81 protein-coding genes and 2 pseudogenes (1 of these 83 only partly in view) are annotated in these 85824 nt (G+C 73.4%); 48 read left to right on the top strand and 35 right to left on the bottom strand.

The features are described 5' to 3' along the window. Positions 1-326: the 3' portion of a MarR family winged helix-turn-helix transcriptional regulator gene (locus tag WCD74_RS14925; RefSeq protein ID WP_337695644.1), read on the top strand. 136 nt of this gene lie to the left of the window's left edge; 326 of the gene's 462 nt are visible here — the last part of the coding sequence; its start codon lies off the left edge, out of view; its stop codon occupies positions 324-326. Position 327: 1 nt separating this feature from the next. On the opposite strand, the gene WCD74_RS14930 is transcribed toward WCD74_RS14925, so the two are convergent. Together WCD74_RS14930 and WCD74_RS14935 are read right to left on the bottom strand one after the other, a co-directional pair. Continuing rightward, positions 328-786 carry a L,D-transpeptidase gene (locus WCD74_RS14930; protein ID WP_337695645.1) on the bottom strand — a complete coding sequence of 153 codons (459 nt, stop codon included), beginning with the start codon at positions 784-786 and terminating at the stop codon, positions 328-330. 85 nt (positions 787-871) lie between these two features. Beyond that, a complete protein-coding gene (locus tag WCD74_RS14935) occupies positions 872-1195 on the bottom strand; it encodes a hypothetical protein (RefSeq protein ID WP_337695646.1) in 324 nt (107 codons plus the stop codon). Positions 1196-1600: 405 nt separating this feature from the next. Between WCD74_RS14935 and WCD74_RS14940 the strand changes: the two genes are divergently transcribed. Then, positions 1601-2101 carry a GNAT family N-acetyltransferase gene (locus tag WCD74_RS14940; RefSeq protein ID WP_337695647.1) on the top strand — a complete coding sequence of 167 codons (501 nt, stop codon included), beginning with the start codon at positions 1601-1603 and terminating at the stop codon, positions 2099-2101. Here the strand turns inward: WCD74_RS14940 and WCD74_RS14945 are convergent. Together WCD74_RS14945 and WCD74_RS14950 are read right to left on the bottom strand one after the other, a co-directional pair. Further along, complete coding sequence (locus tag WCD74_RS14945; RefSeq protein ID WP_337695648.1) at positions 2098-3234, bottom strand: acyl-CoA dehydrogenase family protein; 1137 nt, start codon at positions 3232-3234, stop codon at positions 2098-2100. The genes WCD74_RS14940 and WCD74_RS14945 overlap by 4 nt on opposite strands. Positions 3235-3311: 77 nt before the next feature. Then, positions 3312-4874 (bottom strand): aldehyde dehydrogenase family protein, encoded by a 1563-nt coding sequence (locus WCD74_RS14950; protein ID WP_337695649.1) that lies wholly within the window; start codon positions 4872-4874, stop codon positions 3312-3314. Between the two features lie 108 nt (positions 4875-4982). Here WCD74_RS14950 and WCD74_RS14955 point away from each other — a divergent pair, with 108 nt between their 5' ends. From WCD74_RS14955 to WCD74_RS14965, 3 genes are all read left to right on the top strand, one after another. After that, positions 4983-5588: a TetR/AcrR family transcriptional regulator gene (locus WCD74_RS14955; protein ID WP_337695650.1), complete on the top strand. Its 606-nt coding sequence runs from the start codon at positions 4983-4985 to the stop codon at positions 5586-5588. A gap of 147 nt (positions 5589-5735) precedes the next feature. Next, on the top strand, positions 5736-6434 hold the full coding sequence (locus WCD74_RS14960; protein ID WP_337695651.1) for a vitamin K epoxide reductase family protein: 699 nt from the start codon (positions 5736-5738) through the stop codon (positions 6432-6434). 128 nt (positions 6435-6562) lie between these two features. Then, positions 6563-8956 carry a heavy metal translocating P-type ATPase gene (locus WCD74_RS14965; protein WP_337695652.1) on the top strand — a complete coding sequence of 798 codons (2394 nt, stop codon included), beginning with the start codon at positions 6563-6565 and terminating at the stop codon, positions 8954-8956. Positions 8957-9001: 45 nt separating this feature from the next. Here WCD74_RS14965 and WCD74_RS14970 read toward each other — a convergent pair whose 3' ends face one another. Both WCD74_RS14970 and WCD74_RS14975 read right to left on the bottom strand, forming a co-directional pair. After that, on the bottom strand, positions 9002-9748 hold the full coding sequence (locus WCD74_RS14970; protein WP_337695653.1) for a DsbA family protein: 747 nt from the start codon (positions 9746-9748) through the stop codon (positions 9002-9004). 79 nt (positions 9749-9827) lie between these two features. Further along, entirely contained in the window at positions 9828-11738 is a 1911-nt protein-coding gene (locus WCD74_RS14975; protein ID WP_337695654.1) for a cytochrome c oxidase assembly protein, read from the bottom strand. A 144-nt stretch (positions 11739-11882) separates the two neighbouring features. Between WCD74_RS14975 and WCD74_RS14980 the strand changes: the two genes are divergently transcribed. Next, positions 11883-12560 (top strand): DUF5134 domain-containing protein, encoded by a 678-nt coding sequence (locus WCD74_RS14980; RefSeq protein ID WP_337695655.1) that lies wholly within the window; start codon positions 11883-11885, stop codon positions 12558-12560. 69 nt (positions 12561-12629) lie between these two features. Here the strand turns inward: WCD74_RS14980 and WCD74_RS14985 are convergent, their stop codons facing one another. Next, complete coding sequence (locus tag WCD74_RS14985) at positions 12630-13346, bottom strand: DUF2306 domain-containing protein (RefSeq protein WP_337695656.1); 717 nt, start codon at positions 13344-13346, stop codon at positions 12630-12632. A gap of 53 nt (positions 13347-13399) precedes the next feature. Between WCD74_RS14985 and WCD74_RS14990 the strand changes: the two genes are divergently transcribed. Further along, positions 13400-14053 (top strand): TetR/AcrR family transcriptional regulator, encoded by a 654-nt coding sequence (locus tag WCD74_RS14990; protein WP_337695657.1) that lies wholly within the window; start codon positions 13400-13402, stop codon positions 14051-14053. 62 nt (positions 14054-14115) lie between these two features. Here WCD74_RS14990 and WCD74_RS14995 read toward each other — a convergent pair whose 3' ends face one another. From WCD74_RS14995 to WCD74_RS15005, 3 genes are read right to left on the bottom strand one after another with little or no spacing between them, the layout of a single operon-like run. Further along, positions 14116-14325, bottom strand: coding sequence for a hypothetical protein (locus WCD74_RS14995; protein ID WP_337695658.1), 210 nt, complete (start codon positions 14323-14325; stop codon positions 14116-14118). A 39-nt stretch (positions 14326-14364) separates the two neighbouring features. Then, the gene (locus WCD74_RS15000) at positions 14365-14685 is read right to left on the bottom strand and encodes a DUF6247 family protein (RefSeq protein ID WP_337695659.1); all 321 of its coding nucleotides are present in this window, start codon (positions 14683-14685) and stop codon (positions 14365-14367) included. 51 nt (positions 14686-14736) lie between these two features. After that, a complete protein-coding gene (locus WCD74_RS15005; RefSeq protein ID WP_337695660.1) occupies positions 14737-15867 on the bottom strand; it encodes a helix-turn-helix transcriptional regulator in 1131 nt (376 codons plus the stop codon). Between the two features lie 113 nt (positions 15868-15980). Here WCD74_RS15005 and WCD74_RS15010 point away from each other — a divergent pair, with 113 nt between their 5' ends. Both WCD74_RS15010 and WCD74_RS15015 read left to right on the top strand, forming a co-directional pair. Then, positions 15981-16133 (top strand): hypothetical protein, encoded by a 153-nt coding sequence (locus WCD74_RS15010; RefSeq protein ID WP_337695661.1) that lies wholly within the window; start codon positions 15981-15983, stop codon positions 16131-16133. A gap of 64 nt (positions 16134-16197) precedes the next feature. Continuing rightward, a complete protein-coding gene (locus WCD74_RS15015; protein WP_337695662.1) occupies positions 16198-17388 on the top strand; it encodes an FAD-binding oxidoreductase in 1191 nt (396 codons plus the stop codon). Here the strand turns inward: WCD74_RS15015 and WCD74_RS15020 are convergent. From WCD74_RS15020 to WCD74_RS15055, 8 genes and pseudogenes are all read right to left on the bottom strand, one after another. Beyond that, positions 17376-17876, bottom strand: coding sequence for a Rossmann-fold NAD(P)-binding domain-containing protein (locus WCD74_RS15020; RefSeq protein WP_337695663.1), 501 nt, complete (start codon positions 17874-17876; stop codon positions 17376-17378). The genes WCD74_RS15015 and WCD74_RS15020 overlap by 13 nt on opposite strands. Positions 17877-17947: 71 nt before the next feature. Then, positions 17948-18013: pseudogene (locus WCD74_RS15025) on the bottom strand (hypothetical protein); the annotation flags it as partial. 78 nt (positions 18014-18091) lie between these two features. Next, the gene (locus WCD74_RS15030) at positions 18092-19249 is read right to left on the bottom strand and encodes an acyl-CoA dehydrogenase family protein (protein WP_337695664.1); all 1158 of its coding nucleotides are present in this window, start codon (positions 19247-19249) and stop codon (positions 18092-18094) included. A gap of 22 nt (positions 19250-19271) precedes the next feature. After that, the gene (gene glxA / locus WCD74_RS15035; protein WP_337695665.1) at positions 19272-21215 is read right to left on the bottom strand and encodes a radical copper oxidase GlxA; all 1944 of its coding nucleotides are present in this window, start codon (positions 21213-21215) and stop codon (positions 19272-19274) included. A 40-nt stretch (positions 21216-21255) separates the two neighbouring features. Further along, positions 21256-21735, bottom strand: a complete 480-nt coding sequence (locus WCD74_RS15040; protein WP_337695666.1) for a hypothetical protein — start codon at positions 21733-21735, stop codon at positions 21256-21258. Positions 21736-21877: 142 nt separating this feature from the next. Continuing rightward, positions 21878-22132 (bottom strand): DUF2630 family protein, encoded by a 255-nt coding sequence (locus WCD74_RS15045; protein WP_337695667.1) that lies wholly within the window; start codon positions 22130-22132, stop codon positions 21878-21880. Between the two features lie 77 nt (positions 22133-22209). After that, the gene (locus WCD74_RS15050) at positions 22210-24240 is read right to left on the bottom strand and encodes an HNH endonuclease signature motif containing protein (RefSeq protein ID WP_337695668.1); all 2031 of its coding nucleotides are present in this window, start codon (positions 24238-24240) and stop codon (positions 22210-22212) included. Between the two features lie 110 nt (positions 24241-24350). After that, positions 24351-24779 carry a TIGR03618 family F420-dependent PPOX class oxidoreductase gene (locus WCD74_RS15055; RefSeq protein ID WP_337695669.1) on the bottom strand — a complete coding sequence of 143 codons (429 nt, stop codon included), beginning with the start codon at positions 24777-24779 and terminating at the stop codon, positions 24351-24353. Between the two features lie 36 nt (positions 24780-24815). Between WCD74_RS15055 and WCD74_RS15060 the strand changes: the two genes are divergently transcribed. From WCD74_RS15060 to WCD74_RS15070, 3 genes are all read left to right on the top strand, one after another. Further along, the gene (locus tag WCD74_RS15060; RefSeq protein ID WP_337695670.1) at positions 24816-25577 is read left to right on the top strand and encodes an ABC transporter permease; all 762 of its coding nucleotides are present in this window, start codon (positions 24816-24818) and stop codon (positions 25575-25577) included. A 43-nt stretch (positions 25578-25620) separates the two neighbouring features. Next, positions 25621-25938 carry a hypothetical protein gene (locus WCD74_RS15065; RefSeq protein ID WP_337695671.1) on the top strand — a complete coding sequence of 106 codons (318 nt, stop codon included), beginning with the start codon at positions 25621-25623 and terminating at the stop codon, positions 25936-25938. A 348-nt stretch (positions 25939-26286) separates the two neighbouring features. Beyond that, entirely contained in the window at positions 26287-26907 is a 621-nt protein-coding gene (locus WCD74_RS15070) for a histone-like nucleoid-structuring protein Lsr2 (RefSeq protein ID WP_337695672.1), read from the top strand. Here the strand turns inward: WCD74_RS15070 and WCD74_RS15075 are convergent. The 3 genes from WCD74_RS15075 to WCD74_RS15085 form a co-directional block, all read right to left on the bottom strand. Continuing rightward, complete coding sequence (locus WCD74_RS15075) at positions 26898-28667, bottom strand: CocE/NonD family hydrolase (protein ID WP_337695673.1); 1770 nt, start codon at positions 28665-28667, stop codon at positions 26898-26900. The two genes, WCD74_RS15070 and WCD74_RS15075, sit on opposite strands and share 10 nt — an antisense overlap. Further along, positions 28664-29227 (bottom strand): TetR/AcrR family transcriptional regulator, encoded by a 564-nt coding sequence (locus WCD74_RS15080; protein WP_337695674.1) that lies wholly within the window; start codon positions 29225-29227, stop codon positions 28664-28666. Before WCD74_RS15080 ends, WCD74_RS15075 begins: the two co-directional genes overlap by 4 nt. Positions 29228-29379: 152 nt before the next feature. Next, positions 29380-29670 carry a hypothetical protein gene (locus tag WCD74_RS15085; RefSeq protein WP_337695675.1) on the bottom strand — a complete coding sequence of 97 codons (291 nt, stop codon included), beginning with the start codon at positions 29668-29670 and terminating at the stop codon, positions 29380-29382. 98 nt (positions 29671-29768) lie between these two features. Between WCD74_RS15085 and WCD74_RS15090 the strand changes: the two genes are divergently transcribed. The 3 genes from WCD74_RS15090 (at position 29769) to WCD74_RS15100 (ending at position 33110) form a co-directional block, all read left to right on the top strand. Further along, the gene (locus WCD74_RS15090) at positions 29769-30911 is read left to right on the top strand and encodes an acetyl-CoA C-acetyltransferase (protein ID WP_337695725.1); all 1143 of its coding nucleotides are present in this window, start codon (positions 29769-29771) and stop codon (positions 30909-30911) included. Positions 30912-31200: 289 nt separating this feature from the next. Further along, on the top strand, positions 31201-31533 hold the full coding sequence (locus tag WCD74_RS15095; protein WP_337695676.1) for a LysM peptidoglycan-binding domain-containing protein: 333 nt from the start codon (positions 31201-31203) through the stop codon (positions 31531-31533). 41 nt (positions 31534-31574) lie between these two features. Next, positions 31575-33110, top strand: a complete 1536-nt coding sequence (locus WCD74_RS15100; protein WP_337695677.1) for a CoA-acylating methylmalonate-semialdehyde dehydrogenase — start codon at positions 31575-31577, stop codon at positions 33108-33110. Here WCD74_RS15100 and WCD74_RS15105 read toward each other — a convergent pair. Next, the gene (locus WCD74_RS15105; RefSeq protein WP_337695678.1) at positions 33082-33690 is read right to left on the bottom strand and encodes a DJ-1/PfpI family protein; all 609 of its coding nucleotides are present in this window, start codon (positions 33688-33690) and stop codon (positions 33082-33084) included. The two genes, WCD74_RS15100 and WCD74_RS15105, sit on opposite strands and share 29 nt — an antisense overlap. A gap of 115 nt (positions 33691-33805) precedes the next feature. On the opposite strand from WCD74_RS15105, the gene WCD74_RS15110 reads away from it, so the two are divergent. Further along, on the top strand, positions 33806-35383 hold the full coding sequence (locus WCD74_RS15110) for a fatty acyl-CoA synthetase (protein WP_337695679.1): 1578 nt from the start codon (positions 33806-33808) through the stop codon (positions 35381-35383). A 9-nt stretch (positions 35384-35392) separates the two neighbouring features. Here the strand turns inward: WCD74_RS15110 and WCD74_RS15115 are convergent, their stop codons facing one another. Next, entirely contained in the window at positions 35393-35785 is a 393-nt protein-coding gene (locus tag WCD74_RS15115; protein WP_337695680.1) for an ester cyclase, read from the bottom strand. 90 nt (positions 35786-35875) lie between these two features. On the opposite strand from WCD74_RS15115, the gene WCD74_RS15120 reads away from it, so the two are divergent. Then, positions 35876-36232: a VOC family protein gene (locus tag WCD74_RS15120; protein ID WP_337695681.1), complete on the top strand. Its 357-nt coding sequence runs from the start codon at positions 35876-35878 to the stop codon at positions 36230-36232. Positions 36233-36242: 10 nt separating this feature from the next. On the opposite strand, the gene WCD74_RS15125 is transcribed toward WCD74_RS15120, so the two are convergent. The 3 genes from WCD74_RS15125 to WCD74_RS15135 are packed head-to-tail and all read right to left on the bottom strand — an operon-like array spanning position 36243 to position 40413. Further along, positions 36243-38192, bottom strand: a complete 1950-nt coding sequence (locus WCD74_RS15125) for an acetoacetate--CoA ligase (RefSeq protein ID WP_337695682.1) — start codon at positions 38190-38192, stop codon at positions 36243-36245. After that, positions 38189-39385, bottom strand: a complete 1197-nt coding sequence (locus tag WCD74_RS15130) for a cytochrome P450 (RefSeq protein ID WP_337695683.1) — start codon at positions 39383-39385, stop codon at positions 38189-38191. Before WCD74_RS15130 ends, WCD74_RS15125 begins: the two co-directional genes overlap by 4 nt. Further along, positions 39382-40413 (bottom strand): VOC family protein, encoded by a 1032-nt coding sequence (locus WCD74_RS15135; protein ID WP_337695684.1) that lies wholly within the window; start codon positions 40411-40413, stop codon positions 39382-39384. Before WCD74_RS15135 ends, WCD74_RS15130 begins: the two co-directional genes overlap by 4 nt. A 217-nt stretch (positions 40414-40630) precedes the next feature. Here WCD74_RS15135 and WCD74_RS15140 point away from each other — a divergent pair, with 217 nt between their 5' ends. From WCD74_RS15140 to WCD74_RS15170, 7 genes are all read left to right on the top strand, one after another. Further along, the gene (locus WCD74_RS15140; RefSeq protein ID WP_337695685.1) at positions 40631-41551 is read left to right on the top strand and encodes a LysR family transcriptional regulator; all 921 of its coding nucleotides are present in this window, start codon (positions 40631-40633) and stop codon (positions 41549-41551) included. A gap of 114 nt (positions 41552-41665) precedes the next feature. Further along, entirely contained in the window at positions 41666-42778 is a 1113-nt protein-coding gene (locus tag WCD74_RS15145; protein ID WP_337695686.1) for an FAD-dependent monooxygenase, read from the top strand. Between the two features lie 15 nt (positions 42779-42793). After that, positions 42794-43813, top strand: a complete 1020-nt coding sequence (locus WCD74_RS15150; protein ID WP_337695687.1) for an SMP-30/gluconolactonase/LRE family protein — start codon at positions 42794-42796, stop codon at positions 43811-43813. A 21-nt stretch (positions 43814-43834) separates the two neighbouring features. Further along, a complete protein-coding gene (locus tag WCD74_RS15155; protein WP_337695688.1) occupies positions 43835-44974 on the top strand; it encodes an alpha/beta hydrolase family protein in 1140 nt (379 codons plus the stop codon). A gap of 86 nt (positions 44975-45060) precedes the next feature. Beyond that, on the top strand, positions 45061-46230 hold the full coding sequence (locus WCD74_RS15160; protein WP_337695689.1) for a serine hydrolase domain-containing protein: 1170 nt from the start codon (positions 45061-45063) through the stop codon (positions 46228-46230). Continuing rightward, positions 46230-48782 (top strand): helix-turn-helix transcriptional regulator, encoded by a 2553-nt coding sequence (locus WCD74_RS15165; protein WP_337695690.1) that lies wholly within the window; start codon positions 46230-46232, stop codon positions 48780-48782. Before WCD74_RS15160 ends, WCD74_RS15165 begins: the two co-directional genes overlap by 1 nt. An 80-nt stretch (positions 48783-48862) precedes the next feature. Further along, positions 48863-49297 (top strand): nuclear transport factor 2 family protein, encoded by a 435-nt coding sequence (locus WCD74_RS15170; protein WP_337695691.1) that lies wholly within the window; start codon positions 48863-48865, stop codon positions 49295-49297. A gap of 18 nt (positions 49298-49315) precedes the next feature. On the opposite strand, the gene WCD74_RS15175 is transcribed toward WCD74_RS15170, so the two are convergent. Then, positions 49316-50767 (bottom strand): amidohydrolase family protein, encoded by a 1452-nt coding sequence (locus WCD74_RS15175; RefSeq protein WP_337695692.1) that lies wholly within the window; start codon positions 50765-50767, stop codon positions 49316-49318. Positions 50768-50917: 150 nt separating this feature from the next. On the opposite strand from WCD74_RS15175, the gene WCD74_RS15180 reads away from it, so the two are divergent. The 9 genes from WCD74_RS15180 to WCD74_RS15220 all read left to right on the top strand — a co-directional run bounded on the left by WCD74_RS15180 (position 50918) and on the right by WCD74_RS15220 (position 59325). Next, entirely contained in the window at positions 50918-51724 is an 807-nt protein-coding gene (locus tag WCD74_RS15180) for an IclR family transcriptional regulator domain-containing protein (RefSeq protein ID WP_337695693.1), read from the top strand. A gap of 232 nt (positions 51725-51956) precedes the next feature. Beyond that, a complete protein-coding gene (locus WCD74_RS15185; protein WP_337695694.1) occupies positions 51957-53138 on the top strand; it encodes an FAD-dependent monooxygenase in 1182 nt (393 codons plus the stop codon). A gap of 66 nt (positions 53139-53204) precedes the next feature. After that, the gene (locus tag WCD74_RS15190; RefSeq protein ID WP_337695695.1) at positions 53205-54347 is read left to right on the top strand and encodes a CaiB/BaiF CoA transferase family protein; all 1143 of its coding nucleotides are present in this window, start codon (positions 53205-53207) and stop codon (positions 54345-54347) included. After that, positions 54340-55155, top strand: a complete 816-nt coding sequence (locus WCD74_RS15195) for a citryl-CoA lyase (protein WP_337695696.1) — start codon at positions 54340-54342, stop codon at positions 55153-55155. The genes WCD74_RS15190 and WCD74_RS15195 overlap by 8 nt, the downstream gene beginning before the upstream one ends. After that, complete coding sequence (locus WCD74_RS15200; protein ID WP_337695697.1) at positions 55152-56054, top strand: dioxygenase family protein; 903 nt, start codon at positions 55152-55154, stop codon at positions 56052-56054. The genes WCD74_RS15195 and WCD74_RS15200 overlap by 4 nt, the downstream gene beginning before the upstream one ends. Further along, positions 56051-57082: a uroporphyrinogen decarboxylase family protein gene (locus WCD74_RS15205; RefSeq protein ID WP_337695698.1), complete on the top strand. Its 1032-nt coding sequence runs from the start codon at positions 56051-56053 to the stop codon at positions 57080-57082. The genes WCD74_RS15200 and WCD74_RS15205 overlap by 4 nt, the downstream gene beginning before the upstream one ends. Before the next feature lie 35 nt (positions 57083-57117). Continuing rightward, positions 57118-57927: an alpha/beta fold hydrolase gene (locus WCD74_RS15210; protein ID WP_337695699.1), complete on the top strand. Its 810-nt coding sequence runs from the start codon at positions 57118-57120 to the stop codon at positions 57925-57927. Between the two features lie 217 nt (positions 57928-58144). After that, positions 58145-58867, top strand: a complete 723-nt coding sequence (locus WCD74_RS15215; protein ID WP_337695700.1) for a hypothetical protein — start codon at positions 58145-58147, stop codon at positions 58865-58867. Further along, positions 58864-59325, top strand: coding sequence for a hypothetical protein (locus WCD74_RS15220; RefSeq protein WP_337695701.1), 462 nt, complete (start codon positions 58864-58866; stop codon positions 59323-59325). The genes WCD74_RS15215 and WCD74_RS15220 overlap by 4 nt, the downstream gene beginning before the upstream one ends. 52 nt (positions 59326-59377) lie before the next feature. Here the strand turns inward: WCD74_RS15220 and WCD74_RS15225 are convergent, their stop codons facing one another. Then, on the bottom strand, positions 59378-60847 hold the full coding sequence (locus tag WCD74_RS15225; protein ID WP_337695726.1) for a carboxylesterase/lipase family protein: 1470 nt from the start codon (positions 60845-60847) through the stop codon (positions 59378-59380). 144 nt (positions 60848-60991) lie between these two features. Here WCD74_RS15225 and WCD74_RS15230 point away from each other — a divergent pair, with 144 nt between their 5' ends. From WCD74_RS15230 to WCD74_RS15270, 10 genes and pseudogenes are all read left to right on the top strand, one after another. After that, positions 60992-62083, top strand: coding sequence for an alkaline phosphatase family protein (locus tag WCD74_RS15230; protein ID WP_337695702.1), 1092 nt, complete (start codon positions 60992-60994; stop codon positions 62081-62083). 90 nt (positions 62084-62173) lie between these two features. Continuing rightward, positions 62174-64579, top strand: coding sequence for a xanthine dehydrogenase family protein molybdopterin-binding subunit (locus WCD74_RS15235; protein WP_337695703.1), 2406 nt, complete (start codon positions 62174-62176; stop codon positions 64577-64579). A 76-nt stretch (positions 64580-64655) separates the two neighbouring features. Further along, positions 64656-65717 carry a GNAT family N-acetyltransferase gene (locus WCD74_RS15240; protein ID WP_337695704.1) on the top strand — a complete coding sequence of 354 codons (1062 nt, stop codon included), beginning with the start codon at positions 64656-64658 and terminating at the stop codon, positions 65715-65717. Positions 65718-65916: 199 nt separating this feature from the next. Beyond that, on the top strand, positions 65917-67929 hold the full coding sequence (locus WCD74_RS15245) for a glycosyltransferase (RefSeq protein ID WP_337695705.1): 2013 nt from the start codon (positions 65917-65919) through the stop codon (positions 67927-67929). A gap of 107 nt (positions 67930-68036) precedes the next feature. Continuing rightward, entirely contained in the window at positions 68037-69779 is a 1743-nt protein-coding gene (locus WCD74_RS15250; protein WP_337695706.1) for a carbamoyltransferase family protein, read from the top strand. Next, positions 69776-70789, top strand: coding sequence for an LLM class flavin-dependent oxidoreductase (locus WCD74_RS15255; RefSeq protein ID WP_337695707.1), 1014 nt, complete (start codon positions 69776-69778; stop codon positions 70787-70789). Before WCD74_RS15250 ends, WCD74_RS15255 begins: the two co-directional genes overlap by 4 nt. Beyond that, positions 70786-72366: an amino acid adenylation domain-containing protein gene (locus tag WCD74_RS15260; protein WP_337695708.1), complete on the top strand. Its 1581-nt coding sequence runs from the start codon at positions 70786-70788 to the stop codon at positions 72364-72366. Before WCD74_RS15255 ends, WCD74_RS15260 begins: the two co-directional genes overlap by 4 nt. 2 nt (positions 72367-72368) lie before the next feature. Continuing rightward, a complete protein-coding gene (locus tag WCD74_RS15265; RefSeq protein ID WP_337695709.1) occupies positions 72369-72629 on the top strand; it encodes an acyl carrier protein in 261 nt (86 codons plus the stop codon). A 423-nt stretch (positions 72630-73052) separates the two neighbouring features. Next, positions 73053-73238: pseudogene (locus WCD74_RS30045) on the top strand (type IV toxin-antitoxin system AbiEi family antitoxin); the annotation flags it as partial. A 95-nt stretch (positions 73239-73333) separates the two neighbouring features. Further along, on the top strand, positions 73334-73642 hold the full coding sequence (locus WCD74_RS15270) for a DUF559 domain-containing protein (protein ID WP_337695710.1): 309 nt from the start codon (positions 73334-73336) through the stop codon (positions 73640-73642). Between the two features lie 71 nt (positions 73643-73713). Here WCD74_RS15270 and WCD74_RS15275 read toward each other — a convergent pair whose 3' ends face one another. The 3 genes from WCD74_RS15275 to WCD74_RS15285 form a co-directional block, all read right to left on the bottom strand. Continuing rightward, positions 73714-74526 carry a VWA domain-containing protein gene (locus WCD74_RS15275; protein ID WP_337695711.1) on the bottom strand — a complete coding sequence of 271 codons (813 nt, stop codon included), beginning with the start codon at positions 74524-74526 and terminating at the stop codon, positions 73714-73716. Between the two features lie 89 nt (positions 74527-74615). Then, on the bottom strand, positions 74616-75536 hold the full coding sequence (locus WCD74_RS15280; RefSeq protein ID WP_337695712.1) for an AAA family ATPase: 921 nt from the start codon (positions 75534-75536) through the stop codon (positions 74616-74618). Positions 75537-75574: 38 nt separating this feature from the next. Next, positions 75575-76693 (bottom strand): NDMA-dependent alcohol dehydrogenase, encoded by a 1119-nt coding sequence (locus tag WCD74_RS15285; RefSeq protein WP_286056969.1) that lies wholly within the window; start codon positions 76691-76693, stop codon positions 75575-75577. Between the two features lie 214 nt (positions 76694-76907). Here WCD74_RS15285 and WCD74_RS15290 point away from each other — a divergent pair, with 214 nt between their 5' ends. Together WCD74_RS15290 and katG are read left to right on the top strand one after the other, a co-directional pair. Beyond that, complete coding sequence (locus WCD74_RS15290; protein WP_337695713.1) at positions 76908-77375, top strand: Fur family transcriptional regulator; 468 nt, start codon at positions 76908-76910, stop codon at positions 77373-77375. 22 nt (positions 77376-77397) lie between these two features. Then, a complete protein-coding gene (gene katG / locus WCD74_RS15295) occupies positions 77398-79575 on the top strand; it encodes a catalase/peroxidase HPI (protein WP_337695727.1) in 2178 nt (725 codons plus the stop codon). A 47-nt stretch (positions 79576-79622) separates the two neighbouring features. Here the strand turns inward: katG and WCD74_RS15300 are convergent, their stop codons facing one another. From WCD74_RS15300 to WCD74_RS15310, 3 genes are read right to left on the bottom strand one after another with little or no spacing between them, the layout of a single operon-like run. Beyond that, complete coding sequence (locus WCD74_RS15300; RefSeq protein WP_337695714.1) at positions 79623-80417, bottom strand: MOSC domain-containing protein; 795 nt, start codon at positions 80415-80417, stop codon at positions 79623-79625. Position 80418: 1 nt separating this feature from the next. Further along, positions 80419-80832, bottom strand: a complete 414-nt coding sequence (tsaA, locus tag WCD74_RS15305) for a tRNA (N6-threonylcarbamoyladenosine(37)-N6)-methyltransferase TrmO (protein WP_337695715.1) — start codon at positions 80830-80832, stop codon at positions 80419-80421. Beyond that, a complete protein-coding gene (locus tag WCD74_RS15310; RefSeq protein ID WP_337695716.1) occupies positions 80829-81911 on the bottom strand; it encodes a flavin-containing monooxygenase in 1083 nt (360 codons plus the stop codon). Before WCD74_RS15310 ends, tsaA begins: the two co-directional genes overlap by 4 nt. Before the next feature lie 30 nt (positions 81912-81941). Here WCD74_RS15310 and WCD74_RS15315 point away from each other — a divergent pair, with 30 nt between their 5' ends. Beyond that, on the top strand, positions 81942-82703 hold the full coding sequence (locus WCD74_RS15315; RefSeq protein WP_337695717.1) for an aldo/keto reductase: 762 nt from the start codon (positions 81942-81944) through the stop codon (positions 82701-82703). Between the two features lie 95 nt (positions 82704-82798). On the opposite strand, the gene WCD74_RS15320 is transcribed toward WCD74_RS15315, so the two are convergent. Then, complete coding sequence (locus tag WCD74_RS15320; protein ID WP_337695718.1) at positions 82799-83977, bottom strand: cytochrome P450; 1179 nt, start codon at positions 83975-83977, stop codon at positions 82799-82801. A 112-nt stretch (positions 83978-84089) separates the two neighbouring features. On the opposite strand from WCD74_RS15320, the gene WCD74_RS15325 reads away from it, so the two are divergent. Beyond that, positions 84090-85427, top strand: a complete 1338-nt coding sequence (locus WCD74_RS15325; protein ID WP_337695719.1) for an Nramp family divalent metal transporter — start codon at positions 84090-84092, stop codon at positions 85425-85427. A 95-nt stretch (positions 85428-85522) separates the two neighbouring features. Then, positions 85523-85824: hypothetical protein (locus WCD74_RS15330; protein WP_337695720.1), on the top strand; the 302-nt coding region annotated here is incomplete at its 3' end.

An 85824-nucleotide genomic window follows, 5' to 3' on the forward strand; every position in this document is an offset into this window, starting at 1 on the left:
ACGTGATGCAGGCCGAGGCCCAGGGTGCACCCCTGACGGCGGGTGGTCTGGGGGAGGCGCTCGCGCTGACCTCCGGGTCGGTCACCGGGGTGGTCGACCGGCTGGTCGCCGCGGGCCACGTGACCCGCCGTCGTGACGACGCCGACCGGCGCCGCGTCCTGCTCGTGCACGCGCCGGAGGCGCGGTCGGTCGCCGAGGACTTCTTCTCGCCCATCGCGCGGCTCTCCGACGCGGTCATGGACACCTTCGACGACGCCGAGCTCTCGACGGTGCGCCGCTACCTCGAGGCGATGACGGAGGCGGTCACCGCGGCTCGCCGCACGTGACTCACGGGACGATCTGCACCCGGTCGCCGGGCTGCAGCGTGTCGAAGAAGCGCTGCGAGGCGCCCCGGTTGAGGTGGATGCAGCCGTTGGACGCGACGGCCGGGCTGCCGGCGTGGAAGGCGTACCCCGGCTTGAAGAAGACCGAGTTGGGCATCGGCGCGTCGAAGGCCTGGCTCCAGTAGTTCTTGACCTTCTTCTGCACGGTGAAGGTGCCCGTCGGCGTGGCGGCGCCGGACTTCCCGCCGCGTGCGGCGAAGGGCCCCGCCACGACGCGCCCGGCGCCGTCGGTGAGCCACGCCTGCCGGGCCGAGAGGTCCATGCAGGCCTTCGCGGTCGGTGCGCACGGGGTGCCCGACGGCGCCGCCTGCGCCGCGCCGGTGCCCAGGCCCGCCGTCGCGACGAGGGCCGCGGCGACGACCCCGAGGCGGGTCAGGAGGCGACGACGGTTCTTCTCGGCCACGACGATCAGCTCCCCGGTGTGGACGCGCGCGTGCCGGGAGGACTTCCCGCACGGTCCGCTCGGGGAGCGGGCAGTGATCGAATCGTTAGGCGATCGCGTGGCGGCCGCGAGGTCCGGGCGCGGGCAGGTGGTGGCGGACGACGGTGACCCCGACGTCGTCGAGATCGCCCTGGTCGAGGTCCTGGCGGCGGCGCTCGGCGTCGATCAGGGCGGTGGGGCCGTCGAAGGGCCCGTACGAGTCGAGCGCGCCGGTCGCCGGGTCGGCGACGAGGACCACGTACGCGTCGCAGGAGTCCAGACGGTCCTCGAGCGCCTCCTGGTCGGCGAGCACGTCCTCGACGAGGTCCTGCACGTCGCGGGTCACGGTGTGCCGGGTGTCGGCGGCACGGTCGGGCGCGCGGTCGTCCACGGTGGAGCCTCTCCCTCGGTCTCGTGGACGCCGACCGACCCCGACATCGTCCGGCATCCTGATGAACGCCGCGGAGGCTAGTAGGAACCGGCAGTACCGCCGAGGGCCGGAGAGGGGATCACGGATCGGACACGGCGGTGTGTCGACACGTTTCGTGTCCGGTGCCGCTGGATCGGGTGACCCCCATCCCTGCTTCCGGGGCACGATGGTCCGGACCAGTGCCGGGTGCGCCGGGCGTCGGCACCGTCCGTGCAGCCTGAACCGGTGAGGTTCAGGTCACACGCCGGTGATCGCGCCGTTGTGTACTACCTGCAACTTATGGTGACCCGACGTAGTGAAACGTGTCCTGGACGCCGGGGGAAAAGCACTGGTGGTCCGCTGCGGACCGGGCGCACGCTCCTCGGCATGACCGACGTCGCCCACCCTCCCGTCACGCTGCGGGCCCTCGACCCCGCCGACGGGTCCGACGTCGCCGCCGTGGTGGCGGCGGCCGTCGAGGGCGCCCTGCCTGCCGAGGTCATGCCGCTGGACGCGGACTCCCCGGACCCGGAGGAGTGGACGCTGCTGCGGGAACGGGCCTACGCCCGCTTCCTGCGGTCCCGGCCGGCGGCGGAGACGTCGTACCTGGTCGTCGAGGGATGCGCCGTGGTGGGCCTGGCCCGGCTGCACCACGACGCCGCGGGCGCGGAGACCGGGGTGTGGCTCGCCCGGACGGCGCGCGGACGGGGTGTCGGCAGCGCGGTGCTGGGTCTGCTCGTGGAACGCGCGGCCGCCCACGGCGCCGACCGGCTCGTGGCCGACACGACGGCGGACAACGCCGCGGCCCTCGCCGCCCTGCGGCGCCACGGGGCGGCACTGCAGGGGGACCGCGCCGTCTCCGCCGTCGTGGAGCTCCCGCGGCCTTAGAGACCCAGCGTCTTCCCGATGATGTCGCGCTGGATCTCGCTGGTCCCGCCGTAGACGGTCGAGACCACCGAGAGGCGCAGCAGGCGCTCCATGCCGTACTCGGTGGCGTAGCCGTAGCCGCCGAGCATCTGCATGCCCTCCAGCGAGAGGTGCTTCGCCAGCTCGGTCGCCTTGAGCTTGGCCATCGACGCCTCCTTCGGGAAGAGCGCCGTCGGGTTCGCGTCGATCGTGGCCGCGGTGTCGTGGACCAGCAGCTTCGTGGCCGCCAGCTCGGTGGCGTTGTCGGCGATGCGGTGGCGCAGGGCCTGGAAGCTCCCGACCGGCCGCCCGAACTGCTCGCGCTCCTTCACGTAGGCGAGCGTGTCGTCGAACGCGCGGCGTGCCAGCCCGAGCATCAGCCCGGCCAGGATCATCCGCTCCAGGTTCAGCCCGGCCATCAGCTGGCGCCAACCCTGGCCCTCGGTGCCCACGACGGCGTCGGCGGGCAGGTGGCAGTTCGTGAAGTAGAGGTCGTTGACCTCCTTGCCGCCCATCGTCTCGATCCCGCGGATCTCGAGGCCGTCGACGTCGGTAGGGACCACGAACATCGTCAGGCCGTCGTGCTTGCCGCCCTCGGTCGAGGTGCGCGCGACGAGCAGGATGTGCGAGGCGATGTGGGCGTTGGAGCACCACGTCTTCTGGCCCTCGACCAGCCAGCCGTCCTCGGTCTTCGTGGCCTTGCACGTCAGGCCGCCGACGTCGGAGCCCGCGCCCGGCTCGGACATCGAGATCGCCAGCACGTCGCCCCGGGCGGTGCCGCCGAGCAGCGTGCGCTTCTGCTCCTCGGAGCCGAACTTCTGGATCGCGGCCGCGGTGATGATCGTCGTGCCGAAGCCGCCGATCGGCAGCCGGTGGTAGCTCGTCTCCTCGAGGAAGACGAGCAGATCCTTCATCGACCCGTCCGCGCCGCCGTACTCCTCGGGCAGCGAGATGCCGAGCCAGCCCAGGTCCGCGATCTTCCGGTAGACCTCCTCGGAGTGCGGGCCCTCGACGGTGAGGCGGTCCAGCGCGGCCTTGTCCGGCACCTCGCGCCGGGCGAACTCGCCGATCGCCTCGGCGAAGGCGGTCTGCTCCTCGGTGAGCGTGACGGGCATGAGGGGTCCTTCCCGACGGCGGGTGCTTCACGGTCGATCCTGACTGTTTCTGCGCCCGCCGTCGAGACCCTCTTCCCTCAGACCTCCGGGTAGCGCTGGTAGCCGGGGAAGTTGCCGAACAGCGACTCGCCCTCCGGCCCGACCGTCACCGCGTGCACCAGCAGCTCGCCCCCGACGAACGCGCCCTTCCACGACGCACCCCGGCCCCCGAACGGCTCGTCCTTGTCCCCGCGGCTGCGGAGCTTGTTGATGCCGACCTTGAACGCCTGCACCTGCTCGGCCATGCGGGCCGCCGCGTCGGTGTCGTCGCACGCGATGGAGGCGACGAGGGCGCCGTTGGAGGCGTTCATCTGGGCGAGCAGCTCGGCCTCGGTGTCCACCACCGTGATCGAGTCGATCGGCCCGAACGGCTCCTCGTGCATCAGCCGGGACGCGCCCGGCGGGGCCAGCAGGGTCACCGGCCCGTGGTAGGCCGAGGTGTCCTGGTCGGGGAGGAACTCGCCGCCCTCGAGGCCACCCCGGTAGAGCGGGATCGCGCCGTGGCGCAGGGCCTCGTTGACCGAGTCGTCGAGCTCCTTGGCCTTCGCGGCGGAGATGAGCGGCCCGAAGTCGAGGCCCGGGAGCTCGCCGTCGGTGCTCGCGAGCGGGTGCCCGTACCGGATGCCCTGGACCACGGGGAGGTACGTGGCGAGGAACGCGTCGACGAGCTCGCGCTGCACCACGAAGCGCGGGTAGGCGGTGCAGCGCTGCTTGGCGTACTCGAAGCCCTTCTTCAGCAGGCCGGCGAGCGTGTCCCAGTCCGAGAACTCCCAGACGCCGAAGGTGTTCAGCCCTTCCTGCTCGAGCATGTGGCGCTTGCCGGTGTCGGCGAGCTGCGCGGCGACCTTGCCGCCGTTGGAGCGGCCGCCGACGAAGGCCAGCGCCCCGATCTCCGGGGAGCGGATCAACGCGTCCGACAACGACGAGCCGTCCCCGGAGAGCAGCGTGACCGGCAGGCCCTCGCGGACCATCAGCGCGTGCGCCAGCGTCAGGCACACCGCGCCGCCCTGGGTGGGCGTCTTCGCGACGACGGCGTTGCCCGCGAGCAGCTGCACGAGCTCGGCGTGCACCAGCACGCTCATCGGGTAGTTCCAGCTGGCGATGTTGCTGACCGGCCCCTCGAGCGGGACGCGGTTCGCGGGGCGCCCGTCGGTGTCGCGGCCGAGCATCCCCTCGATCTGCTCGACGTACCAGCGCCCGCCCTCCAGGCACCGGTCGACGTCGGCGCACGCGGCCTTCCACGGCTTGCCGATCTCCCAGGCGAGCAGCAGGGCGAGGTCGTCGCGGACCCCCTCCATCGCGTCGATCGCCGCGGTCACCCGGCGGCGGCGCTCGTCGAGGTCGACCGAGCCCCACTCGCGGTGGGCGCGGGCGGACCGGCGGACGGCGTCCTGGGCGGTCCCCGGGTCGACCTTGAGCATCGTGCCGAGGGTGGTGCCGTCGACCGGGGTGGTCTGGGTGGCGGCGGTGCCGACCGCCCGCCACTCGCCGTCGATCAGGTTCGCCGGGCCGTCCTCGGCGAACGCCTCCGGCGCCGCCGCCCGGGCCCGCTCGCGCACCGCCGCCCAGCGCACGTGCTCGGGGACCGTCAGTTCCGTCATCTCGGATCCTCTCGTCGACCGCGCACCATGGTGACCATGGTCACCGGCTGATCGGAACCGTCCGGGCGGCCCGTTCGGACGGACCGATCGGTCCGATACCATGGGTTCATGCCTCGCACGCCCGCGCCGGGCACCCGGGACCGCATCCTCGGGGTCGCCTCGCGGCTGTTCTACGCCCACGGCGTCCGGGCGGTCGGGATGAGCCGCATCATCAGCGAGGCCGGCACCGGCAAGAACCTGCTCTACCAGCACTTCCCGACGAAGGCCGACCTCGTCGCGGCCTACCTGGACCAGGCGGCCGGGCGGCGGGCCGACGCGGCGCAGCGGGCCCTCGACGCCGCGGGGGAGGACCCGGCGGACCGGATCGTCGCGCTCGTGGCCGAGGTCGGCCGGGTCGTCGACCGGCCGGGCTTCCGCGGCTGCGCCTTCCGCAACTACCTCGCCGAGTTCCCGGACGGCGCCGAGGGCGAGGACGCGGCGCCGACCGCCGTCGCCCGGGAGTACCTCGCCCGGAGCCGGCGCCGGATCGAGGACCTGGTGGGCGAGCTGGACCGGGCGGACCCGGAGCGCCTCACCGAGCGGCTGTGGCTGCTCGTCGACGGGCTGTACGTGCAGGCCACCTACCGCGAGGCGGCGGACCGGCACCTCGGGGTGGCGGCGGCGGTCGGGCTGGCGCGGGAGCTGGTGGCGGGGTCAGCGATGGTCCGTTCCTGACGTCAGATGTCAGGACGGCGCCACTCGCACACGGCGGGGTGGCATCGGCACCACCGGTCGGCGGACACGTCAGGATGGTGGTGGGAACCGCCACGACCCGCCGGACGACCGGACCGTCGGCGACGCGCGACGGTGGAGGAGACGAGCATGGCCCAGCACGGCAGACACAGCGGGAGCACCGCGACGGTGGACCCGACCGCGGGCCCGACGGCACCGCTGGCGAGTGCGGATCCGGTGGGCCCCGACGTCGACCTCGCCCCCGAGGAGGCCGTCGGACCGGTGCGCGGGGTCGGCTGGGTGCTGCTGGTCGGCGGGCTGGTGGGCGCGGTCGTGTCGATCGTGCTGCTGGTCGAGAAGCTCGACCTGCTGGCGAACCCCGACTACATCCCGAGCTGCTCGATCGACCCGGTGCTGTCCTGCGGGACGATCATGAAGACCTGGCAGGCGGCGCTGCTCGGCTTCCCGAACCCGGTGATCGGGCTGGTGACGTTCCCGCTCGTCGCGGCGTCAGGCGCGCTCGTGCTGTCCCGGGTGGAGCTGCCGCGCTGGTACTGGTGGTCGTTGCAGATCGGCTCGCTCGCGGGCGTCGCGTTCGTGCACTGGCTGATCGCGCAGTCGCTGCTCGTGATCCACGCGCTGTGCCCGTACTGCATGGTGGCGTGGGTCGCCGTCGTCGCGATCTTCTGGTTCACGACGATGCACAACCTGCGCGCGGGCAACCTCGGCGGCGAGCCGAGCGCGGTCCGGCGCCACGGGTGGGGGCTCGCCGCCTGGTACGCGGTGATCGTGGTCGCGATCGTCGCGAGCTTCCCGGCCTACTTCGGCGCCATGGTGGGCCTCGGCTGAGAGTCGCTGGGCCGACCGGACCAGTCGGACGACCGCTCGTCGTCGGGCCGCCTCCGGTGGTCGGCCCGGACCGAAGCGGGGACTCAGGGACCGGCGTCCGCGGACGACGGGCTGTCTAACTTCCCCGCGTGACCGTCACCGAGGCGCCCGTCGTCACCGAGCTCGCCGTCACCGGGATGACCTGCGGGGCCTGCGTGTCCCGCATCGAGCGCCGGCTCGGCAAGCTCTCCGGGGTCGAGGCCCAGGTGAACCTGGCGACCGGCCGGGCCCGCGTGACGCACTCCGGCGAGCCGGACCTGTTGGTGCGCACCGTCGAGAAGCTGGGCTTCGGGGCGTCGGTGGTGGGCGCCGCGGTCCCGAGCGAGGGGCCCCTCCGCTCAATAGACCCGCCGAAGGGCGCCCCTCGCCATGCGGCACCGGCAGCCGCCGACCCGACCGAAGGAGCCCTCCGCTCGATAGACCCGACCGACGGGACCCTTCGCTCGGACCAGGACGACGCGACCACTCCCGCCGAGCCGGCCGCCGACCCCGAGCTCACCGACCTCAAGCAACGCGCCCTCGTCTGCCTGGCCCTGTCGATCCCGGTGATCGCCGTGGCGATGAACTACTCCTGGCAGTTCCGGTACTGGCAGTGGTTCTCGCTCGTGCTGGCCGCGCCGGTCGTGGTCTGGGGCGGGTGGCGCTTCCACCGGGCGGCCGCGAAGCACCTGAGGCACGGGTCGCTGACGATGGACACGCTCGTCTCGGTGGGCGTGCTCGCCGCGTTCGGGTGGTCGGTGTGGACGCTGTTCCTGGGCGACGCCGGGCTCGGGGGTGTCCGGCACCGCATCTCGATCATCCCCGGCCCGGACCCGTTCGGCGGCACGCGGACGATCTACCTGGAGACGGCGGTCGCGATCGTCACCGCGGTGCTCATCGGGCGCTGGATCGAGCTGCGTGGGCGGCGGAAGGCCATGGCCGACGGCGGCGCGGGGGCCGGTGAGCACGCGACCGACGAGGCGACGCTGCTGGTGGGGGAGCGGGCACTCCGGGTGCCGGTGGGCACGGTCGAGGTGGGCGACCACGTCGCGGTCCTCGCCGGGCAGACCGTGCCGGTCGACGGGGTCGTGGAGCACGGCGCCGCGACCCTCGACGTGGCAGCGATGACCGGCGAGTCCGTGCCGGTCGACGCCGGCCCGGGCACGCGGGTCCTGGCCGGCACCGTGATCGCGTCCGGGCGGGTCGCGGTCCGCGCGACGGTGGTCGGCGACGAGACCCAGTGGGCGAAGCTCACGCGCCGGGTGCAGGACGCCCAGCTCGGCAAGGCCTCCGTGCAGCGGCTGGCGGACCGCATCGCCGGGCGCTTCGTGCCGGTCGTCCTGGTGCTCGCGCTCTACACGTTCGGCTTCTGGTGGTTCGCCGACGCCGACGCCGGGTTCGCGATCGCCGCGACCATGGCCGTCCTCGTCGTCGCCTGCCCGTGCGCGCTCGGCCTCGCGACCCCGACGGCCCTCGCGGTCGCCGCCGGTCGCGGCCGCCGGCTCGGCATCCTGCTGCGCGGCCCGCAGGTCCTCGAGACCAGCCGCCGGATCGACACCGTCGTGCTCGACAAGACCGGCACCGTCACCACCGGCCGCATGGCCATGCGCGAGCTCGTCACGACGGCGGGGGTCGACGCCTCCCAGGTCTGGCGCCGCGTCGCGGCGCTGGAGGCCGACGTCGACCACCCCGTCGCCCGGGCCCTCGTCGAAGCGGCCGCCGGGACCACCGCCGCGCCGCACACCGACCTCGAGGTGCTCGACGGTCTCGGGGTCCGCGGCACGGTCGACGGCACGCCCGCCGTGATCGGGCGCCGTCGGCTGGTCGCCGAGCACCTCCCCGCCGACCTCGACGCGGCCTTCACCCGGGCCGAGTCCGAGGGTGCGACCGCCGTCGTGCTCGCCTGGGCCGACACCGCGGACGGCCCGCTCCTCCCGCGCGCCGTGCTCGTCGTCGGCGACACCGTCCGCGGGACCTCCGCCGAGGCGGTCGTCCGCATGCGGGCCATGAAGCTCCGGCCGGTGCTGCTCACCGGCGACAACCCGGAGGCCGCCCGGGCGGTGGCCCGCGAGGTCGGGATCGACGAGAGCGACGTCGTCGCCGAGGTCCTGCCCACCGAGAAGGCCGACGTGATCGACCGGCTGCGGGCCGAGGGCCGGGTCGTCGCGATGGTCGGCGACGGGGTCAACGACGCCGCCGCCCTCGCCCGCGCCGACCTCGGCCTCGCGATGGGCACCGGCTCCGCGCTGGCCGTCGACGCGGGTGACCTGACGCTGGTCGGCGACGACCTCCGCGCCGTGACCGACGCCCTGCGCCTGGCCCGCCGGACGCTCTCGACGATCCGCGGGAACCTGTTCTGGGCCTTCGTCTACAACGTCGCCGCGATCCCGCTCGCCGTGTTCGGCCTGCTCAACCCGATGATCGCCGGCGCGGCGATGGGACTGTCGAGCATCTTCGTCGTCGGGAACAGCCTGCGCCTGCGGAGGTGGGCTCCGCCCAGGTGAGCACTTGTCCGTGCCAGGACACGGGGAAGTGCGCACCTGACGACGTCACACCGCGGGCGCGATCCGGTCCAGGCGGGTATCGCCGGGCTGCAGCATCGTCCCGTCCACCACCAGCGCCGGGGTGCCGAAGCTGCCGGTCTGCTGGTGGCGCAGCTTCGGGTCCTTCGCGGCGCGGGCGAGGTTGTCCGCGAGCGCGCCGTCGTGCCTGCCGCTGCGCACGCACTCGGAGAACGCCGGGCCGGCCCCGAGGCGCTGCCCCAGGTCGACGATCTGGTCGGCGGTGTAGCCGGAACCGCCCTCCTCGGGCTGCGCGGTGTAGAGGCTGACGTGCAGGTCCGGGAAGATCCCGTTCTCGGCCCCGCACAGCAGCGCGTTCCCGGCCAGCGTCGAGTACCCGACCGGCTGCGAGCGCTGGTCGAGCATGTTCACGAGGTGGTAGCGCACCCGCAGCTTGCCGTCCGCGACGACCTTCGCGATCCGCGCGCCGCCCTTGGCCTCGAACTGCTGGCAGGCCGGGCAGAGGGCGTCCTCGTAGACGTCGAGCGTGTTCTTCGCGGAACGCCCCGCGACGACGACGGACCCGTCGACCTCCGTCGGGAACTGCGACCCCGCCCGCGTGATCGGGATCGAGCCCGCCGGGGTCGCCGGGTCCGCCGAGCCGCTCGAACCGGTCCGCTGGGTGAGCACCACCCCGCCGATCACCACGGCCAGCACCGCCACCACGACGATCCCGACGATCATCGGCACCCGCGACCCCTGACGCGTCGCCCCGGACTCCACACGCCTGCCCATGCCCGACCCGACGGCCCGTCGGATCGCTCTCTGGACCCTTTCCCGACGGCGGGTCCGACGCGCGGTCGGGCGGGTGCGGTCAGCGGCGACCGCGGGCCAGGTCGGCCAGCATCGCGTTGTAGGCCGTGAGCTCGGCGTCGCCGTCCCGGTCGGCGCGGCGGTCGTGCCGCTCGCCCTCGACGCGGTCGTGCCGCGACCACTGCACCAGCAACGCGATGATCACGACGACGAGCGGGACCTCCCCGGCCGCCCACGCGATCCCGCCGCCGAGCGACTGGTCGCGCAGCAGGTCCGGCACCCACGGCAGGGCGAGGTCGGCGAAGAAGCGCTCGCCGATCACCGTGTCCGCGCCGAGCAGGGCCACCCCGAAGAACGCGTGGAACGGCATCGACGCCAGCAGCAGCGCCAGCCGCGCCACGTGCGGGAGCGGCCGCGGCGAGCGGTCGACGCCGATGATCGGCCAGAAGAACAGGTAGCCGGTGGCGATGAAGTGCAGGTTCATCAGCTGGTGCGCCCAGTGGTACGGCAACGCGGCGCCGAAGATCGGCGAGAAGTACAGCGCGTAGAACGAGCCGACGAAGATCACCAGCGAGACGACGGGGTGCGTCAGGAACCGGGACACCGGCGACGCGATCAGCGAGAGCAGCCAGTCCCGCGGCCCCGGCGGGTCCTCGCCGGCCGGCAGCGCGCGCAGGGCGAGGGTCACCGGGCCCCCGAGCACCAGCAGGATCGGGACCAGCATCGAGAGCAGCATGTGGCTGCCCATGTGCACGCTGAACATCGCCATCGAGTACTCGCCGAACCCGCTCGTGGTGGTCCACAGCAGCAGAGCACACCCGCCGACCCAGGCGGCGGTCCGCCCGGGCGGCCACGCATCGCCGCGGCGCCGCAGCCGCAGCACGCCCGCCACGTACACGCCGGCGAGGGTGAGGGCGAGGACGTCGAACAGCACGCTGACCCGCCCGGGCGCGAGGATCCCGAGCAGGGTCGGCGGCCCCGGCAGCTCGAACCCGAGCAGCGTCTCCTGGGTGCTGGCCGGCCGGAGCAGGCCGGGCGGGAGTCCGGCCGCGAGCAGGGCGGACACGACGGTGCCGGCCGCGAGCAGACCCGCCGTCACGGTCGGGCGGCGCGGGGCGAGGGTCGCGACGAGGCCCGCGGCGAGCACCAGCACGAGCTGGAGGACGGCGAGCAGGCCGTAGAGCGTGGTCCAGCCGTCGCGCACGAGGTACGCCGCCACGACGGCGAGCCCCGCGAACGCCACCGGCCCGCACAGGAGCCCGACCCGGCGGGCCCGGCGGGCGACGACCTCCGCGGACGGCCGCCCCGCCCGCCGGTGCGCGCCAGCCGTGGCGGTGACGCCGAGCCAGGCCGCGAGCGCGAGGGCGGCGAGCACGGCGGCGTCGGTCGCGATGTCGTGCCCGGCGCCGGTGCTCGCGACCGGGCCGGTGGCCACCGGCGCCACGACCGCGAGCGCGGCCGGCGCCAGCGCGCCGACCGCGGTGCGCCACGAGAACGTCGCCCGGCACATCACGGCGACGACGGCGGCCGCCACGGCGGCGACGAGCAGGCCCGCGGGCTCCTCCAGGGCACCGAGCGAGGCCAGGAAGGCGTCCGGCATCGTCAGGACGCGGATGTCGCCCCCGGTCCCGACGACCACCGTGAGCGCGACGAGCACGGACGCCGCCACCGCCCACACCGCCGCCGCGAGCCCCGCCCGGCGCACCGCGACGTAGCCGTCGGCCGAGAGCTTCGCCCCCTCGCGCCGTCCCGGGACCACCCCGACCGCCGCGACGAGCCCGCCGAGCGTGAACCCCGCCGCGAGGCCGGCGACCACCCGCAGCAGCGGGGTCGCGAGCCGCAGCCCCTCACCCGGCGTCGAGACCCCGAAGGCGCGGAAGGGGGCGTCGCCGACGCCGCGCACGGTGAGCACCACGGCGAGCACGGCGAGGACGGCGGCCGTACCCGCCGTCAGGAAGCGACGCGCCACCACCGGTGACCTCCTCGTACGACAGCGTGTCGTACCAGTGTCCCCCAGCCCGCGGGGGGTTCACAGCGCGGCACCGGTTCCGCGAAGCTGAGAGCACCTGAGCGCCCCGTACGGTCTCCCCGGGAGACGAGCCGCAGGGAGGACACCGTGGTGGAGGGCTGGCCGGGCGTCGCGATCGCGACGGTCTTCGTCCTGACGACGGGACTGTGCGCGCTCTCGCTGGCCGCGCACGGCACGCGGCGCAGCACGCGGCTGGCCCTCGCCGAGGCGAACCACGTGGTGATGGGCGTGGCGATGGTCCTGATGGTCGCCCCGGCGACCGCGGACCTGGTCGTCCCCGGCGTCGGCGTGCTCGTCTTCGGGATCGCGGCCGTGGGGTGGCTCGGGGTGCTGCTGACCTCGCGGCTGCTCGGCGACACCCTCGGGTCGATCGTCGGGTGCGACCGGTGCACCGGGCACCCGGTGCACCTGGCGGCGCTCGACGCCGCGATGGTCGTGATGTACCTGGCGATGGTGCCGACGTCGTCCGGCCAGATGGGTCAGATGGACCACGGGATGCCGGGCATGCACCACGCTGCGCCGGCGCCGGGGATCAGCGGGGTGCAGTGGGTCGCCGCGGCGCTCGCGCTGTACCTGGTCGGGCACGCGATCGTGACGGCGGTCGTGCTCGCGCGTCGTCCGCGGGTCGAGGAGGCCCCGGCAGCCGAGGGGTCCGTCGCCACCCTCGTCCGTCCGGTCCGGGTGCTCGCGCACGGGCGGGTGCAGCTGATCGGCCAGGCCGGCATGGGGCTGGCGATGGCCGCGATGCTGCTCCTCGGGGTCTGACGACCCCGACAGGTACGCGAGAACCGATTCCGGTGGAATCGGTTCTCGGGCGAGGAGGCGAGGGTCGCGCTACCCGGCGTGAGCGCTGGTCTGCGGAGCGTGACGGCGCCGGAGCGGGAACCACTCGGCCACGAGCAGGTTGACGATCCAGCTGGACCAGACCGAGGCGCCCGCTGCCGCCATGATCGTGGGTTGGTCGAGGGTGAGGCCGGCCGCGGCGAAGAGGCCCAGGTAGAGGCCGATCCAGGCGCGGTTGACGACGATCGAGAACGTCAGCGCGACGCTGCGGATCATCCAGGCCCGGTGGTCGGCGAAGCGTCGCTCCCGGACGGCTCTCCAGCCGGCCACGGCGGTGCCGAACCACAGCAGGGCGAGCATCGTGTTCCCGACCGCCGAGATCGGGCCCGTCGTGCTGACCGGGGCGACGCCGAGCACGACGATGCTGCCCGGCGGGACGCCCAGGACCAGGTAGATCCGGCCCGACCAGCGGTGGACCCGCGGATGCGTCCGCCGCAGCCAGGGCCAGATCTGCAGGCACGCCGTCAGCAGGGCGACCGTGCCGAACACGATGTGCGCCCACAGCAGCGGGTAGTGCAGTGGGTAGTCGGCGCGCGGGACCACACGGGACTGCGCCGGGTCGACCGACAGGTACGGCGGCAGGGAGAACGCCAGGAACGCGACACAGACGACGGCGAACACGACGAGCCCGATGGTGACCCGGCGCGGATCACGGCGGGCTTCCCGGCGATGGCTCGGGGCGGGCGGGGGAGACAGTGTGGTGGTCACGTGCGTAAGCCTTACGCATGTCGCGTAGGGCTGTCTACGGGTAACCTGCGGCCATGGAGGTCGACACGCTCTGGGCCCCGCCCGCTGCTGCACGGCGGGGGCGTCCCGCACTGACCCGGGACGGGATCGTCGAGGCCGCCGTCGACGTGGCCGACGCCGACGGGATCGACGCGGTCTCGATGCCTCGGCTGGCCCGGACCCTCGGCGCGGCACCGATGTCGCTCTACCGGCACGTGCCGCACAAGGACGCCCTGCTCGCGCTGATGGTCGACACCGCGATCGGCCCGCCGCCCGACCTGGCCGGTGCGGATCGCCGGGAGGGCTTCGCCCGATGGGCCCGCGCCAACCGGACGGTGTTCCGGGCGCACCCGTGGACCCTGCCGCTGGTCACCGGGTCGCTCCGGATGGGGCCGGCCGAGTGCGGCTGGGGCGAGGCGTTCCTCGCGCACGCGGCGGCGCACGGTCTCGGGCCGCGCGACTCCATGGTCGTCCTGACGGCGGTCAACGCCTACGTCCGCGGGGCCTCGACCCCGATCGGCGACCGCGCACCGTCTGCCACCGATATCGAGGCGTCCGGCCGGGCTGACGACTACCCGCACCTGCTGGACCAACTACGGGGCGGCAACGGCGCCGGACCCGGGGACGACGTCATGTTCGAGGCGGGCCTGGAGGTCGTCCTTCGAGGGTGCGAGTCGACCGGCGAGTGATCTCTCGGCGCGACGGCGTCGCGCGCCGAGGCCAGGCCCGCGCGTCTCCTTCCGCCCCGGACTCAGAGCCAGATGAGCTGGAGCAGCGAGACCAGGCGGTCCCGATCGATCACGCCGTAGACGACCTGGGCGCGGCCTCGGTCGCCGAACGCGACGCGCCGCAGGCCTGCCGGGTTCGTGGGTACCAGGGGCGCACCGACCGACCACGGAGCGACCTCGAGAGCGACGCGGAGCTCGGCGAGGCTCGCGAGCAGCTCACGGGGGAGTTTCACGACGACGTCCCCGACCGCGCTGTCGTCGACGAGATACACCTACATGCCGGCCTTGGCGAGGGTCGTCTCCCATGCCTCGTCCTCGGGCGACGGCTCTCCGGTGGCGATCTCGGCGGCCCGGCGCATGGTGCGCCGGAAGCCGACGGGGTCGGTCTGCAGGACTGCGATCTGTCGCCAACGCTCGACCTCCTCGTGGAGGCCCTCGAGGTCGAGGTCGACGCGAGCGCGATCGAGTGCCGCTTCGTAGTCGCGGACGAAGCGGCGACGCAGTTCAGGGGAGAGCCATTCACCGATGGTGCGGGGCGACGCGCCCTGGAGAAGGGGGTGCGACTCCGCGGTGTGGCTCGGCGCAGCGCTCATGACGAGACGGTAGCGCGCGGCTCCGACGCCGTGGCCCGGTTCCGCCCGTTGCTAGGAGGCCGCGAACCAGCCCGACGGCGCCAGGTCCGCGCCGCCGGCCATCTGCGGCAGGTAGTGGTCGGTGAACACCTGCGCGATGAGTTCCCGGCGGCTCCGCACGCCGACCTTGGCGAACACCCGCTTGAGGTGGTCCTGCACGGTGTAGGCCGACAGGTGCAGCGAGCGGGCGATGTCGGCGGTGTCGACGCCCTGCAGTACCTGGGACACCACGTCGCGCTCCCGCTCGGTGAGCCCGTACGAGGCGACCACGAGCGGGATGATCTCCGGGGGGCGCGCGTCGTCGATCGTCACGACGACGTCCGGCGCCCCGCCGTCCCGGCCCAGCAGCGGCGACGCGTGTGCGACCACCCAGCCACCGCTCGCGGTCCGCATCCGCGCGCGGGGCGTCGCCGAGCCCGGCGTCACGCTCGCACGGCGGGCCGCGGCGACCAGGGCGTTGACGATCTGGGGGAGCGGGGCCGCGCCGAGGTCGGCGCAGCCCAGGTCGGCGAGCCGCTCCGCCGCGCCGAGATTGGCCTGGGCGACCTCGCCGGCCGCGTCCACGACCAGCACCGCCGGCCCGGAGGCCCGCACCCGGCCGTCGTCGCCGACCGCCGCCGCGATGAGCCCGCTGCGCACCCCGCGCGCCAGGCTCTCGGCGACCGACCCGACGAACGCCTGCTCGGCGGCGGAGAACGTCCGGCCGCCGCCGTGGAACAGGGCGAGTGCACCCCAGGCGACCCCGTCGACGCGCAGGGTGACACGCAGCTCGTCGGAGAAGTCCCAGACCGGGGAGAACAGCTCCTCGTAGCGCCGGGACCGCACGAGGTCGCCACCGGTGGCGTCGTGCAGCGTCACCACCCCGGCGCCGGCGCTCCACAGGGTGCGGAAGTCGTAGACGTCCTCGACCTCGTACTCGTGGAACGACCACTCGCCGTCGTGGTCGTCGTCCAGGCCGCCGCTCTTGAGGCTCGCGGTGACGATGTGGGTGCTCGGGTCGACGGACCCGAAGCAGCTCGCCGCGAACGGCATGGCGCGGTGCAGCGTCTCCATCGCGGTGTGGCCGAACGTCTGCCAGTCCAGGCCCGCGACCGCGAGGGCGTCGAGCTGCCCGCGGACCCGCTCGGGGCTCACCGCCGTCATGTGACACACCGTAGCTTCTGATGAGGCATTCGAGGTATCCCAGATTTCTGGGATGCGGATCTCCCAGGGCGCTGGGATGGGCGCCGCAGGAAGCGTGGAGCAGGCTTTTCCTCGTGCCGATCACCGATCCCGGCCGTACCGCGCTGGTCACCCGCCGTGATCAGGCCCGGCCGACCTCGACGACCACGACGCCCTCGAAGGAGACCCACCATGTCCGCCGCATCTCCCGCCACGACCGCATCCCCCGCGACCCTTTCGCCTTCTGACCCGGCCTACGACGCCGCGGTCGCCCCGTTCAACACCGCGCACCGACCACGTCCCGCTCTGGTCGTGGAGGCCCGCGGTCCCGACGACGTCGTGGCCGCGCTCCGCCGTGCCCGCGCGGAGGGGCTCCCGGTCACCGTCCAGGCCACCGGACACGGCCTCGCCACCGACCTCGCCGGCTCGCTGCTGATCTCCACCCGCCACCTCGACGACGTGCACGTCGACCCGGAACGCCGGGTCGCGACCGTCGGCGGCGGCGCCACGTGGGCCCAGGTCATCGCCGCCGCCACCCCGCACGGCCTCGCCCCGATCTGCGGCTCGTCGTCGGGAGTGGGGGTCGCGGGCTTCCTGCTCGGCGGCGGCCACGGTCCGCTCTCCCGCGAGTACGGCGTCGGCTCGGACCACCTGCTGCGCGCCCGCCTCGTCAGCGGGGCCGGCGAGCTGGTCGACACCGACGACGACCCGGACCTGCTCGCCGCGCTGCGTGGCGGCAAGGCCGGCTTCGGGACCGTCGTCGAGATGGAGGTGGCGCTGCACCCGATCACGCGGTTCTACGGCGGCGGGCTCTTCCTGCCCGGCGAGGCCGCGCCCACCGTCCTGCCCGCCTGGCGGGACTGGGTGGCGACCCTGCCCGAGCACGCGTCCAGCTCGGTCGCGTTGCTGCGCCTGCCCCCGGACCCGGCGCTCCCGCCCTTCCTCCAGGGGCGCTTCGTGGTACACGTGCGTTTCACGACGACGGCGGGTGGCGACGACGGGGCGGCGCTGTTCGCTCCGATGCGCGAGCTGGGCGTGGAGCCGATCGCGGACCTCGTCACCGAGATGCCGTTCGCCGCGATCGACGCGGTGCACGCCGACCCGACCGACCCGATGCCGACGTGGGACGGCTCCGCCCTGCTCGGCGAACTGCCCGACGCGGCGATCGAGGCTCTGCTCGCAGTGGCCGGGCCCGGGGTGGAGACGCCGCTGATCATGGCGGAGCTCCGCGCCTTCGGCGGGGCGATCACGCGGGCCCCGACGCTGGACTCGGTCGCGGGTCGGCAGGCGCCGTTCGGGCTCTACGCCCTCGCGCCGATGGTGCCGCCGCTGGCCGGGGTCTCACCCGTCGTCGTGAAGGGCGTGACCGACGCGGTCGCCCCGTGGGCGGTCGGCGCCCTGCCGAACTTCCTCGGGGCCGCGCACGGCGGCGTCCTGCCCGCCCTGTGGGACGACGCGACGGCGACCCGGCTGGAGGAGGTGCGCAGGACCTACGGGGCCTGACCGAGGAGGGTGCGCACCGCCGGGTCGACGGCCTCGGCCTCGCCCCGGCGGTAGTGCGCGTAGTCCTCGACCAGCCCGTCGAGCTGCCACGGCGGGAGGACCCCGCCGAGGGCGTCACGGAAGGCGTCCTCTCCCAGGTCGACGAACCGGGCGCCGGCCGCGGCCGCCATCTCGGCGTGGGTGACCGCGGCCGGCCCGGTCAACGTGTAGGTCGCGCCGGCGTGCCCCTCCTCGGTGAGCACGACGGCGGCCACCGCTGCGATGTCGCGGACGTCGACGACGCTCACCCGGGCGTCGCCGATCGGGGCGCCGAGCACGCCGTCGTGCAGCGCGCCGAGCACGGCCTGGGTGAACAGGTTCGGGCGCAGCACGGTGACCTCCAGCGGCAGCGTGGCCACGTGCGCCTCGACCTCGGCGTGCCAGCGCAGGAACCGCACCGGGGAGTCCGTGCGGGCGCCGAGCTGGGAGAGCAGGACCAGCCGGCGCACGCCCGCGGCGACGGCGAGATCGGCGCACCGGTGGGGCGGCGGGTCATCGCCCGCACGTCCACCCCGCGGGCGCGCAGCTCCGGCACGAGCTCCGCCCCGATCATCCCCGTCGCCGCCGTCACGAGCACCGTCGTCATCCCGACCACCTTCGCATCAGAGAGCGCTGCTCTCGCAACGGTGGCACACCGGTCATCGAGAAAGCAAGAGCAGTGCTCTCACTCGCTGGCCTCCGGCGGCTGGAGCCGGAAGCGCCCGACGGTGCGGTCGGTCTCGGCGGAGTAGAAGACGTGCCCGGCGACCGCGTGGAGGTCGCGGAAGCAGCGCTGCAGGGGATCGTCGAGGCGCATCGAGGAGGCGCCGGCGTGCTGGTAACAGACGTCGACCGCCGCGACGGCCGTCCGCAGCGTGTGTGCGGTCGCCATCGCGAGCCGGCCCTGGGCGCGCGGGTCCGGCTCGCCGGCCCGGACCGAGGCCCACAGCTCGGCGGCGGCGGTGTCGGCGAACACCCGTGCCGCGGCCAGCGCGGATTCCGCGCGCCCGACGGCGGCCTGCACCTCGGAGTCCTCGCCGACCGACCAGCGCGACCGGAAGCCGCGGGTCTTGCCGCGCGCACGCTCCACGAACTCGTCGACGGCCCGGCGCGCGACGCCGAGCGGGAAGGCGACGACCCCGACGTTGACCAGGTCGCCGATGCCGAAGCGGGCGTAGGGGCCGTCGTGGGCGCAGGCGGCGGTGAGACCGGCGAAGGTCCGCTCGGCGGGGACCCACACCTCGTGCACCGCGACGTCGTGGCTCCCGGTGCCGCGCAGGCCCATCGTGTCCCAGTGGTCGACCACCTCCGCCTCGTCGTCGGCGAGGAACACGACCCGCGTCTCGGGGCCCTCCGTGCCGGGGACGACGGCCCCGACCTGGTGCCACGGGGTGTGCTTCACGCCGGAGTTCCACTCCCACCGGCCCGTGACGCGGAAGCCGTCGCCGTCGGGCACCGCCGTCCCGGTCGGGGCGAACACGCAGCTCGCGCCGGCACCGGGCCGCTCGCCCAGCATCGCCCCGGCGACGGCGGGGTCGAGGCGGCCGAAGAACGACGACGCCGTCATGCCGATCAGCGCCGCCCATGCCGTGGAGGCGTCCGCGTGCGCGAGGCGCTCGATGACGTCGAGGATCACCGCAGGGTCCGCTTCCAGCCCACCGAGGGCCCGGACGCGCTGGAGCCGGAACACCCCGGCGTCCTCGAGGGTCGCCGCGAGGTCGGCCGGCAGCGTGCACGCCCGCTCGGTCTCGGCCGCGCGGGCGCGCACCTCCGGGAGCAGGGACTCCACCCGCGCACGGACGTCGTCGACGGTGGGGACGGGGCGATCGCTGACCCGGGTCACGGGCTCCATCGTGCCGACCTCCCTACGGCACCCGCACCATCTCGCCCACCGACGGGACCCCGCGGTCGTCGACCAGCACGAGCATGTAGTTGCCGACCTGCATCGTCTCGATCTCCGCCGGGAGGGTCAGCTCCAGCGCCCCCGGGCCGGCGGGGCGCGCGTCGACGGCCACCGAGAACTGGTCCACCGCGGTCACGTGCGTCGAGGACATGAGCCGCATCAGGCGCACCTTGTCGATCCGCTCCGCGTCGGGGGTCTCCACCCGCACGGTGGTGCCGCGCCGGACGGTGTCCGGCGCCGCGGTGATCTCCGGCCGCTCGCCGCCCTGGAACAGGTAGGGCGGGCTGTAGATCTCGACCCGCTGCTCGAACGTGCCCGGGATCGTGTTGCGCTCGTCGTCGAACAGCGGGTCCGAACCCGCCGTCAGGACCCGGCCGTCGGGCAGCAGGACCGCCTGCCCGTGGTAGTTGCGCCCCACGTGCGGGTCGGCCGCGTCGGCGAGCGTGCCGCCCGGCTCGGCGCCCGGCCGCAGCAGGTGGGCGTCGAGGACGTCGGAGTCGCCCTTGCCGCGGTAGTCCCGCGAGCCGTGGCTGATCAGCATCGAGTCGTCGGGCAGCGTCGTGAGGTTGGGATAGCGCACCGGGTCGGGCAGCACCGGGCCGGGGCGGAAGGCCGGGTCCGGGGCGTCCAGGTCGATCTCGTCGATGCGTCCCGTCGTCAGCGGGCTCTCCCCGATGCCGCCGCCGCCGACCACGACCATCCGCTGGTCCTGCACCGGCCCCAGCCACGCCGAGCCGCCCGTCTCGAGCAGGTTCGGGTCGCGCAGGCCCGGCACGGGGGTCAGGACGTTGGTGTCCAGGTTCCAGAAGCCGGGCAGCCGTCCGGCCTCCGCGGGGCCGTACCCGGAGTTGGTGCCGGTGTAGAAGAGCCGGTCGGGCACCTCGGTGGTGAACACCGCGGGGTAGGTCGGGAAGTACTGCGTGAGCTGCTTGTCCTCGACGAAGCGGTTCGTGCGCGGGTCGAAGTGCTCGGTCTCGCCGTTGAGCACGTTGCCGATGTTGTCCAGCCCGGAGAGCGTCAGGACGTCGCCGTTGGGCAGCGGGGTCAGCGTCGGGTACCAGCGGGCGAAGTCCATGTCGTCGACCCGGGTCCACGTCTCGGCGACCGGGTCGAAGGTGAACGCGCTCTCGGTGCCCTGGTAGTTCTGCTTGTCCAGGGTCAGGGCCTCGCCCAGGCCGTAGACGTCCTTGGCGGCGGGCCCCTGGAGACCGGTGATCGAGTACTGCAGGCCCGGCTGCAGCGTGATGCCCTGCGGTCCGGGGGCGACCGCCTCGACGAAGACGCGCTCCTCGGCGGCGGTGACGGTGGCGCCGGTGCGGGTCGCGACCTTCGCCGCCGGCGGCACCACGTTCGGCCGGATCGTGCGGTAGGCCTTGCCCTCGGGGGAGACGAACTCGGTGCCGGCCGGGATGTCGCGGGCGACGTCCGGGTTCTCGTTCTTCACCCGCATCGCCCCGCCGGCGAAGGTCACGGCGCCGTCGAGCTTCTCGTAGCGGGCGGTCCCGCCCGCGACCAGGAGCCTGCCGTCGGGAAGGAGCGTCTGACCCGCGCAGAACATGTCATCGGGGACCGGGATGACCCGTGACTGCCCGGTCGCGGGGTCGTACAGAAGGCTCTTGAGGGCCTTCGTCGCGAACATGTCCTCCTTGTTGCCGGACCCGGCGATCAGCATGACCTTGCCGCTGGGCAGGAGGGCGGAGTGGATCGCGTTGACGCGCTGGTCGACGGGGAGGTCCAGGACGTCCCACTTGCCGAACTGGCGCTGGTAGTCGAGGGAGTTGATCAGCCGCTGGTACTGCCAGTCCTGCACGTAGGCGACGGCGGGTGGCAGGTTGACGCCGAGCAGGACGGCGAGGGCGATCGCGGTGAGGACGAGAGGTCGCAGGCGGCGCGAGGAGCGCAGCACGGCACCTCCTCTCGGGGGAGGTCGGACGGGGCCCGTGCGGTCAGACGGGCACCGGCGGACCCCTCGCCCCGGCGGCGGCGACCGTGCGGCCGGCCCGGCGCTCGTCGTGACGGCCGGTCGGGGCGGCGGCGCGGGTGCGTCGCGCGAGGCCGGGGCGGTGCCACCAGCGCCGGAGCAGGACGCGGTCGGCGGTGGCGCGCAGGTCGTCGGCGAGGCGGGCGCCGCCGAGCAGGAGCAGGGCGGCGGCGAGCGCGGCCGCCCCGTGCACGCCCAGGGCGGCCACGGCGGTGACGACGTGGTGGTCCGCGGCCGCGAGCACGGCCTCGCACGCGACCTGACCCAGGATCAGGACGGCGAGCGCGGTCCACGGGCCGCGGGAGACGCGGCCGGTGCGGAGGGCGACCAGCGAGACGACCGCGCTGAGCCCGACGACGACGGTGAGGACGATGCCGGTCGGCCGGGCACCGCCGCCGAGCAGGTGGGCGGCGAGCGCCAGCGCGGTGGCCAGCGCAGCGGCCACGGGGACGCGCCGGACACTGCTGTCCGATTCGTGTCCGCTCGTCCGCACGTGGACACTCTAGGTGCTCGTTCTCGGCACCCGTGTCGCCGGTTGGCGGTGACGTGCCGGTTCGGTGTGACTGTGCGTCACACGGATCTCACATCTACTGACGGTAGCCCTCCACGGTCCCCGCGTCGCGCTCGTGCGCGTCGCCCGGGTCCGACCCGGCGTCCCGCTGGGCCTGGCGCTGCCGCTTGAGGTCGAAGAGCCGGTCGCGCTCGACCTGGAGCTCGTGCACCCGGTCGGCGTCGGCGTCGCTCAGCCCGCCGTGGGCGGCGTTGCGGATCGCGTGCTCCGCCTCGGCGTTCTCGTCGATCGCGCGGGCGAGCTCGGCATCGGTGCGGGGTTCGTCGGCCATGCCGTGAAGCATCGCGTACGTGTCCACGCCCGGCAGTCCCGACGGAGGTCGCGATCGTCGACGGGGGTCGGCCTCGGTCAGAACGGCGGCGGATCGAGGTCGATCTCCTCGTCGCGTCGTCGTCGGGCGCGTCGCCACAGGTGGCTCTGCGTATCGCGGGAGGCGTCGGTGATCAGGCCGTGGCGGTTGGGGCGTGGGGTGCCGGGTGGTGTCGGGCGGGATCGTCGGTCGTCGTCGGGGTGGCGGATCCAGGTACGGGTGACCGGAGCGGGTAGCGGGCTGTAGGGCTCGGGTTCACGGACGTGGACCCGGCCGGTGGGGGAGGTCCACTCGAAGTGCCCGGGGGCGGTCTGGAGCACGGTCCAGCCGGCGTCGTCGTCGTGTTTGAACAGGTGGTCGGCTTGGCAGAGGGCGCCGAGGTCGTCTGCGACGGTCTGTCCGCCGTCGGTGACCGCGAGGGTGTGGTCGGTGTCGCAGGCGGTGGCGTCGAGGGTGCAGCCGGGGGCGCGGCAGGTGCGGTCGCGGGCGCTGACCCAGTCGCGCAGCCGCAGCGAGGGGAACCGGTTCCCGGCTTCCGCGCGGGTGACCGCGGGGTGTTCGTGGTCGGGGCGGGCGCGTTCGCGCGCGAGGGCGCGGGCGGTGCGGCGCAGGAACCCGAGAGCGTCGCCGGGCACGGTGGGCAGGTGCTCGGGGATCGGGCCGAGCGGGCTGAGGTCGGCGAAGGGCAGCTGGTCGGTGCCGAACGCGGTGGCGAGGGTGTCCAGGTCGCGGGTGTGGGCGGTGATCTCGATGACCTGGGAGCGGCGGCGCCCACCGACCGGGGGTGGCCCGGTGGCAGGGGGCCGCACCGACAGCACGTGTTCGAGGGCGCCGGAGTCGTCGTAGAGGGCGACCCGCCAGCGGCAGTGTCGGCGGGCCCAGGCCATCGCCACGGCTTCGGGGTTGGCGATCGGGCCCTGGCCTGGCAGTTCGCCGGGGCGGCGGTCCAGGCCGAGGACGGTGCGTAGTTCCAGACGCAGCACCGTCCGCGCCCGGAACGCGACCACCGGCGCCTGGCTCTCGGCGCCGCCGGCGGTGACCGGAGTCGCTGCTCGCCCGCCGGACTGCGCGTCACTCTCGCCCGGACCCCCGCCGTCGCCGGAAGCGTCGCCGTCGGAGAGGTCCTCGGCGCCTGCAACAGGCTCCTCGGTCTCGGTCTCGGTCTCGGTCTCGCGGTCGCCGGGACCGTCACCGTCGGACCCGCGGTCGTCGGGCCTGTCGTCCGGGTCGTCGGGACCACCGTCGGGGTCGTCGGGGTCGCTGCAGGTGGGGCCGCCGTAGAGGGCGGTGACGTGCTCGACGACGTCGAGGTCGTACATCCCGGCCCCGGCCGGTCCGGTCAGGGTCAGCATCACCTCGCACTCCAGCTCCCCGACCGGCACCCGGATCCCCGCTCCCGCCAGGCGACGGTGGGCGGCGTGCGCAAGGGCGACGATCCGGTCGTGGGCGTCCTGGGCGGGGTCCTCGGGCAGGTCCAGCCCGCACAGCTCCGCAGCCCCCGACGGCGCCGAACGCAAGGTCACCCGCCGCCGCGCGACCGCCGCGGCGCGGCGCCGCTCCCACCAGTCCGGGTCGACGGCCGCCGCCACGCGGGCGACCCGCTGACGCAAGGCCGTGTACGGCAGCGTCGGGGCGGCGTCGAGGACCTGCTCGACGACCTCGCGGGCCTGCGCATCGTCCAGATCGGCGACCAGGTCGGTGATCATCGCCGCCTTGCGTTCCTCCAGGCGTCCGGTGGCCATCTCGGCCCCGAGCCGCGGCAGGCGTTCCAACACCTGGCGGGCGAACTCGATGCGGGAGGCGGCGTAGCCCTGCGACCAGCCCAGCGACTCCGCCACGACCTTCCCGGCCCGTCGACGGGTCATCACTCGCTCGGTGGTGCCGGCCTGGGCCCGGGAGCACTCCAACACGTAGCGGGCGAACTGCCAGGCCGCCACATTCAGGGCGGCGAACTGGGCGCTCATCCCCGCATCGACCGCCTCACCGGGCAGCTCGGACAGCTCCGTGGGGTCGATAGCGCGCGGCGCCTCGGACCCCACCGGGGCCTCGGAGTCCACCACCATGCTCATGATTCGAACACTAGAGCGAACCCCCGACAGTCACGGCCGGAAAGCCCAGGTCGGCAGCCACCCGGAAGATCACGAAACGGTCACGATCTCCGGGTCAGCGGCCGGACCATTCAGTTCGAGTAGACCCGGGTCGGCGTCACGAGGACGGCCGCCCGCCGCTCCCGGGCCATGGTGGCGTCGAACTCGTCCCAGTCGTCGTGCGTTCCCCCGGCGGCGGTGAAGATCGTCTGGAGCAGCGCGGGGACGTCGTCGACGCCGGGTAGCGGGTCGTCGGGGCCGGCGATCTCGACGGTCCCCTCGACCGTGCCCCACCGCCATCCCGACCGCGCCGTGACCGCGGTCCACGGCCGGCTCCGGAAATTGCCCAGCTTGGCCCGACCCGCCGTCACGAAGGCGAGGACGTCGCCCCCGGCCACGGGATGTGCCAGGACGCCTGCATTGACCAGTGACGACTGGATCGAGCCGTCGGCCCGCGCCGTCGCCACGACCACGAGACCGTGCTCCTCGGCCGCCAGGGCGCCCCACTCCGCGAGCTCCATCCGCCCATCCTGCCCGACCGCACGGCCACGTCCACCATGGTCGACGTGGCGCTCGGGGGCACGGTCGACGAGCGCCGGTGGCAGGCCGGGCCGGACCTCTGGTTGGTCCCCGCCGTCATCGTCGTCGGGCTGGCGGTGGCGTTCGGCTCGGTCTACGGCTCCCGCCTCGACTCACTGGAGCAACGCGCCCTCGACCCGGCGAACGTCGTCGGCCAGCTCGCCGAGCACCTGGAGCTGACGCTGTACTCGACGGTGCTCGTGCTGGTCGTCGCGGTGCCGCTCGGGCTGGTGCTCAGCCGTCCGCGGTTCGCCACGGTCGCGACCGCCGTCGCCGCCCTCGGCGGGTTCGCCCAGGCCCTGCCCGCGTTCGGGGTGCTGATCCTGCTCGGGTTCTGGGACTTCGGGACGCGCAGCGCGGTCCTCGGGCTGACGCTCGCCGCGCTGCTCCCGGTGCTGCGGAACACGATCGTCGGGCTGAAGGACGTCGACCCGTCTCTGGTCGAGACGGCCCGCGGGATGGGGATGTCCGCGCGCCGGACGCTGCTCGACGTCGAGATCCCGCTCGCGATGCCGGTCGTCGTGGCCGGGGTGCGGGTCGCGCTGGTGCTCAACGTCGGCACCGCCACCCTCGCCTCGTACATCGGCGCCGGCGGCCTCGGTGCGCTGGTGCAGCAGGCGCTGCTGCTCAACCGCATCTCCGTGCTTGTCGTCGCCGGGTCGCTCGTCGCCGCGCTCGCGCTGCTGGTGGACTGGCTCGCCGGCCTCGCGGAACGCCTCATCGCGGCTCGGACCGGGTGATCGCGGACCGGACCTGTCCGCCATTTCCGCCACGCTCGTCGCCATGCCGATCTCGACGTTCCTCGCCGCCGACCGCGCGATCGAGCGGGTGATCTCCTCCGTTCCCGACGACGGGTGGGGCGTGGTCCTCGAGCCCGTCTTCGCCTCCGACCCCCTCGGGCGCCGCCCGCTGCGGGAGGCCGTCGCGCACATCGCGCGGGACGAGGCGTGGGTCCCGTCGCAGCTCGCGGGGGAGACGATGGCCGAGGCGGGGGAGCCGGAGATCGGCGCGTTCCCGGACCTGGCAGCGCGGGCGCGGGCGGCGGCCGAGCGCGTGGACGACCTCGCCGGCACCGTGCACTGCTCGTTCGGGGACTGCTAGGTCGAGGAGTACCTGTGGCAGCTCGTCGTCGCGCGCACGCTCGGCGCGGAGGCCCTGGCCCGGGCGCTGGGGACGCCCTCGCCGCTCGACGACGAGCTGGCCGCCGCGGTGCTCGTCGGGCTCGGGCCGCGCGCGGAGCTGTGGCGTCAGGTCGGGATCCTCCTGCCCGCCGGGGAGTCGGACTCGCCGTCGCCCCGCGATCGCCTGCTGGCGATCTGTGGCCTGTGACCTGGGCGATTCTCGCGGCGGGGACGCCGGGTACCTGGTAGGACATCGCCCCGAGGAACAGGCCCGAGGGGGACCGGCGTCCCGACACCACACGCCCAGGCCACCCCGAGGAGCGCAGGAATGGCCACCAGGACGACGGTCACGCTGGTCGACGACATCGACGGCAGCACCGCCGACGAGACCGTCGGCTTCGGTCTCGACGGCGCGTCGTACGAGATCGACCTGACCACCGCGCACGCGGGCGACCTGCGGTCCACGCTTGAGCCCTACCTCGCGGCGGCCCGGCGGACCGGGGGACGTCGCGCGGCGCCGGAGCCGGCTCCCGGCCGCACGCCGGCCTCGTCGAACTCGTCCTCGCGCGAGCGGAACCAGGAGATCCGGGCCTGGGCCGACGAGCACGGCGCCTCGCTGTCGGCGCGGGGTCGCCTCCCCGCGTACGTGATCCAGGCCTTCGAGGCGGGCGATGCGTCCCTGCTCGCCCGCCCGACGTCCGAGCCGGAGGCGAGCGCCGTCGAGAGCCAGCCGGAGTCAGCCACCGAGACCGTCTCCGAGACCGCCACCGACACCGGGACCGACACCGACACCGACGAGCAGCCCCGCGGCCGTGACGGCCTGACCGCCCCCGAGCGCGAGACGATCCGCGCCTGGGCGGTCGACGAGGGCATCGAGGTCAAGCCGCGCGGCCAGCTCAAGAAGGACCTCATCGCGAACTACAACGCGTGGGCGGCCCGTCAGGGCTGAGGCACGCGCGTGACCTCGAGCCGGCTCTCCCCGCCGAGGTGCACGGTGTTGCGGCACAGGTAGGGCGGGACCGGCAGGTCGAACTGCACGTAGCCCTGGCTCGGGCCCTCGATGAGCAGGTCGGTCCGGCTGCCGAGCTCGAGGCGCAACCGCTCGCCCGCCCGCAGGTGCACTGGGCCCGGGGTGAGGCTGAACCGCAGCACGACCGGCTCGCCCGGCGTCAGGGGTTCCCGGCGCCCGGGGTCGATCGCGATCTCGACCGCGGTGCTACGGGCCGTGTCCTCGGTGCGCGCGACGGGCCGGACGGCGCCCATCGACAGCAGATGTGAGGCGCCGGCCGCATCGACTCGGGACAGCCGCGCGAGCACGTAGGAGTCGATCTCGGTGCAGCTGAAGCTCAGGTGGGCGGTGACCGGGCCCGCGAGGTGGGTCTCCTCGGTGACCGGGAGCTCGAAACGGAGCAGCTGGTTGGCCAGCTGGTCCATCCCGCCGAGCACGGGGACCCCGCGGGGCACGGCGGCCCACGAGTTCGACCCGGCGGGTGCGGCCTCCGTCGTCAGGCGGTGGGTCTCGTGGTCCGCGCCGCTCGAGGCGAGCTGCAGGTGCACGACCTCGCCGTCCGGCGGTGGGAACGCGGCCGCCGTCGCGTACCCGTCGTCGCCGTCGACCCAGTAGCGGACCCGCGGCTGGGCGTCGTACCCGTTCTCGACCCCGCGCAGGACGTGGTCGAAGAACGCGAGCGCCTCGCCCTCCCACGCGTACACCGGCAGGTCGTACTCGGGCGGACCGAGGATCAGCCACCGCCGGTCGGCCGGGGTGCCGGCGTGCTCGGCGAGGTCGTAGCTGCCGAACTGGTGGAGGTTGAGGTAGCCGAGGTTCTGCACGACCGCGAACGGCACCTCGATCTCGCCCAGGACCGGCGCCGACCCCACCGGCATCGTCGAGGACTCGCGCGTCTTCTCGTCGAACATCCACCGGGCGTAGATCTCGCGCACGAACTCGACCGGGGTCGCCGCCATGAACCGCTCGAAGAGGGTGTCGACGTTGCGGTGCACCATCTTCTCGAGCAGCGGGTGCAGCGGGCCGTTGGTGACCCGGCTGATCAGCGCGCGCCGGTTCGGCGGCATCGTCTGGCGGTAGCGGGCCTCGGTGAAGTTCGCGCCCATCCAGAGCGCGAGGAAGAACGCCGACGGCACGCTGCCGAAGAGCTGCAGGTGCCGGACGAAGTCGGTGCAGATCTCGTTCGCGAAGAACGCCTTGAGCGCGGGCGGGCGGCGGGCCGCGACCAACGGCTGGGTCATGCCGTAGTACGAGGTGCCGAACAGGACGACCTCGCCGTTGCACCACGGCTGCCCCGCGGCCCAGGCGATGACCTTCTCGTGGTCGTCGACGTCCTGCGGGTCGAAGAACATGACCTGCTCGCCGGTCGAGCGCCCCATGCCCCGTCGTTCGACGATCACCGGGCAGAACCCGCGGTCGGTGAACACGGGAGGCGAGCCGATCTCGTTGGAGCCGGTCGGCACCCCCGCGGTGTGCCACTCGGTGTTGTAGCCGCCGAAGGACACGACCGCCGGGTACCGCCCCGGGGTGGCGGGCGTGTAGACGTCGGCGTTGAGCGTGACGCCGTCGGCCACGGGCACGGACTGACCGGCGAGCACGCGGTTGCCGAGGCCCTCCATGGCGACGGTGCGCGGGGTCCAGCCGGCGTACTGCGGTCCTGCGGTCGAGGGCTTGAGCGGGATGCGGACGCGGGTGGTCATGGTCGGGCCTCTCGGAGCGGGTTCGTGACGGCGAGTCCGTGCAGCACCGCGGTGAGGGCGGCCTCGGCGCGCGGGCGGAACGCCTCCCCTCCCTGGGCGAGCGCGAGCACGGCGATGCCGGTGGAGGTGGACTGCAGGACGTCCAGGGCGGCCGGGGTGATCTCGGCGCCGGACGCGCCGAGGAGGGAGGCGGCCAGCGGGATGAGGCCCCGGCCGAGCTCGACCATCGCGAGCCGCACGTCGGGGACGACGTCGGCGCTCTGGGTGAGGGCGAGCAGCACACGGGTCTGCTCGGGGGCGACCAGGACCGCGGCGAGGGCGGCGACCTTCGCCCCGGCGGTCGGCGCCGTGCCGACGGGCCCGAGGGCGACGAGGCGCTGCCGCACCGCCTCGTGGGCGACGGCGACGAGCAGCTCGTCGCGGGTCGGGAAGTAGTAGGTCAGGTGGCTCTGGCGCAGCCCGGTCCGGCGGGCCACGCGGGGCTGGGTGAACGCGGTGAGCCCGGACTCGCGGATGACGGCGAGCGCCGCCTCCACGATCTCGTCCCGACGGCCGGTCATCTCACGCTCCTCGTTGGTAGACCAACCAAGGAGACGCAGGGGCGGGCGCCGTCGTCAAGGTGAACCTCGGCCCGTGCCCGCCCGATCACGCAGGAGTACCGGGCGGGCCCGGCTGTCGCGCTCAACCGGGCCGTGCGCGTCCGACAGGACGATCAGTGGGCGGCGGGCGCCGGCTCCCAGCGGCGCAGCGCCTCGTAGGCGAGGCCGGCGGCGATCAGGCCGGGTGCCTCGACCAGGCCCGTGACGGCCAGCGCCGCTCCGGCCAGGTAGACCGGCAGCCGCCGGGTGGGCAGGACGCCCCGCACGGTCCGCACGGACCCGGTGACCACCTCCCCGACCTGGTCGGCGAAGGTCGGCTGCGGCGCGGCGGCGGGGGTGGCGGGACTCGCCACCGGCACGAGCTCGGTGGACGTCGTGTCCGGGGTCTTCTTGTTCTTGGCCATCTCACGACGTCACGCCGTGATCATCGCGCTGCGCTGGCGTGCGCCCGGCCCTTCCGTCGAGACTGGGGCCGTCCGTGACCACGCCCGTGGGAGGCACCGTGCCCGAGGCCTACATCGTCGACGCCGTCCGCTCGCCGGTCGGGACCCGGAAGGGCAAGCTCGCCGACGTCCACCCCGCCGACCTCGGGGCGCACGCGTTGACGGCCCTGATGGAGCGGACGGGGGTCGACCCGGGGGCCGTCGAGGACGTGCTCATGGGGTGCGTGACGCAGCTCGGTCCGCAGGCGGGGGTCATCGGCCGGACGGCGTGGCTGTCGGCGGGCCTGCCCGAGCACGTGCCCGGCACCACGATCAACCGCGCCTGCGGGTCGTCGCAGCAGGCGCTGCACTTCGCGGCGCAGGCGATCATGTCCGGCACGCAGGACCTGGTGGTCGCGGCCGGCGTGGAGAACATGGCAATCGTCCCGATCGACGCGAACGCCGCAGTCCTGGAGCGGATGGGCACCCGCCGCGAGGGCGAGAAGTGGATTCAGCGCTACGGCGAGCAGGAGATCAGCCAGTTCCGCGGCGCCCAGCTGATCGCGGAGAAGTGGGGCATCAGCCGCGAGCGGATGGAGGAGTTCGCGGTCGAGTCGCACCGGCGCGCCGCGGCCGCCACCGACGAGGGCCGCTTCGCCGGGCAGATCGCCCCGCTGAACCACCTCGACCGCGACGAGGGCATCCGCCCCTCGGTCGACCTGGAGAAGATGGCCTCCCTCCCACCGCTGCGCGAGGGCTACGCGCTGACGGCGGCGGTGTCGTCGCAGGTGTCGGTCGGGTCCGCCGCGATGCTGATCGCGTCCGAGGAGGCCATGCGCACGCACGACCTCGAGCCGATCGCCAAGGTCTCGACCATGGCCGTGGTGGGGGAGGACCCGGTGCTGATGCTGACCGGCCCGATCCCGGCGACCCGCTCGGTGCTCAAGAAGGCGGGTCTCGGCATCGACGACATCGACCTCTTCGAGTGCAACGAGGCGTTCGCCTCCGTCGTGCTCGCCTGGGCCGAGGAGACCGGCGCCCCGCTGGAGCGCACCAACGTCAACGGCGGCGCGATCGCCATGGGCCACCCGCTCGGCGCCACCGGCGCGGTGCTCGCGACGAAGCTCGTGCACGAGCTGCAGCGCACCGGGGGCACCCGCGGGCTGCAGACGATGTGCGAGGGCGGCGGGCAGTCGAACGCGACGATCATCGAGCGGGTGTAGGCCTCACGCCTCCGTACGAGCGGGCCGTTCATCACGAAAGATCGTGATGAACGGCCCGTTCGTGCCTCAGCGGTCGGCGATGATCACCACTCCGGCGAGGTCCCATGCCGGCGGATCTCCGCAAGATCCCGTCGGGCCGCGCGGACCGATCGGTCCTCGCCCCATTCCGCGCGGCGCAACGAGATCTTGCCGGGCGGCACTCGGCGACGGCACCAACCGTCTGCGCCGATCCGCCCAAGCTCGCTGATCGGCCTCGCACGGCGCGCGGCCATCGCTGAAGATCCGAGGCGTGCGGGTGGCGAGAGTGGTCGGCCTGGTGGTCCTCGTCGTCCTGCTCGTCGCCGTCATCTCCGAGCCCACGAGCTCGGCGGGCACCGCGCGGGCCGGTGGCCGTGCCCTCGGTGCGGTGGGCACGAGCCTCGGCGAGTTCGTGTCGTCCCTGTCGATCGGATCGTCCGCGACGCCCGGGCGCGAGGATGCTGCGGTGTACACCGTGCGCCCGGGGGACACTCTGTCGAGCATCGCTGCCACGCAGGGGGTACCCGTCGAGACCCTGGCCGCGCGGAACGACGTCGTGGACCCGGACCTCATCCGTCCCGGGCGACGCCTGGTCGTCCGCTGACCGCTCGACGACCGGTCGGATCACCGAGGGAGACCACACCCATGACGACGCTCGAGGACACCGAGACCACTGCGGCTTCCGGCGAGGTCGTCGAGCTCACCCACTGGATCGGCGGGGCGGCGACGCCCGGCGGCAGCGGGAACTTCGGTGACGTGACCGACCCGGCGACGGGCCGGGTGACGAAGCGGGTCCCCCTCGCCTCGGCCGGGGAGGTCGTCGACGCGATCGGCCGCGCGAGGAACGCGTTCGGCCCCTGGCGGGACACCTCCCTGACGAAGCGCACGCAGATTCTGTTCCGGTTCCGGGAGCTGCTCAACGCTAGGTCCGGCGAGCTCGCGGAGCTGATCACCGCCGAGCACGGCAAGGTCCTCTCCGACGCCGCCGGTGAGGTCGCCCGCGGCCAGGAGGTCGTGGAGTTCGCGTGCGGCATGCCGCACCTGCTCAAGGGTGGTGCCACCGAGAACGCCTCCGCCGGGGTCGACGTGCACTCGGTGCGCCAGCCGCTCGGCGTCGTCGGGATCATCTCGCCGTTCAACTTCCCGGCCATGGTGCCGATGTGGTTCTTCCCGATCGCCATCGCCGCCGGCAACACCGTCGTGCTCAAGCCGAGCGAGAAGGTCCCGTCGGCGGCGTTGTGGATGGCGGAGCTGTGGCGGGAGGCCGGGCTGCCCGAGGGCGTCTTCAACGTCGTCCACGGCGACGCGGTGGCCGTGGACGGCCTGCTGACCAGCCCCGACGTCAAGGCCATCAGCTTCGTCGGGTCGACCCCGATCGCGCGGTACGTCTACGAGACCGGCACCGCGCACGGCAAGCGCGTCCAGGCGCTCGGCGGCGCGAAGAACCACATGGTCGTGCTGCCCGACGCCGACCTCGACCTGGCCGCCGACCAGGCCGTCAACGCCGGGTTCGGCTCGGCCGGCGAACGATGCATGTCGATCTCGGCGCTGGTCGCGGTCGGCGGGATCGCCGACGAGCTCGTGGACAAGGTCCGGACCCGCGCGGAGGGCCTGCGCACCGGGGACGGTCGCCGCTCGTGCGACATGGGGCCGCTGGTGACGAGGGCCGCGCAGCAACGCGTCTCGGGCTACGTCGACGCCGGGGAGCGCGAGGGCGCGACCGTCGTGGTCGACGGGCGGCAGGGCGAGTTCGACGCCGACGGGCACGGCTTCTTCGTCGGCCCGACCCTGCTCGACCACGTCGGCACCGACATGAGCGTCTACACCGACGAGATCTTCGGGCCGGTCCTGAGCGTCGTCCGGGTCGACACCTACGACGAGGCCGTCGACCTGGTCAACGCCAACCCCTACGGCAACGGGACCGCGATCTTCACCAACGACGGCGGGGCCGCGCGGCGGTTCCAGAACGAGGTCGAGGTCGGGATGATCGGCGTGAACGTCCCGGTCCCGGTGCCGATGGCCTACTACTCCTTCGGCGGCTGGAAGAACTCGCTCTTCGGCGACACCCACGCCCACGGCACCGAGGGGGTGCACTTCTTCACGCGCGGCAAGGTCGTGACGACGCGGTGGCCGGACCCGTCGCACGGCGGGCTCAACCTGGGGTTCCCGCAGAACGGCTGAGCTCGACCTGCGGCGGATAGACCATGTGCGCCGCCACGGCGCGCGCGGTGTCCGGGTCGACCTCCCGGGCGATCAGGTGCAGGGCGAGGTCGATGCCGGAGGTGACCCCGCCGCCCGTCACCAGATCGCCGTCGTCGACCACCCGCTCCTCGCGCCGGACGAGCGCGCCCGACTCCTCGAGCGCGTCCATCGCGCTCGGGTGCGTGACGGCGGGTCGGCCGGCGGTCAGGCCCGCGGCCGCCAGGATCATCGCGCCGGTGCAGACCGACGCCACGATCGTGCCCCGCTCGGCGAGCTCCACGAGGCGGCGGGGGAGCACGCCGCGGTCGGCCGCCGCCCGCGCGCCGGTCCCCTCGACGAACCAGCCGCCGCCCGGGACGACGACGAGGTCGGGCTCACCCAGCACCTCGGAGACGCTCATGACGACGCCGTGGGCGCTCGTCACCGTGCCTGGCTCATCCACTCCGACCAGCGTCGACGTCCATCCGTCGAGCCGCTTGGACGCGTGCGAGAACACCTCGTGCGGCCCGAACGCGTCCAGGTCGTCGAAGCCGTCGAACACCACGATCTCGATCCGCATGGCACCGACCCTGCCCCGACCCGCCGTCGGGAACGAGTGGCCGGGACGCCATGGTTCGCCAGGATCGTGCCACGATCGTTGTCCGACGGCGCACAGACGCCCGAGGATGACTCCCGTGAGCGATCTCGGGTCGTACCTGCCGTCCTACACGCCCGACCTCGCCCGGGCGCGCCGCCAGACGATCGGCACCCTGCTCTCCCGTACGGCGGGCAAGGTCGGGGGCCGGACCGCGATCGTCCACCGGCAGACGCGGCGGACGTTCGCCGAGCTCGACGCGGACGCGAACCGGGTCGCGAACGCCCTGCTCGCGCGGGGTGTGGCCCGGGGCGACCGCGTGGCGATCTTCTCGCACAACTCCTACGCGTTCGTCGTCGCCTACTTCGCGCTCGCCCGCGCAGGAGCGATCTCGGTGCCCGTGAACTTCAACTTCACCGCCGGGGAGGTGCGCTACGTCCTCGAGGACAGTGCCGCGAGCGGCGCGGTCGTCGAGGAGGCGCTGGCCGACACGTTCGAGGCCGCGGGCGTCGGGATCGGCCTGCGGGTGGTGGTGGGCGGGCGCGCCGGCTGGACGGGCTTCGACGAGCTGCTCGCGCACCCCGACCCGACGGAGCCCGACGTCGAGGTCGGGGACGACGAGCCGGTGCAGCTGCTCTACACCAGCGGCACCACCTCGGCGCCGAAGGGCGCGATCATGACGAACCGGAACCTGATCGCCCAGTACCTCAGCGACATCGTCGACGGCGAGTACCACCGCGACGACGTGGAGCTGCACGCCCTGCCGCTGTACCACTGCGCCGCGCTGCACGACTTCCTGACGCCGGACGTGTACCTGGGCGCGACCAGCATCATCGTCGACTCGCCGGACCCGGCGACGATCCTCTCGACGGTCGCGGCCGAGCGGGTCACGAAGATGTTCTGCCCGCCGACGGTGTGGATCCGGCTGCTGCGCTCGCCGGAGTTCGACCGCCACGACCTGTCGTCGCTGCGCAAGGGCTACTACGGCGCGGCGATCATGCCGGTCCCGGTGCTGCGGGAACTGGGCGAGCGGCTGCCCGACATCCGGTTGTTCAACTACTACGGCCAGACCGAGCTGGCCCCGAACGCGACCGTGCTGTTCCCCGACGAGCAGATCACGAAGGCGGGCACGGCGGGGCGGGCGAGCCTGAACGTCGAGACCCGGCTGCACGACGAGAACGACCAGCCGGTGCCGGTGGGGGAGATCGGCGAGATCGTGCACCGCACGCCGCACGCGATGCGCGGCTACTGGGGCAAGCCGGAGGCCACCGCCGAGGTCTTCCGGGGCGGCTGGTTCCACAGCGGGGACCTGGGACGGATGGACGCCGACGGTTACCTGACGATCGTCGACCGCACCAAGGACCTGATCATCACCGGCGGCGAGAACGTCGCGAGCCGCGAGGTGGAGGACGCGATCTACGCCCATCCGGCGGTCAGCGAGGTCGCCGTCTTCGGGGTCGCGCACCCGGAGTGGATCGAGGCGGTCGCGGCCGCGGTGGTGCTCCGCGACGGGGCCACCGCGGAGCCGGCGGAGATCGTCGCGCACACCCGGGAGCGCCTCGCCGGGTTCAAGGCGCCCAAGTACGTCGTCGTGGTCGACGAGCTCCCGAAGAACCCCAGCGGGAAGATCCTCAAGCGCGAGCTGCGGTCGACCTACGCCGACCTGGCCGGCGGCTGAGACGAGCCCTCAGGAGAGCTGTGCGCGGATCGCGGCGTCGTCGAGGAGCGACCAGACCTGCGCGATGGTCCCGCCGCGGTACCGGTAGAAGACGTGCTCGGTGAAGGAGATCGCCCTCCCGGTCGGCGGGAGCCCGCGGAACTCCCGGACCGGTGTGCACTCGAACCCGAGGATCGCGCCGACGGTGTCGCCCGTCGCGACGAGGAGCCGCACGTCGAAGACCAGGTCCGGGACCGTCCCGACGTCGTTCTCCAGCATCGCCCGGTAGCCGCCGAGCCCCAGCCGGACACCGTTGTGGAGGACGTCCTCGCCGACGTGGGCGCCCAGGTCGTCGAAGCGCCGGGCGTTGAGGCAGCCGAGGTAGTCCCGGTAGCGCTGCTCGAGGTCGCTCGTCCCACCCATCGGCGCGATTGAACCGTTTCCCCGACGACCGCGCTCGGGTAGGCGCGCACGACCTCGACCCGTCCCGGGTCGATCGACGAGGAGGTTCGTGTGGCGATCGGTATCGCGACGGTGTGGGTCCCGGTGAACGACATGAAGCGCGCGGTGACGTTCTACCGCGACGTGCTCGAGCTGCGCCTGACCAGCGAGGGCGACCAGTGGACCGAGTTCGACGCCAACGGGTTGACGATCGGGCTCAACGCGTACGAGAACGCCCAGGTCGCCGACGAGGGCGGCGCCGTGATCACGTTCCAGCCGGAGGGGACGCTCGAGGAGGCACGGGACACGATCCGGTCCCGCGGGGCGGACGTCCAGGACGACATCAGCGACCACTCGTGGGGACGGATCCTCCCGTTCCGCGACACCGAGGGCAACGACCTGCAGTTCTACACCCCGCCGGCGGGCTGAGCGGGCCCGATCACCGCGCGAAGCGGGCGAACGACGCGAGCACGTCCGGGTCGTCGACGGCGTCGCGGCCGGCGACCCGGTCGAGCGACGCGCCCTGGAGCAGCCGCTTGACCGGGACCTCGAGCTTCTTCCCGGTGCGCGTGTGCGGGATCGCGGCGACGGCGAGGACGTCGTCGGGGACGTGCCGGGGGGACGCCTGCGTGCGGATCGCGTCCGTGATCCGGCGTCGGAGCGCTCCGCCGTCGGCGTCGAGGTCGACGCCCGGCTCGAGCACCACGAACAGCGGCATCCAGTAGCCGCCGTCGTCGAGCTCCGCGCCGATCACGAGGGCCTCCCGCACCTCGGGCAGTGCCTCGACGACGGCGTAGAGGTCGGCGCTGCCCAGGCGCACCCCGTGGCGGTTCAGCGTGGAGTCGGAGCGGCCGGAGACGACGACCGAACCGCGGGCGGTGATCCGCACCCAGTCGCCGTGGCGCCAGACGCCCGGGAACACCGAGAAGTAGGCGTCGCGGTACCGCTCGCCGTCGGGGTCGTCGACGAACCGGAGCGGCATCGAGGGCATCGGCCGGGTGACCACCAGCTCGCCGACCTCGTCGACGACCGGCCGGCCCTCGGCGTCCCACGCCTCGAGCGCGACCCCGAGCAGCGGCGCGGAGATCTCGCCCGGCCACACCGGGGTGGTGGGCGCGCTGCCGGCGAAGCCGGAGACGACGTCGGTGCCCCCGGTGCTCGACGCGAGCTGGATCGCGGCGCCGATGTGGTCGTGCACCCAGTGGTAGGAGCTCGCGGGCAGCGGTGAGCCGGTGCAGCCCAGGACTCGCAGGGCGCCGAGGTCGTGGCTGCGACCGGGTTCGAGGCCCGCCTTCGCGCTCGCGAGGAGGTAGCCGGGGCTGACGCCGAGGAGCGCGACCCGGTGCGCGGCGGCCAGGGTCCAGAGCCGTCCCGCGTCGGGGTGGGCGGGGCTGCCGTCGTAGAGGACGACGGTGGCGCCGACGAGCAGGCCGGAGACCTGGACGTTCCACATCATCCAGTTCGGGGTGGTGTACCAGAGGAACCGGTCGCGCTCGTGCAGGTCGAGGTGCAGGCCCAGGAGCTTGAGGTGGTCCAGCAGCACCCCGCCGTGGCCGTGGACGATGCCCTTCGGGACGCCGGTGGTGCCCGAGGAGAACAGCACCCACAGCGGGGCGTCGAACGCCACCCGCGCGAAGGTCGGCTCGGCCGGCGCGGCGAGGGCCTCGTCCCAGCCCACGGTGCCCGGCGGCACGCCCAGCCCCGCGTGCTCCACGCCGACCGAGTGGCGCAGGGTCGGCAGCGCGGCGCGCAGCGCCTCGACCTCGTCGCGACGGTCGTGCACCCGCCCGTTCCACCGGTAGCCGTCGGCGGTGACCAGCACGACCGGCTCGAGCTGGGCGAAGCGGGCCACCGCGCCCGCCGCGGCGTAGTCCTGGCCGCAGACCGACCAGACGGCGCCGAGGCTCGCGCAGGCGAGGAAGGCGACGAGGGCGTGGGTGCCGTTCGGCAGGTACCCCACCACCCGGTCCCCGGCGACGACGCCGTGCCCGCGCAGCCACCCGGCGAAGGCGCCGACCTCGGCGCGGAGCTCGCCGCGGGTGCGGGTGGTGGTCGTGCCGTCCTCGGTCTCGGCGACGACGACGAGCTCGTGGCCGTCGCCACGCAGCGCGTGCTCGGCGTAGTTCAGCGCGACGTCGGGGAACCAGCGCGCGCCGGGCATCGCGTCGTCGACGAGGACGCGGCTCCGGTCGCCGTCGACCTGCACGTCGAAGAGGTCGAGCACCGCCGTCCAGAAATCCGCGAGGTGCTCCACCGACCAGCGCTGCAGCGCGTCGTAGCCGTCGAGGTCGACGCCGTGCCGCCCGGCGACGAGGTGGGCGAGCGCCGTGAGGCGGGCGTCCTGCACGGCCGCCTCGTCCGGGACCCAGATCGGGTCGACGTCCGTCACGACGGTGCGAGGGCCAGCGGGAGGTGCTCGAACCCGCGCAGCATCCGGTTGTCCTTGCGCCGTGCCACGCCGGCCGGGCGAATCTCCGCCACGGACGACACCAGCTTCTCGAGGACGACGCGCCCGATCATCCGGGCGACCGGCGCGCCCAGGCAGAAGTGGACCCCGCGGCCGAAGGCGAGGTGCTCGTTGGGTGTGCGGTCGATCAGGAAGCGGTCCGGGTCCGGGAACTGCCGCGGGTCGCGGTTCGCGCTGCCGAAGGCGACCATCACGCGGGCACCGGGTGGGACGGCGACCCCGGCGACGGTGGTCTCGGTGGTGGTGACCCGGAAGAACCCGGGCTGCACCGGCGACTCGAACCGCAGCGACTCCTCGACCGCGCCCGACGCGAGGTCCGGCCGCTCCCGCAGCCGCCGCCACTGGTCGGGGTGGGTCGCCAGCGCGTGCAGGAGGTTGCCGAGCATGTTGACGGTCGTGTCCATCGCCGCGACGAGGATGCCGCCGAGCAGCGAGACGACCTCACCCTGTGCGAGCTCGTCCCGCTCGCCCGCCCGGACGATGCGATCGGCCCAGCCCCCGGCGACGTACTCGCCGTCGGCCGCGATCTGTCCGACGAGGCCGAAGAGCCCGCCGATGGCCTCCCCGAGCACCGACGACTCCCCGCCGGCCGGGCACCCCATCGAGTCGAAGATCGTTGATGCCCACCGGCAGTACTCGTTCCGGTGCCGGTCGGGATAGCCCATCAGCTCGGCCATCACCGTCGTCGGCACGGGCTGGGCGACGTGGCTGACCCAGTCGATCTCGCCCTCGGCCAGCGCGACCTCGAGGGCGCGGCCCACGAGCTCGCGGACCCGCGGTTCGAGCTGACCGATGGCCTTCGGGGTGAAGTCCCGGGCAACGGCGCGGCGCACGCGCGTGTGCTCGGGTGGATCCGTCGACAGGATCACCCCGCCCTCCTCCGGCGTCGCGACCGGCTCGAGGCCGGCGCCCTGCGCGGAGGAGAACGTCTCCCAGTCCTTCAGGACGGCCGCGACGTCGTCGTAGCGGGAGACCAGCCAGACGCCGTAGCGGTCGAGGTGCGCGCACGGCGCCTCGTCCCGGAGCGCGGCGAGCGCGGGGTACGGGTCGGCCCGTTGCTCGGGGGCGAACGGGTCGAAGGTTGACCACGTCGGGGATGCCGAGGTCGTGGTCACGACGCCTCCACCTCCGGCGTCCGGGCCGCCCACGGGTTGGTCAGCTCCTCGTGCAGCTGCGGGGAGACGCCGTCCTCGGTGCCCGCCATCCCGGTCGCGGCCGGGAACGCCTCCATCATCGAGTCGGGCATGTGCCAGTTGCGGAAGAAGTCGTTCGACCCCTCCGACGGCCGCCACGTTCGGGCCCGCCAGTCCGGGACGTAGTTGCGGTAGCCCCCGGAGTTCAGCTCGACGCGCAGGCCGCTCGGCTCGCGGAAGTAGAGGAAGTGCTGCTCGCCGATGCCGTGCACCGACGGTCCGTACTCGATCGGCGTGCCGTGCTCGAGGAGGAGGTCCGCCGTCCGGACGAGGTCCTCGGGATGATCGGCCCAGAAGGCGATGTGGTGGACGCGCCCCGCGGTCGCAGACGTGTCGACGACGATGCCGAGGTCGTGGGACTTCTCGTTCGTGGTCAGGACCGAGAAGACCGTGACCGGGGCGTCCTCGAGGTCGGTGAAGGCCATGACCCGGAAGCCGAGGACCTCGGAGTACCACTGCGCGAAGCCGCGGACGTCGGAGGCCGCGATCGTCACGTGGTCGAGGAAGCGCGGCGCGGCGGCGTGGCTGCTGCGTCGTTCGGGGCGGTCCGGGTAGACCGACGTGTAGCCGTCCTCCGCCTCGAACGGCGGGACGTCCCAGACCAGGCCCATCCGGTGCCCGAAGGGGCCGACGAATGTGTACGTCCGCCCCTGGGCGGGCAGGTCCTCGCGCCACTCCCCCGTGACGCCGCCCGCCTCCACCCGCGCGACGGCCTCGTCGAGGGCTTCGGCGCTGTCGGTCCGCCACGTCATGGTCGCGAGGCCGGCGTCGGGCCCCGGGGACACGACCAGGCTGTGGCGGTAGTGGTCACCCCAGCACCGCAGGTGGACCTTGCCGTCGGCCCGGTCGATCACGCGCAGTCCGAAGCGCTCCACGTAGAACGCGACCGACGATTCCACGTCGGGGCTCGTGATCTCGAGCGAGAGCAGGTGACTCAGCAGGCGGGCCATGAACGTTCCTCCCGGTGTGCGGGTCCCGGCGGAATCGTCCGGCCGGTCCGTCGGGAAGGGACGCTAAATCGCGGCACAGTTCCGCGGAACCGTCGCCGCGTCGATGGCTGCCATCGTCGCGATCGATGGTGAGAGGCCGCCCCATCGATCGACGACATCGATGGACGGCGGCCCGGACGAGGTAGTGTCCTGGCTCCCCGGAGAGAGTGGGCCGACGATGGACCGCGACTCGTTGCTCCAGCACCTGGACCTGAACCTGCTGGTCGCCTTCGACGTCCTGATCGACGAGTGCAGCGTGACCCGGGCGGCGGAGCGGCTCTCGGTGGGGCAGCCGGCGATGAGCGCGTCGCTCGCGCGGATGCGCAAGTTCTTCGGTGACCCGCTCCTGGTCCGCGACGGGCGCACCCTGCGGCCGACCTCGACCGCGCTGGAGCTCGTCGCGCCCATCAGGGACGCGCTGGACACCATCGAGTCGACGGTGCGCGCCACCCGGGACTTCGACCCGCGGACCGATCGCCGCACGTTCACGCTGATGGCCAGCGACTTCGTGCTCCTGGTCCTGCTGCGCCCGCTCCTGGCCGAGCTCGAGCAGGAGGCGCCGAACCTGCGCCTCACCGTCCGGCCGACGACGCCGGACGCGGGCGAGCGGCTGGCACGCGACGAACTCGACCTGCTCGTGCTGCCGACCGAGCTCCTGGGGCGGGGCGCCGAGCTGCGGTCCGCCCCGCTGTTCACCGAGCGCCTGCTCATCACGATCGACCGCGACCACCCCGACATCGGGGAGACGATCACCGAGCAGCAGTTCCGGGAGCTGCCCTACCTCGCCTACGAGGGCCGCCCCGGGACCACCATCAGCGACCTCCGGCTCCGGCGGCTGGGGATCGATCGCCACGTCGACGTCGCCACCCAGAGCTTCGTCATCCAGCCCCTGATGCTGCCGGGCACCCGCATGGTGGCCCTGCTGCACGAGCGGCTCGTCGCGCACTTCGCGCCCACCCTGCCGGTCCGGGTGCTCGACCCGCCCTTCGACGTCCCGCCGCTGACCGAGGCGATGTTCTGGTCCCCCCGCACGGACGCCGATCCCGCGCACCGCTGGCTGCGCGACCGCGTGCGGCACGCCGCGGCGGCCCTGGACTGACGAGGCATCGATCGCGTCGATGCCACGCATCGACATCCGTCGCTACCTGCCTGCCGTCCGTCGCCCCTAGCGTCGGGGTTCGACAGCCGACTGCACCGGCGCGGAGGAGGCATCGTGACGAACGCACTGGTCGTCGGGGGCGGGGTCGGCGGGCTCGCCGCCGCGACCGCCCTCGCAACTCGTGGAATCGACGTCGAACTGACCGAACGCGAATCGGAGATTCACGCCCTCGGCAGCGGGATCACGTTGATCGGCGCCGCGCTGCGGGCGCTGGAACGGCTCGGGCTCTACGAGCAGTGCGTCGCGCAGGGCTTCGTCATGAACGATTTCGAGCTGTTCGACCCGGCCGGTCACCCCCTGACGCGCTTCCCGCTGCCGAAGGCGGTCGGGACGGACCACCCCGGCATGGTGGGGATGATGCGGCCGCAGCTGCACCGGATCCTGCTCGACGCCGCGAAGGCACGCGGGGTCGCGATCCGGACGGGGGCCGCCGTCGTCGGGGTCGGGTCCGGGGCGGACTCGGCCTCGGTCACGTTCGAGGACGGGCGCACGGCCCGGTACGACCTGGTGGTCGGTGCGGACGGACTCCGCTCGACGGTGCGCGAGGCCGTCCTCGGACCCGTCGACGTGCGCGACCTCGGTCAGGGCATCTTCCGGGTGGTGCTGCCCCGCCCGGAGGAGCTGACCACCGAGTGCCAGCTCGTGGGCGACCCGGAGACGACCGTCGGGTTCACGCCCACCGGGCCGGAGAGCATGTACATGTACGTGCTGTTCGCGGTCGACGAGAGCTACCGGCCGGCGGACATGCCGTCCGCCGTCCGCGACCGGCTCGCGCCGTTCGGCGGATTCGGCGCCACGGCGCGCGCGGCCGTCGACGAGTCCACCCCGATCCACTACACCCGGTTCGAGAACCTGCTCGTCCCCGCGCCGTGGCACCGGGGCCGGGTCCTCGTCCTCGGCGACGCCGCGCACGCCACGACCCCGCACCTCGCGGCCGGGGCCGCGATGTGCCTGGAGGACGCGGTGGCCCTCGGCGAGGAACTCGCCGGGGCGGCGGACCTCGACGAGGGGCTGCACCGCTTCGCCGCGCGGCGGTTCGACCGCTGTCGCTACGTGGTCGAGACGTCCGCGCAGATCAGTTGGTGGGAGACCCACCCGGACACGCCCGGCGCCGACCACGCCGGCCTCATGGGCGAGGCCCTGCACCGCCTCGCCGAGCCGTTCTGACGGGAGGAGCAGATCGTGGGCACCAGGAACCCCCTCCTCGACTGGGAGTTCGACCCGGACGCCGTCCGCCTCGTCGGGAAGGATCTGCAGCGGCCGGAGTGCATCCTGGCCGAGCGCGACGGCACGCTCTGGACCGCCGACGCCCGTGGCGGTGTCGTGCGCATCCACCCCGACGGCACCCAGGACCTCGTCGTGGCCCGCCCTGCCGAGGGCTTCGACACCGAGCACGACCTGGCGGGGAGCCTCCTCGAGGGCACGCTGCCCAACGGGCTCGCCTTCACCGACGACGGCGACATCCTGATCGCCAACTTCGGCACCGACGCGCTCGAGACCATGGACCGGGCCGGGAACGTCCGCACCCTGCACAACACCATCGACGGGCGGCCGCTCGGCAAGGTCAACTTCGTGCTGCGCGACCGTCGCGGGCGCACCTGGATCACGGTGTCGACCATGGTGAACCCCTGGAGCGACGCCATCGGCCGGCACGTGGCCGACGGCTACGTCGCCCTGCTCGACGACCGCGGGCTGCGCGTCGTTGCCGACGGCTTCGCCTTCACCAACGAGATCCGCTTCGACGCCGACGAGCAGTGGCTCTACGTCGCCGAGACCACCGCTAAGCGCGTGTCGCGACTCCGGATCGCCGACGACGGCTCGGTGCTCGAACGGGAGGTCTTCGGGCCGTCCTCGCTCGGGGACGGGCTCGTCGACGGCATCACCTTCGACGCCGTCGGCAACCTCTGGGCGACGATGATCTTCGCCGACCGTCTGGTCGCCCTCACGCCGCAGGGCGAGCTGCTGGAGCTGTTCAACGACGGCGACGCGGCGGCGACCGCGCGGTTCGAGGAGGAGTTCGCCGCGGGCGGTCCGGTCGCCTTCGAGACCCTGTCCCGCACCGGCGGCACGCTCGCCCCGTGGTTGGCCAGCGTCACCTTCGGTGGCCCGCGCCTGGACCGGGTCCTGCTCGGGAGCCTGCGCGGGACCACCCTGCCGTCCTTCCCCTCACCGGTCCCGGGGCTGCCCCCGGTGCACTGGTAGACCACCCGCGAGGAGTCGTCGATGTTCGAGATGTTCCCGGGCAACTACGTCTGGAACCTGTCGGTCAACATCGCGCTGAACACCGGTGGGCAGATCGGGGAGGTGACCGAGGCCTGCGCGCCCCTCCTCGAGGCGGCCCGGCAGGGCGAGGACGCGGGGACCGAGCTGTTCTTCCGGTCCTGGACGGCGGTGGCGGACCGGCTGGTCGGGCTCGCCCGGGAGGACGAGGCGGCCGGCCACCTGCTCACGGCGAGCGCCCGCTACCAGCGCGCCGCGGTGTACTACCTGACCGCGGAGCGGCTGCAGAGCAGGCACTTCGGCCCACGCCGGACCGCGTACCGCGCGATGCTCGACGCCTTCGGGCGGGCGATCACGACCGGGCGGCTGAAATGCGCGCGAGTCGAGATCCCGTACGAGGGCGTCGGCATGCCGGCGCTGTTCGTCGCCGCCGAGGGCGCGGGCCCCGCGCCCTGCATGGTGTTCACCAACGGTCTTGACAGCACGAAGGAGATGGTCTTCGGCTCCGGGATCGCGCAGGAGCTGGCCCGACGGGGCGTGTCGACCCTGATCGTCGACCACCCGGGCAGTGGCGAGGCGCTCCGGCTGCGCGGCCTGACCGGCCGGCACGACAGCGAGCACTGGGCCGGGCCGTGCGTCGACTGGCTCGAGACGCGGGACGACGTCGATCCCGGCCGCATCGGCGTCATGGGGTGGTCGCTGGGCGGCTACTACGCGCCCCGCGCGGCGGCGTTCGAGAAGCGGTTCGCGCTCTGCGTGGCCTGGGGCGCCAACTACGACTGGGGTGAGCTGCAGAAGCGTCGCCTGGCCCGCGAGGGGGACCGGCCCGTGCCGCACTACTGGGACCACGTCGAGTGGGTGTTCGGGAAGGACACCCTCGAGGAGTTCATGGCCTTCGCGCCGGCGATGAGCCTCGTCGGCGTCACCGAGCGGATCACGGTCCCGTTCCTGGTCACCCACGGCACGAACGACCGTCAGATCCCGCGCGAGTACGCCACGGCGCAGTACGAGACCGCCGTGAACAGCCCGAAGCGCGAGCTCACGTGGTTCACCGAACGCGAGGGTGGAGTCGAGCACGTCAGCGCCGACAACATCCCGGCCGTGACCGGCTACATCGCCGACTGGGTCCACGACACCCTCTGAGCCCCGCCGGCCGGAGGGTCGACCGAGCAGGATCTCCTCGGGTTGGATGTGAGCTGGTTCACCCACCAGCCACCCGGAGGTCTTCCATGTCCCGCTCGATCGACGGTTCCGGCATCGACCGCGTCCTGTCCGCCGCCGTGGAGAACGGCGCCGTCCCGCAGGTCGTGGCGATCGCCGCCGACCGGGACGGCGTGATCTACGAGGGAGCGGCGGGGGAGCGGGTCGTCGGCAGCGGCGAGCTCGTCTCGACCAGGACGCACTTCCGGATCATGTCGATGACGAAGATGGTCGCGACGACGGCGGCGCTGCAGCAGATGGAGTCCGGGGCGCTCGACCTCGACGCCCCCGTCGAGTCCTACGTCCCGGAGTTCTCCGAGGTGCAGGTGCTCGACGGCTTCGACGGGGACACCCCGAGGCTGCGGGCGCCCGCGAGCAGGGCGACCGTGAAGCAGCTGATCACGCACACGTCCGGTCTCGGCTACTGGTTCTGGGACGCGGACGTGAAGCGGTGGGAGGAGGCGACCGGGACCCCGAACGTGGTGCCGGGAGACATGGCGGCGTTCGGGGCGCCGATGGTCGCCGACCCCGGCACCCGCTTCGTCTACGGCATCAACACCGACTGGCTGGGTCGTGTCGTCGAGGCCGTCGCCGGGACCACGCTCGACGTCGTCGTGAAGGAGAACATCACCGGGCCGCTCGGCATGGACGACACCATGTTCGCCCTCGACGACGCCCGACAGGCGAACAAGACACCGGTGCACGTGCGGGGCGAGGACGGCGTCTGGGCCTCGCAGGGCAACATCCTCCCCGACGACCCGTCGTGGTGGGCCGGCGGACACGGCCTGCACTCCACGCCGCGCGACTACATCCGGTTCGAGCAGGCCCTGCTGCGCGGTGGCGAGCTCGACGGGGCGCGCATCCTGCGCGAGGAGACCGTCGACGCGGCGTTCACCGACCAGCTCGACGGCGCCACGATGCCGACCGAGATCCCCACCGCCGACCCGCCCATCACCGACACCCTCACCCTCGGCCCCGGCTGGACGTGGGGCTACGGCCTCCTGCTCAACACCGCCGACGTGCCGGGCGGACGGCGGGCCTACACCGGCGCCTGGGCCGGTCTGTTCAACACGCACTTCTTCGTCGACCGGACCACCGGCATCGCCGCGTCGATCTACACGAACTCGCTGCCGTTCATCACGCCCGAGGCGTGGGGCATGTACCAGGACTTCGAGCAGGCCTTGTACGCGGCGCTCTAGTGCTGCCGGCGTTCGCCTCCTCGTTCGTCGGGCGGGCCGACGACGTCCGCGACCTCGCCGGGCTCGTCCGGCGTACCCGTGTGGTGACGCTCGTCGGGCCCGGCGGGGCAGGCAAGACGCGGCTGGCGGTCGAGGTCGCCCGCGCGGTCGGTGGCGTGATCGGGTTCGTCGAGGCGGGTGCCCCGGCGGACCTGGCCCTGGCCGCGCTCGCGGCCGCGGGCATCCGCGAGGACCCGGACGCATCCCCCGAGGACCGGCTCGTCGCGAGCCTCGCCGACCGGCACGGCCTGTTCGTGATCGACGGGTGCGAACACGTCCGCGCGGCCGCGGCCGGTCTCGTCGGCCGCGTCGTCCGGGGCTGTCCCGACCTCCGGGTCCTGACGACGAGCCGGGTGCGGCTCGGGCTCGTCGGCGAGACCGTCCGGGCGGTGGGGCGGCTGCCCGACGACGGGCGGGCGCTGTTCGTCGAGCGGGCCCGGGAGGTCCGCGCCGACCTGCCGTCCGACGACTCCGCCGTGGCCGCGATCTGTCGGCTGGCCGAGGGTCTGCCCCTGGCGGTCGAGCTCGCGGCGGGCCACGCGCGGGGGCTCCCGCTGGCGGCGATCCGCGACGCGATGAGCGACCGCCTGCGCTTCCCCGCCAGCGCCGACCCCGGCCTCCCGGCCAGGCACCGCTCGCTGCAGGCCTGCATCGCGTGGGGTCTGGACGCCGCCGGCGAGCGCGCAGCCCGGGCGCTCGCCGCGCTCTCGGTGCTGCCGGGGCGGTTCACGCTCGAGGCGGCGCGGGCCGTGACCGGCGAGCCCGCCACGGTGCTCGAGACGCTCGTCGACCACTCGCTGGTCGCGTTCGATCCCGTGGACGCGCGGTACCGGCTCCTCGACACGGTGCGGGAGCACGCGGCGGAGACGCTGCTCGACGAGGCGCCGGTCCATGACCGACTGCGCTCGTGGGTCGCCGCCCTCGCCCGGGAGCTCACGGACGGGCTGGGGCGGGCCGACCCGGGTGCGCTGGACCGGCTCGACCGGGAGTCCGTCGCGGTGGTCGCCGTCCTGCGGGGCGCGGCGTCGAGCGGGCGGGGGCTCGACGAGGCCGCGGGCATCGTCGTGGACCTGGCGTTCGGGTGGTCGTTGCGTGGACGGTGTCACGAGGGACGGGACCTCGCCCGCGGCGTCGCCGAGGCCCTGCCCGAGGTGCCGCCCAGGCTGGGCTGGGCGCTCGCCTTCCTCACCGCCTACGCGGGTGACCTCGCGGCGGGCGTCGAGCTCGCGGCCGCCGTCGCCGACCGCGCCGAGGGCGCGACCCGCGGCCGGGCCCTCACTCTCCTCGGGATGGCGCAGCTGTTCGTCGACCCGGCGGGCGCCGCCGACGTGCTCGCCGAGGCCGTGGCGCTCGGCGTGGACGCCGAGGACGACTGGGGCGAGGTCGAGGCCCGACAGATGCTCGCGTGCTGCCACCTCCAGCAGTGCGCGGACCGCGACGCCCTGAGGTGCGCCGACGCAGCCCTCCCCGCGCTCGACCGGCTCGGCCACGCCCAGCTGCGCGCGTGGGACGCGGCGGTGCGGGCGGACGTCGCCGTCCGCGCGGGTCGGCTCGCCGACGGCGAGGCGGTCGGGCGGGACGGTCTCCGTCTCGCACTCGGGGTGGCCGAGCCGGTGAGCGCGGGCGCGTGCCTGCTCCCGATCGTGCGGTCGGTCTGTGCCCAGGGCCGTCCCGACGACGGGTCGGCGCTGGTCGCGCAGGTGCGTCCGTTCTTCGCCGAGCACCCCGGGGTGGGGACGGCGCTGGTCGTCGAGCTCGCCGACGCGATCGCCGCGGCGTGGTCCGACCCGCCCGGCCCCGTGCCGCTCGCGTTGCGCGAGGCGGTCGCCGCCGCCGGGCTGCCGGCGCTGGGCGCGGAGGTCGCCCTGCTGCACGCGACGCTCGCGCTCGACGGGGTCGCCGCCGCGGAGGCCGAGGAGCTGGCCGCCTCGATCGGGCACCGGGAGCACGCCGCGGCGGCCGCCCTGGTGCGGGCGGTCGACGGGCCCGGTGGCCACGTGGCGCTCGCTGCGGCGGCCGAGGCCGGGTGCGAGCTGCTGGTGCCCGACGGCCTCGACGTCGTCGCCCGGTCCGCCCTGCGGAGCGGGCGCGTGACGGTCGCGGCGACCCTTCACGCGGCCGCCGACCGCCGTCGCGAGGAGCTCGGCCTGGCCGTGTCACCGCTCGGGCGGGCGGTCCGGGGAGACCGGGACGCGACGGTCGCCGCCCTGCCGGTGGCGACGTCGGCCGAGTGCGCCGAGCGTGGCCGGCGCCTGGACCGCGACGGCGCTGTGGCCTACGCCTCCCGGGCGCGGGGTCGTCGGGACCGGCCGTCGCGCGGGTGGGAGAGCCTGACCCCGACCGAGCGGGAGGTCGTGCGCCTCGTCGGGAAGGGGCTGACGAACGCGGCCGTCGGGGCGGCCCTGCTGGTGTCGGCCGGGACGGTCCGGACCCACCTGCGCAGCGTGTTCGGCAAGCTCGGGGTGTCCAACCGCGTGGAACTGGCCGCGCTCGCGGCCCGCCGTCGGGAATGAATCGCCTCTGCCGCTCGGCAGATGTTCCGCAGCGCCGTTCTGCCTAGCGTCGCCCTCGTCCACGACCGAGGGGGAGCACCGTGACCGTCACCGTCAGCACCGACCACCCGAACCTCGTCCGCGTCCGCGACGCGATGGCTGCGCTCGCCGACGGGGACGTGGAGCCCACCGTCGCGCTCATGGCCGAGGACGTCGTCATGGTCAACGACGTCGGCGCCGGGCCGTGGCGGGAGCTGCGCGGCCGCGACGCCGTGCTGGGCTTCTGGTTCGCGTTCGCCGAGTTCTTCGGGGGCACCTTCGCCCAGGAGATCCTCGCCGGCTGGGGCTTCGACGACGGCGTGCTGCTGCTGATCCACGAACACGGCACGACCCACGGCGCGGTCTTCGACAACCGCGCCGTCTACCAGATGCTCCTCGGCCCGGACGGCCGGTGCACGGAGCTCCGGACAATGGACATGGACCGCGCCGCGATCGAGGCGTTCTGGGGGTGTGCGCTGCGCGCAGGTGAGCAGTAAGTGGGTCTATAGGCCCACTTAGTGCTCACCTGGCGAAGCCACACTGTGCGTCGCCGAGGAGCGGTAGTCGGTGTAGGTGTACGGGTTGTCGAGGATCTTCGTCTCCGGCACCTCGGGGTTCATCCCGGCGGTCCAGGCCTCCTCGCCGAGGGTGGAGCGCAGGTGCTCGACGGTGGACTCGACGGTGCGGCGCGTGGCGGCGAGGTCGATCCCGACGAGGCGGTGGTCGCGCTTGACCACGCGGCCGTCGACGATCACGGCCTCGACGTCGCCGCGCTGCGCCTGGAGGGCGACCTGCCCGTAGGGGTGCAGCAGCGGGAACGAGACCGGCGAGTGCTCGTTGCGGATCAGCACGACGTCGGCCTTCTTCCCGACCTCGAGGCTTCCCAGGTCGTCCCGGCCCAGCGCCGCCGCGCCGCCGCGGGTCGCCCAGTCGACGACCTGCTCGGCCCGCAGCGCGGCGTGCGTCACCGTCTCGCCGCGGGCGTGCGCCTCGAGGTGCTCGCGGGACCGGTCGGCGCCCAACGTGGTGCGCATCGCGGAGAACAGGTCGCCGCTCCACCAGACGGTGGTGTCCATCGACAGCGAGACCGGGATGTCGTGGGAGCGCAGCGCCCAGGTGGGCGGGTAGCCCTGGCCCGCCGACTGCTCGCTCTCGGTGGAGACCGACACGGAGCCGCCGGTCGCCGCGATGCGGTGGTAGGAGTCGGCGGACAGCGTCGCGGCGTGGACGTAGACGGTCTCCGGGGTCATGAACCCGTGGTCGTGCATCAGCCGGATGCCGTCGTTGTTGGTGGCGCCCCACACGCCGGCGTGGGTGGTCACCGGGACACCGAGCTCGCGGGCCACCTCGAACGCCGGCTTCTCCGGGAAGGCCGGGTCGCCGGTGACGTCGAAGGCGAGCTGGAAGCCGAGCAGGTCGCGGTCGCCGCTCATGCGCCGCTGCACGAAGTCCCGGAACTCCGCGGACGTGGTCCAGTTCGCGGGCGCGTCCTGGATGTTGCCGTAGGCGAGGACGAAGCGGCCGGGGACGGCCTGCAGCGCGTCGACGGCGGCGTCGGCGTGCTGGGCGGTCTGCAGGCCGTGCGACCAGTCGACGGTGGTGGTCACGCCCGCGTCGATCGCCTCGATCGCGCCGAGCAGGTTGCCGGCGTGCACGTCCTCGGGGCGGAAGGCGCGGCCGTGCTCGAGGTAGTACCAGACGAAGTACTGGGTCAGCGTCCAGTCCGCGCCGTAGCCGCGCATCGCGGTCTGCCACATGTGCCGGTGGGTGTCGATCATCCCCGGCATGACGATGCCGCCGCGCGCGTCGATCTCCTCGGTGCCCTCGGGCACGTCGAGCTGCGCGCCGATCGCGGCGATCCGGTCGTCGACGACGAGCACGTCGGCGTCGGTCAGCACGGTGTGGGCCGCGTCCAGGGTGAGCACGGTTCCCCCGCGCAGGACGACCGGTCGCCGGGCCTCACTCATCGTGCTCGCTCCCTCGCACTCGGACACCTGTCCGTCAGTCGGTCGGATGACCTGGCTCACTGTGCTCAGCGACGGTTGCGGTGTCAACCGGACGCGACCCGCCGTCGGAAAGGGAGACGGTGTCCGCCTGGCGGACGTACAGTGCGCGGCGTGCCGCGCGAGGGAACCGGACCCGACTTCATCGAGTCGTTGGCGCGCGGGCTGGACGTGATCGCCGCGTTCTCCGCGGCGCGGCCGACGATGACGCTGTCCGAGGTCGCGGGCGCGACGGGCCTCGCCCGGCCCACGGCGCGCCGCATCCTGCTCACGCTCGCCGAGCTCGGGTACGTCCGCTCCGACGACCGCGGCTTCGCGCTGACGCCGCGCGTGCTCGACCTGGGGACGGCCTACGTCGGGTCGATGGGCCTGTGGGACGTGGCGCGCCCGCACCTGGAGGCGCTGTCGGCGCGGACCCACGAGTCGTGCTCGATCGCCCAGCTCGACGGGTCGGACATCGTCTACGTCGCGCGGGCGTCGGTGCCGAAGATCGTGTCGCTGGCGGTGCAGATCGGGACGCGGTTCCCGGCTCTGCCGACGTCGCTGGGCAAGGTGCAACTCGCCGCTCTGTCGCCCGACGAGCTGGACCGGGTGCTCGCGGAACCGACCCGGTCGGGGCTCACCCCGCGATGGACGCCGTCGGTCGAGGAGCGCGACGCGGCACTGCGCGAGGTCCGGGCCCGGGGCTGGGCGCTGACCGACGAGCAGCTGACGCTCGGCATCCGGTCCGTCGCGGCGCCGCTCCGGGACGGCTCGGGCCGTGTCATCGCCGGCGTCAACGTCAACTGCCACGCCGCCGAGACGTCCGTCGAGTACCTGGTGGAGCACCACCTGCCGGTGCTCCTCGCGACGGCGGGGGAGATCAGCGCCGACTTCGCCCGCCGGGAGGCGCTGCCGCACGTGACGCTTCCGGCGTCGTAGGGGGGCGCCGGGTTCGTCAGCAATGGCCCATTGCTGACGCTGGACGTCAGGATGGCGCCACTCGCACATCCGTGGGCGGGCCGGGCTGATGTGCGAGTGGCGCCGTCCGCACACCTGACGTCAGCAACGGACCATTGCTGCCACGAGGCAGCGGGGACACGACCGGCCCGCGACTTCCCGTCCCCCGGAAGTCGGCGCGCGGCCCGCTCACCGACGCGCGCACGATGGCGGGATGGACGAGCCCGAGGTCGTGATCGTCGGCGCCGGACCCGCCGGGCTCGTGCTGGCGTGGCTGCTGCAGCGGGCGGGCGTGCCGTACGTGCTGCTCGAGCGCCAGTCCCGGGCGGAGATCGGGACGCTGCCGAAGGCCGGGATCGTCGAGTACCGCACCGCGGAGCTGCTGCGCGCCGAGGGGCTGCCGCTCGTCTTCGACACCGAGAACCGCCGCGTCGAGTTCCGCACGCCGACCACGCGACACCTGTTCGACTACGCCGACCTCACCGGCGACCGGCCGCACTACGTCTTCCCGCAGCACCGGATCGTCGCCGAGCTGGCGCAGGCGCTGGTGGACGAGGGCGCGCCGCTGCACTTCGAGCAGACCGTCACCCACGTCGACCCGGACGCCCCGAGCATCACCGCGGGCGGGACGACCTACCGTCCGCGGGCCCTCGTCGGGGCCGACGGTGCGGGCAGCGTCGTCGCGCGGGCCCTCGGCGACCGGGTGACCGTCCTCGACCGCCCGCTCGCGGCGCGGTGGCTGGTCGTCTCCGCGGTGACGGCGCCGCTGGTCGGGCACACGATCTACGCGATCCACCCGCGCGGGTACGCCGCGCACCTGCGCCGCGGGCCGAGGGAGACGCGGTTCTACCTCGAGGTCCCCGACGACGTCCGGGCCCGTGACCTCACCCACGACGAGGTCCGCACCGACCTGGCCGACCGGCTCGGCGAGCCCGGCGCCCTCGACGGCGTGCAGATCTCCGTGGACGACCTCGACCTCCGCACCCGGGTGACCACCCCGATGCAGGCTGGCGGCGTCTTCCTCCTCGGCGACGCCGCGCACCTGATCACCCCGGCGGGTGGGAAGGGGATGAACCTGGCCGTCGCCGACGCGGTCGAGCTCGCGCACGGGCTCGTCGACGCCCATCGCGGGGACGACGCGCGGCTGACCGCCTACTCCGACACCCGCCTCCCGGTGATCATGGCGACGCAGGGCTTCTCGGACTGGTTCCTCCGCGTGCTGTCCGCGTTCTCCACCGACGCGCTCGCCGGAACGGGAGCGGCCGGCTTCGTCCACGGCATGCGCGAGGGCTGGGTGCGGCGGCTGCGCGACGACCCGCTGCTCGCGCGGTGGTTCGCCCACGCCTACGCCGGGGTCGACGCCGGGGCGAACGCCGGTGTCGACGCCGACGCTTGACGCCCGTCGTCGCGAAGGACGATGCTCGCGGACGACAGTCCGCCAGACGGACAGGAAGGACGGACGATGGCTGGCCCGCTCGCCGGGGTCCTCGTGGCCGACTTCTCCCGGATCCTCGCCGGGCCCTACGCGACGATGCTGCTCGCGGACATGGGCGCCGAGGTGGTGAAGGTCGAGGGACCGCGGGGCGACGACACGCGCACGTGGATGCCGCCGGTGCGCGGCGAGACGTCGACCTACTACCTCGGGATCAACCGCGGGAAGCGCTCGATCGCGCTCGACCTGCGCGATCCCGACGACGTCGCCCTCGCCCAGGAGCTCGCCCGCCGCGCGGACGTCGTCATCGAGAACCTGCGCCCGGGCGGGATGCGCAAGTACGGCCTGGACTTCGACTCCGTCAAGGAGACGAACGCCGGCGTCGTCTACGCGTCGATCTCCGGCTTCGGCTCCGGCAAGGGCGCCCACGTCCCCGGCTACGACCTGATGGTCCAGGCCATCTCGGGGCTGATGGACCTGACCGGCGATCCCGACGGCGAGCCCTACCGGGCCGGCATCTCGGTGTTCGACGTGATGGCCGGCAACCACGCCGTGATCGGCATCCTGGCCGCGCTGCGCCACCGCGACGCCACCGGCGAGGGCCAGCACGTCGAGCTGAACCTGCTCTCGTCCGCGCTGACCGGGCTGGTCAACCACTCCAGCGCGTGGGTCGCGGGCGGGGTGGTGCCGCACCGGATGGGCAACGCGCACCCGAGCGTGTTCCCCTACGAGCCGCTGGCCACCGCCGACGACGACATCATCATCGCCGCCGCGAACGACGGGCAGTTCCGCAAGCTCTGCGAGGCCCTCGGCATCCCCGAGGTCGCCGACGACGAGCGCTACGCCCGCAACGCCGACCGCACGGAGAACCGCGAGGAACTCCGTCCGGTCCTGGTCGAGCGGCTCAAGCAGCGCAGCGCCGTCGAGTGGTTCGAGCTGCTCGTCGACGCCGGCGTGCCCTGCGGGCCGATCCAGTCGATCGACGGCGGGTTCGCGATGGCGGAGCGGTTCGGGCTGGACCCGGTCGTCGAGGTCGGCGAGGGCGACCGCGCGGTCCCGACGACGAGGCACCCGATCCGGTTCTCCGCGACCCCGGCGGTCTACGAACTGCCTCCGCCCGAGCTGGACGAGCACGGTGAGGAGCTGCGGAAGTGGTTGAGCGCCGGTGAGTGACCGCGAGTACGAGACCGCCCTCGGTGCGGCGTCGCCGGACAGGATCACCCTGCTCGGCCACGACCTCGTCGAGGACGTGATGGGGCAGGTCGGGTTCGGGGAGCTGGCGTTCTGGCTCGCCACCCAGCGCCGCCCGTCGCCGGGGGAGACCCGGGTCTTCGAGGCCGTCCTCGCCGCGCTGGCCGACCACGGCTACACGCCCACGGCCATCGTCACGCGCCTGACGCACCTCTCCGCGCCGGACTCCGTGCAGGGGGCGATCGCGGCCGGCCTGCTCGCCGGCGGCTCGAGGTTCCTCGGGGTCACCGAGGACTGCGGCCGCTTCCTCCACGACCAGCTGACGGCCCCGCTGCCGACCGACGACGCCGGGTGGGACGAGCTCGCACTGCGGGTCGTCACCGAGCAGCGGGCGCAGATGCGCTTCGTCCCCGGACTCGGTCACCACGTGCACAAGCAGGGCGACCCGCGCACGCCGAAGCTCATGGCGCTGGCCGCCGAGGAGGGCGTCACCGGCCCGCACCTGGCGCTGTTCACCGCGATCGGGCGGGTGCACCCGCAGGTGCTCGGGAAGACGCTGCCGCTCAACGGCGCCGGCGTGTGCGGCGCGGTGCTCGCCGATCTCGGCCTGCCGCTGGAACTGCTGCGGGGCTTCGCGCTGCTCGCCCGCACGGCCGGTCTGATCGGGCAGCTCGCCGAGGAACTGCGCCACCCCGTCGCGAACGACATCTTCCTGTCGGTCGACCTGCACAACAAGCCGGTGGACCCTGATCCCTATCAGCCGCCGTCCATCAGCGAGGAGGGACGATGACGCACTCCACCACGCCGCGCACCGTCACCGAGGAGACCATCACCGACGTCGCGGTCGAGCGCTGGGCCACCGCGCACGACCCGCGGACCGCCGAGCTCCTCACCGCACTCGTGCGCCACCTGCACGCGTTCGCCCGCGAGACGCAGCTGACCGAGGCCGAGTGGATGGCCGCGATCCGGTGGCTCACCCGCACCGGGCAGATCAGCGACGACAAGCGCGAGGAGTTCATCCTCGCCTCCGACGTGCTCGGGCTGTCCATGCTCGTCGTCCAGCAGAACAACCGGCTGTCCGAGGGCGCGACGCCCGCGACGGTGCTGGGGCCGTTCTTCATCGACGAGTCCCCGTCGCTGGGCTTCGGCGGCGACATGTCCGACGGCGTCGAGGGCACGCCGCTCTTCGTGCACGGGGTCGTCCGCTCGCTCGACGGCACGCCGATCGCGGACGCGGAGATGGACGTCTGGCAGGCCGACGCCGAGGGCGCCTACGAGTCGCAGCTCGACGTCGACGAGGCCCGGCTGCGGGCCAAGTACCGGTCGCGCGACGACGGGTCGTACTGCCTGCGCACGATCGCCCCGAAGGGTTACGCGATCCCGATGGACGGCCCGGTCGGCGAGCTCATCCACGCGACCGACATCAGCTGGATGCGCCCGGCCCACGTGCACTTCTGGATGGAGGTGCCGGGCTACGAGCCGCTGATCACGCACCTGTTCCAGGACGGCGCGCAGTACCTCGACACCGACGTCGTCTATGGCGTGAAGTCCGAGCTGATCGTCTCGTTCGTCGAGCGCGACCCGGGCCCCACGCCCGACGGCGGGTCGAGCGACATCCCGTGGCTCGAGGCGGAGTACGACTTCGTCCTGCAGGCGGCGGGTCAGGGCGAGCGGAGCGACGGGAAGTGACGCAGACCGTGCTGCCCACCTCACTCGTCGGCTCGTACGCCCAGCCGGACTGGCTCATCGACCGGTCGAAGCTGGCCGGTCGCTTCCCGCCGCGGGTGCGCGCGAAGGAGCTCTGGCGCGTCGACCCCGAGTTCCTGGAACAGGCCCAGGACGACGCGACCCTGCTCGCGATCCGGGCGCAGGAGCGGGCCGGACTCGACGTGATCACCGACGGCGAGATGCGCCGGGAGAGCTACTCCAACCACTTCGCGACGGCGCTGGACGGCGTCGACGTCGACAACCCGGGCACCGCGCTGGACCGCAGCGGCCACCCGAACCCGGTGCCGCGGATCGCCGGCGAGATCCGGCGCTCGCGGCCGATCCAGCGCCGTGACGTGGAGTTCCTGCGCGCGAACACCGACCGCACGATCAAGATCACGGTGCCGGGCCCGTTCACGATGTCCCAGCAGGCGCAGAACGACCACTATCCCGACGACGAGGCCGCGGCGATGGCCTACGCGGCGGCGGTGAACGCCGAGGTCCGCGACCTGTTCGACGCGGGCGCGGACGTCGTCCAGATCGACGAGCCGTACATGCAGGCCCGTCCGGAACCGGCGCGGCAGTACGGGCTGGCGGCGCTGAACGCCGCGCTCGACGGCGTCACCGGGACGACGGCCGTGCACATCTGCTTCGGCTACGCGGCGATCATCCACGAGCGGCCCGAGGGCTACTCGTTCCTGCCCGAACTGGCCGGCAGCCCCGTCGACCAGATCTCCATCGAGACCGCGCAGTCCGGGCTCGACCTCGGCGTGCTCGCCGACCTGACCGACAAGACGATCATCCTCGGCGTGATCGACCTGTCGGACCCGGCGGTCGAGACGGCGGAGACGGTGGCCGGGCGCGTCCGGCGGGCGTTCGAGTACCTGCCGCCCGAGCAGGTCGTCATCGCCACCGACTGCGGCATGAAGTACCTCCCGCGCGAGGCGGCCGAGGGGAAGATGCGCGCGATGGCGGGCGCGGCGGCGATCCTGCGCGACGAGCGGGGCTGACGCTCCCGGCGGCGGTGAGGCCGATACTGGCGATCATGGCGGCGCTGCACGTGACGGAATCCGGTCGGGACGACGGACCGCTGCTGGTCCTGCTGCACGGCGCCGGGAACAGCCACGGGACGTTCGGGTTCGTCGGCGAGGGTCTCGAGGCGCTCGGGACGCGGGCGCGGCTGCTGGCCGTCGACCTGCGCGGCCACGGCGTCTCGCCACGCACCCCCGCCGAGTACGGCCTGGACGCCTACACCGCCGACGTCGAGGCGCTGCTCGACGAGGTGGGCCCCGCCCACGTCGTCGGGAACTCCCTGGGCGGGGCGATCGCGTGGACGCTGGCCCAGCGCCGCCCGGAGCTGGTCCGGGCGGCGCTGCTGGAGGACCCGCCGCTACGGCGCGTGGACCTGGACGCGGCGGCCGCCGTCTTCGGGGCGCTGCGCGACCAGGTGCGGCGGTGGCAGGCCACCGGGGCGACCCTCGAGACCGTCGCCGCCGTCCTCGGCGCCATGCCCGGCCCCGGCGGGCGACGCCCGTCGGACGTGCAGGCCGCGGACGCGATCGAGGCCCGGGCGCAGGGCCTGCTGGACGTGGACCCGGAGGCCCTCGGCGCGGTCGCGGACGGGACCACCCTGGCCACGATCGACCTGGCCGCGCCGCCGCGGGTCCCCGTGCGCGTCCTGGCCGCGGACGAGGCTCGGGGCTCGGTCCTGCCGGAGGCCGCCGCGGCCGCCCTCGTCGCGGCGCACCCCGACGTGACCGTGCGGCGGTGGCCCGACGCCGGGCACGTCGTCCACGACGAGATCGCCCACCGGCGCGACTGGCTCGCCGAGGTCGACGCGCTGCTCGCACGCTAGGCGGGGTCTTCCCGACGGCGGGTCGATGCGGCACGGTGGGTGCACCCGCTGACCAGGGCGTTCGCCACGATCCGGTCATGATCGGCGTGTCGAGGTTTGCGTCGGGCGGTTGCCCGCCGTGTGACGCAACACACGTGCCGCTCGACGGTCGATTGATACCGACCGTGTGCAGGACGACGCTCTGGGTCATGTTCACCCGCCCCTCGGAGGGGTCGTCATGACCACCGTCTGGATCATCGTCGCGGTCGTCGTCGTGCTGGCGCTGGTCGGCGGCGGACTGGCGCTCGCCCGCAAGAAGCGTTCCGACCAGCTGCAGCAGGAGTTCGGGCCGGAGTACGACCGCGTGGTCGCGGGCTCGGACAGCAAGGGCGAGGCCGAGAAGGAGCTGGCCGAGCGCCGCAAGCGCCACCAGCAGCTCGACCTGAAGCCGATCGACCCGCAGACCCGCGAGCGGTTCCGCGGCGACTGGAAGCGCATCCAGGGCGAGTTCGTGGACGACCCGGGCGGCGCCGTGGAGAAGGCCGACTCGCTGGTCACCACGATCATGCGCGAGCGCGGCTACCCGGTCGACGACTTCGACCAGCGGGCCGCCGACATCTCCGTCGAGCACCCGCGGGTCGTCGAGAACTACCGCGAGGCCCGTCGCGTCCGGGACGCGCAGCGCAACGGCAGCGCCGACACCGAGGACCTGCGCTCGGCCGTCACCTCCTACCGCAGCCTGGTCGACGCCCTGCTCGACGAGAGCGGCGACCGCGACGGCGACGACCGCCAGGCCCACGGTGATCGCGACGACCGCGACGACCGCGACGACCGCGGCGACCGGGGCCCCGACGCCGGCCGGCACCGCGACAACGGGCGCCACACCGACGACCGCGACGGCCCCGGCCGCCCGGGCACCGACCACGACCAGGCACACGAGGACGACAGGAGCCGACGGTGAGCACGGAGTTCGACACCAGCAGCGGGGACCGCGCGTACGCCGACGAGCGCCGCGACGACCGCCGCGACGACCGGCCCGACGCGGGACGGGACGGACACGTGGACACCGGCCGAGACGACGAGCCCGGCCGCTACACCCGGCAGCACGGCGACCACGCCGGGCAGCACGACCACGACGCGGGCCAGGACTCGGTCTCCGTCCTCGACCCGAGCGCCTCCGAGCGGCTGCGGAACCGGTGGCAGGAGGTGCAGGCCGGGTTCGTCGACGAGCCGCGCCAGTCGGTGACCGAGGCCGACCAGCTCGTCGGCGAGGTGCTCGACGAGGTCAGCCGCGTGTTCCGCGACCAACGCTCCGAGCTCGAGGCGGAGTGGAGCGGCAACGCCGAGCCCGGGACCGAGGAGCTGCGCCAGGCCCTGCGCCGCTACCGGGAGTTCTTCGACCGGCTGCTCTCCCTCTAGACCACCCTCCCCGACCGCCCGGGACGTCCGTCGCCTCGTCCCGGGCGGTCACTCACGTCCGGGGCAGGGCCTCGAACTCGTGGCCGGCCCACAGCGCCGCCGACGTCTCCTCCGGGTAGGTCCCGACGGCGGGGTCCGCGCCTACCACCCAGGCCTGCCGGGCCCCGTCGAACGCGGGCCACCCCGGGCCCTCCCCGCGGGCGAACGCCGTCCAGGCGCGCCGCACCGCCGCCGAGACCCCCTCGACGACGGGTCCGGCCTCGCCGCCGAGCACCAGCGCGTTGATGCCCCCGGTCCGGGTGCCGAACACGAGCGGCACGTCGAACCCGTGGCACGCCCCGAGCACGCCGCCCTGCCCGGGCGCCTCCAGCGTCAGCTCGTAGACGTACGACCGTCCGCGGTGCCCCTCCGAGATCCGCAGCGACGGCATGCGGAAGAGCCAGTCGGACTGCACGAGCTCGAAGAGCCCCTCGTCGGAGAGGTCCGGGTGGGCGTCGCGGAACGCGGCCGCGTCGGGGGCGAACGCGGCCAGCGTCCGCTCGGCCATCTCCGCGGTCACCGTCCCGAGCAGCCCGCCGAGCGCGAGGAACAGCCGGAACTCGTCGCGGTTGTGCCCGACGATCACCTCGACGTCGGCCGACGCGCCGTCGCGCAGCGCCCGCCACGGCGTCGTCGGGAGCACCTCCCCGTCGACGACGGGGGAGAACGGGGTCGGGGTGCGGGCGACGAGGCCCCACCGGTCCTCGTGCTCGCGCATGACCAGACCGTCGGCGGCCGCGATCAGCGCGTCCGGGTCGACGTCGCGGAGGTCGTCGACGGTGGGCCGGCGGTCGAGCCCGGCCGCGATCGTCGTCATGATGTCGCTCGCGAGACCGGTCGAGAAGAAGGTGCCGGGCACGCTCTGGGCGATCGCGCGCCGGAAGAGTCCCGCCGCGCGCGGCATCGCGAGCAGGGACGCGACGGCTCCGGCGCCCGCGGACTCGCCGAACACCGTCACCTGGTCCGGGTCGCCGCCGAACGCCGCAGCGTTCTCCCGCACCCACTCCAGCGCGGCCACCTGGTCGAGCAGGCCCCGGTTGTCCGGGGCGCCCTCGATCCGGCCGTAGCCCTCGACGCCGACGCGGTGGTTGAAGGTCACGACGACGACGTCGTGCTCGCGGGCGAGGACGGCCCCGTCGTAGGCCGGGTCGTCGGAACTGCCCGCCCGGTAGGCGCCGCCGTGGATCCAGACCATGACGGGACGGCGCTCCTCGACGTCCGCGGACCAGACGGTGGCCGTGAGCCACCCCCGGCCGTCGTCGGCCGGCCGCGCGGACACCGAGCCGGCGGCGGACATCGCCGACTGCGGCGGGGGCGGGCCGAACGCGGTCGCGTCCAGCACGCCGTCCCAGGGCGTCACCGGCTCCGGCGTGGCGAACCGGCGCGGCCCCACCGGCGGCGCGGCGAACGGGATCCCGCGGAACACGCTCACCCCGTCCTCGACACGTCCCCGGACCGGCCCGCCGTTCGTCCGCACCTCCATCACGTCCGCGAGCCTCGTGCGCCACGCCGGGCCCGGCAACGCCACGTCCGACCACCGGAATCGAGTGCGACACCCGGCAGCTCCACGGGCCAGCGAACCTGCGTCATGCCGCACTCGACGTGGGCACCGGGCAGGATCGGCGGCGTGACCGGCCTCGACGCGGTGCTCCCGGCCCTCCTGCGGGCGATCGGGCACGACCTCGACCCGCCCACCGACCCCCTCCCGCTCCCGGAGGCGCGGTCCGCGGTGCTCCTGCTGGTCGACGGGCTGGGCCGGGAGCTGCTGGACGCCCACGCCGCCGACGCGCCGTTCCTGGCCGCGATGCGCGACGCCGGGCCGCTGCAGGTGGGCTTCCCGTCGAGCACGCCGATCAGCGTGACCAGTCTCGGCACCGGACTCCCGCCCGGCGCGCACGGCACGCTGGGGGTGCGCTTCCGCGTCGACGACGTCCTGCTCGACGCGCTCACCTGGACCGAGGGCACCACCGACCTGCGCGAACGTCTCGTCCCCGAGCGGGTCCAGTCGCACCCGACGGTGTTCGAGCGCGCCACGGCCGCGGGGGTCGCCTGCACCGTCGTCTCCGACCGCGCCTTCCGCGAGTCCGGGCTCACCCGGTCCGGGCTGCGTGGGGCGACCTACCGGGGCGTCGGGTCGTTCGGCGACCTGGCCGCGGAGATCCTCGGGGCCCCGCCCGGGCTGGTCTACGCCTACCACGCCGACCTCGACCAGCTCGGCCACCTGCACGGCCCCGGCTCCCTCGCGTGGCGGTGGCAGCTCCGCGCGATCGACCACCTCGTCGCCCGACTCGCCGAGGACCTGCCGCCGGGCACGCTGCTGGCGGTCACCGGTGACCACGGGATGGTCGCCGTCGACCGCCGCCACGACGCCGACACCCACCCCGACCTGCTGGCCGGCGACCCGCTCGTCGGCGGCGACCCGCGGGCGCGTCTGCTCTACACCCGCCCCGGGACCGCCGACGACGTCCGCGCGGCCTGGACCGCCGTGCTGGGCGAGGACGCGCTCGTCGTCGGGAAGGAGCAGGTGCTCGACGACGGGTGGTTCGGCCCGGTGGACGAGGCGGTGCGCGACCGGGTGCCCGACCTGGTGGTCGCGATGCGCGGGACGGCGGCGGTCGTGCGCACCGAGGGGGAGCCGGTCCTGGCGCGGCTGCCGGGGCAGCACGGTTCGACGACCGACGCCGAGCGGCTCGTGCCGCTGCTGACCCCGGTCGGATAGACAGGGTCCCTGCTGATCATCAGGTGTGCGTGGTCACAGACTCGTCTAGTGTCCATGGTGGACGCGCCACCACGGCAAGAGGAGTTCTGCGTGACCGTCACGACCCACACCGGCGGCTCGATCCTGGGGCACCCGGTCAAGCGCACCGAGGACCAGGAACTGATCACCGGCGCCGGCGCCTACACGGGTGACCTGCCCGTCGAGGGGGCGCTGCACGCGGTCTTCGTCCGGTCGCCGATCGCCCACGGCACGCTGGGCGACATCGACGTCGAGGAGGCCCGCGGCATGCCGGGCGTCGTCGCGGTCTACACCGCGGCCGACCTCGACGTCGCCGACCGTCCCGGTCTGCCCGGTGTCGTCCCCGACGCGATGTCCCGTCCGCACCTCGCGAAGGGCAAGGTGCGCTTCGTCGGCGACATCGTGGCCGCCGTGATCGGGGAGACCGCGGGCCAGGCGCTCGACGCCGCCGAGACCGTGTTCCCGGACATCGAGCCGCTGCCCGCCGTCACGGGGATCGAGGAGGCCTTCGCCGACGGCGCTCCCGTGCTGTTCGACGAGGTCGGCAGCAACCTCGTGGCCGGTGCGGGCACCGGCGAGGTCGCCGGCATCTTCGACGAGGCCGACGTCGTGGTCGAGGGCAAGTTCCTCAACCAGAAGCTGGCCGGCGTCCCGATGGAGCCGAACGCCTGCGTCGTGCAGCCCGGCGAGCCCAACGGCGGGATCACGCTCTACCTCTCGACGCAGACCCCGCACGGCGCCCGCGACGCGATCGCCGGCGACCTCGGCTTCGAGGCCGACCAGGTCCGCGTCGTCGCCCCCCGCGTCGGCGGCGGCTTCGGCCCCAAGGCCACGGCCTACCCGGAGTACACGATCGCGGCGAAGGCGGCGATGCTGCTCGGCCGGCCGGTCCGCTGGAACGAGACCCGCTCCGAGAACATGCTCTCGATGGTGCACGGGCGCGCCCAGGTCCAGTGGGTCGAGCTCGGCGTCAAGAACGACGGGAAGATCGTCGGCCTGCGCGCGTCGGTCATCGGCGACGGCGGGGCGTACCCGGCCGTCGGCACGATCCTCCCGAGCCTGACCCAGCTGCTGGCCCAGGGTGTCTACGACATCCCGGCGATCGAGTTCTCCTGGAAGACGGTCGTCACCAACACCACCACCGTCGGCGCCTATCGCGGGGCCGGGCGCCCCGAGGCGACCCAGCTGCTCGAGCGCATCATCGACATGGCCGCCGACCGGATCGGCGTCGACCCGCTCGAGATGCGCCGGATGAACTACCTGCAGCCCGAGCAGTACCCGATGACCTCGCTGACCGGCGCCGAGTACGACAACGCCGACCACGAGAAGGCCCTCGACGCCGCCAAGTCGGCCGCGGGCTACGACGAGCTGCTGGCCGAGCAGAAGCGCCGCCGCGACGCGGGCGACCGGGTCGCGCTCGGCATCGGCGTCGGCTCCTACGTCGAGGTCACCGCCCCGCTCGGCCTCGACGGCGAGTACGGCTCCGCGCAGGCCCACCCGGACGGCACCTTCACCGTCATGGCCGGCACCAGCGCGCACGGCCAGGGCCACGAGACCGCGTTCGCGCAGCTCGCCTCGGCGGTGCTGGGCGTGCCGATGGAGAAGGTCAAGGTCGTCCAGTCCGACACCGCCGTGGTGCGGTCCGGCGCCGGCACGCTCGGCTCCCGGTCGCTGCAGACCGGCGGCTCGGCGATCCACAACGCCTCGACCGAGCTCGTCCACCGGGCGCGCGAGATCGCGGCGCACCTGCTCGAGGCCGCCGTCGAGGACATCGAGCACTCCGACGACGGGTTCGGCGTGCGCGGCGTCGCCGGCAACACGATCACCTGGCAGCAGGTCGCCACGGCGTCCGAGGACGGCACCGGGCTCGAGGACGGCGCCGGCCGCGCGCTGCGCGAGGACCTCGACTTCAAGCAGGGCCAGTCGAGCTTCCCGTTCGGCACGCACATCTCGGTCGTCGAGGTCGACCTGGACACCGGCATGGTCAAGCCGCTGCGCCACGTCGCGGTCGACGACTGCGGGCGCATCCTCAACCCGATGCTCGTCGCCGGCCAGCAGCACGGCGGCATCGCCCAGGGCATCTCGCAGGCCCTGTTCGAGCGGGTCACCTACGACGAGGACGGCAACCCGACCACGGGCAACCTGGCGTCCTACACGATCCCGTCGGCGGCGGACCTCTGCTCCTACGAGGCCTCCAACACCGAGACGCCGACCCACCTCAACCCCATCGGGGCGAAGGGCATCGGCGAGTCCGGGACGATCGGGTCGACGCCGGCGGTGCACAACGCCGTCATCGACGCCGTCTCGCACCTCGGGGTGACGCACATCGACATGCCGCTGACCCCGGAGGCGGTGTGGCGGGCCATCGACGGCGCGGCGACGAACGGGGCGTCCGACCCGGGCACCCGGCACCAGGCGGGCCCGGAGTACGCGGGCAAGGCCGAGACCGAGCACGTCCCGGACGGCACGGACGCCTGAGACGCATTTCCCGACGGCGGGTGGGGCACACGGCCCCACCCGCCGTCGTGCGTCCTGCTTTCGTAGAGTGCTGCGGATGGCCGGTATCCGCGCCCTGGAGCGCAGTGACCTCCCGCAGGTCAGCACCCTGTTCGCCCAGGTCATGGGCGGCGCCTCGGCGGAGCGTGTCGCGCCGTACCTGCGACGGATCCTGCTCGACGACCCGTGGGCCGACCCCGAGATCCCCCCGCTGGTCCACGAGGGCCCCGACGGCGGCATCGTCGGCTTCATCGCCGCCAGCACCCGGCGCATGGTCCTCGACGGGCGCAAGGTGCGGATGGCGGTCAGCAGCAACCTGGTCGCGCACCCGGACTGGCGCTCCAAGGGCGTCGGCGCGCTGCTGAACCGCAAGCTGCTGGGCGGCCCGCAGGAGTTCACCGTCGCCGACCGCGCGAACGACGAGTCCCGCGGGCTCTGGCTCGGTCTCGGCGGCCAGGAGCTGCCGGGCGCCTCGATCGCCTGGTTCCGGGTGCTCTCCCCGGGCGCGACCGCGGACGCCCTGGTCTCGCGGCGCTCCGGCCGCCTGGCCCGCGCGGCCCGTCTCGTGGCGCGGCCCGTCGACGCCCTCGGGGGCCGCCTCGTCCCGCCCCCGCCGCGCCCCTCCGGCAGCACGGAGCCGCTCACCGCGGAGACCCTGGCCGAGCAGGTCGCGGCGGCGGGCCGCCGGCTGCGGCTGCGCCCGGACTACGACCCGGCCTATCTGGAGTGGGTCCTCGCCGAGCTGCGCCGGCTGGACCGGGGCGAGCTGCACGCCCAGCTCGTCCGCAACGCGCAGGGCCGGGTGCTCGGCTGGTTCATCCACCTGCTCCCGCCGGGCGGGGTCGCCGAGGTCCTCCAGGTCGGCGTCACGGGGACCGACCCCGAGCCGGTCCTCGACCACCTGGTCGCGCACGCCGCCGCGCACGGGGCGGCCGCGGTCCAGGGCCGGCTGGAGCCCGTGTCCGCGGGGATGATCGGGCGGCCCGGCGTGCTCGTGCGCAAGAACGCCCGCGCCCTCGTCCACGCCGAGGCGAACGTGCTGGGCCTGCTCAGCTCCACGACGTCGCTCTGCAGCCACCTCGAGGGCGAGTGGCTGGTCTCGCACGCGGCGCGCCAGTAGGTGGCTCCGGCTCGTAGTCGCCTTGTCGCGGGGAATCCCGGGTCGGGGGTCGCCTTGTCGCTGTGAATCCCAGCGACAAGGTGCGCCCAGGCCCTCGGTAACCCGCGACAAGCTGCACGGGGCGCCGCCCCGGGGCCCTCCCCGCCGGACGCCGCCCCCCGGACCGCCCGCGACCGCCCTGCACACATAATCGACCACCGTGTCCCAGGAGACGAAGCGCAGCGGAGCTCGACCCGGGGAGCGGGGCCTCGCCGTCCTGATCGTGTCCTACCGGCGCGCCGACCTGCTCGAGCGCGCGCTCGCGAGCGTGGACAAGTGGCTGCCCGAGGCGCGGGTGCACGTGTGGGACAACGCGTCCTCCGGCTCGCCCGCGGTGCGCGAGCTCGCCGCCGGCCGGCCCGGCGTCACGTGGACGTTCTCCGAGTTCAACCTCGGCTACATCGCGGCGATGAACGCGCTGATGGCGCAGGTGCCCGAGCACGACGTCCTGCAGCTCAACCCCGACGCCGAGCTCCTCGGGCCGTGCACCGCGGCGCGCGCGGCCCTGGCGGAGCCGGGCGTCGCCGTCGTCTCGCCGACCGTGCTCGACCCCGAGGGCCGCGACCTGCCGTGGGACGTCGCGCACCGCGAGCAGGGGGTGGTGCGCAACCTGCTGAACTCGGCCGGGTACGCGAAGCGGCTGCGGGGCCGCACGGTCAGCGACCTGTACCCGGAGCCGCCGCAGCGCGTGGACGGCTACCTCACCGGGTGCGCGCTGTTCATCGCCCGCGACGCCTGGAACGCCCTCGGGCCGTTCGACGAGCAGTTCTTCGTCTACGGCGAGGACGCCACCTGGCAGCCGAACGCGCGTAAGGCCGGCTGGGAGCTGCGGCTGGTGGACGACCCCGCCGCCGGGCCGCAGGTGCGCCACTCCTCGGGCGGGACCGTCGCCGACGACCCGCTCGCCTCCATGCGCGGCTCCGACCTGCTGCGCAGCGCCCAGGTGATGGTGCTCGGCCTGGAGCACAACGCGGGCCGCGGGTCGCTCTACGCGGCCGGGTCCACGCTGCTCGACCGCGTCCAGCGCTCCAAGCGCGGGCCCCGCCGCGCCCGGCTGGACGCCCTGGCCCGCGAGGCCGGGGGACGCCCCGCCGTCGTCGTGATCACCAACGGGCTGCGGCCGGGCGGCGCCGAGCGGCAGCGCGTGGTGCTGGCCAACGAGCTCGTCGAGCGCGGGCACCCGGTGACACTGGTGTGCCTCCAGCACCTCGGGCAGTACATCGCCGAGCTGGACCCCCGCGTGCGGATGCTCATGCAGCCCTGGTGGCAGCCGGTGGTCGACGTGGCCGCGACGGACGAGGCCATCGTCGTCGGCGGGTGCACGAAGACCGAGATCGGGTTCGCGACGGCGTGGCGCGCGCTCGGGCGCGCCGTCGGCCAGCGGCGGTACTGGATCCCCGCGGCGCACGACCCGGCCGAGCTCGACCGGCCGACGTACTCCGAGGTCCAGGCGCGGGCGCTGCGCACCGCGGACGGGCTGCTCGTGCTCTCCCGGCAGCACCACACGGACCTGTCCCGCCACCAGCGCCTCACCGACACCGTCATGGTCGCGCCGAACGGCCTGACGCCGGGGCAGCCGCTGGGCGAGGTGTCCGCGAGCGGGCCGGTGCGCTTCTGCATGCTCACCCGCCTGCGGACCTACAAGAACACGACCCTGCTGATCCGCGCCCTGGACGCCCTCGCGCGACCCGACGAGTGGACGCTGGACATCTTCGGCGTCGGCCCCGACGGTGCCGCGATGGAGGCCGAGACCCCGACCTACCTGCGCGGGCAGGTGCGCTGGCGGGGGGTGTCGCCCGGTCCGGACCACGCGTTCGCCGAGACCGACGTGCTGTGCGTGCCGAGCGGGTTCGAGGCGTTCCCGCTGGTGATGGTGGAGGCGATGACCCGCGGGGTGCCGGTGATGGCCTCCGCGAGCGGGTCGGTGCCCGAGATGCTCGACTTCGGCGGGGCCGGCGTCGTCGTCGACCCCGTGACCGTCCCGGCGTGGACCGAGGCGCTGCGCCGCGCGCTCGACGACCGGGCCGAGCTCGCCCGGCTCGGCCGCGCCGGCCGCGAGCGGGCGCTGGCGCTCTACACCGACGACGCGATGGTCGACGCCTACCAGCGGGCCTTCGTGACGGTGCTCGGACACCCGTTCCCGGGCGCGACGGAGGCCGCCACGCGGGTGTGAGGTCTGCGTTGTCCGATTCGCGCGGACTCCCACCCCGGATGAACCGCAGGCGAACTCGCGCGTCATAGTGAGGGAGTCGGCATTCGTCCACGAGGGGGCCCCGCTCGATGATCGTTCTCGGACTCAGTGGTCTTCCGAATTCCCGACGGAAGCTTCACGAGGGCAACCCGGACATCGACCCGCTCGACGCGAGAATCTGCCAGGGCCTCGACAGCGCGGCGGCGATCATCGTCGACGGGTCGCTCGTGGCCGCGGCGTCCGAGGAGCGGTTCGACGGCGACAAGGGCACCGGCGCCCTGCCGCGGCAGGCGATCGCCTGGTGCCTGGCCGAGGCGGGCGTGACCGCCGACGACGTCGACGTGGTGGCCCACGGCTTCGACTACGACCGCCACCGCCGTGCCTTCGCCCTGAACCGGACGCACTTCGACGAGGTGCTGAGCTCGCAGACGGTGCGCGACGCGCTCACCGACGCGGGGTGGCCGCAGCTGGCCGCGGTCCTGACCCCGGTCGAGCACCACCGGGCCCACGCCCTGTCCGCCACCGTGCCGAGCGGCTTCGACCGCGGGCTCGCGGTCGTCTCGGACGGGATGGGCGAGGTCGACTCGCTGACGATCTTCCGGTTCGTCGGCACCGAGCTGGAGAAACTGCACACGCAGCCGATCGCCGCGTCGCTCGGGATCCTGTATTCGATCGGGACCCGGTTCCTCGGTTTCCAGTTCAACAATGATGAATACAAGGTCATGGGCCTCGCGCCCTACGGCGATCCGTCACGCTATCGCGGGGTCTTCCAGAAGTTGACCCGCTTCGACCACGACAAGGGCTCGGTCGTGATCGACTGGCCGTCGGGGGCGCTCGCCGACGCCGAGCGGGGCTACCCGCGCGCGCGGGCGCTGCTCGAGGAGCAGACCTTCACCCCCGCCGTCCCGGACGGCTCCATCCAGCGCGACGAGGCCGACTTCGCCGCCTCCATGCAGGAGTGCCTGACCGACCTGCTGGTCTCCCTCGTCGGGCACTGGCTGGAGCGGACGGGCGAGACGAACCTGGCGCTCGCCGGCGGGACGTTCCTGAACTGCAAGTCCAACCAGTCGATCGCCGACCTGCCCGGCGTGCAGCGCCTCTTCGTCCAGCCGGCCTCCGGGGACGACGGGTCGTCGCTGGGAGCGGCCTACGCGGTGGCGGAGGACCTGCGGCCGGTCGCGACGCCGTTCGACCCGTACCTGGGCGCCCGCTACTCCGCCGACGAGGTGCGGGCCGTGCTCGAGGCGCGGCCGGACCTGCGGTGGCGCGAGGTCGGGCTGACCGAGGAGTACCTCGCCGCGGCCGCGGACGACATCGCCGACGACCGGATCATCGCGGTGTTCCACGACCGCATGGAGTTCGGCCCGCGGGCCCTGGGCAACCGCTCGATCCTCGCCCGGCCCGACGGCGACCGGATCAAGGACCGCATCAACTCCGCGGTCAAGTTCCGCGAGGCGTTCCGCCCGTTCGCCCCGGCCGTGCACGTCGACGACCGCGACCGGCTGTTCGTCACCCGCGGCTTCGAGCCCGACCACTACATGCTCTGCACCGCGCACGTGCGGCCCGAGGCGAAGCCGGCGCTGTCCGGGATCGTCCACGAGGACGACTCGGCGCGGATCCAGACGGTGACGCCGGGCCTGAACCCCACGTTCGCGTCCCTGCTGGAGAAGGTCCGCGACCGGACGGGCACGGGCTGCGTCGTGAACACGTCGTTCAACGTCAAGGGCCAGCCGCTGATCATGGACCCGGCGACGGCGGTCGACACGTTCGCCCGGATCGCCCTGGACCGTCTCTACATCGAGGGGTTCGTGGTGGAGGGGACGCAGCGGTGACCGGTCCCGTGCAGATCTACTCCACCTGCCCGCAGTCGAAGGACGTGCCGGCGGGGACGTACGCGCAGGCCGTCGCGGAGGTGTCGCGGTGGAGCGAGGCGGCCGGCTGCACCGGGATGCTCGTGTACACCGACAACGGCATCGCCGACCCGTGGCTGGTCGCCCAGCACGCGATCACCGCCACGGAGCGCCTCGCGCCGCTGGTGGCGGTGCAGCCGGTGTACATGCACCCGTTCACCGCGGCGTCGATGGTCAGCTCGCTCGCCTATCTGCACGGCCGCTCGGTGCACCTGAACATGCTGGCCGGCGGCTTCCGCAACGACCTGCTCGCGCTCGGCGACCCCACCGAGCACGACGACCGCTATGCCCGCACCACCGAGTACACGCAGATCCTGATGGCGCTGCTGCGCGGGGAGACGGTGACCCACGAGGGCCGCTGGCACCAGGTGCACAACCTGCGGCTGGCCCCGGCGCTGCCGGCGGAGCTGATGCCGGAGGTGCTGATCTCCGGGTCGTCGCCGGCCGGTCGCGCTGCCGCCGAGGCGATCGGGGCGGTGCCGATCCGGTACCCGGAGCCGCTGGGGCAGGAGACCGCCGAGGCCCCCGCGGGTGGGGGCGTGCGCGTCGGCATCGTGGCCCGCGAGGACACCGCGGACGCGTGGAAGGTCGCCGAGGAGCGGTTCCCGACCGACCGCAAGGGCCAGATCGCGCACTCGATGGCGATGCGGGCGAGCGACTCGTCGTGGCACGCACAGCTGTCCGCGGCGGCGAAGGCGCAGCCGGTGACGGCCGACGGTTCGGGCGAGCCCGACCCGTTCTGGCTCGGGCCGTTCCAGAACTACCAGACCTTCTGCCCGTACCTGGTCGGCTCGTACGACCGGGTCGCCGCCGCGATCGCGCACTACGCCGGCCAGGGCACGCGGGTGTTCGTGCTGGACATCCCGCCGTCGGCCGAGGAGCTCGACCACATCGGTGAGGTGTTCCGGCGGGCGGGCGTGGTGGCGCGATGACCCGTCTCGAGGACCTGCTCACCGCCTCCGCGGAACGTTCCCCGGGGTCGACGGCCCTGATCGGGCCGGACGGGGTCGAGACCCTGACCTACGCGGAGCTGGACGCGCTGACGGACCGCATCGCGTCGATGCTCGTCGACCGCGGCGTGCGGCCCGGCGACCGCGTCGGGGTGCTCGCGGCCAAGACGCCGTGGACGATCGCGTCGCTGATCGGGACGCTCAAGGCCGGCGGGGTCTACGTGCCCGTCGACTCCGCGTCGCCGGCGGCGCGGGTCGCGCGGATCGTCCGCTCCGCGGAGCCGTCGGTGCTGCTCGCGGACGCGTCGGCGACCACCCTGGTCGACGGCCTCGTCGCGGAGGGCCTCTCGGACCTGACGGTGGGCTCGCTGGAGTCGCCGCTGGAGGGTGAGCGCTTCACGACGGCGTTCTCCGCGGCCGACATCGCCGCGCTCGACCCGACCCGACCCGACGTCACGAAGGATCCGCTCGCGCACCTGCTGTTCACCTCGGGGTCCACCGGGATCCCCAAGGGCGTGATGATCACGCACGACATGGTGTCCGCGTTCGTCGACTGGGCGCTGGGGCACTTCGGCACGAAGCCGGGCGACCGGATCTCGGGGCACCCGCCGCTGCACTTCGACCTGTCGACGTTCGACATCTACGCGACGCTCGCGGCAGGCGCGGAGCTGCACCTGGTGCCGGCGTCGCTGGGTCTGGACGCGCGGAAGACGGCGGCGTTCATCCGGGACCGCGAGCTCACGCAGTGGTTCTCGGTGCCGTCCGTGCTGACCTACCTGGCGCGGTTCGACGCCGTCGGGCAGGACGACTTCCCGGCGCTGGAGCGGCTGCTGTGGTGCGGCGAGGTGCTGCCGACGCCGATCCTCGCCCACTGGATGCGGAAGCTGCCGCGCGTGCGGTTCACGAACCTGTACGGGCCGACCGAGGCGACGATCGCGTCGTCGTACTACGACGTCCCGTCCGTCCCGCAGGACGAGTCGGTGCCGGTGCCCATCGGGGTGCCGTGCGCGGGGGAGTCGCTGATCGTGCTCGAGGACGGGCGCGAGGCGGGGGTCGGGGAGATCGGCGAGCTGTACATCGGCGGGGTCGGGCTGTCGCCGGGGTACTGGCGCGACCAGGAGAAGACCGACGCCGCGTTCGTCCCCGGTCCGGACGGAGACCGGATCTACAAGACCGGTGACCTCGCGCGCACGGACGCCGAGGGCGTGGTGCACTTCCTCGGTCGGACCGATTCGCAGATCAAGTCGCGCGGGTACCGGATCGAGCTGGGCGAGATCGAGACCGCGGTGAACACGGTGTCCGGGGTCCGCGAGTGCGCGGTGGTGGGCGTCGACCTCGGCGGGTTCGAGGGCACGACGATCTGCTGCGCGTACTCGGTGGCGGCGGGTGCCGAGCTGCCGGTGAACGACATGCGTCGGGCCGTGGGCACGTTGGTGCCGCGCTACATGGTGCCGGCGAAGTGGCTCGTGCTCGACGAACTGCCCAAGAACGTGAACGGGAAGATCGACCGGCCGGCGCTGCGCGAGCGGTTCCGTCCGGCGCCGAAGGAGAGCGAGTGAAGGTGACCGAGACCGACCACGGCCGGCTGCGCGACCGGGTGGCCGAGGTCGTCAGCGACCGGGCCGGCATCGACGTGCCCGACGCCGAGACCGACCTCCTCGAGGCCGGGCTGATCGACTCCCTCGCCCTGGTGACGCTGATCGTCGCCCTGGAGGAGACCTTCGGCGTGCAGCTCCCGCTGGACGACTTCGACGTCGAACGGTTCCGCTCGGTCGCGTCGATGGCGGACTTCCTGGTGGAGGTCGGCGCCGAGCCCGCGTGATCACGACGGCGGGACGGTGGTGGCTATTGTCGATCTTCCGGACAGCCACGACCGTCCCGCCGATCTGATCACGAGCGGATCGGGAACCGATCCGGCCCGGCGCCCCTCCAAGCCGGTGTGGAAACCACTTCGGCGCCGGACGCCTCGACCGCCATCCCCTTCTCCGGCTCCCGCGCGCGGCGCGAGGGCCTGATCACCTGGTCACGCCTGCGTGGCCCGAGCTTCGTCCCGCTCTACCCGGACGTCTACGTCGGTGCGCTCGCCCGGATCACCCTGGCGGTGCGGCGGGCGGCACTGGGCCTGTGGCTGGGGCCGGACGCCGTGGTGGGCGGCTCGCTGGCCGCCGACGCGCACGGCGCTCCGGTGGTCGACGAGCTGGCCGAGGTGTACGTGCCGCACGAGCGGCGGCCCCGGCATCCGGACGTGGTCGTCCGGCGGGGCGTGCTGTGGCCCTTCGAGGTCACCGAGATCGACGGGGTCCGTATCACGACGCCGGAGCGGACCGCGTTCGACCTCGCGCGCCGACTCGACCTCGTGAACGGCGTCGCCATGGTCGACGCCCTCGCGATGCGGGGTCCGGTCAGCCCGTGGCGGTTGCACGATCTCGCCGGACGCCACCCGAACGTCCGGGGACTCGAGAAGGTCCGGCGAGTGGCGGAGCTGATGGCGTTCGGCGCCGGGCCCTCCCGGAGAGCCGGACACGGGTGCAGCTCGTCCTGCGCGGCGTGCCGGCTCCGATGCTGCAGTACCGCGTCGTGCGGGTCACGCCCGACGGGCGGGCCCACGTCGTCGCCCGCCCCGACCTGGCGTGGCCGGAGTACCGCCTGGCCCTGCAGTACGACGGCCCGGACCACCTCGAGCGGGCGCGCCGGATGAAGGACATCGACCAGGACGACCAGCTGCGCGCGATGGGCTGGCTGGTGCTCCGCGTGATGGTGTCCCAGCTGGCCGATCCCGACGCCCTGGCCGAGCGGGTGCTGACCGAGCTCCGGGCCCGTGGATGGCGCCCATGATCATGACGGCGGGAGCGGGGTGGCTGCTCCGGAGATCGAGAACAGCTACGCCGGTCCCGCCGTCGTGATCATCAGGCGTCCAGCAACCGTGCCAGCGCCGCCGGGGCCTCCGACGGGTCGGCCATCGTCTCGACCCGCGCCCCGACCGCCTCCGCCAGCGCGACCGCGTCCGACGAGTCGTCGGCCGGGGCCAGGATGAGCAGCTCGTCCAGGGACGCGGCGAGGGGCACCGGGTCCTTGTCGTCGGTCGCCCGACAGTCCGAGAGCAGCACCGTGACCCGTCGGGACGAGCGCGCGGCCACGAGCTGGTCGGCCGCCGAACGCATCGCCGCCGACAACCCCGTCACCCCGTGGCCCCGCAGGGCCAGGAGCTGGTCGACGAGGGTCTCCGGCGGCGTCGGCTGGTGCAGCCCGCGCTGGACGGTCGCCTCCCGCTCGAACGACACCACCGCGAACTCCTCGGGCGCCCGCCACGCGCACGCGGCCGCCGTCAGGGCCGCCGCCGCGAGACGACCGCCCGTCATGGACCCGGAGGTGTCGACCAGCAGGCACAGCGCGATGCCCGGCTGGGCCCAGTCGACCGCGTGGAGGTCCTCCAGGTGCGGGGGCAGACCGGAGGCCCGCGCCTCGACCAGCGGCTCCATCGACGCGTCGATGTCGATGTCGCCGCCGCGGTCGGCCGGACGCAACCGGAGCTTGGACGAGCCCCGGGCACGCGACGGCCCGACCTTCGAGCGTTCCAGCAGGATCGTGCCCGCCAGTCGGCGCGCCTTCTCCCGCAATGTCTCGTCGGTCGCCTTGGTCATGTCGACCAGGAGCTCCATGGCCGCCCCCGGGTCCTCCCGCATGAGCGCGTCGAAGGTCTCCTGGTCGATCTCGCCCACCTGCGGCGAGACCGACTCGAAGTCCTCGTGACGACGGGCGAGGTCCGACCTCGACGTCTTCGGCGCGGCCTTCTGGCGGGACTTGCGGTCTACCCCTCCGCTGCCCGCGCCGGGCGGGCTCTGGCTCCCCCCGACGCATCATCCCCGGAGGAGTCGGACGGATCGTTCTCCGACGGCTCCCGCCCGAAGACCGCCTCGTAGAGCTCCCGGATGACCTCCTCCGGCGTGCGCCGCGCCGACTCGATCACCTTGATCCGGCCCGACAGCGCGACCGTGGCGGCGTCGAGCCCGACCCGCCAGTCGTCGACGGACCGGTCGCGGGTCGCGGCCAGCGAGACGGTGACCCGGGCGAGGTCGATGGCGCCGCGGACCGACGAGCCGGTCCGCAGGTCCTTGTGCTCGCGGGTGCGACGCACGAGGTCGACGGCCTTGTCCCGCCACGCGTCCGGGGTCACCGGGGCGCGGCCGGCCACGATCTGTGCCTCGTCGGCCGCGGACTGGTAGCCCATGGCGATCCGGCAGGTGCGGTCGTGCAGCGCGGCGGAGATCCGTGCCGTGCCGACCGCGTCGTACGGGTTCATCGCCGCGACCATGCGGAACCCGGTCTCGGCGGGGATCCGGCCGAGGCGCGGGACGGTCAGCTCGCCCTCGCTCATGACCGTGATCAGGACGTTCAGGGTCTCCTCGGGGACGCGGTTGAGCTCCTCGATGTAGAGCAGCCCGCCCTCGCGCAGCGCCGAGACGAGGGGGCCGTCAACGAAGATCTCCTCGACGTACCCGTCGGCCAGCACGCGGGCCGGGTCGAAGTGCCCGACCAGCCGCGCCGGCGTCAGCTCGGCGTTCCCCTCGACGAAGTGGAAGCCGATGCTGCGGGAGTGCGCGACCCCGCGCAGCAGGGTCGACTTCCCGGTGCCCGGCGGGCCCTCCAGGACGACATGGGTACCGCCGTCGAGCGCGGCCTGGAGAAGCTCGGTCTCCCGGCCGCGCCCGACGGTGGCGACGGTGTCCACCAACGTGTGGTGCTCCGTTCTCAGTGCTCGAGGGTGGCTCAGTGCTCGTGGATGAGCACGCCGCGGACGTTCTTGCCCTCTTCGAGGTCGGCGTAGCCCTCGTTGACCTGCTCCAGGGTGTAGGTCTTCGTGATCAGCTCGTCGAGCTTGATGTCCCCGCTCTGGTACATCCCGAGGATCTTCGGGATGTCCGTGGTCGGGTTGCAGTCGCCGAACAGCGTGCCCTTGATCGTCTTCTTGAACAGGGTCATGATCGAGCCCGGGATGTGGACGTTCTGCTCGGTCAGCTTGTTCAGGCCGGTGAGGACGACGGTGCCGCCCTTGCCGATGGCATCGAACGCGCCGGTGATGATCTGCTCGGTGACCAGGCCGGCCGTCACGACGGCCTTGTCGGCACCGTTGCCGTTGGTCATCTGGCGGGCGAGGTCGGCGGCCTCCTCGATGGAGCCGACGGCGTGCGTGGCGCCGAGCTCCATGGCCTTCTCCCGCTTGTTCTCCAGCGGGTCGACGGCGATGAGGTTCTTCGCGCCCGCGAAGCGCGCACCCTGCACGGCGTTGATGCCGATGCCGCCGACACCGGAGACGATGACGGTCTCACCGGGCTGCACGTCGGCGGCGTAGACCGCCGAGCCCCAGCCGGTCGGGACGCCGCAGCCGACGAGCACGGCCTTCTCGCGCGGCAGCTCGTCGTCGACCTTGACCACCGAGGTCTGGCTGATCGTCCCGTACTGGCTGAACGTGCCGATCATGCACATCGCGCCGTAGTTCTTCTCCGCGCCGGGCCCGGTGAAGGGGAAGCGCCCGCTGGGCAGCTCGCCGGAGAGGATGTTCGCGCCCATGTCGCAGATGGCCTGCTGACCGGTGGCGCACCAGCGGCAGACACCGCAGTTGGGGATGAAGGAGCAGACGACGCTGTCGCCGGGCTTCACGCGCGTGACGCCGGGGCCGACCTCCTCGATGATGCCCGCGCCCTCGTGGCCCAGGACCATCGGCAGGCGCGCCTCGAGGTCGCCGTTGGCGATGTGGATGTCGGAGTGGCACAGCCCGGCGTGGGTGTACCTGATCAGGACCTCGCCCTCCTCGGGCCCCGCGAGGTCGAGCTCGACGACCTCGATCGGCTTGCCGGTCTCGTAGACGACCGCAGCCTTGGTCTTCATAGGGAAACGTCCTCCTCGGCGATGGACACATCACACATGCAGCGGTGGCGATGCTCACATGGATCGTCGCCCGTGACCAGTGCCCACAACGGCTCTGTTCATCGTCATGGAGCTGTCACACGTCCGTCGTCGGAAAACCCCTCGTCAGCGGTGCGGAATCTGCCGATGGCCGGAGAAACTTGATCCGTTCCAGTCTGGCTGGCACGGTGGGGACGTGCCCACGACGACCGAGTTCGAGCGCCAGGTGCGCGAGGCCGGTCTGCGCGTGACCCGTCCCCGTGTCGCGGTGCTCGCCGCGGTGCAGGACCACCCGCACCTCGACACGGACGCGATCATCGGTCTCGTCCGTGCCGACCTCGGAGCGGTGTCGCACCAGGCCGTCTACGACGTCCTGCGCGCGCTCACCGCCGCCGGCCTGCTGCGCCGGATCGAGCCCGAGGGCTCACCGGCGCGGTACGAGGCGCGGGTCGGGGACAACCACCACCATGTCGTGTGCCGGTCCTGCGGTGCCATCGCCGACGTCGACTGCGCCGTCGGCGAGGCACCGTGCCTGACCGCGTCGGACGACCACGGTTTCGCGATCGACGAGGCCGAGATCGTCTTCTGGGGGCGCTGCCCCTCCTGTCAGGCGGCGCACGCCACCACCACTCCACACCCCACCGGAGGGAACAGTCGTGTCTGAGCACGTCACCCGCGAGACGGACATGAACACGGAGGACGCGGGCGGCTGCCCGGTCCACGCCGGCCGTCTCTCCCACCCGACCGAGGGTGGCGGGAACGTCGACTGGTGGCCCAACCAGTTGAACCTGCGGATCCTGCGCAGTCACACGCAGGCGTCCAACCCGATGGACCCGGACTTCGACTACGCGAAGGAGTTCGCGACCGTCGACCTCGACCAGCTCGCCGCCGACGTCGACAACACCCTCAAGACCTCGCAGGACTGGTGGCCCGCCGACTTCGGCACCTACTCGGGCTTCATGATTCGCATGGCGTGGCACTCGGCCGGCACCTACCGCCTGGCCGACGGCCGCGGCGGCGCCGGCATGGGCATGCAGCGCTTCGCGCCGCTCAACAGCTGGCCGGACAACGGCAACCTGGACAAGGCGCGCCGTCTGCTGTGGCCGGTCAAGCAGAAGTACGGCCGCAAGCTCTCCTGGGCCGACCTGCTGATCTTCGCCGGGAACCGTGCCCTCGAGATCTCGGGCTTCACCACCTACGGCTTCGCCGGCGGCCGTCCGGACGTCTTTGAGCCGGACAACGAGACCTACTGGGGCCCGGAGAACTACTGGCTCGGCGGCGACCAGCGCTACACCGGCGACCGCAAGCTCGAGCAGCCCCTGGGCGCCTCGCAGATGGGTCTGATCTACGTCAACCCGGAGGGCCCGGACGGCAACCCCGACCCGCTGGCCGCCGCGCGCGACATCCGCGAGACCTTCGGCCGGATGGCGATGAACGACGAGGAGACCGTCGCGCTCATCGCCGGCGGCCACACCCTCGGCAAGACCCACGGTGCGGCTGACCCCGACCAGTACGTCGGCCCCGAGCCCGAGGGCGCCTCCATCGAGGAGGGTGGCCTGGGCTGGAAGCAGGGCTTCGGCAAGGGCAAGGGCCGCGACACCATCACCTCCGGCCTCGAGGTCACCTGGACCTCCACGCCGTCGAAGTGGAGCCACGGCTACTTCGAGAACCTGTTCAGCTACGAGTGGGAGCTCCACAAGTCGCCGGCCGGGGCCTGGCAGTACCGCCCGGTGAACGGCGGCGGCGCCAACACGGTGCCGGACCCGGAGACCGGTGAGCTCACCCGCCAGCCCACGATGCTGGTCACCGACATCTCCCTGAAGGTCGACCCGGTCTACAAGGAGATCTCGCAGCGGTTCCACCAGAACCCCGCCGAGTTCAACGACGCGTTCGCCCGGGCCTGGTACAAGCTGACCCACCGCGACATGGGCCCGATCGACCGCTACATCGGTGCCTGGGTCCCGCAGGAGACGCTGATCTGGCAGGACCCGGTGCCGAAGCACGAGGGCCCGCTGCTCACCCACGACGAGGCCGAGGAGCTCGAGAAGCAGGTCCTCGACTCGGGTCTCACGGTGTCGCAGCTGGTCAAGGCGGCCTGGGCCTCGGCGTCCACGTTCCGCATCGGTGACAAGCGTGGTGGCGCCAACGGCGCCCGCGTGCGCCTCGACCCGCAGATCGACTGGGAGGTCAACGACCCGCAGGAGCTGCGGCGGACGCTGTCCACCCTGGAGGGCATCGCCCAGGCGTCGGGCAAGGTGTCCCTGGCCGACCTGATCGTCCTCGCCGGCGGTGCGGCGATCGAGAAGGCCGCCGCGGACGCCGGCGTGACCATCGAGGTGCCGTTCACCCCGGGCCGCACGGACGCGAGCCAGGAGTGGACCGACACGGACTCGTTCACCTACCTCGAGCCGAAGGCCGACGGCTTCCGCAACTACCTCGGCAAGGGGCACGCACTCCCCGCCGAGTACCTGCTGGTCGACCGGGCGAACCTGCTCAACCTGACCGCGCCGGAGATGACCGCGCTCGTCGGCGGCCTGCGCGTGCTCGGTGCGAACACGGGCGGCTCGACGCACGGTGTGCTGACCGACCGCCCCGGCCAGCTCACGAACGACTTCTTCACCAACCTCCTCGACATGAACACGACCTGGGCCAAGGTCGCCGAGGAGGAGGGCCTCTACGAGGCGCGCGGGACCGACGGCGAGGTCCGCTGGACCGGCACCCGCAACGACCTGGTGTTCAGCTCGAACTCCGAGCTGCGCGCGGTGGCGGAGATCTACGCCGAGACCGGGGCCGAGGAGAAGTTCGTCCGCGACTTCGTCAAGGCGTGGGTCAAGGTCATGAACCTCGACCGGTACGACGTGTAGGTGCGTAGCTCGTGAGTACTGATCCGTGCTGGAGCACGGATTAGTACTCACAGGCGCAGCACATCGCCGACCGACAGCGTCCCGCCCCGCATCACCTGCGCGTACGCCCCGGCGCACGGCAGGACCCCGAAGCCCGGCACCTCGACGCGGTTCTCCCGCATCAACGGGGTGACGGCCTTCGGGGCACGAGGCAGGTCGCCGTGCTCCAGGGTCGGCACGGAACACCGCGGCGTGGGCAGCACGACCCGCAGCACCACGTCGCCGACGGTGAGCTCCCGGCCGACCCAGCCGTTCTCCGCGAACGGCTCCGCGTCGTCCGAAGTGATCACGAGGTTCGGGCGGTAGCGCAGGGCCTCGATGCCGAGGTGGTCGAGGGTCGCCGTCGTGATCAGGTGGATCGGCGAGTGGTCGACGAACGTGTCGCCCTCGCTGCCCTGGCTGATCTCTAGCGTCGGCGCTTCGACCTCCGCCTCGACCCCCTGCGCGAGCACCTCCTCCGGGTCGGGGCGCTCCACCGACGAGCCGGCCGGGCGGGCGTCGGCCACCGTCACGGCCCGCCCGAGATCGGCGGAGAGCTCGTCGGCCAGGGCGGGATCGTCGACGGCGCGCTCGTGTCCGTCGGGTGCGATGACCCGCACCGACCCGCCGTCGTGCACGGAGCTGTACTGCAGCAGCCGCCGCCACAGCCGCGGGTGCTTCGCGGTCGCGACGTAGCCGGTCTCGGCGTCGATCAGCCCGTACCGGCGGTCGTACTCCAGGCCCGTGGCCCCGACGGCCGCCTGCTCGACCTGCTGGCCGAGCATCGACTTCACGGGATAGCGGGTCAGCGTCGAGACCTGCACGTCATCTCTCCTCGCAACGGTGGGCGAGCGCGGGCTTCAGGTCGACGACCGGGGTGCCGTCGACCGCCTCGAGCGCGTCCACGTGGATTCTCGCTCCCGCCACGATCTCCAGCACCCGCACGGTGTGCAGCCCGAGCGGGTTCGGCCGCGTGGGGGAGCGGGTGCTGAACACTCCCGTCCGTGGCCGGGCGGGGTCGCTGCGCGGGTGCACCGCGAGCACGTCCCGCTCCGCCCGGTGGAACCAGGTCACGACGACGAGCTCGTCCCCGACCGTGAGGTCGGCCGCGGCGTCGGCCACCGACGGGTCCAGGACGATCCACGCGTCCGGGGCGCCCTCGTCGGCCTGCTTCGGGGCGTCGGCGAGGTCGGTCAGCGTCGACTCGACGTGCCCGATCACGCGCAGCGTGTAGGTCATTCCGCGATCTCCTCGACGACGGCCTCCACCTGACGGATGAGGTCGAACGACACCGTGCCACCACCCGCCGGGGCGACGACGTGGTGCACGCCCTGCGCATCGGCGATGCGCCCGACGGTCGGCTCGCCCGCATCGAACTCGTCGGTCACCACGAGGACGTCGAGCTCGTGCACGGTGCCGTCGGCGAGCTCCAGACCCTCGCCGCGCACCCGGGCGAGGTCGTGCCACGGCACCGCCGTCACCTCGGGGCGGGCGAACAGCTCGAGCCACCCGTCGTCGAGCACGACCCGCCCCGACCCGGCGTCGGGAACGAGCAGGTCGACCAGCCCCGGGTCGTCGAGACGGGCCCGCATCGCCGCGCGGTCCGGAGCGAGCGGGGCGACGGACGGGGGCGTCTCGCGCAGGGCCGCGAACCCGTCGCGGTAGTCGTCGCGCTCGCGCCAGCCGTACACCGGGTTCTCGCGGGCGAGGACGTCGCGCGGCCCGTTCGCGACGACGGCCAGCGAAGCGACCTTCCCGACGATCCACGGCGCGAGCTGGATCGCGGCGGCGGTCGTCCCGAGCAGTCCGACCCGGCGTCCGGACAGGTCGTGCCCGTCCTCGGGCCACGCCGCCGTCCGCAGGACGAGGCCCTCGAAGGCGCCGACGACGACGTCGGGTTCGCGCGGCAGCCGGCCGGTGCAGGCCACGACGTGGCGGGCGCGCGCCACCCCGCCGTCGTCGGTCCGCACCGCCCACCCGCCGTCGGCCGCCTCGATCGACACCACCCGGGTGCGCACCGAGATCGACCGCCGCAGGTCGAGCCGGTCGGCGACGAACCGGAACCAGCGCTGCACCTCGTAGCCCGCGGGGTGGCGCTCGCTCCAGCCCCAGTCGCGGTAGAGGCGCTCGGAGAACGTGTACTGGTAGAGGTGCCCCTCGGTGTCCAGGTGCGAGCCCGGGTAGGCGTGCCACCACCAGGTCCCGCCCACGTTCCCGGCCTCGTCGAAGGCGTGCACCCGCAGCCCCCGCTCGCGCAGCAGGTGCAGGGCCAGCAGCCCGGAGAAGCCGGCGCCGACGACGGCCACGTCGAGGTCCATCATCGAATTCTGATGGACGACATCCCACGCGTGACACTGAATGACGGCCGGTCGGTCCCGCAGCTCGGGTTCGGCGTGTACCACGTGCCGCCCGAGGACACGGCCCGTGTCGCGCGGACCGCGTTCGAACTGGGCCACCGCCACGTCGACACCGCGCAGGGCTACGGCAACGAGGCGCAGGTCGGGCAGGGGCTCCGGGAGTCGGGCGTGCCGCGCGAGGACGTCTGGATCACGACGAAGCTCGACGACGGCCGCCACGGCGACCCGCGCGTGGCGCTGGCCGAGAGCCTGGAACGGCTCGGCACGGACCACGTCGACCTGTACCTGGTCCACCGGCCCGGCGACCGGGACGTCGAGACCTGGCGGGCGCTGATCGCGCTGCGGGACGAGGGGCTGGCGCGCTCGATCGGGCTGTCGAACTTCTCCCGACGGCAGGTGCGGGCGGTGGTCGGCGCGACCGGGGTGGTGCCCGCGGTGCACCAGATCCGCGCCAACCCGCGGACGCCGCACCGGGCGATGCAGGCCTTCCACCGGCGGCACGGCATCGCGACCGAGGCGTGGGGGCCGCTGCGCGAGGGCCGGCTCACCACGCACCCGACCGCGCGTCGGGTCGCGGAGCGGGTCGGCGCGACCCCGGCCCAGGTGCTGCTGCGCTGGCACCTGGAGCGCGGGCTGATCGCGTTCCCGAAGACGACGTCGGCGGCCCGGCAGGCGGAGAACCTGGGGTGCCTCGGCGTCACGCTCTCCGGGAAGGACCTCCGGGCGATCGACCGGATGCGCAGAAGGCCGTAGGTCGGCGAGGACACGCACCGACTCATGATCAACAGGCCCTCACGCGCCTGTCCGGTGGCCCCGCGGCCCCGTGCGGGACTGGTGATCACGGGGGCCTACGAGCAGCGCACCTCGAGGTGCTCGTAGCCGCGCAGGCCGTTGTTGATCATCGGGGTGCGCGAGACGATCTCGAAGCGGCCCACCCGCTCGGCGAGGCGTTCGAGCAGCGCGGACATCTCCAGCCGGGCGAGGTGCATGCCCACGCAGACGTGCTCGCCGCGGCCGAACGCGAGGTGGTCGGACGGCTTGCGGGTGATGTCGAAGCGGTCCGGGTCGGGGTACTTGCGCTCGTCGCGGTTGGCCGAGCCGTAGAGCAGGGCGACCCGGCTGCCGGCCGGCAGCGCCACGCCGTCGATCTCGTGGTCGTCGGTGAGGACCCGGGTGAACTGCGGGACCGGGGTCTCCAGGCGCAGCGCCTCGTTGATCGCGTGCGGGATCAGCGACCGGTCCGCGCGCAGCAGCTCCCACTGGTCCGGGTGCTCGGCGAACAGCGCGATCATCGACGCGATGCCCAGGATCGTGGTGTCCAGGCTCGGGGTGACGTAGTCGAGCATCATCACCGGGCACTTCTCGTGGGGCATCTCCCCGCGGTCGGCGGCCTGGTAGAGGTGCGCGGCCCAGCCGTCCGGGTCGATCCGCCCGGGGACGGCGTCGTTCGCGGCGAACGACAGGAACTCGTCGACCGACGGCCCCGCGTCGAGGAACCGCTGGTTGCGGGGGCCCTGGACGTCCCAGATGGCCGCCGCCCACTCCAGCATCTTCGGCCGGTACTCCTCACCCAGCCCGACCAGCGTCGACACGACCGTCATCGGCAGGTGCTCGGCGAGCTCGGTGACGGCGTCGAAGCGGCCGGCGGTCACCACCCGGTCGACGACCCGGTCGGCCTCCCGCTCGATGGTCGGGGCGATCTCGCGCATCCGGTCCGGCCGCAGCGGGCGCCCGAGCACGGAGCGCATCATCGTGTGGTCGGGCGGGTCGGAGCACAGCGTGATGCCCTCGAGGTTCCGGTTCGTCTCCTCGTCGACGAAGACGGATTTCGCCGAGGAGAACGTGCGCCAGTCCATGAGCGCGGCGCGGACGTCGGCGTAGCGGGGGAGCGCGTAGTGGCCGTGCCGGGACATGAGCACGACCGGACCGGCGTCCCGCAGTGCACGGTAGGTCGGGTTCGGGTCGAGGCGGGCGTCGTCGGCGAAGAGATCGACGTCGCTGACCGGGATGTCGTGGACCGCTGTCACGCCGACCATCGTGCGGGGAGCCTGTGACCCGGCACACCCGATCTGCCGTCGAGCGGAAGGCCGGGTGCCCGAGATGCGGCAGACTGTCACGTCCCGGCCACGAGGAGGCGCCATGAGCCAGGACGTGCCCGTCCAGCAGCATCCGGCCGAGCCGCTCGAGCCGCCGACCGGCGCCGCGCGGTTCCGCAGCCTCGGTCCCGGCATCCTCGCGGCGGCGGCCGGCGTCGGCGCGGGTGACCTCGTCGCGACGATGGTCGCGGGGGCCGAGTACGGCACCGCCCTGCTGTGGGCGGCGCTCGTGGGCACCGGGCTCAAGCTGGCCCTCGGCGAGGGGGTCGGCCGCTGGCACCTGGCGTCGGGATCGACCCTGCTCGACGGCTGGCGCCGCCTCGGCCGCTGGGCCACCGGCTTCTTCGCGGTCTACATCGTGATCTGGGGCTTCGTGTACGGCGCGACGGCGATGTCGGCCGTCGGGCTGCCGCTGAACGCGCTGTTCGGGGGCCTGTCGGTGCGCTACTGGGCGATGATCGCCGGCGTCGTCGGCCTCGCCCTGGTGTGGGCCCAGCGCTACCAGGTCTTCGAGAAGTTCGTGACGGTGCTGGTGGCGCTGAAGTTCGTCACGGTCGTCTCGGTCGCGATCCTGGTGACCCCGAACCTCGGCGACCTCGCGTCCGGACTGGTGCCCCGCCTGCCGGCCGGATCGACGGTCTACGTCCTGGGCCTCGTCGGCGGGGTCGGCGGCACGATCACGATGGCCGCCTACGGCTACTGGATGTTCGCCAAGGGCTGGAAGGGCACCGGCTGGTTGTCGATGATGCGGCTCGACAACGCCGTCGGGTACGTCATGACCGGCATCTTCGTCGTCGCGATGCTCATCGTCGGGTCGACGCTGCTGCTCGGACAGGACCTCACGGAGTCCGACCGCGGTCTGCTCACCCTCGGCGAGGTCCTCGGCGCCGACTACGGCCAGTGGGCCCGGATCCTGTTCCTCGTCGGCTTCCTTGCGGTGACGACGAGCTCGCTGCTCGGGGTGTGGAACGGCGTCAGCCTGCTGTTCGCCGACACCCTGCGCACCCTGCGCCTCCCGCACGGGAAGGCGGCCGACACCGTGGGCTCCGAGGCCGCCGTCGAGGGTGAGGAGGGTGAGCGGGGCGCCTACGAGGCGGCCACCGTCGAACGCTCGTGGGCGTTCCGCGGCTACCTGCTCTGGCTGACGGTGCCGCCGATGGTGCTGCTGTTCATCGACCGGCCGTTCGCGCTGACGCTGGTCTACGGCGTGCTCGGGTCGGTGTTCATGCCGTTCCTCGCGATCACGCTGATGCTGCTGCTCAACTCGTCGCGGGTCGCGGCGGGCGGCCGCTCGGGCTGGCTGTCGAACGTGCTGCTCGGGGCCTCGTCCGTGCTGTTCCTCGCGCTGCTCGTGACGGACGTGGTGGGTCGCCTGGGCTGAGCGATTCGTCCGGTTGCCGCGGAGGACGGCGGAGGTTCGGCCGAACTTCCGGCGAGGAGCGATCCGATCACCACCCACCGCGCGGACGTCCCGACGTGAACGCTTCCCCCGATTTCGTCCCCGACCCGCTGGCGGCCCTGCCGGTCCTGCGGGAGGCCGGCGTGAGCGTGTACTGGGAGCACCTCGACGGACGGACGGCCTGGGTGGCCGACCCGGAGACCCGCGAGGTGTGGCTCTCGCGGGCCATCCCGCCGGAGGCCCTCCTGCGCTACTTCGTCGAGGCCCTGCAGGTCCTCGACGACGGGTCCGCCGTGGCCCCGTCGCGCAGCCTCACGCTGGTGCACTCGGCGGACGGGGCGGCCGACCCGTCGTCGGGACGACCGGCCCTGCGCCTCGT

This window comes from Actinomycetospora aurantiaca (assembly GCF_037401875.1).
GTDB classification, from domain to species: Bacteria; Actinomycetota; Actinomycetes; order Mycobacteriales; family Pseudonocardiaceae; genus Actinomycetospora; species Actinomycetospora aurantiaca.

Coding starts and splice junctions, on each gene's coding strand:
- WCD74_RS15045 (WP_337695667.1), bottom strand. CDS start 22,132: ATGGCCGACGAACCCCGCACCGATGCCGAGCTCGCCCGCGCGATCGAC.
- WCD74_RS15135 (WP_337695684.1), bottom strand. CDS start 40,413: ATGGCCCGCCTGCTGAGTCACCTGCTCTCGCTCGAGATCACGAGCCCC.
- katG (WP_337695727.1), top strand. CDS start 77,398: ATGAACACGGAGGACGCGGGCGGCTGCCCGGTCCACGCCGGCCGTCTC.
- WCD74_RS14950 (WP_337695649.1), bottom strand. CDS start 4,874: ATGACGGAACTGACGGTCCCCGAGCACGTGCGCTGGGCGGCGGTGCGC.
- WCD74_RS15115 (WP_337695680.1), bottom strand. CDS start 35,785: ATGGGTGGGACGAGCGACCTCGAGCAGCGCTACCGGGACTACCTCGGC.
- WCD74_RS14945 (WP_337695648.1), bottom strand. CDS start 3,234: ATGCCCGTCACGCTCACCGAGGAGCAGACCGCCTTCGCCGAGGCGATC.
- WCD74_RS15055 (WP_337695669.1), bottom strand. CDS start 24,779: ATGGAGCTCGCGGAGTGGGGCGCCCTGGCGGCCGAGGAGCACGGTCTC.
- WCD74_RS15085 (WP_337695675.1), bottom strand. CDS start 29,670: ATGGCCAAGAACAAGAAGACCCCGGACACGACGTCCACCGAGCTCGTG.
- WCD74_RS15140 (WP_337695685.1), top strand. CDS start 40,631: ATGGACCGCGACTCGTTGCTCCAGCACCTGGACCTGAACCTGCTGGTC.
- WCD74_RS15225 (WP_337695726.1), bottom strand. CDS start 60,847: ATGGAGGTGCGGACGAACGGCGGGCCGGTCCGGGGACGTGTCGAGGAC.
- WCD74_RS15065 (WP_337695671.1), top strand. CDS start 25,621: ATGCCGATCTCGACGTTCCTCGCCGCCGACCGCGCGATCGAGCGGGTG.
- WCD74_RS15185 (WP_337695694.1), top strand. CDS start 51,957: ATGGACGAGCCCGAGGTCGTGATCGTCGGCGCCGGACCCGCCGGGCTC.
- WCD74_RS15175 (WP_337695692.1), bottom strand. CDS start 50,767: ATGAGTGAGGCCCGGCGACCGGTCGTCCTGCGCGGGGGAACCGTGCTC.
- WCD74_RS15005 (WP_337695660.1), bottom strand. CDS start 15,867: ATGACGGCGGTGAGCCCCGAGCGGGTCCGCGGGCAGCTCGACGCCCTC.
- WCD74_RS14940 (WP_337695647.1), top strand. CDS start 1,601: ATGACCGACGTCGCCCACCCTCCCGTCACGCTGCGGGCCCTCGACCCC.
- WCD74_RS15240 (WP_337695704.1), top strand. CDS start 64,656: ATGGCCGGTATCCGCGCCCTGGAGCGCAGTGACCTCCCGCAGGTCAGC.
- WCD74_RS15250 (WP_337695706.1), top strand. CDS start 68,037: ATGATCGTTCTCGGACTCAGTGGTCTTCCGAATTCCCGACGGAAGCTT.
- WCD74_RS15285 (WP_286056969.1), bottom strand. CDS start 76,693: ATGAAGACCAAGGCTGCGGTCGTCTACGAGACCGGCAAGCCGATCGAG.
- WCD74_RS15070 (WP_337695672.1), top strand. CDS start 26,287: ATGGCCACCAGGACGACGGTCACGCTGGTCGACGACATCGACGGCAGC.
- WCD74_RS15200 (WP_337695697.1), top strand. CDS start 55,152: ATGACGCACTCCACCACGCCGCGCACCGTCACCGAGGAGACCATCACC.
- WCD74_RS15325 (WP_337695719.1), top strand. CDS start 84,090: ATGAGCCAGGACGTGCCCGTCCAGCAGCATCCGGCCGAGCCGCTCGAG.
- WCD74_RS15000 (WP_337695659.1), bottom strand. CDS start 14,685: ATGAGCGCTGCGCCGAGCCACACCGCGGAGTCGCACCCCCTTCTCCAG.
- WCD74_RS15050 (WP_337695668.1), bottom strand. CDS start 24,240: ATGAGCATGGTGGTGGACTCCGAGGCCCCGGTGGGGTCCGAGGCGCCG.
- WCD74_RS15080 (WP_337695674.1), bottom strand. CDS start 29,227: ATGACCGGCCGTCGGGACGAGATCGTGGAGGCGGCGCTCGCCGTCATC.
- WCD74_RS15310 (WP_337695716.1), bottom strand. CDS start 81,911: ATGGACCTCGACGTGGCCGTCGTCGGCGCCGGCTTCTCCGGGCTGCTG.
- WCD74_RS15105 (WP_337695678.1), bottom strand. CDS start 33,690: ATGCGGATCGAGATCGTGGTGTTCGACGGCTTCGACGACCTGGACGCG.
- WCD74_RS15215 (WP_337695700.1), top strand. CDS start 58,145: ATGACCACCGTCTGGATCATCGTCGCGGTCGTCGTCGTGCTGGCGCTG.
- WCD74_RS15160 (WP_337695689.1), top strand. CDS start 45,061: ATGTCCCGCTCGATCGACGGTTCCGGCATCGACCGCGTCCTGTCCGCC.
- WCD74_RS15210 (WP_337695699.1), top strand. CDS start 57,118: ATGGCGGCGCTGCACGTGACGGAATCCGGTCGGGACGACGGACCGCTG.
- WCD74_RS15260 (WP_337695708.1), top strand. CDS start 70,786: ATGACCCGTCTCGAGGACCTGCTCACCGCCTCCGCGGAACGTTCCCCG.
- WCD74_RS14990 (WP_337695657.1), top strand. CDS start 13,400: ATGGAGGTCGACACGCTCTGGGCCCCGCCCGCTGCTGCACGGCGGGGG.
- WCD74_RS15190 (WP_337695695.1), top strand. CDS start 53,205: ATGGCTGGCCCGCTCGCCGGGGTCCTCGTGGCCGACTTCTCCCGGATC.
- WCD74_RS15075 (WP_337695673.1), bottom strand. CDS start 28,667: ATGACCACCCGCGTCCGCATCCCGCTCAAGCCCTCGACCGCAGGACCG.
- WCD74_RS14955 (WP_337695650.1), top strand. CDS start 4,983: ATGCCTCGCACGCCCGCGCCGGGCACCCGGGACCGCATCCTCGGGGTC.
- WCD74_RS15155 (WP_337695688.1), top strand. CDS start 43,835: ATGTTCGAGATGTTCCCGGGCAACTACGTCTGGAACCTGTCGGTCAAC.
- WCD74_RS15100 (WP_337695677.1), top strand. CDS start 31,575: ATGACGACGCTCGAGGACACCGAGACCACTGCGGCTTCCGGCGAGGTC.
- tsaA (WP_337695715.1), bottom strand. CDS start 80,832: ATGACCTACACGCTGCGCGTGATCGGGCACGTCGAGTCGACGCTGACC.
- WCD74_RS14970 (WP_337695653.1), bottom strand. CDS start 9,748: ATGGGCAGGCGTGTGGAGTCCGGGGCGACGCGTCAGGGGTCGCGGGTG.
- WCD74_RS15060 (WP_337695670.1), top strand. CDS start 24,816: ATGGTCGACGTGGCGCTCGGGGGCACGGTCGACGAGCGCCGGTGGCAG.
- WCD74_RS14960 (WP_337695651.1), top strand. CDS start 5,736: ATGGCCCAGCACGGCAGACACAGCGGGAGCACCGCGACGGTGGACCCG.